The organism is Stenotrophomonas nitritireducens, assembly GCF_050984405.1.
In the GTDB taxonomy this organism is placed as follows: Bacteria; Pseudomonadota; Gammaproteobacteria; order Xanthomonadales; family Xanthomonadaceae; genus Stenotrophomonas; species Stenotrophomonas nitritireducens_B.
The window spans coordinates 1276869-1390134 of sequence record NZ_CP158790.1 but is presented as its reverse complement, the minus strand read 5'-3'; the positions used below and the strand labels follow the sequence as shown (position 1 = coordinate 1390134).

The following is a 113266-nucleotide window of genomic DNA, read 5'->3' as shown; positions in this document are numbered from 1 at the left end:
CGAGCCCGACCTTCGACGTGCTCGCCTATCGCCGGTACCGCTGCGCCGACCACGCCGGACTCGGCCCGATCCTTGCCGACTTCCGCGCCCACGCGCCCGGCGCGCGCGAGTGCGTCATCGCCACCGCCGGCTACGCGCTGGCCGACGGCACCGTCATCTCCGCCAACCTGCCCTGGCCGCTGTCGGCCAACCGCATCCGCGACGACCTCGGCTTCCAGGCCGTGCACCTGGTCAACGACTTCGAGGCCGTCGCCCACGCCGCCGCCCACATTGACGGCAGCCAGGTCCTGCAACTCGCCGGCCCGGCCGAAGCGCCGCGCGGCCCCACCCTCATCGTCGGACCCGGCACCGGCCTGGGCGCCGCGGTCTGGATTCCCGTCGGCGACCGCTCCGTCGTGCTCGCCACCGAAGCCGGGCAGGCCTCGCTCGCCGCCAGCACCGAACTGGAAATGGCCGTGCTGCAGCAGATGCTGCGCAACCGCAGCCACGTCTCCATCGAACACGGTGCGCTGTCGGGGCCCGGCCTGCTCAATCTCTACACCGCGCTGTGCGCCGTGCGCGGCGCCGCGCCCGTCCACGCCACCCCCGATGCCGTCAGCGCCGCCGCCTGCGACGGCAGCGATCCGCTCGCGGTCGAGACACTGCAGCTGTTCTGCGGAATCCTCGGCTCCACCATCGGCGACATGGCCCTGCTCTACGGCGTGCAGGGCGGCATCTACCTGGCCGGCGGCATCCTGCCCAAGCTCGGCCAGTTCCTCATCGGCAGCTCCTTCGTCGAACGCTTCCTCAACAAGGGGCCCATGACCAAGGCGCTGCAGCGCATCCCCGTGAAGCTGGTCGAGCACGGGCAACTGGGCGTCATCGGCGCGGCCAGTTGGTATCTGCAGCACCGCAGCACCTGACTACGCTCCCACCCACGCAGCAGCGAACACCGCCCGCATGGGCACGCCCATGCACCGGCCATCACCAGCAACCCCGGTTCAACCCACAATCCCGCCAATGATGAGGAGAGACATCATGAGGTACCGCAAGTCCGTACTGTCCGCCGCCATCGTCACCTGCCTGAGCTTCTCCGCGCACGCGCAGGACGCCAGCAAGGAAACGACCGACCTCGACCGCGTCGTGGTCACCGGCATCCGCGCCAGCCTGCAGCAGTCGCTGGAAACCAAGCGCAACGCCGATGCCATCGTCGACGTCATCACTGCCGAGGACGTGGGCAAGTTCCCCGCCACCAACGTGGCCGAGGCGATGACCATCATCCCGGGCGTGACCATCGACCGCGCCTACGGGCAGGGCGAGAAGGTCTCGATCCTGGGGACCGACCCGGCGTTGAACCGCACCCTGCTCAATGGCCAGTCCATCGCGTCGGGCGACTGGAACATGTCCGACTTCCCGACCCGCACCTTCAACTATTCGCTGCTCGCGCCTGAACTGGTCGGCAAGGTGGAAGTGTTCAAGTCGCCGGAAGCGCGCATCGACGAGGGCTCGATCGGTGGCACGGTGATCGTCTCGACCCGCAAGCCGCTGGACATGCCGGAAAAGATGAGCCTGTCCGGCCGCGTGAGCTATGGCCGCAACGACCGCGTGGAAAAGACCGACCCCAATGCTTCGGCCGCCTTCGCGTGGAAGAACGACGCGGGCAACTTCGGCGTCATCGTCTCGGCGCAGGCGTCCAACGAGAGCATCCGCCGCGATGGCATCGAGTCCTACGGCATCGTGCGGGCCAAGGACTACATCGCCGGCGTGGGTGGCGCGCCCGGCTCGGTGACCAACCTCCCGCCGGACTGGTCCAAGCCGCCGGTCGGCGGCGTACAGCCGACCCTGCCGGCCACCTGTACCGGCACCTGTGCGGAAACCCTGTACGCCAACCCGAACGCGGTGGGCCCCAACTCCACCAGCGCGCACTTCTTCGAACAGGAACGCGAGCGCAAGACCTACTCGCTGGCGCTGCAGTTCAAGCCGGTCGAGCAGATGAACATCGAGTTGAATGCGCTGAAGATCGACGCCAATTTCGACCACATGGCGCAGTCGATGTTCACCCATCAGGGCAATACCTGGAACAGCCTGAAGACGCTGAGCGACATCACCGTCAAGGATGGCCTGATCACCAGTGCCAGCCACAAGAACGGCCTGGTGGTGTTCGACCTGCAGAACCGCCGCGCCAACGTCGAGTCGTCGACCTATGACGTCAAGCTCGACTGGAACGACGAGCGCTGGTTCGCTTCCACCCACATCGGCCGCACCAAGGCCGACGGCGGTCCGCAGCAGGTGTTCGGTGAATTCCTGGCCCGCACCGACTACACCTGGTCCATCGCCGATGCGCCGGGCAAGCCCGGCAGCGTGAAGTTCACTGGCAACAATCCCTTCCTCAACCCGGACCAGTTCCAGATGGATGGCGGCTGGGCCGGCGCCTCGGGCAGCCCGGACAAGCCGGACTGGAATACGGGTTGGGGCGGCAACCTGGTCGACAAGCCGACCGTCGACAAGGAGACCTATGGTCAGGTCGACTTCGGCATCAAGCTCGACTCGCCGGTCTACCTGGTCCGCTTCGGCTACAAGCAGCGCAAGCACGAGACCAGCCAGGTCCAGCAGGGTATCGGCCTGGCGGCAGTGGGCGGCTACGGTGACGCCAAGGCTTCGGACTTCGATCCGCGCGAGCTGCCCGGCAACTACCTGGGCGGCTTCAACGGCTATGGCGACCTGGGCAAGCGCTTCACCATCGACGGCTGGAAGCTGGCCGAGTACATCAGCAGCGGGAGGTGGCTGGCGCCGTGGCAGACCATGCCCGTGGTCTCGCCGTTCAGCGCCGAGGAGTTCGCGCGCAACAACTGGTCGATCAAGGAGGACATCGGCGCCGCCTACGTGCAGGCCGACTTCAGCTTCGACAAGCTGCGCGGCAACATCGGCGTGCGCTATGTGCGCACCGACCTGGAATCGGGCAGCTACGAGTGCAACACCGGCCTGGCCGGATGCACCCAGAGCACCTGGAGCGCCGAAAAGCTTGCGGCCTCCTACGACCCGGTGGTGAAGAAGAACAAGTACAACAACGTGCTTCCGAACCTGAACCTGGTCTATGACGCCACCGACTCGCTGGTGCTGCGCGCTTCCGCCGCCAAGACCATCGCCCGGCCGAACTACACCGACATCTCGTCCTACCTGTGGCTCTCCGACACCGCGCTGACCGGCGGCGGCGGCAACCCGAACCTCAAGCCGTACCAGTCCACCAACCTGGACTTCTCGGCCGAGTGGTACTTCTCCGAGAACGCCATCATCGCCGGCTCGATCTTCTATCGCGACGTGGCCGACTACATCCTCACCGAGTCCACGCCCGAGACGCACTGGAACCAAAACCAGAACAAGAACGACACCTACCTGGTGGATCGTCCGCGCAATGCCGGCGATGCCAAGATCAAGGGCTATTCGCTGGCCTGGCAGCAGAACTTCGGCCTTGGTTTCGGCATCGTGGCCAACTACACCTACTCCGATGGCGAAGCCACCGGCGGCCGCCCGCTGCCGTTCAACTCGAAGAACCAGTTCAACATCAGCCCGTTCTTCGAGAACGACACCTGGACCGCGCGCGTCACCTATGGCTGGCGCGACAAGTACTTCACCAACGTCAGCGCCGGCCGCCAGCTGTGGACGATGGACTACGCCTCGCTGGACGCGTCGATCGCCTTCAGGATCAACGAAAACCTGTCCGTCGGCCTTGAAGGCATGAACCTGCTGGACGAGCAATACCACTCCTATTCGGGCGTGGAACAGCTCACCCGCGGTGCCTACCTGAGCGGCCGCCGCTACATGGCCTCGCTGCGCTTCGCCTTCTAAAGGGCGGAGCACCAGCAGGGAATACCGATTGCGTTCTTTCTCCTCCAACGGGCCTGGAGCTTTTCCAGGCCCGATTTTTTTTACAGTGGTGACCGGCGGCCTGCTTTGCATGCCCCGCCGGCCGAACGTGGCGCGCGCCGCCACGCTTCCATCCAGTTCCAGGGAGTCACGATGATCCGAAACAGAATCGCCGCCATGTCGCTGGCAGCCGCCCTGCTCACCGCGCTCTCCATGGCCGCCGGCTGCACGCCCGCGTCCTCTACCGCGCCTCCCCTGGCCATGCCGGCCGCCGAGGTAAAGGGCGTGCCGTTGATTCCGTTGCCGGCCGTGGTCCGGCCGGCCGATGGCCGCTTCGTCGTCGATGCGACCACCATGATCCGTGCTCAGGGAGATGCGGCCAGCCGCGTGGCCGCACGATTCACCGAACTGCTGGGCAGTACCACGCCGCTGCGGCTGGCTGACGGCCAGGGTCAGGGCATCGAGTTCCGCATCGTTCCCGCGCCGTCCGGCACATCGCCGGAGGCTTACACGCTGCACATCGCTACCGATGGCATCACCATCGAAGCCGGCGAGGAGCACGGGCTCTTCAATGGCGCGATGACGCTGTGGCAGCTGCTCGCCGGACCACAGGCCAACGCGGTGGCGCTGCCGGCGATGCATATCGAGGACGCTCCGCGTTTCGCATGGCGCGGGCTGATGATTGATTCCGCACGCCATTTCTGGAGCGTGGAGCAGATCAAGGCGCTGCTTGACGCAATGGCCACGCACAAGCTCAACACGTTCCACTGGCACCTGACCGACGACCAGGGCTGGCGCATCGAGATCAAGCGTTACCCGAAACTCACCGAAGTCGGCGGGTGCCGGGTGCCGCAGGGCGATGCCGGCCGCAGGGCCGACGGCACGCCCAACCTGTATTGCGGCCACTACACGCAGGAGCAGATCCGCGACGTGGTGGCCTATGCCGCCGCCCGCCACATCACCATCGTCCCGGAGATCGACGTGCCTGGCCATGCGCAGGCGGCGGTGGCGGCCTATCCGGAGCACGGCGTGGTCGATGGCCCGACCGAGCCTTCGCACAACTGGGGCGTCAACCCCTATCTGTTCAATCCGCGCGAGGAGACGCTGCAGTTCCTGGAAAACATCCTGGCCGAAGTGATAGAGCTGTTCCCCGGCCCCTACGTGCATGTCGGCGGCGATGAGGCGGTGAAGTACCAGTGGCAGGCCTCACCCGCGGTGCAGGCGCACATCCGCGAGCTCGGCCTCAAGGACGAGGAAGCCCTGCAGTCGCACATGCTCAAGAGGCTGGAGACGTTCCTGGAAGAACACGACCGCAAGCTGATCGGCTGGGACGAGATCATCGAGGGCGGACTGCCGCCGCAGGCCACGGTAATGTCATGGCGCGGCATCGAGGGCGGCATCGAGGCCGCCACCCACGGCCACGACGTGGTGATGACGCCGGGCAATACGCTGTATCTGGACTTCCTGCAGACCAACCTGCCGGACGAACCGCCGGGCCGGCCCAAGTTCACCTCGATGCAGAAGATCTATGCGTTCGACCCGGTTCCGGAACAGCTGCAGGCCAAACAGCGCCGGCACGTGATCGGTGTGCAGGCCAACATGTGGACCGAGCACACACGTACCTGGGAGCGCCTGCAGCACAATCTATTCCCGCGCATGGCGGCGTTGGCCGAGATTGCGTGGACACCGCTGCAGCGCAAGGACTATGACGATTTCCTGGTGCGTCTGCCGGTGCAGCTGCAGCGCTACAGGGCGCTCGGCATCGCCTATGGCCAGACCGCCTTGTCGGTGGCGATGCAGCGCCAGGACGACCGCGCCGGCAACCAGGTCCGCGTCGAACTGTCCAATCCGCTGGGCTATGGCGACATCCGCTACACCACCGACGGCACCGCCCCGTCGGCGCAGTCGCCCGCCTACCGCGCGCCGCTGACCCTGCCGGTGCCCACGGATCTGAAGGCCGCCGCCTTCTTCGATGGCAGGCCGGTGGCCGATAAGGCCAGCCAATGGAGCCTGGACGCCGCATCGCTGCTGACCCGCACCGACAAGACCCTGGCGCAATGCCCGCAGGGCGGCCGCCTGCTGCTGCGGCTGGAGGACGACAACCCGATCGATGGCGCGCGCGCGAACTTCGACGTGACCATCTTCAACCCGTGCTGGCTGTGGGAAGGCGCGCAGTTGCAGGACGTGGCCTCGATCCGGGTGCGCGCCGGCCGCATTCCCTACAACTTCGGCCTGCTGCGCGAGGAGGAAGCCAAGCGTGGCTTCCGCAGGGCGGTGGCCGCGCATGGCGAATTCGAGGTCCGCGACGGCTGCGAAGGACCAGTGCTGGCTTCCGTGCCCTTGCCGGAAGCGCCGGATGCGGATGGCTTCATCTCGCTGGACGCGCCGCTGCGCCCACGCAGCCGCAATACCGCTGACCTGTGCATGACCTTCAGCGGCGACACACGGCCAAGAATGTGGGTATTGCAGCAGGTGACGTTGCGGACCGGTGCCCGGTAAGCCCTTCTCCTGCGAAGTGGGAAAGCGGGTTTGCGCGCAACTGGCGCGCATGCCCTGAAGCGCCCACGCCGCTGGAATGGGCCGGGGCGCGGGGCGGGGATGGAGTATGGGGCAGGCGGAGCACGATGGTTCACTTCATGGACGCATCCGCCCCTCATCCGCCCTTCGGGCACCTTCTCCCGCAGGGAGAAGGACAGCCTCAGGGATACAGCAGGTAACGCGCGCGCACCGCCTCGAAGCGGCGCAGCTCCGGCTGCCAACGCGCCTGCATCGCCTCGAGCGTGTCGCCGCGCTCGATCGCCTGGCGCAGCCAGGCATTGCCGGCCAGCTTGTCGAAGAAGCCCGCCGTCGCGCCCGGCGCGTCGGACTGGAAGCGGAACGCGTCCGGATACAGGTCGTGCAGCGCCTTGACCACCGCCAGCCCGGTGCGGAACGGCTGGAACGCCTCGCGGTCGATCACGTGCACCTGCACGCCGCCGCAGACCTTGCCCTCGTGCTTGGAGAAGCTGGGCGTGAACGCGGTCGGCCGGAAACGCACGCCGGGCAGGTCGAGCGCGTTGAGCGTGTCGGCCAGCTGCCGCGCATCGACGAACGGCGCGCCGATGGTTTCGAACGGCCGCGTGGTGCCGCGGCCCTCGGAGACGTTGGTGCCTTCCAGCAATGCCGTGCCCAGGTAGACCAGCGCGGTATCGCGCGTGGGCATGTTGGGCGACGGCGGCACCCACGGCATCGCCCCGCCCGGCTCGGCATCGCCGCGCTGCCAGCCGTGCATCGGCACCACCGCCAGGTCGGCGCCGATGCCGAACTCGCCGTTGAACAGGCGCGCCAGCTCGCCGATGGTCATGCCGTGGCGCACCGGGATCGGGAACATGCCGATGAACGAGGCCTGCTCAGGCTCCAGCACCGGCCCTTCCACCTTGAGCCCGCCGACCGGATTCGGGCGGTCCAGCACCCACACCGGGATGCCGTCGCGCCGGGCCGCACGCAGCACGTTGGCAAGCGTGTACGGGTAGGTGTAGAAACGCGCGCCGACGTCCTGGATGTCGAACAGCAGCAGGTCGATGCCCTGCAGCATCGCCGGCGTCGGCTCGCGGTGCTCGCCGTAGAGGCTGTGCACCGGCAGCCCGGTGGCCGCGTCGCGCGACGAATCCACATGCCCACCGGCCTGCACGTCGCCACGCACGCCGTGTTCGGGGCCGAACAGCGCCACCAGCTGGATGTCCCCGCGCGCGGCCAGCAGGTCGATATCGCTGCGCAGCGCACGGTCCACGCCGGTCATGTTGGTGACCAGGCCGATGCGCTTGCCCTTCAGGTCGCCGGCGCGCTCGCGCAGCAGCACTTCGATGCCGGGTTCGGGGCCGCTGCCGTGCGCCTCGGTGGCCTGCGCCGAAGCCGTCCCCGCCAACAGCAGCCCGCACAGCAGAAGGTTTCTCATGTATCCATGCATGCGCGTATCCGGGAGATGGGAAGCGATGGGCAACGATAGCCGATCATCGGATAATCCGGGTTGGCCTTCGTCCTGCCGGATACCCGTGATGCGTCGATTGCTGTGGCTGTCCTTCTTCCTGCTGGCACCCTGCAACCAGGCACGAGCCGACGACGTGCTCGTTCCCTCGCTGATACCGCTGCCGGCCTCGATGCAGATCGATGCCGGCGCAGCCGCTTTCCGCGTGGACGGCGCCACCGTGATCCATGCCGATGGCGACGCCGCGATGCGCGTGGCCGGGCAGCTCAATGCCTTCCTCGCCAGGGCCGGCCACGCGCCGCTGCGCATCGCCGATGGCCAGGGCCGTGGCGTCCGCCTCGATCTCGAGGCGGGCCGCGGCATTCCTGCCGAAGGGTATGCGCTCACCGTCGCCGACGACGGCATCACGATCCGCGCCAGCGACGAAGCCGGCCTGTTCCATGGCGCGATGACGCTGTGGCAGTTGCTCACACAGGGCGAAGGCCCGCGCATGGCGCTGCCGGCGATGCGCATCGAGGATGCGCCGCGTTTTCCGTGGCGCGGCTACATGCTGGATTCGGCCCGGCATTTCCAGACGCCGGCGCAGGTGAAGCAGCTGCTCGATACGATGGCGCTGCACAAGCTCAACGTGTTCCATTGGCACCTGACCGACGACCAGGGTTGGCGCATCGAGATCAAGCGCCATCCGCGGTTGACCCAGGTCGGCGGCTGCCGCATACCCGCCGGCGATGCCGGCACCGATCCGGCCAGCGGCAAGCCGGCGCGGTACTGCGGCTGGTATTCGCAGGACGACATCCGCGACATCGTCGCCCACGCCGCCGCGCTGCACATCACCGTGGTGCCGGAGATCGACATGCCCGGCCACGCCACCGCCGCCATCGCCGCGTATCCGGCGCTGGGCACCGAAGGCCGGGAAATCCCGGTCTCGGCGCACCGCGGCATCCACGCCAACCTGTTCAACGTGGACGACGCCACGTTCGACTTCCTCGACGGCGTGTTCGCCGAAGTGGCGCAGCTGTTCCCCGGCCCCTACATCCACGTCGGCGGCGACGAGGCCATCAAGACGCAGTGGCAGGCGTCGCCGCGCGTGCAGGCCAGGATGCGCGAACTCGGGTTGGCCGACGAAGCCGCGCTGCAGAGCTGGTTCATCCATCGCCTGGAAACCAGCGTGCATGCGCACGGCAAGCGCCTGATCGGCTGGGACGAGATCCTCGACGGCGGCCTGGCGCCCGACGCCACGGTGATGTCCTGGCGCGGCATCGAAGGCGGCCTGGCCGCGGCGCGCCAGGGCCACGACGTGGTCATGTCGCCCAACGCCAACCTGTACCTGGACTACCTGCAGACCGATTCCCCGGACGAACCCGGCGGCCGGCCCCGCCCGAAGCTGATCCCGATGGAGAAGTTCTACCGCTTCGAACCGGTACCCGAGGCGCTGGACGCGGACCGGCGCCACCACATCCTCGGCCTGCAGGCGAACATGTGGACCACCGACGACGTGCGCTTCGCCGCGGTCGAACACAACACCTTCCCGCGCCTGCTGGCGGTGGCCGAGACCGGCTGGACGCCGAAAGCGCGCAAGGATTACGCCAGCTTCCTGCAACGCCTGCCGGCCTGGACCCGGCGCTACGAAGCGCTGCGCGTCGGCTACGCACGCACGCCGTTCCGCGTGCTGATGGACGATGCGCCCGCCGGCCACGACAAGGCGACGCTGCGCCTGTCCAATCCGCTCGGCTACCCGGTGCGCTACACACTCGACGGCAGCGCCCCCACGCAAGGCTCACCGCTGTACGCCGGCCCCATCGAGGCGCGATTGCCGGTGCAGCTGCGCACCGCCGCCTTCGCCGACGGCACCGCGCTGCAGCCGGCGGAACGTTTCGACGTCACCGCCGCCAGCCTGCGCACCCGCGGCAACGCCCAGCTGCAGCCCTGCATCGCCGAAGGCCCGGTGCTGCGCATGCAGGACGACACGGTGCAGGACGATGGCCAGCGCGCCCTGTTCAACGTCGCCTTCATGCAACCGTGCTGGCGCTGGGACCAGGCGCCCATGGCCGGCGCGGAAAGCATTGAAGTACGCGCCGGCCGCCTGCCCTACATCATCGACCAGAGCGAGGAAGAGAACGCCCGCCGCCGCTTCCTGCCGGCGCGCAGCGCGCACGGCGAACTCGACATCCGCGCCGGCTCCTGCGACGGCGACCTCATCGCCACCGCGCCCCTCCCGGCCCACCCCGACGCCGACGGCTTCATCACCCTGCGCGCGCCGCTGCTGCGCCGCTCCGAGAAGACCGAAGCGCTGTGCATCCGCTTCAGCGGCGACTTCCGCCCCGACATGTGGGTGGTGGACAGAGTGACGCTGCGCTAGCTCCGCCTTCGGCGGAGGGGTGTCCATACAAGACCTGACGCCTGAATCAAGCCACGCCGCAAAATGACATCAGCTCGGATGAATTGCTAGATCTCACCCGAGTGGCTTGAATCCGTCTTGTGCCCGACTCGAAGCATCAGCACCCCAAAAAACGCAAGCAGCGAGCCAACGAGAAGGTTGAATGTACCGACGAATACGCGGAGACCGGGGGAGTCCGCCGGGCCGACGATACGGGCTGGAATCCCATACTTGCCGGGGGAGACAAGCTGACCGGTTGTCAGAAAGTACCAACCGACAAAGGCGAAGAAGCCAGTAGCTACCAGAAGGCAGAACGCGCCAAGAAGCCGATAGGCAACCAGCGAGACCCTGCTGGAGAATTTTCCCGCGATATAGATGACGAAAGGCAGGAACAAGGCGGAGGAAAACGCTAAGAGGGCGACACCATCATCCATGCGATCCACGCCTAATTAAGCCGTGCCGCGAAGCGGCATCGGCTTGAATGAGTTGCTGGGCGGCGTCACGGATCAGGTGACACCGCCGGCTCAACCGCTTTTGCAGACTTGGCCAAAGCCGCCAACTCTACAACCGTGAACTGCTTGAGTTGCTGGAACGCCGGATGGAATGGCGCTTCCCGTCCCCAGCCTTCACCGGCAACAACGACCTCTTCCCCGTTCGGCGTTACGAAGAAGTAGCCAAACTCGCCGTCCATGGCCGCAAGCGGAACAACAACGATGGATTTGCCATCAGCGCAGGCATAGATGTTCCAGGTGGCTTTGCCGAATTCGCGCTGTACAGGCCCCGACTCGCAGGCAAGCGGAGTCTCTGGCCCGGTCGCTACAGCGGATGGAGGGGCCAGCAAAAGGGCAAGAACAAGAACTTTCATTGGCGAGAGCCCCTTGGCAAGTCGCTGACGCCCGGGTTAAACCGCGCCGCGGGGCAGCACCGGCTTGAATGAATTGTCAGACTCCGGCACGGCGCTGTATGTCCGCGCGGGACTGGAGAGTTGCACCGCAAAACGGGCAGTACAGGACCACCATGTCGAACCAGCCAACCCCTTGGTCCGTGTTCGCATACCCGACTGCCAGGTACAGGACACCGTTCTCCTCAACCCGAAACAACTTTTCAGGTGGCGATATCATCGCATCTCTCATATCGCTGCAGCAGTTCCCAAAGCTCGTCATAGAATCCTCCAGCGCGTATCGCCTGAATTAAGCCGCGCCACGAAGCGGCATCGGCATGAATGAACCTTCAGGCGGCAGACTAGGTCGCTGCCGTGCGACCCGGCAAGTAGGGCGGAACCTTTTGTTGGAGCAGCCGGACGAGCTCCGGAGCCATGTACTCGAACTGGTCGGGGATGCCCAGCACGGCCATGCGCTTGCCGCGGAGTTGAGTCCGGAACCTGGCCGCGACCTTGGACCTGTGCGCAGCCTCCATGACCAGCACGGTATCTGCCCAGGCGATCAACTCGGCCGAAACAGGACAGTCCGCGTCATTGGCTGTCCCGGCGGAAGCGGTCTCCACGCCAGGCCAATCCGCGAACACCTGCTCCGCCGTCGGGCTGCGCAGGCGGTTCTTGCCACAGACAAAGAGAACGTTGTGCATCAAATCTCCTCCTGCGACTTGGCGCCTGAATCGAGCCGCCTCGCAAAGCAAGGCCTGCTCGAATGAATTGTCAGGCGGCTGCCTATCCATCGCGCCCGCGCATGTTTGATACCTCCACAATCTCAGTCACGTACAGAACGTGCCTGCACATTCCCAGACCACCATAGCTACCGGCAGGACCGAGCCTTCCCCGAACCACGACATCGGATATGCCCCATTGGCCATTGGTGTCCTTTGCGGGGAGCATGGCTTTGCTCATGGTGCCAGCGTCGATGCACCATGCTTCGTCCTTCCCGTTAGGGGTGAGATAGGAGCTCTCAAAGTTATAGAAGTACTCACCCCTATAGATGGGATCTTTTACCGGTGCATAAGCGCAAGCTGACAATAGGGTCGAGAGAACCACTACCCGAGCTGCTGCATTCTTCATTGCTGCGCCCAAACTACTAGCCCAATGACCGGCAACACGAGTACCTCGCAAGAGATCCCGGCCACATACGCCGCATGGCCTGTCCGCGATCTCGGCACGTAATGCCGGGGCGTAAACATTGTCGTATTTCCCGTGCCGGCTTCTTTGCATGGCACGGTATCACTCGGAGCAAACCCTCTCAAAGCGTGTGACGGATTCCAGGAAGCCCGGGGCGTTGCCGGTAGAGCCGTCAATGCCCCCTGCAGGCACCCCATGAAGGTGACGCCAGTCGCGAAGGCATTTCCTTCGGCCCTCACCTGCGGGGCAGGTTCTGTGGGAAGCGGGATCTGGCTGCAGGCCTTTCGCGGCTGAAGCCGCTCCTACGGCTTACGGGCTTCGCGGCGCGGCTGCAGCCGCAGCAACAGATCGCGCAGCGGGGTGAATGCCGTCGCCAGTCCCACCGCCACGCCGACGGTATTGGCCAGCGCGTCGAACGGGTCGGCGCTTCGGGTGTCGGTCAATGCGCCCTGCGCGAATTCGATGCATACGCCCACCGCCACCAGCGCCAGGCCGATGGCCAGCAGCGCGCGGCCGCGGCGGAACAGCTGCACGGCGCTGGCCGACAACAGGAAATAGGCGATGAGATGCTCGGCCTTGTCGCCATTCTCCGGCAGCGACGGCAATGGCGGCGGGGGGATCAGGCACACCACGATCACGCCGAGCACCGCCAGCGCCCACAGGCCGATCCAGAACGGCAGGTGGCGCAGCGGCTTGAACAGCGTATGCCTCACAGGCGCCAGGTCAGGTCGCCCATCGCGAATGCCGCCGATAGGTCCACGTCGCGGCTGAAGCCCATCACCTGGAAGCGTTCGCCCATCTCGGTGGGCAGGGTCAGGCGCTTGAACTGTTCGCGCAGGCGCATGCGCCCGACTTCGTCGGCGCGTTCGTCGGCTTCCTCGAGCAGGCCGGTGATGCCGTTGCCGAACAGGAAGCCGGCCTGGTGGCAGTAGCCGGCCAGGTCGAAGCCGGCGCCGGTGCCGGCTTCGGCCAGCGCGGTGAAATCCACCGAGGCGGTGATGTCCTGCAGGCCCGGCCACAGGTAGACGTCGTTGTGCACGCGGTGGCGGTAGAACGCGCGCAGGGTGCCGTCGCGGCGGTCGTCCTGGTAGAACTCGGCGCGGCTGTAACCGTAATCGACGAACAGCATGGCGCCGCGGCGCAGGCCGCCGGCCACCGCCTGGATCCAGTACGGCAGCTGCGGCAGCAGTTCGGAGCGGTAGCCGTCGGCGAAGGGACGCTCCAGGTAGCGCTCCACGTGCCGCACCGCCGCCGACAGCAGCATGTCCGCCGGCTGCGCGCCGCGCACGAAGCGGCCTTCGCCGTCGAGTTCGACGGTCTCCTCGTAGACCTCGCCCGCGTCGATGAGGAAGCGCGGCGTGGGCAGGGCGTCGATCACCTCGTTGGCGAACAGCACGCCGTCCCATTCATCCTCGAACGGGCGGTCCAGCCATTCCACGCGCGCGAACACCGCCGGGTCGAGCGCGTCCTGCAGGCGCTGGCGCTGGCGCTGGCGCAGGTCGGCGCTGGGTTCGAGGATGGCGTAGCGCGCCGGCAGCGCGTCCAGTCCGGCCAGGCGCCCGAGCGCGGCCTCGGCGAACGCGCCGCTGCCGCCGCCCAGTTCCAGCACGCGCGCCTGCGTACCAAGCTCGCGCAATGCCGGCGCCAGCGCGTTGGCGGTGGCCGCGGCGAACAGCGTGCCCATTTCCGGGGCGGTGACGAAATCGCCGGCGGCGCCGAACTTGCTGGCGCCGGCGCTGTAATAGCCCCAACCCGGCGCGTAAAGCACCAGCTCCATGAACCGCGAGAACGGCACCGCGCCGCCCTGTGCGAGGATCTCCGCGCGCAGGTGCGCGGCCAGCTGATCGCTGTGGGCCAGCGCGTCGGATTCGGGCAGGGGCAGGTCGGAATGCATGGGACGGCGGTTTGCGGGGACAATGCACAGGATAGCCGAGCGAGGAAAACGCAGATGACGGATCCGCAACGGGTGGCCCTGGTGACTGGCAGCGCGCGCCGCATCGGCGCGGTCATCGCCCGCCACCTGCACGGCCATGGCTACCGGCTGGCCCTGCATGCGCACCAGTCGGGCGAGGAACTGCAGGCGCTGGCCTTCGACCTGGAGAGCGAGCGCCCGGGCAGCGTGCTGGCGGTGCAGGCCGACCTGCGCGACGCGCAGGCGCTGCCGGAGCTGGTGGAGGAAGTGGTGGGGCATTTCGGCCGGCTCGACGCGCTGGTCAACAACGCCTCCAACTTCTTCCCCACCCCGTTCGGGCAGGTGCAGGTGGAACAGTGGGACGAGCTGTTCGCGGTCAACGCACGCGCGCCGTTCTTCCTGGCCCAGGCCGCGGCGCCGCACCTGCGCCGGCAGCGCGGCGCCATCGTCAACCTGACCGACCTGCACGCCAGCCAGCCGCTGCGCGACCACCCGGCCTATTCGGCGGCCAAGGCCGCGCTGGAGATGACCACGCGCACGCTGGCGCTGGAACTGGCGCCGCACGTGCGGGTGAACGCGGTGGCGCCCGGCGCGATCCTGTGGCCGGAACAGGGCAAGAGCGAGGCAGCCAAGCAGGCACTGATGGAACGCACGCCGATGGCGCGCACCGGCACGCCGCACGAGATCGCCGCGGCGGTGCGCTGGCTGCTCGACGACGCCGGTTACATCACCGGGCAGACGCTGCGGTTGGATGGCGGGCGCACGCTGACGTAGGAGCCGCTGCAGGAGCGCACTTCAGTGCGCGATGGGGCTTCACCGGTGAATCCCACACTCGCAGGCTGCCGCGGAAGGATCTGCCTGCAAGCCCTTTCGCGCACTGAAGTGCGCTCCTACGGTGCGCTCCTGCGGGTGCGCATCTACAGGTCCACGATGTCGAACGCATCGCCGTGCTGCGGGTGCGCCTGCCACATCTGCCGCAGGCTGAGGCCGCGGACCGGGTCGACGAAGTCCGGCGCGATGTCGGCCAGCGGCTTGAGCACGAAGGCGTGCTTCAGTTCGGGCCGGGGAATGCGCAGGTGGCCCGGGCCTTCCACCACCAGGTCGCCGTAATACACCACGTCGATGTCCAGGGTGCGGTCGCTGAAACGCGGCCCGCTGCGGTCACGGCCGTGCGCGTCCTCGACCGCGTGCAGCCAGTCGTCCAGTTCCGCCAGCGGCAGGTCGGTGTCGAGCATCACCGCGTTGTTGAGGAAATCCGGACCGTCGAAGCCCACCGCCGGCGTGCGGTACGCGGGGGAAACGGCAATCTGCCCGAAGCGCTCGCGCAGTACCCGTACCGCCGCCTGCAGATGGTGTTGCGGGCGCAGGTTGCTGCCCAGGCTCAGTAGGACGGTCGTCATCGGGTCGGGTGGGTCGCGGCGCGCCGCGGAATCGGGACGCACATGATAGGGCTTTGAGCCAGGAACGAGTGGAGAGGAACCAGGAACGAGTAAAGGCAGCGGCAACAACCCATGCTCACGCTCCTGCTTGCGCTCTCCCTGGTTCCTGGTTCCTCTCCACTGGTTCCTGGCTTCCTACCCCGTGCCCAGCGCGTCGGCCACGGCGCGGAATACGCGCTGCATCTCCAGCGGGCGCGGCAGCACGTGCACGCTGATGCCCGACGGCGCCAGGCCGTCGGCGAACGCCTCGTTGCCGTTCTCTTCCAGCACGATCGCCGGGCCGCGGTAGCCCATGTCCTGCATCTCGGTCAGCAGCTGCCCGGCGGACAGCAGCGGAATGCCGCTGTCCACCAGCACCACGTCCGGCATGCCGGCTTCCTGCAGGTGGCGCATCGCCGCGGCGCCGTCGGCCGCCAGCCGCAGCCGGTAGCCCTGGCTGGCCAGCGCGTTGCCCAGCAGCGACAGGCGCGTGGCCTCGTCGTCGACCACCAGGATCCGCTGGCCCCGGCCCGCCGGTACCGCCGGCATCGCGCCGTCCTCGCGCTCCACCGCCGCCGCGTGCAGCGGCAGCAGCAGGTCGAAGCGGGTGCCCTCGCCCGGGCGGCTGGAAACGGAGATGGTGCCGTCCAGGCTTTCCACGATGCGCTTGCACGAAACCAGCCCCAGCCCGGTACCGCTGGCCTTGGTGGTGAAGAACGGGCTGAACAGCCGGTCGACCGTCGCCTCGTCCATGCCGATGCCTTCGTCCTGCACGCGGATGCACAGGCGCTCGCCGTCGGTAGTGGCCACCCGTTCGGCCAGCAGGCTAAGGCGCCCGCCGTCGGGCATGGCCTGGATCGCGTTGAGCGCAAGGTTGAGCAGCACCTGCTGCAGCTCGGTGTAGTTGCCCTCCACCGCCAGGCGGTCGTCGCGCACCTCAAGGTGCAGGTCGACATTGCCCGGCAGGCTGCTCTTGAGCAGCATTCCCACCGCCTGGAACAGGCGCTGCAGCACGATGCGTTCGCTGGGCAGGCGCGAACCGCGCACGAAGGACAGCATCGACTCGACCATCTCGTGGCCGCGCCTGCCGCATTCGGCGATCACGTCGGCCAGCCGCACCACCTTGGGGTCGTCGCTGCGGTCGCGGATCAGGTCCGGCACGATCAGCAGCGGCTGCAGGATGTTGCGCAGGTCGTGGCTCAGGCCGGCGGCCAGCAGCGCCAGGCTTTCCAGCCGCTGCGCGCGCATCAGCTCGTCCTCGACCCGCAGCCGTTCCATCTCGCGCCGCGCCTCGCGCACGGCGCGCGCCACCGCCGACGGCAGCCGCGCCGGCAGGTGCTTGATGATGTAGTCGTTGGCGCCCTCGTGCAGGGCCTGCACCGCGGTTTCCTCACCCATCGTCCCGGAGACGAAGATGAAGGGCACCTGCGGATGCAGCTCGCGCAGGATGCGCAGCGCCTGGTAGCCGGAGAAGCCCGGCATGCTCAGGTCGGAAAGCACGATGTCCGGCGTCCACCGCGCCAGCAGCGCGCGCATCTCCGCTTCGCTGTCGACCCGCTCGAAGCTGCCCTCCAGGCCGGCCTCGAGCATCTGGTCGCACAGCAGTTCCGCATCCTCGGGTGAGTCCTCCACCAGCAGGATGCGCAGGGGACCCAACGGCGCTCCCTTGTTGGGCATGGGGCCTTACTCCTGGTCGGGCGCCTGGTTGATGACCGCCCAGAAAGTGCCGAGCGTCTTGACCGCGTTGAAGAACTGGTCCACGTCCACCGGCTTGACCACGTAGGCGTTCACGCCCAGGTCCCAACTGCGCGCCAGGTCGCTCTCCTCGCGCGAGGACGACAGGATCACCACCGGCATGCGCTTGAGCTCCTCGTCGCCGCGGATGCGCTGCAGCACTTCCAGGCCGTCCATGCGCGGCATCTTGATGTCCAGCAGCAGCACCGCCGGCAGGCCTTCCTCGCGGTTGGCGAAGGCGCCGCGCCGCATCAGGAAGTCCATCGCCTCCACGCCGTCCTCCACGTGCACGATGGGATTGGCCAGGCGCGCATCGCGCAGCGCGTCGATCGCCATCTCGGCGTCGGCGGGGCTGTCTTCGGCGAGCAGGATGGTACGGAGCGGACTCATGCGGGTGGACCTCAGCTGTGCGCCTCGGGCGCAGGGGGGGGAAGAATGAAATGGAACGTGGCGCCCTGGTCGACCTGCGCCTCGGCCCAGATCCGGCCGCCATGGCGGGTAAGCACGCGGCGCACGCTGGCCAGGCCGATGCCCGTGCCCGGGTAATCGCTGGCCTTGTGCAGCCGCTGGAACACGCCGAACAGCTTGCCGGCGTACTGCATGTCGAAACCGGTGCCATTGTCGCGTACCGTGAACTGCTGGCTGCCGTCGGGCAGCTGGCGCGCGGACACATCGATGACCGCGGGCTCGCGGCCGGCAGTGTACTTCACCGCATTGCCGAGCAGGTTCAGCCACACCTGGCGCATCATGTTCTCGTCGGCCACCAGCACCGGCAGCGGCCCGATGTTCCACTCGACCTCGCGCGCCTTGCCGTCGACGCCGGCCTCGGCCTGCAGGTTGGAATCCAGCAGCGAGCGGGTGTCGGCCACCAGCGACTGCATGTCCACCGCCTGCATGCGCATCGCGCCGCGGCCGAGCCGGGAATAGACCAGCAGGTCGTCGATCAGCGCCGCCATGCGCCGCGCCGATTCGCCGATGACCTGCAGGTAGTGGCGCGACTTGTCGTCCGCGCCCTCGCCCAGGTGCCGGACCAGTTTGTCGGAGAAGCCGGCCACGTGCCGCAGCGGCGCGCGCAGGTCGTGCGAGACCGAATAGCTGAACGCTTCCAGCTCGCGGTTCACCTCGGCCATCTGCTCGACCTTGCCTTCCAGCTGCCGGTTGAGCTCCTCCACCCGCTGCTGCACGGCGCGCTGCAGGGTGACGTCGCTGACCGTCATCAGCACCACTTCGTCTTCCGTATCCGGCAACGGCATGCGCCGGGCGTTGATCAGCATGATCCGGACCACGCCGTCCACGCCGCGCTGCTCGTGTTCGTAGTCCCACAGCTCGCGGCCGCGCAGCAGCACGTCGGCCAGGCGCTGGCGGATGATGGCGTCGGCCCAGGCGCCTTCGCCGACGGACTGCAGCAGCTGGCCGTTGACCGCGTCATCCTCGGCGCCGTAGAGCTCGCTGAAGGCCGCGTTGTGCAGCACGATGCGCTGCTCGCTGTCGAGCAGCACGATCGGTTCGCGCACGGTCTGCAGCACCGCGCTGGCGCGGGCGCTGGCCTGCAGCAGGCGTTGTTCGGCGCGGGTGCGGCGGCCGATCTGCCGCTTCAGCAGCCACAGCACCAGGCCCAGCAGCAGCAGCTGCGCGGCCAGCGTGCTCCAGGTGACGATGGTGGAAAGGCGCTGCTGCCGCTGCGCCGCGGCCACGCGCTTGCCCAGCAGCTCATCCTCGTGGCGCTGCAGTTCCACCACGATGTCGCGGATCGGATAGCTGAAGGTCATTTCCTCGATCAGCTCGCGCTGGCGCGGCGAATCGACGCTGCCGGCGATCTGCTTGGCCAGCGCCATGCGCCGTTCCAGCATCGAGGTGATGCGGCCGATGCGCACCAGCTGCTCCGGGCTGTCGCTGACCAGGTTCGACAGTTCGGCGAGCGTGACGCCTATGCTGTCGGCGCGGCGCAGGCGCTGCCGCAGCGCGTCCGACTCCACGCCCTTGGACAGGGTCAGGGCCGCCGACTCCACGTCGCGGATGTCCGCCTGCAGCACGTAGAGCCGCGCGCCCACCGCCTGGGTATGCGACACCCAGTTGGCGGCGTTGATGCTGTCGCGCGAAAGCTGCAGCAGCAGCAGCGACGGCACCACGATGATCAGCAGCGCGGCCAGCCCCAGGCCGGCGAAACGCCAGCGATCCCATCCCTCGTCGGTGAATCGATAAGCCATCCTCATTCCTTGCCATGTGACGGGAACGGCCGCCGCGGCGTCCGGCAATGCACGCCCGGCCGCATGAACCGCGGCAACGCCGGAATACACGAATCCGCCGCACGCGCGCGGGTCGGCCCACAAGCATTGCACGATTCACCGGCGGAGTGAACGCAGGCCACGCGCGGCCGCATTAAGGCACCATCGCAGTGCCGACCAGCAGTGCCTGCGCGTCCACGCCGCGCACGTCCCTGACGCCCGCGGCGGCGGCCACCACTGCGTCGCGGGTGACCCTGTCCGCGACCTGGCCTTCCAGGGTGACCATGCCCTCGAGGGTGGCGACCCGCACCTGCGCGGCGCCGTCGCGCTGCAGCGGCACCAGCGCCGCGCGGATGCGCGTGGTGATCCAGGCATCGCTCATCCGCCCGGACACGCCCGCTTCCGGCGGCGCCGGCAGCACCGGATCCTGCGGCGGCGCCGCTTCCTGCGCCTGCAGCGGCAGTGCCGCCAGCAGGCAGGACAACGCGATGCCCCACACGCACGCCAGACCCGTCGTCTTCATCGTCCCGCGCCTCCCATCGGCCTGTTCACGCACCATCGTTGGCCGCCTTGACCGCATGCCCGCCGAAACCGCTGCGCATCTGCGCCAGCACGCGGTCGGCGAAGGAATTGGATTCGCGCGAGCGCAGGCGTTCGAGTAGCGAGAGCGTGATCACCGGCGCCGACACGTCCAGGTCGATCGCCTCGCGCACCGTCCAGCGGCCTTCGCCGGAATCCTGCACGTACGGGGCGATGCCTTCCAGCCGCGGGTTGCGCTGCAGCGCCTCGGCGCCGAGGTCGAGCAGCCAGGAACGCACCACACTGCCGTGGCGCCACACATCGGCCACCTGCGCCAGGTCCAGCTCGAACTCCCGCTTTTTTTCCATCAGCGCGAAGCCTTCGGCGTAGGCCTGCATCATTCCGTACTCGATGCCGTTGTGGACCATCTTGCAGAAATGCCCGGCGCCGACCGGCCCGACATGCGCCCAGCCGCGATCGGCGGCGGGCGCCAGCGCCTCCAGCGCCGGCCGCAACCGTGCCATCGCATCGGCCTCGCCGCCCAGCATGAGGCAGTAGCCTTCCTGCAGGCCCCAGACGCCGCCGCTGGTGCCGCAGTCGGCGAAGGCCACCTGCGCCTGCCCGCAGCGCTGCGCGCGGCGCAGCGATTCCCGGTACCAGGAGTTGCCGCCATCCACCACCAGGTCGCCTGGCGAGAGCAGCGGCAGCAGCTGTTCCAGCACCGGGTCGACCACGTCGGCCGGCACCATCAGCCACAGCACGCGCGGCGCCGGCAGTGCCTGTACCAGCGCCTCCAGTGTCACGGCCGTCGCCACGCCGGCGGCGGCCAACCGCTCGCGCGCTTCCTGCCCCGGATCGAAGCCGGTCACGGCGACGCCGCCGCGGTGCAGGCGCTGCGCCATGTTGGCGCCCATGCGCCCCAGCCCGATCATGCCCAGTTCCATGTTCCACCTCGTTGGTCGATGTATGCGGTTTGCGCCGCGCAGTCGCGCAGCTGCGCCTGCAGCCAGCGCCGGAACAGCGTGGTGTGCAGATTGTGCAGGGCCAGGTCGATGCTGTACGGCGTGCGCGGGTTGCGGTCGAGCAGGCGCGCGATGTGATAGCCCAGCGGGCGGATGCCCTTGGGGTGCACGTAGAGCATCAGCCCGCGGTAGACCGGATCGGCGAGCAGTCCGTCCATCTGCGCCAGCAGCGGCCGCTGCGCTTCGGGCAACGCCGCGCGCAGCGCCGGGTCGCGTTCGTGCAGCAGCCGCTCGAAATAGCGCCCGCCACCGTCGGGCATCCGCCGCGACAGCTCCCACAGGCGCCGGTTGAGATCGTCGTAATGGACGAAGCCGCCGTGCCGCGCCAGCGCCTCCGCAGCTTCCTCGCTCACGTCGACGATGACGAAGTTCTCGGCCTGGTTGTTGATGTCGTCCAGGTGGCCCTTGTCGAACACATGCTCGATGAAGCCGGGCACGCCCATGAACGCCTGCCGCCCCAGGCGCGCGGTGCGCACCGCTTTGCCGTCGGCGAAAAACTCGCCGGCGTTGGCGCCGAGCAGGATGCTGGGCGTGTCGTGCAGGGTGAGGAAGGTGCCGATGGACAGCTCGCCCGGCGCGAACTCGCGGTCGAAACCGGCATCGCCGTACAGCTCGCGCTGCGTGGCCAGCTGCGCGACCTGGCGGCCGACGCCGCACTCCGAACGCACGTGGCCGCTGTAGAACGCCTCGATCGCGGCGGAATTGGAACCGTCCGGCGCGTAGCCGCGGCCGAAACTGCGGAAGCGCTGCCAGCCCTGCGCGCGGGCGCCGCGGAGCCCGAAGCCGATCCAGCCCAGCTGCAGTGCGGAGAACCGATACCCGCGGTTGTCCTGCAGCCGGGTGGCGGCGCGGCGCGCGGCATCGCCCAGCCGGAACGCGTAGGCGCACAGCGTCGCCGGGTCGTCGAGCAGGCCGCGGTAGAAGTCCGCGCGCCGCGCATCGTCATAGCCGCGGGGGACGTCGGCGCGCAGGTCGCCGTGCCGGCGCGCGTCGTCCAGCGAGGCGCGCCGGCAGGGTTCGCCGCCATGGACCGCGGGCGCGTCGGCCGCGGTTTCCCGCACCTGCCAGCCGAGCCGCTGCAGCAGCGGCAGCACACAGGAGGCGTGGTCCGCGGCCGGTGCCGGCGACGGCAGGCCCAGCAGCGCCAGCGCGCACCCCGCCAGCCAGGCCGGGACACGGGAGGCGCGTATCACCGCGCGCCGTCCCCGGGCGCTGTCGCCACCGGCGCCAGGTACTGCCGCAGGCGTTCGAAGAAGTGGCGGTAGAACTGCGCATCCTGCACCGTGCGGCTGGCCACGCGCACCAGCGAATCGTCCTTGCCGCCGAACGGCAGCGACACCGAGCCCAGCGCGCCGACGCCGACGCTGGCCGAGGTCGGCGACTTCTTCAGCGCGTAACGGTCCTGCACCGCGCTGGCGAACACCTGCGCGCCGCCGTCGCCGCGCGGCGCGCAGGACACGCGCAGCACCAGCTGCTCGTGCAGCTCTTCCTCCGGCTGGAAATTCTTGTTGGCCTCGACGCTGTCGGCGCCGGCGCGGGTGATCGCGTAGCCCTGCCCCAGCAGCGCGCGGCGCGCGGCCTCGCAGGCCTGCGCGGGCGTGGCGTCGACATCGCGGGTATAGGTGTCGCCGGAATCGAACGATTCGCGCACCAGCGTGCTGTCGGCGGCGCGGTTGCCGCAACCGGCCGCGGCGGCGCAGGCCAGGACCAGCAGCATGCGGAAAGAAGGCCCGTGCATGGCACCTCCACGATCGGGAAGGCGCCAAGCATAACGCCGCCAGCGTGGAGGAACGCTGACGGCGCGTGGACAGGATGGAGCGCCGTTTTCCGGGCGCTCAGTCGGCCCAGCGGCCCGGGCCGGTGGACTGCGGCAGCACCTGCGCCGACAACGGGCGGTCCTTCTCCAGCAGGTTCACCGCGTCGGCCAGGATCGAGGCCGATTCCTTCAGCAGCGGGTCGGGGCGCTTCTCGGCGGCCTTCTCGCGCGCGGCGTCCTTGACGATGTCGCGCTCGTTGCCGGTCAGGCCGTCGTCGTTGCCGTCGTCGGCCAGCGGGTCCAGCGGCAGGCCCAGCTCCTTGCGCACGTCCTGGCGCTGCTTGCGCTGCGCGTCCTGCCTGTCGCGCTCGGCGCGGCGCTCGGCCTCGTTCAGCGAGACGTACTTCTTGGCCGCCTCGGTGCGGAACTGCTGCACGTCCTCTTCCCACCACTTGAACTCGCGGTCGCTCTGGATGCGCGCGGCATGGCGCGTCTGGAGCCTGGGCAGGATCGGCGCGAAGTTGCCGTACTGGGTGTGCGGCACGGCGGCGATGCGGGTCCACGGCAGCGCGTTGTCGTAGGTGCTCTCGCCGAATTCGCTGGCGTCGACGCTGGCCGGGAAGGCCAGGTCCGGCACCACGCCCTTGTGCTGGGTGGACGAGCCGCTGACGCGGAAGAACTGGGCGATGGTCAGCTTGACCTGGCCGAAGCGCTCCTTCTCGCTGGCCGGCCAGCGGTCCAGCGGCACCACGTTCTGCACGGTGCCCTTGCCGAAGGTGGTCTCGCCGATCACCAGGCCGCGGCCGTAGTCCTGGATGGCGCCGGCGAAGATCTCCGAGGCCGAGGCCGAACCGCGGTTGATCAGCACCGCCAGCGGGCCGTCCCAGGCCACGGCCGGGTTGCGGTCGCTGTTGACGGTGACGCGGCCACCGGATTCGCGCACCTGCACCACCGGGCCCTGCTCGATGAACAGCCCGGTCAGTTCGATGGCCTCGTCCAGCGAGCCGCCGCCGTTGTTGCGCAGGTCCAGCACTACGCCGTCGAGCTTGTCGGCCTTGAAGCCGGCCAGCAGGCGGGCGACGTCGCGGGTGGCCGAAGCGTAGTCGGCGGCGTTGCGGCGCCGGCCCTCGAAGTCCTGGTAGAAGGTCGGCAGCTTGACGATGCCGATGCGGCGCTGGGGCTCGCCGGCGGCGCCCGGGATGGTCATGGTCTCGCCCTTGGCGGCCTGCTCGGCCAGGCGCACCTTCTGCCGGGTCAGCGTCACCATGCGGTGCTTGCCGTCCAGGCCTTCGGCGGCGGGGATGAATTCCAGCCGCACCTGGGTGTCCTTGGCGCCGCGGATCTTGGCCACCACGTCGTCGATGCGCCAGCCGATCACGTCCTCGATCTGGCCCGAGCGCCCCTGGCCCACGCCGACGATGCGGTCGCCCGGCTTGAGCGTGCCGTCCACCGAGGCCGGGCCGCCGGCGATGATCTCGCGGATCACCACCACGTCGTCCTGGCGCTGCAGCTGCGCGCCGATGCCTTCCAGCGACAGCGACATGGCCTGGTTGAAGTTCTCGGCCGTGCGCGGGGTGAAATAGTCGGTATGCGGATCGACCGCGCGGGTGTAGGCGTTCATGAAGAACGAGAACACGTCCTCGCCCTTCACCTCGTTGACCGACTTGAGCAGGGTGGCGTAGCGCTTGTCCAGGGTCTTGCGGATGTCCGCGGCCTGCTTGCCGGCCAGCCTGAGCCGCAGCCAGTCGTTCTTCACCGACTTGCGCCACAGGTCGTCCAGCTCGGCGCTGGTCGCCCACGGCACGTCCTTGCGGTCGTAGTCGAAACGCTCGCGGGTGGTGAAATCCGGTTCCTGCTTCAGCAGGCGCCGCGCGTAGGCCACGCGCTCGGTCACGCGCTGGCGGTAGACCGCGAACACCTGGAACGCCGGGTCCAGCTCGCCGGTGCGGATCGCCGTGCCGGCCTGCGCGGCCAGCGGCGCGAAGCGGTCCACGTCCTCGCGGGTGAAGAACTGCTTGCCGCTGTCCAGCGACTCCAGGTAGCGCTTGAACACGTCCTGCGAGGTCGCCGCGTCCAGCGGCCGCGGCCGGTAGGCGTAGCGGCTGTCGGACAGCAGCCCGTACACGAGCTTGGAGGTGGTCGCCTGGTCGACCGTCGCGGTGGACGGCAGCGCCTGGCTGTCGGCGCGCGCCAGCAGAGCGGCCGGCGCGGTCAGCGCGAAGGCCAGCAGGAAAGCGGGAACTCGGTAGTTCATCAAGGTACTCGTGGCGCCGGGCGATGGGGGAAGACTGCGGATGACTCGGACAACGGGACAGTGCCGGAAGTTGCAGCGCTTGTCATCCGGGCCGCCCACAGCCTAGCCGCCCCACTGTAGCGGGACGTGAACCGGGCCGGCGGCGGACGAAAAGCAGGCGCCGTGCTGCCCTGGCAGAGGGCCGCAGGCTGAACCGTGGCGACGGGTGAACGGCCGGGGCCTAGGGGCTCGCCACGGCTTGGGTCGCGGAAATGACAGCGGGAGGAAGCCCTTGGATCGGGGCGCCGAAGATGCAGGCTGTGGGCCGCGCGAGGCGGCGGCCACAAGCTGGCATCAGGGCACCCAATACGGGCGCCGCCTTGCCATGCATCCATCTGCCGCCGCCCTCCTCTCCAGCGCCCTTCAAACAAGGCGGGCCTGGGGGCGGCGCGGCGTCTCAGCTGACGCCAGCGCCGGCGGCCTGCCGGTCGGCGTGGTAGGACGAGCGCACCATCGGGCCGGAGGCGACGTGGTGGAAGCCCAGCGCGTAGCCGTAGTCCTCCAGCGCCTTGTATTCCTCGGGCGTCCAGTAGCGCAGCACCGGGTGGTGGTGCGGCGTGGGCTGCAGGTACTGGCCGATGGTGACCATTTCCACGTCGTGCGCGCGCAGGTCGCGCAGGGTGGCCTGCACCTGTTCCAGGGTTTCGCCGAGGCCGAGCATGATGCCGCTCTTGGTCGGGATCGACGGATGCTGCGCCTTGAATTTCTGCAGCAGGGTCAGCGACCACTGGTAGTCCGCGCCCGGGCGCACGTTGCGGTACAGGTCCGGCACGGTCTCGATGTTGTGGTTGAACACGTCCGGCGGGCTGACCGCCAGGATCTCCAGCGCGCGCTCCATGCGGCCCTTGCCGCGGAAATCCGGGGTCAGGATCTCGATCCGGGTGCCGGGGCTGAACTCGCGGATGGCGCTGATGCAGTCCACGAAATGGCCGGCGCCGCCGTCGCGCAGGTCGTCGCGGTCCACACTGGTGACCACCACGTACTTCAGGCCCATGTCCTTGACCGTCTGCGCCAGGTGCAGCGGCTCGGCGGCGTCCGGCGGCTTCGGCCGGCCGTGGGCGACGTCGCAGAACGAGCAGCGGCGGGTGCAGACCTCACCGAGGATCATGAAGGTGGCCGTGCCGTGGCCGAAGCACTCGTGGATGTTCGGGCAGCTGGCCTCCTCGCACACCGTCACCAGCCGGTTCTCGCGCAGCTTGGCCTTGAGCTGCTGCACGGCGTTGCCGGAGGGGATGCGCACGCGGATCCACGAGGGCTTGCGCAGCACCGGCGCGTCGGCGAACTGCACCGGCGAGCGGTTGATCTTGTCGCCACCGAGCTGCTTGGCACCGGCCTGGAGCGGCGCGGACGGAGTGTCGCCCTGCACGACCTGCAGGGGAATGGAGCGGCTGGTGGATTCGTTCATGGCGTTCCGGCGGCGTCAGGGCCGCATGGTCAGGTCGGGCAATCCGGGATCGTCGTGCAGGTCCAGTCCGAACTGCCGGGCCAGATGGGACAGCAGCACCGGCTTGACCGCCTCGATGCCCGAAGGACCGCCCAAGTCTAGCACCGAGGTCACCTGCATCCCGGCATAACCGCAGGGATTGATGCGGTGGAAGGGCTCCAGGTCCAGGCCGACGTTGAAGGCCAGGCCGTGGAAACTGCAGCCGCGGCGCACGCGGATGCCGAGCGCGGCGATCTTGGCGCCGCCGACATAGACGCCCGGCGCGCCTTCCAGGCGTTCGGCGACGATGTTCCACTCGTCCAGCGTGTCGATGATGGCCTGCTCGATGCGGCACACGTAATCGCGCACGCCGATGCCGAGCCGGCGCAGGTCCAGCAGCGGGTAGACCACGATCTGGCCGGGGCCGTGGTAGGTCACCTGGCCGCCGCGATCCACGTGCAGCACCGGGATGTCGCCCGGCGCCAGCACGTGCTCTTCCTTGCCGGCCTGGCCCAGGGTGAACACCGGGTCGTGCTCGACCACCCACAGCTCGTCGGTGGTGGCGTCGTCGCGCGCGTCGGTGAAGCGCTGCATCGCGTGCCAGACCGGCTCGTAGGCCTGGCGGCCGAGGTCGCGCAGCGTCGCCGGGCGGACCCTGGCGGCGCGCCCGGCATCGGCCGGGCAGGCGCCTACAGCGTCCACTTCACTTCCGGGTGGTTGCGCAGGGCTTCGTGGGCGGCGTCGTACTGCTCGCGGCTGTCGGCCTTGAAGGCGATGCGCACGGACACGTACTTGCCGTTGGACGAATGCTTCCAGCTAATGCGCTCGTTGAGCACATCCACGCCAGCCTGCAGCAGCAGCCGCGGCAGCTCGCTCTCCAGCCCGATGTTGGCCGCGCCCATGGCGCTCAACTCGAAGGTGCCGGGAAACTGGAAGCCGTGTTCGGGGTTGTCGGACTTGATTTCCATGCCCGCCATTATCGGGGCGCGGGCCGGCAAACCCAAGGTCCGCAACGGCGAAAGGGCCGCTGCGGGCGGCCCTTTCGCGGAAAGCTGCGTTGTCTGCCCGTGATCGGTGCCGGCCGGCGGCCGGACCTGCCCCGGGCGTGCCGGCCGCGGCCGGCACGGCGCGCTTACTTGGACAGCTCCAGCAGGGTGGAAGACACCCATCCCTTGTTGCCCAGCTCGTCCTCGACCTCCCACATCACGCCTTCCTTGTTGCCGGTCGGGTACAGCATCATGCCCGGGTCCAGCGAACGCACCGGCGCGCCGGTGCCCTTGGCGTTGGCCAGCAGGCGGCCCGGACGGGTCACCGTCACCGCCTGCTGGGCGTTGGCCGCCGAGGCGTTCTCCGGCAGGCCGCCGAGCTGGGCGACGATGTCGGTATAGGCCTGCAGGTAGGCCATGGTGATGACCTGGCCGATCTCGGTGTTGGCGTAGCCGCCCACGCCGGCCGCGCCAAAGCCGCCGCCGCCGAACAGGCCGCCGCTGGCGCCGAAGCCGACGTCGCTCTTGCGGGCCGAACCTTCGGAGATCGCAACCTGCTCGGAAGAGCGCACGTCGGTCACGGTCAGCACCACGTCGGCGGTCTTGCTGCGGAAGTTCAGGCCGCCGACGATCGCGCCGGCCTTGCCGCCGATCAGCCCGCCCAGCAGGCCGCCGATGGCGTTGCCGCCGGCGTCGCTGTTCTGCGAGACCAGGTCCGGGATCATCACGTAGTCGGCGGCCTTGATCTGGCCCTTGCCGACGTTGGAACGGCCGCGCAGGTCGCCGCTGGCGGCCAGCTCACGCTCGAACTGGCCGGCGGCCATGCCGGCGCCGCGGTCCACCAGGGTGAAGCAGCGCGAGCGGTTGACGAACACCTTGATCAGCCGCGACGGGGCCGGCAGCTGCTGGCCGGTCCACCAGTTGGTGGCGTCTTCGGGCTCGATCACCGAGATGGTGCCGATCGGGCGCTGGCAGACCGGAAGCTCGGCCGTGGCCTGCTTGCGCTGTTCCTGCGCGCGGGTGCCGGTGTTCTTGAACGCTGCCTGTGCCGGCTGGCTGGACACGACCGCGGCGATGCCCACGGTCAGGGCAGCCGCCATCAACGGCGAAAAGACATTACGCATAGCTGTGTATTCCCCATTAACCTGCGCCTCGGAGGCGCGTTCCATTGGTCTGAAAACCCGGCGACAGGTCCTGGTCCTTGCGGGCAGCCAGTACTGGCAAGCGCGGAGCGTCGGCGGCGATGCTACCGCAGGGCCATGACGGTTTCCAACCTCCGTCCGTCACGGTTTGCGGCCGCCGCATCCCCGCCCCGGCGGCGGTCCGCGGCACTGCAACGATGTGATCCGCCGGTCCTCACTGCGTCCATGCGCTACCGGCCGGTAAGCTGCGCGCACCTCCCCCGAACCGGATCCGAGTGGATGGATATCCGCCCCTGGCTGCCCCTGGCCCTGGCATTGGCGCTCTTCGGCAACGATGACGCCCACGCCGCGACCACCCGCCCCGACACCTGCACCGGCAGCGCCCTGCGCGACCATCCGCCCGCCGTCAATTTCCGCGTCGACAACGACCTGTTCGGTGGCGCCCACCAGGACCAGGGCTACACGAACGGCGCGATGCTGACCTTTGTTTCGCCCAACCTGGCCGACTACACCGACGATCCCTGCCTGCCGGCGCCGGCGCGCTGGATCAACCGCCACCTGGAGCGGCTGCAGCCGGGCGGGTTCGAGCAGCAGAACATGATCTTCAGCATCGGCCAGGGCCTGTTCACGCCGACCGACAGCACCCGCACCGACCTGATCGAGGACGACCGCCCGTATGCCGGCGTGCTGCTGGCCAATTTCGGCTACAACGCGCGCAACGGCGACCGGCTGCGTACCACCCAGCTGGCGGTGGGCATGGTCGGCCCGTCGGCGCAGGGCAGGCAGGTGCAGGACGCGGTGCACAGCGTGCTGCACGACGAGAAGTTCATGGGCTGGAAGCACCAGCTGCGCGACGAGCCGGTGTTCCGGCTGCTGCACGAGCGCATGCGGCGCTGGCCGGCCAGTGCCCCCGGCGGCTGGGGCTGGGATGCGATCAGCCACTGGGGCGGCGCGGTCGGCAACCTGGCGACCTACGCCAATGCCGGCACCGAGGTGCGTTTGGGCTGGAAGCTGCCCGACGATTTCGGCAGTTCGCCGATGCGCCCGGCCGGCGAGAACACCGCGCCGACCCGCGCCGGCCGCGCGCCGGGCTGGTCGACGCACCTGTTCTTGACCACCGACGCGCGCTGGGTGCTGCGCGACATCACCCTGGACGGCAATACCTTCCGCCACAGCCACAACGTGGACAAGCGCCCGTTCGTGGGCGACATCGGCTACGGCGTGGCGGTGATGCGCGGCAAGTGGAAGTTCGCGCTGGCCCGCTACCACCGCACCCGCGAGTTCGAGGGGCAGAAGGAGCGGCCGGTGTTCGGCAGCTTCACCATCAGCCGCACGCTGTAATAAGGGAGCAAGGAGCCGTTTCGGAGGCCGGCTTGACAATACTTATTTAATTCTTATATTCACCCCTCATGAACTCCGTGCTATGGACAGCCAGAGCCGCCAGACAGCTTCGCAAGCTGGACCGCAAAGCACAGGCCGACATCCGCGACGCCGTCTCCACCAAGCTGCCCCGTTTCCCGGACTGCACCGGCATCAAGGCATTGATCCACCATCCCTGCGACTATCGGCTTCGGGTCGGCAACTACCGCGTCCTGTTCAATCACGACAGCCTTGTCGAGATCGTCAGCATCGAAGAGGTCAAGAAACGCGATGAACACACCTACTGACATCCAGACCATCAAGGGCGCCGATGGCAATCCCGCGTTCGTCGTAATGCCCTACGACCTGTTCCTGCGCAAGTACGCCCATCGCAACGACCTGATCCCGAACGAGGTGGTCAGCGCCACCGTGGACGGCGCGAGCCCGATGAAGGCATGGCGCGAACATCTGCGTCTGACCCAGGCTGAAGTCGCCGCGCGCATGGGCGTCACCCAGGCCGCCTATGCACAGATGGAGGTCGCCGGCCGCCCGCGCAAAGCCACGCTTGTACGCGTAGCCGAAGCGATGCACATCAGCGTGGAACAGCTGGATTTCTGATCGACGCCTGCCGGCGGGCCCATGGCCCCATGCAGGCAGAACACCACAGTCGCACCCCCTGCGGAAATGCAGAGCCCCCGGCGCTGGCCGGGGGCTCGAAGGGGTCTCAGGTTGCCCGATCTGGGCCGCTCAGGACTTCCACCACATCATGAAGGCGTCCCACAGGCGCTTGAAGAAACCGCCCTCCTCCACCGCCTGCACCGCCACCAGCGGCGACTCGGCGACGATCTTGCCGTCCAGCGCCACCTTCACGGTGCCGATCTGCTGGCCGGCGGCGATCGGCGCCACCAGCTGCTTGGGCACGTCCATGCTGGGCTTGAGGTCGGCATAGCGGCCGCGCGGCACGCTGACCAGCAGCGGCTGCGCCACGCCCAGCTGCACTTCGTCGGCGGCGCCCTTCCACACGTGCTGCGTGGTCACGGCCTTGCCGGTTTCGTAGAGGCGGTGGGTTTCGAAGAAGCGGAAGCCCCAGTTCAGCAGCGCCAGGCTGTCGTCGGCGCGCTGCTTCTCCGAGGCGCCACCCATCAGCACCGCGATCAGCCGCTGGTCGCCGCGCTGGGCCGAGCTCAGCAGGCAGTAGCCGGCCGCCGAGGTGTGGCCGGTCTTGATGCCGTCCACGCTCGCGTCGCGCCACAGCAGCAGGTTGCGGTTGGGCTGGGTGATGTTGCCTACGGTGAATTCCTTGATCTTGTTGTAGGCGTAGGTTTCCGGGTAATCGCGCACGAAGGCGCGGCCCAGCAGCGCCAGGTCGTAGGCGCTGGACTGGTGCCCCTCGGCGGTCAGGCCGTGGGCGTTGACGAAGTGCGAGTCCTTCATGCCGAGCTTGGCGGCATAGTTGTTCATCAGCGCGGCGAAGGCTTCCTGGCTGCCGGCGGCGTGCTCGGCCAGGGCGATGGCGGCGTCGTTGCCCGACTGGATCGCCATGCCCTTTTCCATGTCCTCCAGGCGCGCGGTCTGGTTGACCGGGAAGCCGCTGTAGCTGCCGTCGGTGCCGGCGCCGCCCTCGCGCCAGGCGCGTTCGCTCATCATCACCTGGTCGTCGGGCTTGATCTTGCCGTTCCTGGTTTCGGCGGCCAGCACGTAGGAGGTCATCACCTTGGTGATGCTGGCCGGCGGCAGCGGCATGTGGATGTTCTCGCCGGCCAGCACCTGCCCGGAGGCGTAGTCCATCAGCACCCACGCGGTGGACGTGGACGGCGCCGGGGCCGGCGGGATCGCCACCTGGGCGGGTGCGGCGGCGGCCGGCGCGGGCGCGGGTACCGGGGTAGGCGTCTGGGCGGAGGCCAGGCCGATGGCGAACGTCGTGGCCATGGCGGCGGCGGCAAAGCGGAATTTCATCGGAAAGCGGTTCCTGTCGGGACAAGGAATGGAAAACAGGCGGTCATTGTAGGGCGTGCGGCCGCCGTCGCATGCGGGCGGCGGCCCGCGCCCGTCGCGCGGCATCCTTCCGGCGGAGCGTTGCGCCGGCGGAAGGATCACGGTCAATCGCGCACGATCTGCGGCCTGCCGAACCCCAGACCGGCGATGCGGCCGGCAAGTTCCGCCGCCTTGGCCACGTCGTCGGCCGGCACGCGCAGGCGCCACAGCGTGCGTCCGCCGCTGACGACGTCGCTGAGCGTGGCGCCGGCGATGCCGGCCGCGCTCAGCTGGCCCAGGGCGCGGGAGGCGTTGTCGCGGCTGGAGAAACTGGCGACCTGCAGCAGGATCGCGCCCAGCGCGCGCGCCGCCGTGTCGGCGACCGGCGCCTGCACGGTCGATGCGACGACGGCCGTCGCCGCCGGCGGGGATGCCGCGCCGGCAGAGGCAGGCAAGGCCTGCACCGCCACCGCCTGCGCCGCGGGGCCGGCGGCGCCGACCTCGGCCGGGCGCGGCGCCGATGGCGCCGGCAGCCGTTCGACCAGCTGGTCCATGCGGCTCGGCGCAGGTGTGGCGGCGGCCGCGGCCGTCGTGGCCTGTACCGCGGCGCGGCCGCGTGCCGGCCGCGGCGTGTCGCCGGCAGCCAGCAGGTTGTCGCTGCCCGGCGCCAGCCCGCGCACCTCCACCCGGCCGGTGCCGCGCTGGGTGATGCCAAGCCGCACCGCCGCGGCGTAGCTCAGGTCGATCACGCGCCCCTCGTGGAACGGGCCGCGGTCATTGACCCGCACGATCACCGATTCGCCGTTGTCCAGGTTGGTGACGCGGGCGAAGCTGGGCAGCGGCAGCGTCTTGTGCGCGGCGGTGAACTGGTACATGTCGTAGACCTCGCGGTTGGAGGTCAGGCGGCCGTGGAACTTGGCGCCGTAATAGGACGCGGTGCCCTGCTCGACGTAGTCGTCGACCCGCTCCATCACCCGGTATTCCTTGCCCAGCACCACGTACGGCGAGCGGTTGCCGACGGCAGAACGCGGCTCCTGGCGCACCACCGGCTCGGGAATGCAGGCCACGTCCGGCACGTAGTCGGGCGTGCTGTCCTTCACGCCGGGGCGGTACAGGCCGCCGGCGACGTAGTTGCCGCGCGTGCCGGGGTCCTCCTGCGCCTTGGCGTAGGGCGAGCCTTCCGGGCAATGCGGCGGACGCCCGCCGCGGCCCTGCACCACGCTGCCGGCCGGCGCGCCATGGCCAGGCCCGTGGCCGGCCGGTTTGGACTTGGGCGGCGCGCTGCTGCAGGCGGCCAGCCCGAGCACGATCAACGCGGGGACCAGCCACCGCGCGTTCATGCCGGCGGCAGCTCGCGGCCGGCGATGGCCTGCGACAGCTGGAACACGGCCATCGCGTACATCTTGGAGAGGTTGTAGCGGGTGATCGCGTAGTAATTCTGGAAGCCCAGCCAGTACTGCTTGCCGGCGCTGCCTTCCAGCGTGATCGGCGTGGCGGTGGCGCCGGCGGCGCGCACCGGCACGACCGGGTGGTAGCCGCTCGCGGCCAGCGCGTCCAGGCCCAGGGTCGGCGTCCAGTCCACCGGGTTGAGCTCCTCGCGGCCGGCGTCGAGCGTGGCCGGCACCGCGACCGTGCCGCCGCGCAACCAGCCGCCCTTCTTCACGAAGTAGTTGGCGATGGAGGCGAATACGTCGTCATGGCTGTTGAACAGGTCGCGGCGGCCGTCGCCATCGCCGTCCACGGCGTAATCCAGATAGCTGGAGGGCATGAACTGGCCCATGCCCATCGCCCCGGCGTAGCTGCCCTTGAGCGCGGTGATGTCCAGCTTCTCCAGCGCGCCCAGTTCGAACAGCTTGGCCAGCTCGTCGCGGAAGAACAGTTCGCGGCGCACCTCGCGCTCGAGCTTTTCCGGATCGCCGCTGCGCGGGTACTTGAACGCCAGCGTGTACAGCGCATCGAGCACGCGGTGGTTGCCGGTGTTGGCGCCATAGCTGGTTTCCACGCCGATGATGGCCACGATCACCTCGGCCGGGACGCCGGTGCGGTCCTGCACGCGCTGCAGCGCGTCGCGGTGCGTGGCCAGGAATTTCCTGCCGCCGTCGATGCGCGCCTGGCTGATGAACATCGGCCGGTATTCGTTCCACGGCTTGACCCGCTCGGCCGGGCGCGACATGGCGGCGATGATCGGCTCGCGGATCTGCGCCTGCGCCAGCACCGACTCGATGTAGGCGGGTTCGATGCGGTAGCGGGCGGCGGTGTCGCGCACGAAGTTGGCGCGCGCGGTTTCGAACGGCACCGGCGCCAGGTCCACCGGCGGCAGATCCGGTTTGCGCTCCGGCGCGGCCTCGGCCGGCGCGGTGCCCTTGCCGACCGGTTTTTCCACCGGTTGCGGGGCGGGAGCGGGAGTCTGTGGCTGGGTCGCGCAGGCGACCATGCCCAGGGTGAGACAGCAGACCAGGACGCGTCGAATCATCGGTCGAGATTAACAGGTCATGGATGAATTTCCATCAATAACACCATGAATCGCAACGGGATTGAAGCGAATGCCAACGCATGCGTGGAGGCGGTGACGCGATACGTTGCGGAGCAGGAAAACTGAATACGCAGAATGCAAAGAGCCCGGCGGGTCGATGTTGGGCAACGCCAGACACCGGCACCGATCGTCCGACCCGTTGTCGAGCGCAGACGGACAGAGAACATGGACCGACCACGCGCGGTTCGCGCGCCACATTGTCGGGCGCAGCACCGGATCGGGATCGGGATCGGCGGAAAGTATGGCCTCTGCGGAAAACCGGGTACCGGCCGCACCTCCCATCCCGTGGGTGCGACCGGTACCCGACCGGATTCCCGCGCTGGCCGGGCGTCTCCCCACGCCCGGCCGGCGAAGCCGGCCTTGCCGTCCCGCGAACGGGACGGCTGCCACGGCGCAATGGCGTCCTGTGGCGGGCGCCATTGTGAGGCTTTTGTTAAACCGTGTGTTTGATCCAGATCAAAGCCCCGACCGACGTCGCAGTTTCGCGCCCGCCCGAGGCCATCGTGCCGCGACCATCCGCCCGCTGGGTGGACGCCCCGCGCGGGCGTCAGCCGTAGCCGCCGTGCACCGGGTTGTGGCTGCGCGCGGCCATCACCAGGCCGAAGCCGGCCAGCAGCGACACCGCGGCCGTGCCGCCATAGCTGATCAGCGGCATCGGCACGCCCACCACCGGCAGCAGGCCGGAAATCATGCCGCCGTTGACCAGCGCGTAGACGAAGAACGACAGGCCGGTGGCGCCGGCGACCAGGCGCGAATAGCCGTCGCGCGACTGCACCGCGATCCACAGGCAGCGGCCGACCACGAACAGGTAGAGCGCCAGCACCGTGGCCACGCCGATCCAGCCGAACTCCTCGCTCAGCACCGAGAAGGCGAAGTCGGTGGTCTGCTCGGGAATGAAGTTCAGGTGCGACTGCGAGCCCAGCCCCCAACCCTTGCCCGTCAGGCCGCCGGAACCGATGGCGATCTTGGACTGGATGATGTTCCAGCCGGCGCCGAGCGCATCGCTCTCCGGGTCCAGGAACATCATGATGCGGTCCTTCTGGTAGGGCATCAGGAACCAGAACCAGGCGACCGGCGCGGCGGCGGCGACGCCGCCCACGCCCAGGCCCACCCACCACCACGGCAGGCCCGCCAGCAGCAGCACGAAAGCGCCGCTGGCGGCGATCAGCATCGCGGTGCCGAAATCCGGCTGCAGCATCACCAGCGCGGTCGGCACGCCGATGATCACGCCGGCCACCAGGACCACCGGAATGCGCGGCGGCAACGGCATGCGGTGCAGGTACCAGGCGACCATCATCGGCATGCTCACCTTGAGCAGTTCGGCCGGCTGCAGGTAGAACAGTTTCAGGTCCAGCCACTGGCGGCCGTACTTGCCGGTCCCCAGGACGAACACCGCCAGCAGCGGCAGCATCGACAGCGCGTAGATCAGCGGCGTCCAGGCGCGGATGCGCAGGATCGGCACCCGCGCGATCGCCCACATCGCCAGCAGGCCGACGCCGAAACGCGCGCCCTGCGCCATCACCAGGCTGCTGCCGCCGGCGCTATCCAGCACCGCCAGGCCCATCGCCATCAGCGCGCCCAGCGCGAGCAGCAGCGGCCAGTCCAGGCCGCGGGTGAGGCGCTGGGCCATCTCCAGCAGCCAGCGCAGGAAATCCCTCATGGTTGCGTCCTTCCGGGAGCCGGGGGCCGGGGACCAGAGGCCGGGGCGGAAGCGGCATCGGGCGCGGGCGCCTGGGGGGCGGGCCGGCCGGCTGCCTGTTCCGGCGCGGGAGCCGCGCTTTCCGGTTGCGGCGCAGGCGGGGAGTCAGCGGACGCCGGACCCCCCCTCGTCCCCTGGCCCCCGGCCTCCGCCCCCTGCTCCTCCGGCATCACGCCGAGCAGCCAGGCGTCGAACACCTTGCGCGCGATCGGCGCGGCGGCCGAACCGCCGTAGCCGCCGCCCTCGACCGCGATGGCGATGGCGATCCGGGGGTCCTCGGCCGGCGCGAAGCCGATGAACAGCGCGCGGTGGCGCAGGTGCATCGGCAGGTTCTTCGGGTTCACCGCGGCGGTGCCCTTGCGGCTGATCACCTGCGCGGTACCGGTCTTGCCGGCCATCAGGTACGGCGCGCCAGCCGCCACGCGCCAACCGCTGCCGCCCGGCTGCATGGTGCCCATCATGCCCTCGCGCACCGCCTGCAGGTTGGACGGATTGGGGCTGATCGGCCGCGACGCGGGCTGCGGCAGGGGCGCCCAGTCATGGTCGAAGCCCACCTTCTGCTCGACCACCAGGTGCGGCGTGCGCAGCTGCCCGGAGGCCAGACCGCCGACGCCGCGCACCAGCTGCAGCGGCGTCACCTTCCACAGGCCCTGGCCGATGCTGGCGTTGACCATGTCGCCCGGGTACCAGCGTTCGTTGCGCAGCCTGGCCTTGGTCGCCGGCGAGGGCAGGATGCCGCCGATCTCGCCGGCCAGGTCGATGCCGGTAGGCTGCCCGAAACCGTAGCGGCCGCCCATGTACTGGTCGTAGCGTTCCACGCCCATGTCGATGCCGAGCTGGTAGTAGTAGGTGTTGACCGACTGCGAGATCGACTTGCGCAGGTCGGTCCAGCCATGGCCGCCGCGGTTGGCGTCGCCCCAGCCGCGGCTCACGCCCGGCAGGTAGAACATGCCGCGCGAGAGGATCTTGTCCTCCGGCCGGCGCAGGCCGCTGTCCAGGCCGGCCAGGCCGAGGAACGGCTTGACCGTGGAACCGGGGGCCACGCCGCCCAGCACCAGGCGGTTGAACTGCGGCCGCGAGGGGTTCTCGTTGAGCCGCTTGAAGTCGGCGTGGGAAATGCCGTTGACGAACAGGTTGGGGTCGTAGGACGGCAGGCTGACCATGGCCAGGATCTCGCCGGTGCGCGGGTCGATCGCCACCGCCGAGCCTTCCTGTTCGCCGAACGCGGTCACCATCGCCTGCTGCAGGTCGACGTCGATGGACAGGCGCAGGTCGGTGCCCGACTGCGCCGGCACCCGCCCGAGGGTCCGGATCGCGCGTCCCTGCACGTTGGTCTCGACCCGCTCATAGCCGACCTTGCCGCGCAGGCGGTCCTCGTAGAAGCGCTCCAGCCCGGACTTGCCGATGTGGGTGAGCGCCGCGTTGCCCTCGCCCAGCTCCAGCAGGTCCTTGTCGTCGACCCGGCCGACGTAGCCGATGACGTGCGCGAGCAGGTCGCCGTAGGGGTAGCGGCGGGTCAGGTAGGGCTCCAGCTCCACGCCGGGATAGCGCCAGCGGTCCACGGCGAAGCGCGCCATCTCCTCGTCGCTGACACGCAGCTTGAGCGTGACCGGCACGAAGCTGCGCCGCGCCTTGCGCGACTGGTTGAAACGCTCGATGTCCTCGTCGCCGAGCGCGAAGATCGTGCGCAACCCGGCCAGCGTGGCGGCCATGTCCTGGACCTTGTTCGGGGTCACGTCCAGGCGGAACGCCGGCACGTTCTCGGCCAGCAGCCGGCCCTTGCGGTCGTAGATCAGGCCGCGCCCGGGCACCACCGGTCGCGCCTTGATGCGGTTGGCCTCCGAGCGCGTGGCGTAGACGTCGTGGTCCAGCACCTGCAGCTTGAAATACCAGCCGCCCAGCACGCCCAGGCCCAGCAGCACGCCGAGGAAGCCGATCGCCGCGCGGCGCCGGAACTGCTCGACCTCGGCCTGCGGGTTCTTGTGCTGGCGCCGCCCGTACATGGCTCAGTGCCCGCGCTTGCCCAGTCGCGCAGCGTCCAGCAGCACGTAGATCGGCAGCCACAGCAGCATGCCCGGCAGCGGCGCCCACCAGTAACTCCACGGCAGCAGCGGCTCGGCGGTGAACAGGCGCACAGCGGCGCTGATGATGCGGTCGTTGAGCAGCAGGCCGCCGATCGCCAGCGCCTGCTGCGACAGCGGGAAGAAGCGGATGCGGGCGCGGAAGCGCTGCAGGATGAAGGCGAACACCACCAGCCGCAGCGCCTGCTCGCCGAGGATGCCGCCGTACAGCAGGTCGGCCAGCACGCCGATGCAGAAGGCGAAGCCCAGCCCGACCCGCTCGGGGGTTTCGATCACCCAGTAGCCCAGCACCAGCGCCAGCCAGTACGGGCGCACGGGCTGCAGCAGTTCCGGCAGCGGTACCAGGCCCAGCAGCAGGGCCACCGCGAGGCTGGCGGGCAACACCCAGCCGCGGCTGCGCAGGCGGCTCATTGGCCCACCTCCGCAGGAGTCGGACGGGACCGGGGACCGGGGACCGGGGACCGGGGGGAAGGCGGGTTGGCTGAGGGCTGCCTGTTTTCAGGCACCGGCGGAATCACGCGCGACGCATCAGCCGCCGCGCCTTGCTGTTCCCCGGTCCCGGGTCCCGGGTCCCGGGTGCCGGATGCTTCATTGCTCAGCCCCGGACGCGGCCCCGGCTCGGTGTCACCACCGGCCGGCGGTTCCAGGCCGGTGGTCACCGGCATGCGCGGGATTTCGGGAACCGAGCGCAGCAGCAGCACGTCGCGGCCGCGGTCCAGCTTGGCCGCCGGCTCCAGTTCGCCGACCAGGAAGGCGTGGGTATCGTCGGGCCGCAGCTCCAGGATTTTGCCGACCGGGAAGCCGGCCGGGAAACGCCCGCCCAGCCCGGACGTGACGATCTCGTCGCCCACTTCCACGCCCGCGCTGAGCGGGATGTCGCGCAGCTCCAGGCGGTCGCCGCGGCCATAGGCGATCAGGCGCACACCGTTGCGCGCCACCGTCACCGGCACCGCGTGGTCGGGGTCGGTCAGCAGCAGCACGGTCGAATGCAGCGGGGTCACCACGATCACCTGCCCCATCAGGCCGCCGGCATCGATCACCGCCTGGCCGATGTGCACGCCCTCGCGGCTGCCGGCGTCCAGCACCAGGCGCTGCTTCACCGGGTCCAGGTCGATGTCCAGGATCGGCGCCAGCTGCACGTCCAGGCCGCTGCGTTCGGCCACGTTGAGCAGCTCGCGCAGCTGCGCGTTGTCCAGCGCGGCGGTCTGCAGGCGGGTCAGGCGCGCGTTGGCCAGCAGCAGCTGGTTGCGCAGCTCGCGGTTCTCCGCGACCAGCTGGTTGTGGCTGGCGGCGTTGTCGCGCATCGAGGCGCCCAGGCGCCCGGGCAGACCGGCCAGCGCCCACACCGGCTGCACCGCCATGCCGGCCTGCTGGCGCAGGCGCGACAGCCAGCCGCCCTGGTCATCCAGCACGATCAGGATGATCGCCAACGCCAGGTAGGCCAGCAGCCGCAGCGTGCTGCTGGCGTCGCCCTGGCGGGAGGCTACGGGTGGACCGGCATAGGGCGGCACAGTGCGACTACCGGGAACGGGGAAATAGGAATGGGGAACCAGCGTGCACGACGCCTTCGGCGTTCACGGCGCGACGCGGACCGCGGATCGGGACAACGGCAATCACGGAACGGAAAAGGGCGGGAAAGCCGATGGTTCTTCATTCCCGTTTCCCCCTCCCCTGCTTCCCGCTTCACTCCGGCGCAAAGAACTCGTTGCCGTGCATGTCCACCAGCTCCAGCGCGCGGCCGCCGCCGCGGGCCACGCAGGTCAGCGGATCGTCGGCCACCTGCACGTGCAGGCCGGTTTCCTCGGAGATCAGGCGGTCCAGGTCGCGCAGCAGGGCGCCGCCGCCGGTCAGCACGATGCCGCGCTCGGCGACGTCGGCGCACAGTTCCGGCGGGGTCTGTTCCAGCGCCAGCTTGACCGCGGACACGATGCCCGACAGCGGCTCGTGCAGGGCCTCGAGCACTTCGTTGGAGCTGATCTTGATCATCTTCGGCACGCCCTCGGCGAGGTTGCGGCCGGAGATTTCCATCTCGATCACTTCCGCCTGCGGGTAGGCGCAGCCCAGCTCGACCTTGATGCGCTCGGCGGTGGCTTCGCCGATCAGCATGCCGTGGTTGCGGCGCACGTAGTTGGTGATGGACTCGTCGAAGCGGTCGCCGCCGATGCGGACCGAGGCCGAATAGACGATGCCGTTGAGCGAGATCACCGCCACCTCGGTGGTGCCGCCGCCGATGTCGATGACCATCGAGCCACGGGCTTCGGTGACCGGCATGCCGGCGCCGATCGCCGCGGCCATCGGCTCCTCGATCAGGAACACGTCGCGGGCACCGGCTTCCTCGGCCGATTCCTTGATCGCGCGGCGCTCGACCTGGGTCGAACCGGCCGGCACGCACACCAGCACACGCGGGCTCGGGCGCAGCACGCGCGACTTGTGCACCTTCTTGATGAAGTGCTTGAGCATCGCCTCGGTGTAGGTGAAGTCGGCGATGACGCCGTCCTTCATCGGGCGGATGGTGGTGATGTGCCCCGGGGTGCGGCCGAGCATCTGCTTGGCCTCGGCGCCGACGGCGGCCACCGAACGGGTACCGCCGATGGCGCGGTCCTGGCGCACGGCCACGACCGACGGCTCGTTCAGCACGATCCCCTGCCCGCGCACGTAGATGAGGGTGTTGGCCGTGCCCAGGTCGATGGACAGGTCATTGGAGAACATGCCGCGGAGCTTCTTGAACATCTGGGGAGTGATCCTGAGGGCGCGCGCCCACGCCGGATGGCGAAAAAATGGGCAGAAAACGGGGGTTGGCTAGCCTATCAACCCACCCCGGCACGGGCAAGGAAAATCCATGCCCGCAGCGGGTTTGAGAGCGCCCGCGCGGGCTCCCCGGCGACACGTGGTTCTGGTCGCGCGCCGCCGCAGCCGGTACCCTTATGCACTTTGGCGCGCGTCCGCGCCGCCCCGCCTGCGCCCGCATGGCGGCGGTTCCCCTTACCCGTATAGGCCTGTCCGCGATGTCCGCTCTGATCTGTGGTTCCCTTGCCTTCGACACCATCATGGTGTTCCCGGACCAGTTCAAGAACCACATCCTGCCGGACAAGGTGCACATCCTGAACGTGTCCTTCCTGGTGCCGCGCATGCGCCGCGAGTTCGGCGGCTGCGCCGGCAACATCGCCTACAACCTGCACCTGCTGGGCGGCGCGCCGATCCCCATGGGCACGGTGGGCTCGGACTTCGGCCCGTACCGCGAGCACTTCGACGCGCTGGGCATCGACCTGAGCCGCGTGCGCGTGATCGAGGAGCTGTTCACCCCGCAGGCGTTCATCACCACCGACCACGACAACAACCAGATCACCGCCTTCCACCCGGGCGCGATGATGCGGTCCTACGAGAACCACGTGAAGGACGTGCCGGGCGTGACCCTGGGCCTGGTCGGCCCGGACGGCCGCGAGGGCATGATCCAGAACGCCATCGAGTTCAAGGAGATGGGCGTGCCGTTCATCTTCGACCCGGGCCAGGCGATGCCGCTGTTCAACGGCCCGGAACTGCGCACCTTCATCGAGCAGGCCGACTACGTGGTGGTCAACGACTACGAGTCCAACCTGCTGCAGGAGCGCACCGGCTGGAACGAGAAGGAGATCGTCGGCCGGGTCAAGGCCTACATCACCACCCGCGGTCCCAAGGGCGCGGTCATCCATACGCCGGACAAGAGCTACGACATCCCGCCGGCGCACGAGCGCCGCGTGGTCGACCCGACCGGCTGCGGCGACGCGTTCCGCGCCGGCCTGATCTTCGGCATCCAGAAGGGCTACGACTGGCTGACCATCGGCCGCATGGGCAACCTGATGGGCGCGCTGAAGGTGGAGCACCCGGGCACGCAGAACCAGCGCTTCGACTTCGACGAGTTCAACGAGCAGTTCAAGCAGCAGTTCGGCTACGCGCTCTGACCGCGCGGGCCGGGACACCTGCCAGAACGGCGCCGGAAGGCGCCGTTTTTCGTTGCAGGTGCCGGGCTTGCCCGGCACGCAGCCGTTACCCGCAAACTCCCCATGCGGGGCAAACCCCGCACCCACGGGTCATGCCTGCGGGCCCGCGTTCTGATCGCGAGGCCGGGACACACCTGCGGAAACGGCGCCGGAAGGCGCCGTTTTTCGCGTAGGTGCCGGGCTTGCCCGGCACGGGGCCGTTACCGGCAAAGTCCCCATGCGGGGCAAGCCCCGCAAGCCAAGGGTCATCCCTGCGAGCCGTAGCGCGCCGCCTCGCGCTCCAGCCAGGCCGGCAGTTCCCGCCTGCGGATGCCTTCGCCCTTCGCGCGCCGCAGGCAGTGGAGCATGTAGCGCTGCTTGTCCGTGTCGTCGCCGGCCAGGGACAGCGCCAGGTCGCGATCCATCCAGCGCCGGAACACCAGATACAGCACCACGTGCAGGGCGATGGCCAACAGGCTGACCACGAGCACGATCGCCAGGTCCATCAGCGCGCCTCCGTGCTTGCCGGTGCCGCCATCGGCGCGCGCACCCGCGCCAGCTCCTGCTCCAGGGAGAGCTCCTGCGGCCCGCGCCGCAGGGCGCCGGCGCGGAGCACGCGGCCGGCGGCCAGGTAGAACAGGTAGGGCTCTCCCGGCTGCAGCGCGACGTTGCGCAGATGCGCCGACGGCAGGCAGCCAAGGGCATCGAGCCGGTGCGCCGGGGTCACCTGCAGTTCCGCGCTCCCTGCCCCCTTGATCCGCTGGCGCACGCGTACCCGCGCGCCGTCCGGCGCCGCCGCCAGGACATCGGCGATCACGATGGTGTCGGCTTCGGCGGCCAGCGCGGCCGCCAATGCCTGCTGCCGCTGCAGGTCTTCGGCCACGACCCGCCGCTGCATGTCGGCGGGCAGGCTGCCGCACGCGAACGCGGGCGGGACAGGCAGGGACAGCAGGAGCGCCAGCGCGCCCAGCCGGCGGGCATGTGCCCCATGCACACTGCGGCGGCGCGGCCGCGCGGAGCCGGCGTGCACCGCCACCGGAATCAATCCCAGCCCGCGGGCATCTGGCTGCCGTCCAGGCCGCCGGTCTCGAACACCGCGGTACGGGTGCCGCCGGCCTTCACCGGGAACTCGATGCGGATGACCCTGGCCTTGCGCGCCAGCCGCCACAGGCCGCGGTTGTCGGTGACGAACATGGCGATGGCCTCGTCGGTATCCGGGCGGTGCGCGGCCATGCGCCGCGGCGCCTGGTCGTCCACCGTCACCGTGACCTGGCAGCTGGCGTAGCAGGCCCTGGCGAAATCGCCGGTCTGCAGCACCAGATAGGCGTGGCGCTTCCATTCGGGATGGTCGCGGAACACCAGCTGCACCACCTTGGCGCCGCTGCCGTCGACGTCGACCCGCTCCTTGCCCTGGATCATCGCCGAGCGCTGCACGCCCTTGCTGCCGACCGACACCTGGTTGTAGCTCCACAGGCCCTGCATGCGGCGCAGTTCGCGCGCCGCCTCGGCCTTTTCCTTCACTTCCGCGAAGCCCGGCTCGATGCGCCGGGCGGCCTCCGAATCGGCGAACTGGTCGAGCAGCGCGGCGCCGTGGACGCGCGCTTTCTCCCATTCGGTGGCGGTCACCGCCGCGTCGTAGAGCCTGGCGATGCCCTCGGCATCGGCCTCGCGTCTGGCGCGCTCCTGCGCGGCGGCGGCCTCCTGCTGCTGGCGCTCGGCCTCCGGGTTGCTGCAGGCGGCCAGGGCGACGACGCACAGGGCGCCAAGGATCAGGGGTTTCATCGGGCGACTCCGCAGGGACGATGCGCGGCATGCCGCGCGACGGCCCCACTTTAAACATCCCCTGCCGCAAACCCCAGCCCCTCTGGCACGGGCCGCGGGATGCTCGCAGCGACAGCGGCGCGGATCGAGGAAAACCATCCGCAGCGGTTCCCGGCATCGCCTGTCGCCGGCCCTCAAGGCCACCGCCGCAACGGGGCAACGGAAAACGGCGGGTTTCCCCGCCGTTTTCCGTTCTGCCGCCATGCGGGCCGCTTACTGCTTCGGCGCGGCTTCGGCCTTGGCGATCATGTCGGCCACCGAGGCGGTGGTGATCGGGTGATAACCCGGCTTTGCCTTGGCGAACACGTCCTTGGCGAAGGCCAGGCCTTCCGGCGTCTTCAGCAGCTCGGCGTAGATCGGCAGGATCAGCTTGCGGCGGCCGACCTTCTGGATGAACTCGCCCGCGGCCGGCTGCGCCTGCGCGTAACCGCTGCGGATGGCCAGCGGGTACCAGCGCATGGCGATCTCGCCGTTCGGCGTACCGGTGAAGTGGTAGGCCTTGTCCAGCTGCTCGAGTTTTGCCACCGGCACGGTCTCGCCCAGGCCGTCGATGAAGCGCACCCATTCCTGGGTGGTCCACTGGCCGGTCACCTGGTGGGTCGGCAGCTGCTCGCTGCCCAGCCAGGCGATGCGCGCGGTATCGACCACCGCGAAGCCGCGCGAACGGGCCTTCGGCGCGAACGACGGGATGCCCGGCTCGTCCAGCCATGCGTGCAGCTCGGCGTCGGTCACCGCGGTCGGGTTCTTCGGCAGCAGGTTCTTCTTCAGGTACTCGACGAACTGGTCGGTGTTGGCGCTCTGGAAGGCGTGGTCGTCGAACCAGCCGCGCAGGAACGGATCGAACACCTCGCGGCCGAAGCGCTGCTCCAGGAACTGCAGGAACCACGCGCCCTTGACGTAGGCGACGTTGCTCAGCGCCTCGTCCGGATCGCGCTCGGTCAGCGGCGGCAGCGCCAGCGCCTGGTCGGCCGGGCTCATGTCCTTCACTTCGTTGAGCAGGTCGGTCTGGTCGATCTCGCGCTCCATCTCGGCCGCTTCCTGGCCGTACAGCGCCTCGGTGATGCGCGCCTGCACGTAGGTGGTGAAGCCTTCGTTGAGCCAGATGTCCTTCCAGCTGGCGTTGGTCACCAGGTTGCCCGACCAGCTGTGCGCCAGCTCATGGGCGACCAGCGAGACCAGCGACTTGTCGCCGACGATCACGGTCGGGGTGGCGAAGGTCAGGCGCGGGTTCTCCATGCCGCCGAACGGGAACGACGGCGGCAGCACCAGCATGTCGTAGCGGCCCCAGCGGTATTCGCCGTAGAGCTTCTCGGCCGCGCCGATCATCTTCTCGGTGTCCTCGAACTCCCTGGCGGCCTTGTTGACCATGGCCGGCTCGGCCCACACGCCCGAACGCGGCGAGATCGGCTCGAACACCACGTCGCCGGCGGCGATGGCCAGCAGGTACGACGGGATCGGCTGCGGCATCTTGAAGGTGTAGTCGCCGTCGCGCGCGGCCTTCGGGTCGTTGTCGGCGCTCATCAGCACCATCACGTCCGGGCGGCTGGTGACGTGCGCGCTGTAGGTGAAGCGCACGCTCGGGGTGTCCTGCAGCGGCACCCACGAACGGGCGTGGATGGCCTGTGACTGGCTGAACATGAAGGGCAGCTTCTTGCCCTCGGTCATCGATGGCTCCAGCCACTGCAGGCCCGAGGCGGTCGGCGCGGTGTGGTAGGTGATGCGCACGCTGGCCGGCTGCTGCGGCGCCTGGATGGTCAGCTTGCTGCCGAACACCTTGTCGGCCGGCGCCAGCTCGAACTGCAGCGGCGTGGCGGCGCCGTCGGCGGCCAGCGCCTCGACCTTGGCGATGCTCAGCTCGCGGGTGTCCAGCACCAGCTGCTTGGCCTCCTTGTTTTTCCACTCCAGCGCGTAGGTGGCGGTGCCGCCGATCTGCTTCTGGTCGAAGTCGACCTTCACGTCCAGCGCCAGGTCCTTGATGACGACCTTGTCCGGCTCGGCGTAGGAGCTTTCGTCGTGGCTGCGGCTGACGGTATTCACGGCGGCGGCGGGCTTCTCGGCGACGGGATCGGCAACGGGAGTGGCGGGGTCCTTGGCACAGCCGGCGGCAAGCGCGACGGCCAGGGGCAGCATCAGGAAGGGTGAACGCATGGGATTCCTAGGGAGCTGAGGAGTGAGTGAAGAGGAGTGAGAAGTGAGAGAAGGCAGAAGCAGGAGCGCGGGCAAATCCGCTGTCTCCTGCTCCTCGCTCCTCTTCACTCACTCCTAGATCTTGTAGCCGGAATGGATGGCGACGATGCCGCCGCTGAGGTTCTTGTAATGGCAACGGGCGAAACCGGCCTCGCCCATCATCGCCTCGAGCTCTTCCTGCGGCGGATGCTTGCGGATGCTCTCGGCCAGGTACTGGTAGCTGTCGCCGTCGCCGCGCGCGAACAGCCTGCCCAGCGCCGGCAGCACCTTGAACGAATGGAAGTCGTAGATCGGCTTGAACCAGTCGGCGGTGACCTCGGAGAACTCCAGCACCCGCGCCTGGCCGCCGACCTTGAGCACGCGGTACATCTCGCGCAGCGCGGCGTCCTTGTCGGTGACGTTGCGCAGGCCGAAGGAAATGGTCACCAGGTCGAAGCTCTGGTCCGGGAACGGCAGCGCCTCGGCGTTGAGCTGCACCCATTCGAAGCCGGACACGTGGCCGCGGTTGGTCAGGCGGTCGCGGCCCACCGACAGCATGCCGGCGTTGATGTCGCCCAGCACCACGCTGCCGTCGGCGCCCAGCCGCTCCTTGAGCAGCACGGCGATGTCGCCGGTGCCGCCGGCCAGGTCGAGCACGCGGTCGCCCGGCTTCACCTGCGCGGTGGCCACGAAGTAGCGCTTCCACAACCGATGGATGCCCAGGCTCATCAGGTCGTTCATCAGGTCGTAGTTGTCGGCCACCGACGTGAACACCTGGCCGACAAGCTTCTGCTTGTCCCTAGCCGGCACGTCGCGGAAGCCGAAATGGGTGGTGCCGCTCTTGTAAGGGGATTCGCTCATGCGCCCGATTATCGCACTCCCGCGCCGGCGGCGCCCCGGAACGGGCCGCTATCATGGCCGGCCACCCGACGGATGCCCGCCCCATGATCGCCACGCCCGACTACCGCGCCCTGCTCGACACCGCCATCGCCGAGGCCCGCCAGGGCCTGGCCGAGGGCGGCATCCCGATCGGCGCGGCGCTGTACCACAACGACGGCCGCCTGCTCGGCTGCGGCCACAACCGCCGCGTGCAGGAAGGCGACCCGTCGATCCACGGCGAAACCGACGCCTTCCGCAAGGCCGGCCGCCAGCGCGGCTACCGCGACACCATCATGGTCACCACCCTGGCGCCGTGCTGGTACTGCTCCGGGCTGGTGCGCCAGTTCAACATCGGCACCGTGGTGGTCGGCGAATCGGTGACCTTCGGCGGCGGCATCGACTGGCTGCGCGACAACGGGGTCAGGGTCATCGACCTGAACGACGCCGGCTGCATCGAGATGATGCGCCGCTACATCGCCGAGAACCCGGACGTCTGGAACGAGGACATCGGCGAATGAAGCAGGGCGGCGGGGCGACCCGCCGGCCACCGGCGCCCGCGGCGCCATAGGCACGGGCTCTCGGCGGCGCGCCCCGGCATCGCGGGATGTGACCTGGCGCACACCCGGCCGGCGCCGGTCGCGGGCCTGCCACCTGCCTGTCATCGATACAGGCTATGCTCGGTCGTGCAGGGGGGCACTGCCATCGAGGTGACGCGATGCATCTTTCGCCCGTACATGGACGCCATCGGCAATCGCTGCGCCAGGCCGGCGAACGGCTGCGCGCCCACTATGCCCGCCATCACCGCTCCGCCGCGTTCTGGGATGCCTACCAGCAGATCCAGAACGAACTGGCCGACGAATTCCCCGACCACCGCGCCGAACTGTGCAACCGCATGGCCGCCTTCGCCCAGCGCCTGGGCGCGGTGGAAGAAGCGCAGCTGCTGGACGAGCCGCCCCACCGCAACTGAGCGGATGGAGTGAAAGAAGACGCCGGGGCATGCCCCGGCGTCGTCGTTTCAGCCAAGGTGCCGGCGCGTTGCCGGCCCCCGGGTCGAAGGGATCACGCCTGCGGCGGTTGCCCGTCGCCGGCCAGGCGCCGGCGGTTGAACAGGCGCTGCACCACCACGAAGAACAGCGGGATGAAGAACAGGCCCAGCAGGGTGCCGGCGATCATGCCGCCCAGCACGCCGGTACCGATGGCGCGCTGCGCGCCCGAACCGGCGCCCGAGGCGATGGCCAGCGGCAGCACGCCCAGGCCGAACGCCAGCGAGGTCATCACGATCGGACGCAGGCGGTCGCGCACGGCGTGCATCGTCGCCTCGATCACGCCCGCGCCCTTCTCCAGGTTCTCCTTGGCGAACTCGACGATCAGGATCGCGTTCTTCGAGGTCAGGCCCACCGTGGTCAGCATCGCCACCTGGAAGTAGACGTCGCGCTCCATGCCGCGGAAGGTGTTGGCCAGCACCGCGCCGAGGATGCCCAGCGGCGCCACCATCAGCACCGCGGTCGGCACGCTCCAGCTCTCGTACAGCGCGGCCAGGCACAGGAACACGATCAGCAGCGACAGCGTGTACAGCAGCGGCGTCTGCGAACCGGCCTCGCGTTCCTGGTAGGACACCGCGGTCCACTCGATGCTGAAGCCCGGCGGCAGCTGGCTGGCCAGCTTCTCCACTTCCTGCATCGCATCGCCCGAGGCCACGCCCGGCGCCGCCTCGCCCTGGATCTCCAGCGCGGACACGCCGTTGTAGCGCTCCAGGCGCGGCGAACCGTAATCCCAGCGCTGGCTGGCGAAGGCCGAGAACGGCACCATCTGCCCGGCGTTGTTCTTCACCGTCCACAGGTTGAAGTCTTCCGGGTTCATGCGGAAGCCGTCGTCGGCCTGCATGTAAACGCGCTTGACCCGGCCGCGGTCGATGAAGTCGTCGACGTAGCTCGAACCCCACGCAGTGGCCAGGGTGCTGTTGATCGCGTCCAGCGACAGCCCGTGCGCGCCGGCCTTGGCCACGTCGATGTCCAGGCGCAGCTGCGGGGTGTCGTCCAGGCCGTTGGGGCGGACGTTGGCCAGCTTGCCGCTCTTGCCCGCCATGCCCAGCAGCTGGTTGCGCGCGTTGACCAGCGCCTCGTGGCCCTGCCCGGTGTTGTCCTTCAGGAAGAAGGTATAGCCCGAGGCGGTGCCCAGCTCCGGCATCGCCGGCGGCGGGAAGGCGAAGATGAAGGCGTCCTTGATCTGCCCCAGCGCGGCCATCGCGCGGCCGGTGATCGGCCCCACGCCCTGGTCCGCGGTGCGCTCGCCCCAGTCCTTGAGCTTGACGAAGGCCATGCCCGAGTTCTGGCCCATGCCGGAGAAGCTGAAGCCCTGCACCGAGAACACCGATTCCACGGCGTCCTTCTCGTTCTGCAGGAAGTGGTCCTCCAGCTTGTAGATCGACTCCAGCGTGCGCTCCTGGGTGGCGCCCACCGGCGCCTGCACCAGCGCCATCAGGATGCCCTGGTCCTCGTTGGGCAGGAACGAGCTGGGCAGGCGCATGAACAGCAGGCCCATCGCCACCGCCAGCGCCAGGAACACCGCCATGAACCGCCACGGCCGCGCCAGGATGCCGCGCACGCCGCGCTGGTAGGTGGCGCTGGTGCGGTCGAAGCCGTTGTTGAAGCCGTTGAAGAACCGCCCGGCCAGGCCGCGGTGGGCGACGTGGTGCTCGCCCTTCTTCAGCGGCTTGAGCATGGTGGCGCACAGCGCCGGGGTCAGCACGATCGCCACCAGCACCGACAGCGCCATCGCCGAGACGATGGTCGCCGAGAACTGGCGGTAGATCACGCCGGTGGAGCCGCTCATGAACGCCATCGGCACGAACACCGCCGACAGCACCAGGCCGATGCCGACCAGCGCGCCGGTGATCTGGCCCATCGACTTGCGCGTGGCTTCCAGCGGCGACAGCCCTTCCTCGGACATGATGCGCTCGACGTTCTCCACCACCACGATGGCGTCGTCCACCAGCAGGCCGATCGCCAGCACCATCGCGAACATGGTCAGCATGTTGATCGAGAAGCCCAGCGCGGCGAGGATGCCGAACGTGCCCAGCAGCACCACCGGCACCGCGATCGTCGGGATCAGCGTGGCGCGGAAGTTCTGCAGGAACAGGTACATCACCAGGAACACCAGCACGATCGCCTCGAGCAGGGTCTCGACCACGCCCTTGATCGACACCTTCACGAACGGCGTGGTGTCGTACGGGATCACCGCCTTCAGGCCGTGCGGGAAGTTGGCCGCCAGCTCATCCAGCGTCTTGCGCACGCCTTCGGAGGTGTCCAGCGCGTTGGCGCCGGTGGCCAGGGTGACGGCCAGGCCCGAGGCCGGCTTGCCGTTGAAGCGGGTGACGAAGTCGTAGGTTTCCGCGCCCAGTTCCACCCGCGCCACGTCGCCCAGCCGCAGCGTCGAGCCGTCGGCTTCGGTGCGCAGCACGATGTCGCGGAACTGCTGCGGCGTCTGCAGGCGGTCCTGGGCGTTGATGGTGGCGTTGAGCTGCTGGCCCTTCACCGCCGGCGCGCCGCCCAGCTGGCCCACGGCCACCTGCGCGTTCTGCGCGCGCACCGCCGCGGTCACCTCGTCCACCGAGACGCGGTAGGTCTGCAGCTTGTTCGGGTCCAGCCAGATGCGCATGGCGTACTTGCCGCCGAACACCTCGATCGAACCCACGCCCGGCACGCGGCTGAGCGGATCGAGCACGTTGGAGCCGACGTAGTCGGAGATGTCGTGCTCGTCCATGCTGCCGTCCTCGGACACGAAGCCGACGACGTTGAGGAAGCCCGAGCTGGACTTGGCGACGTTGATGCCCTGGCGCTGCACTTCCTGCGGCAGCAGCGGCATGGCCAGCTGCAGCTTGTTCTGCACCTGCACCTGGGCGATGTCCGGGTTGGTGCCGCTTTCGAAGGTCAGGGTGATGCTGGCCTGGCCGTTGGAGGAGCTGTTGGACGAGAAGTAGATCAGCCCGTCCAGGCCCTTCATGTTCTGCTCGATGATCTGCGTCACCGAGTCCTCGACCACCTTGGCCGAAGCGCCCGGATAGTTGGCCGAGATCGATACCGCCGGCGGCGCGACGTCCGGGTACATCGAGATCGGCAGCTTGAGCATCGCCAGCGCGCCGGCGAGCATGATGATGATGGCGATGACCCACGCGAAGATGGGCCGGTCAATGAAGAAGCGAGCCATGGATGTCTCCGCTTACTGCCTGGCCGCCGGCGCGGCCGGCGTGGCGGGTTTGGCGGCTTCGGCGCCCTTCTCGGTGGCCTGCACCGGCATGCCGGGGCCGATCTTCTGCAGGCCCTCGACGATGACCTTGTCGCCGGCCTTCAGGCCGTCCTCCACCAGCCACTTGTCGCCGATGGCGCGGCTGACGGTGACCTGGCGCAGCGCCACCTTGCCCTCGCCGTCCACGACCATCGCGCTGGCGTTGCCGCGCGGGTCGCGGGCGATGCCCTGCATCGGCACCAGCAGCGCGTCCTGGCGCACGCCGCTGCCCAGTACCGCGCGCACGAACATGCCCGGCATCAGCACCTGGTCGGGGTTGTCCACGCGCACGCGCAGGCCGTAGCTGCCGGTGCCCGGGTCGACGCTGACCTCGGAGAACTCCAGCGTGCCCTTGTGGGCATAGGTGCTGCCGTCTTCCAGCACGATGTCCACCGGCAGTTCGGAGGCGCCCTTCAGGCGGCCGGCGGCCAGTTCGCGGCGCAGCTGCAGCAGCTCGGCCGAGGATTGGCTGACGTCGATGTAGATCGGGTCGAGCTGGTTGATCGTGGCCAGCGCCTCGGCCTGGCCGGCGCTGACCAACGCGCCCTGGGTGACGGTGGACTTGCCGATCTGGCCGCTGATCGGCGCGGTGATGCGGGCGTAGCCCAGGGTCACGTTGGCCGCGTCCAGCGCGGCGCGGGCGGCGCCGACGTCGGCCTCGGCCTGCTTCCACGCGGCCTGCGCGTTCTCGTCGTCCTGCACGCTGATGACCCTGCTCTTGACCAGCTCGCTGCTGCGGCGCGCGGCCAGGCGCGCGGCGCTGGCGCTGGCTTCGGCGCGGGCCAGCTGCGCGCGGGCGCTGTTGGCCTGGGCGCGGTAGGCGGCATCGTCGAGCTGATACAGCGGCTGGCCCTGCTTGACCAGGCTGCCCTCGGTGAACAGGCGCCTGGCGACGATGCCGCTGACCTGCGGCCGCACCTCGGCCACCTGGTAGCCGGTGGCGCGGCCGGCCAGTTCGCGGGTCAGGGTGACCGGCTCGGCCTTCAGGGTAACGACGGTGACCTGCCCGGGGCCGCCGGCCTGTTGCGGCGGCTGCCCCCCGCATGCGGCCAGGGCGCCGGCGACCAGCAGTGACAGGAGGACAGGGCGGAGGATCGATCGGCTCATGGCGGGCAGACTCGGCAGGAAGGGGAAGCCATGCGACCCGGCCGGCTCCGCTCCGGGGAGCGGGCGGCCAGCGGCAGCGCGCAGGGAAACCCGCGCACATTACCGCGATCGGATGACGGAAAAGAGCGCGGAAGAATACATACATGCATGACTGTTTGTAAATTGCTAGAATTCAGACATGTTTCACATGAGCTGTGCACAACGGCAGGGCGATGGCGCGTAAGAGCAAGGAAGACGCGCAGGCGACGCGCGAGGGCATCCTCGACGCGGCGGTCGCCTGTTTCCACGAACACGGCGTGGTCGGCACCACGCTGGCGATGATCGCCGCGCGCGCCGGCTATACCCGTGGCGCGGTGTACTGGCACTTCAAGAACAAGACCGAAGTGCTGGAAGCGATGATCGAGCGCGACCGCCTGCCCTTCGTGCAGCGCCTGCAGCGCACCTACGCGCCGCAGCGGCAGACGCCGATCCAGGACCTGCGGGCGGTCATCCGCGTGTCGCTGGCGGAACTGGCCGGCGACCCGCGCCAGCGCAGCCTGATGGAGATCCTGCTGCGCTGCGAGCAGTCCAGCGAGAGCCAGAGCATCCAGGCCATGCAGCGCCAGAACTCGCAGGAGGAACTGGACATGGTCACCCGCGCGCTGGAACGGGCGCGCGAGCTGGGCCAGCTGCGCCCCGGCGTCGACGCCGCCACCGCCAGCCGCATGCTGCACATCAGCCTGACCGGCGCGCTGTACAACGCCATGGCGCAGCCGGAGGAATACGACCTGGAGCGCGACGGGTTGATGGTGATGGACGTGGTGCTGCAGGCCTACGTGCGCGAGGACGTCTTCCAGCCGGGCGTGTTCCCGGAAGAGGCCGACAGCGCCGGCTGGGACGCCTGACCGGACCGAACGGCCAAGACGTCGCGCCATCGCCCCGGGCCGATGCGGCGCCTCCGGCCCCTCCTTTCCGCCGCTCGATGCGCCGGCGGCGCGGAGGCCGCGACCGCCCCGGCCGCCACTGGCCCCACCCCTCCCGTGCAACTGGCGCTATGCGCCTCCGGTGCGCCGCCGCACGCTGCGGCCACCAGGAGGAAGACATGACGACGAATTCGGATCTGCTGCAGCGCCGTGCGGCCAGCGTGCCGCGCGGCATCGGCTCGGCCATGGGCATCTTCGCCGCGCGCGCGGAGAACGCGGAGCTGTGGGACGTGGAAGGCCGGCGCTACATCGACTTCGCCGCCGGCATCGCCGTCACCAACACCGGCCACCGCCACCCGCGGATCATGGCCGCGGTACAGGCGCAGCTGGAGCGCTTCACCCACACCGCGTTCCAGGTGTCGGCCTACGAGTCCTACATCGCGCTGGCCGAGCGCCTGAATGCCATCGCCCCCATCGCCGGTCCGGCCAAGACCCTGCTGCTGTCCACCGGCGCCGAGGCGGTGGAGAACGCCATCAAGATCGCCCGCGCGGCCACCGGCCGCCGCGCCGTGGTGGCGTTCGCCGGCGGCTTCCACGGCCGCAGCTTCATGGCGATGGCGCTGACCGGCAAGACCGCGCCGTACAAACGCGGCTTCGGCCCGCTGCCGGGCGAGGTGCATCACCTGCCGTTCCCGGTCGAACACCACGGCATCGGCGTGGCCGACAGCCTGCAGGCGCTGGAGCAGCTGTTCCGCGCCGACGTCGCCGCCGACGAGGTGGCCGCCATCATCATCGAGCCGGTGCAGGGCGAAGGCGGCTTCCATGCCGCGCCGACCGAACTGCTGCAGGCGCTGCGCGCAATCGCCGACCGCCACGGCATCCTGCTGATCGCCGACGAGGTGCAGACCGGCTTCGCCCGTACCGGGCGCATGTTCGGCATCGAGCATTCCGGGGTGAAGCCGGACCTGATCACGGTCGCCAAGTCGCTGGCCGGCGGCTTCCCGCTGTCCGGGGTGATCGGCCGCGCCGAGGTGATGGATGCGGTCGATCCGGGCGGGCTGGGCGGTACCTACGCCGGCTCGCCGGTGGCCTGCGCCGCCGCGCTGGCGGTGCTGGACGTGATCGCCGAGGAGCGGTTGGCCGAGCGCGCACGCGCCATCGGCGCGCGCACCCTCGAACGCCTGCATGGCTTCGCCGCGCGCACCGACCTGCGCCCGATCGGCAACGTGCGCGGCCGCGGCGCGATGATCGCCTTCGACCTGCTCGCCGCGCGCGCCAGCGGCGAACCCGATCCGGCCGCCGCCCAGGCGGTGCTGCGCCGCGCGCACGCGCTGGGGCTCGCGCTGCTGGGCTGCGGCAGCCGCGGCGAGGCGATCCGCCTGCTGTTCCCGTTGACCATTCCCGAAACCGTGCTGGACGAAGGACTGGACCTGCTGGAACAGGCGCTGCAGACGCCCGCGTGAGCCGTGTCCCGGCCGCCGCGGCGGCCGGGCTCGCGTCCATGGCGGCGGCGCGGCTACCCTCGGTGAAACCCGCCCGCCCTGCCCGACGACGGGCAGCGGCCTCCGGAGCACGCCGCCGATGAAATCCGAAACGCGCAGCCTCGACCTGCTCAACCTGGCCCTGGACCCGGCCGCGCCGCTGAGCCTGCAGCTGCAGTTGCGGCAGAAGCTGGTCGATGCCATCCACTGCGGCGTGCTGCGCCCGGACCAGCGGCTGCCGTCCTCGCGCCACCTGGCCACACGCATCGGCGTATCGCGCAACACCGTCAGCCTCACCTACGACGCGCTGCTGGCCGAGGGCCACCTGGTCAGCCGCCCGCGCAGCGGCATCTTCATCGCCCCGGACGTCGCCGCCGGCCGCATCGGCACCCGCCAGCGCGGCGGCGAGCCGGCCTCGGCGCTGGCCACGCGCCTGCCGTCCGTCGCCGAGGAAACGGGCTTCCGCTGCCCGCAGCACTGGCACCGCTACCCGTTTCCCTTCATCGACGGCCGCGTCGATGCCGAACTCACGCCGGTGGTCGAATGGCGCGAGGCATTGCGGCTGGCCGGTTCGCGCCACGAACTGCAGCAGTGGAACCAGGACGCCGGCGACGGCGACGACCCCGCGCTCACCGAGGAAATCCGCGGCAAGGTGCTGCCGATGCGCGGCATCCAGGCCGGCGCCGACGAACTGCTGATGGCGCTGTCCTGCCGCCACGCGCTGCAGCTGGCCGGCGAACTGCTGGTGCGGCGCGGCACCCCGGTGGTGCTGGAACAGCCGGCCGACCCCGAGTTCGAGCGGCGCATGCGCGAACGCCATGCCGACATCTCCACGCTGGACCCGACGCTGCGCCAGCCGCTGCCGCCCGGCGCAGTGGTGGTCGGCAGCGGCCGCCGCGCGTTCGCCGCCGGTTCGCCGCGGCCACGGCAGCTGCTCGACGCGCTGGCCGCCGCCGACGCGGTGCTGATCGAGCACGACGTGCCGCCCGACGTACCCGGCGCCGAGCGCGTGGCGCCGGCGCTGCGCGCCTTCGACCAGGACGGGCGGGTGATCCACGTCGCCAGCCTGTCGCCGGTGGTGGCCTGTGGCGAACCGCCGGCGGTGCTGGTGGCGGCCAGCGCCTTCATCGAGCGCGCGCGCCAGCTGCGGCGCAACCGTGGCACCACCCTGCCCTGGCTGGTACAGCGCAGCTGGGCGTACTTCATCGGCATGGGCCATTACTCGGCCGCGCTGGTGCGCGCCGGGCGGCGCCTGGCCGAGCGCCGCACCGCCCTGCGCGACGCGCTGAACCACTACCTGCACGAATTCGTCGCCATCGACACCACGCCCGGCGCCAGCGCCTACGACGTCAGCGTGCCGGCCGGCACCGACGCGCGCGAACTGGCACGGCACGCGGCCGGCATCGGCGTACTGGTGGAACCGCTGCAGCTGGGCGATGGCCGCCAGGTCCTGCGCATGGGCGTGACCGGCATCGCCGCGGCGCAGATCCGCGAAGGCGTACGCACCCTGTCGCGGCTGGTGCGCGGCGACCTGGCCCCGGCCACCCGGCGCATCGAGGACGACCTGCCGCCGCTGCGCAGCAAAGCGCTGCGCCGCGCCATGAACGGCGCGCACTGGCTCTACAACACCGTCTACGGCGAGCCGTGCACGCTGGAGATCCGCGCCGACGGCACCCTGGCCGGCACCGCCGGCTACGCCGGCGAGGACTGCGACAGCGGCCACTGGTGGATCGAGGACGACCGCTGGTACCGGCAGTGGCGGCAATGGGCCTACGGCGAAGCCGCCGGCTACGCGCTGGTGCTCGATGGCGACCAGCTGCGCCTGTACGGCGAGGATGGCCTGCTCGCCGATACCGCGGTGCTGACCCGCCCGGGCCGCGCGCGTCCCCGCGACTGACCCCATCGATTTCCCCGGACTGGCTCTAAGCGCGCCCGCCTGCAGCCCCTACCGTCGAAGTGTCGGCCATACCACGGGGAACCACCTTGCAGGCATCAGCACATACCGGCAGCCAGCGCGGCACGTTCGGCATCGCCGGGTTGCAACTGGCCATGGCGTCGGGCGACAACCTGCCGCGCATCGCCGCCGAGGTCGGCGCGGTCGCGCGGCGCTTCCCCTGGGTACGCATGGTGCTGCTCGGCGAGTTGTGCGGCTACGGCGCCAACCCGTGCTTCGCGCAACCGCTGCCCGGCGGCGCCGAGCAGTTCTTCTGCGATCTGGCGCGCGAGCACGGGCTGTGGCTGGTGCCCGGTTCGCTGTACGAACAGCACGGCGAGGCGGTGTTCAACACCACGCCGGTGATCGACCCGCAGGGTCGCGTGATCGCGCGCCACCGCAAGCTGTACCCGTTCGAACCCTACGAACGCGGCATCGCTCCGGGCGAGGAGTTCGTGGTGTTCGACGTGCCCGGGGCCGGCCGCTTCGGCGTGTCGATCTGCTACGACATGTGGTTCCCGGAAACCACGCGCTCGCTGGTGATGCTGGGCGCCGAAGTGATTCTGCACCCGACCATGACCAACACCGTCGACCGCGAGGTGGAGATCGCCATCGCCCGCGCCAGCGCCGCCACCAACCAGTGCTACTTCGTGGACATCAACGTCGCCGGCGAGCTGGGCGTGGGCCGCTCGGTGGTCTGCGGCCCAGGCGGCGAGGTCGTCCACCAGGCCGGCAGCAGCCGCGAGGTCATCGCCTTCGAAGTGGACTTCGCCCACCTGCAGCGCTGCCGCGAGCACGGCTGGCAGGGGCTGGGGCAGCCGCTGAAGAGCTTCCGCGACCATCCGCTGGCATTTCCTGCCTATGGCGCCGCGCGCGCGCCGTCGGCTGCACTCGATGCGCTCGGGCCGCTGCGGCTGCCCGGCCGCGACTGACCGCGTTGCACTTCCGCCACGTTCCACGATTCTTTCTTTTGCCGGGGAGGCCGAGAAAATGAACCACGAACATGCACGCAGCACCCATCGCCCACCGCGCGTCCGGCCGCTGGCCGCCGCGATCTTCGCCGGCCTGCTCGCGCACGCGCCGGCCTTCGCCCAGCAGGCCGGCGCCAAGGCAGAAGAGCAGACCACCGACCTGGACCGCATCGTCGTCACCGCGCAGGGCCGCGAGCAGGACATCGTGGCGGTGCCCTACAACATCAGCGCCGTGTCCGGCGAGGCCATCGAGCAGCAGAACATCCTGGACACCGCCGAGCTGATGCGCGGCGTGGCCGGCGTGGCGGTGGTGGACCGCGGCGCGCGCAACTCCAGCGTGGTCAGCGGCATCCGCATCCGCGGCCTCAACGTGGACAGCTCCGCGCTGGGCGACTATGCGGTGTCGGCGATGTCCACCGTGGCGACCTACGTGGACAAGACCCCGCTGTTCGCCAACTTCCTGCTCTCGGACATCGACCGTGTGGAAGTGCTGCGCGGCCCGCAGGGCACGCTGTACGGCTCCGGCGCGCTGGGTGGCGCGGTGCGCTTCCTGCTGCGCCAGCCCGACCTGGGCGGCTTCGATGCGCGCCTGGGCTACAGCGCCTCCAGCGTCGATGGGTCCAGCGGTATCGGCCACTCGGGCTCGGCGATGCTCAACGTGCCGCTGTCGGACACGGTGGCGATGCGCCTGAACGTCACCCGCAATGATTTCCCCGGCGCCACCGACTACCGCAACGTCTACAAGCTCGACAGCAACGGCCTGCCGACTGCACCCGACGGCGTGCTTGCCGATACCGCCGAATACGAGAACCGCCGCGACGCCGATTTCGTGCGCCAGAACTACGGCCGCGCTTCGCTGCTGTTCAAGCCCAGCGACCGCTTCGACCTCACCTTGAGCTACATGGCGCAGGCCGACCGCTTCGGCGGCCGCCGCGCCACCAGCCTGGGCAAGGACGGCTGGGGGGTGCCCTACCGCGACCTGGAAGTCGGCTCCGTGCAACGGGAACCGGCCGCGCGCCACGTCAACCTGACCAGCCTGGAAGCCAACATCGACCTCGGCTTCGCCACCCTGACTTCCAGCACCTCGCACTACAACCACGAAGGCGACATCACCAGCGAGAACACCGGCTTCTATGCGCAGAACGGCTGGCTCGGCTTCTACTACAACTACCCGCGGCCGATGGCTTCGGCGGTGCGCGGCTACGGCGAGAAGGCCTTCACCCAGGAACTGCGGCTGACCTCGCAGACCGGCGGCGCCTTCGACTACGTGCTCGGCGCCTACTACCAGGACCAGAAGCGCTTCGCCACGCAGGTCAGCTACCTGCGCGGCTTCAAGCGCTGGTGGGACGCGGCCTTCCCCGGCGCGAAGGCGGCGGTGACCGGCGACGTGGACTTCGATTACCACCAGGACGAGCGCTTCAAGGAAACCGCGCTGTACGGCGAACTGACCTGGCACGCCAGCGAACGCCTGCAGTTCACCGGCGGCTTCCGCCATTTCCGCCACGACGCCGACACCTCGGTGGCGCAGACCACCAGCAACTGGGCATCGATCGTGGACAGCTCGCAGTCGCACGGCAGCGAGCGCGATACCCGCACCCTGTTCAAGGGCAATGCATCGTGGTCCTTCGACGCCGACAACCAGCTCTACGCCACCGTCTCCGAAGGCTACCGGCGCGGCGGCACCAACGGCACGCCGACCACCGGCAACTTCGCCGAGAACCGCGCCTGGACCACCTACCGCTCCGACACCGTGCGCAACCACGAGCTGGGCGTGAAGGGGCGCGTCGGCCGCCACACCTACAACGCCAACCTGTTCTACGTCGACTGGAAGGACCCGCAGGTCAACAGCTCGACCACCAACTGGGGTTTCTTCGCGGTGCAGAACGCCCCCAAGGCCAGCACCCGCGGCGTCGAGCTGGAACTGGCCGGCGGCATCGGCACCGGCTTCGGCTACAGCCTCGGCTACACCTGGACCAAGGCGCAGCTGGAAGCCGACGCGGTGGCGGTGGATGGCAGCTACCTCTACGGGCACAAGGGCGATGTCCTGCCCGGCGTGCCGAAGCACCGTTACAACGCCGCCGGCAGCTACGGCATTCCCATCGGCGGCGGCCTGCTGACCCTGCGCGCGGATGCCTACTACCAGTCCGAATCACAGAACGCGCTCAGCCTCAATCCCAAGTACCGGCGCACGCTGGACGGCTTCCCGATCTTCAACGCCTCGGCGACCTGGAGCCAAGGCAACTGGGACACCACGCTGTGGCTGAAGAACCTGACCAACGAGCAGGGCATCAGCGGCATCTACACCGAGCAGTACATGGGCACCGCGCCGGCCGAGGGCTACTACGGCAACGGCTCCAAGGCGCTGGTGGCGTTGCCGCGCACCGTCGGCGTCAGTTTCAGCTACCGTTTCTGACATGCCCAGCGCGCGCCCGACCGCTCCAGCAACCGTCCTCGATGCCCTGCGGCGGATCGACCAGCACCACCGTTCGGGCCAGCGCGAGGCGTGCATCGCCGCGATGCAGGTCCTGTCCGGCGTTGCCGCCGGGCAGCCGGCGCTGCTGCAGGAGCTGGGGCTGCGTTACACCCTGCTCGGCCTGCACCACGAGGCCGCGCACTGCTACGCGCAGGCGCGCGCGCTGCAGCCGGACGATCCGCCCAGCCTCTACAACCACGCCACCGCGTTGACCGCGCTGGGGCGGCTGGACGAGGCCGAGGCGACGCTGGACCGGGTGATCGAACTGGCGCCGCAGGATGCCGACGCCTGGTACAACCGCGCCACGCTGCGCCGGCAGACACCGCAGCGCAACCACGTCGCGCAGCTCGAAGCGCAGCGGGCGCAGCTGCCGGCCGAGGACGAAGCCCACATCGCGCTGGACTACGCGCTGTCCAAGGAGCAGGAAGACCTGGGCGACCACGCCGCCGCCTTCGCCGCGCTCAAACGTGGCGCCGATGCACGCCGGCAACGCATGCAGTACCGGGTCGAGGACGATCTGGAAACGATGCGGCTGATCGCCGACACCTTCGGCGGCAGCTTCTTCGCGCGCGCCCACGCCGGCCACGGCGATGCCCGCCCGCTGTTCGTCGTCGGCCTGCCGCGCAGCGGCACCACGCTGGTGGACCGCATCCTCGGCGCGCATCCGGCGGTGGCCAGCCGCGGCGAAAGCGCCGACCTGGCGCAGGCGGTGGTACGCGCCGCCAGCCCGGCCGCCAACAAGGCCGAACTGGTGCGGCGCTCGGCGCGCGCCGATTTCGCCGCGCTCGGCCGCGACTACGCCGCCACCCTGCCGGCCGGCGCGCCGGCGCGGGTGGTCGACAAGACGCCCGGCAACTTCCTGTACCTGGCGCTGGTCGCCGCGGCCCTGCCGCAAGCGCGCATCGTGCACCTGCGGCGCAATCCCATGGACGCCTGCTATGCCATGTACAAGACGCTGTTCCGCATGGCCTACCCGTTCTCCTACGACCTGGACGACCTGGCGCGCTACTGGCTGGGCTACGACGCGCTGATGGCGCACTGGCGCGCGCTGCTGCCACCGGACCGCTTCCTCGAGATCGACTACGAGGCGCTGGTCGACGACCAGGAAGCGGTGAGCCGGCGCCTGCTCGCGCACGCCGGGCTGGCCTGGGACGACGCCTGCCTGCATTTCGAGCGCAATCCGCAGCCGACCCTGACCGCCAGCGCGGCGCAGGTGCGGCAGCCGATCTACCGCTCCTCGGTCGGCCTGTGGCGGCGCTACGAACGCGAACTGGCGCCGCTGCGCCGGCACTTCGAGAACGCCGGGGTGCGCATCGACGACGCGCCGGCCGCCACGCACGCCGGAGCCACGTCATGACCACCGCGCCGCACGCCGCCGTCCGCGCGGCGGCCACCGACAGGCTGTGGCTGTACGCCCTGCTGGCGCTGGTCGCCACCGCCGGCTTCTTCTACGTCAACATCATGGCCGCCATCGTCGATGGCCTGGTCACCGCGCTGGGTTTCAGCAACCCGCAGGCCGGCATGGTCGGCGCGGCCAACATCTATGGCGCCAGCGCCGGCAGCTTCGCCGCGGTGCTGCTGGTGCGGCGCGTCGCCTGGCGGCCGGCGCTGTTCGCGCTGCTGTCGCTGCTGCTCCTGCTCGACCTCGGCTCCACCCCGGTGCGCGACCCCGCCGTGCTCACCGCGCTGCGCGCGCTGCACGGTTTCGTCGGCGGCATGGCGGTGGGCGTGGCCTATTCGGTCATCGCCCGCACCCGCTCGCCCGACCGCGCCTTCGGCATGCTGCTGCTGGTGCAGTTCGGCCTCGGCGGACTGGGCGTGATGTTCCTGCCGACGCTGGTGCCCGAGTACGGCGCGCGCATCCTGTTCCTGTCGCTGGCCGCGCTGACCGCCTGCGCGCTGGTGGCGCTGGCGGCGATCCCGCGACTGGACCCGGCGCCATCGGCGCAGGCCAGCGCGGGCATCCGGCTGCCGGCATCGGCGCGCGCCACCGCCCTGTTCGCGCTGCTGGCGCTGTTCCTGTTCCAGGGCGGCAACATGGCGCTGTCGGCCTTCATCATCCGCCTCGGCGAACACGCGCAGCTGCACCGCGACTTCATCGGCCAGGCGCTGGGCTGGGCAACGTGGATCGGCGCGGCCGGCGCCGGGCTGGTGATCGTCATGGGCACCCGTTTCGGCCGCCTGCGGCCGCTGCTGGTGGCGCTGCTGCTCACCCTGGCCGGCACCGCCGGGTTCTTCTGGAGCGCGGCCGCGCCGGTGTACTTCATCGCCAACGTCGGCACCGCCATCACCTGGTCGTTCGTGGTGCCCTACCTGTTCGGCATGCTTTCGCGGCTGGACGGCTCGGGCCGGCTGGCCACACTCGGCGGCTTCGTCTCCAAGCTCGGGCTGGCCTCCGGCCCGATGCTGGCCGGCGGGCTGCTGGCCCATGACGACTTCAACCTGCTGATCGCGGTGGCGATCGTCGCGCTGGTCCTGTCCGGCGTGGCGACGCTGGCCGCCGCACGGCGCATCGACACCCTGGAAACCGACACATGAACACCCCTGCTCTCCCGCTGGCCGATTCCGACCTGCTGCGCACGCACTGCCTCATCGACGGGCAATGGCAGGCCGCCGACAGCGGCGCCACCTGCGAGGTCGCCAACCCGGCCACCGGCGCCGTGCTCGGCACCGTACCGGACATGGGCGCGGCCGAAACCCGCCGCGCCATCGCCGCCGCGCACGCCGCCTTCCCCGCCTGGTCGAAGAAGACCGCGAAGGAGCGCGCGCAGGTGCTGCGCCGGCTGTACCAGCTGATGATGGAGCACCAGGACGATCTCGCCCTGCTGATGACCGCCGAACAGGGCAAGCCGCTGGCCGAGGCCAAGGGCGAAGTGGCGTACTCGGCCAGCTTCATCGAGTGGTTCGGCGAGGAAGCCAAACGCATGTACGGCGAGACCATTCCCGGCCACGCCGCCGACAAGCGCATCATGGTGCTGCGCCAGCCGGTGGGCGTGGTCGCGGCGATCACGCCGTGGAACTTTCCCTCGGCCATGCTCGGCCGCAAGCTGGGCCCGGCGCTGGCCGCCGGCTGTACCGTGGTGTGCAAGCCGGCGCTGCAGACGCCCTTCTCGGCGCTGGCGCTGGCGGTGCTGGCCGAACGCGCCGGCCTGCCGGCGGGCGTGCTCAACATCGTCACCGGCAGCGACGCGGCCGCCATCGGCGGCGAGATGACGTCCAACCCGCAGGTGCGCAAGCTCAGCTTCACCGGCTCCACGGGCGTCGGCAAGCGGTTGATGGCGCAATGCGCCGACGGCATGAAGCGCGTCTCGCTGGAACTGGGCGGCAACGCGCCGTTCATCGTGTTCGACGACGCCGACCTCGACGCCGCGGTGGAAGGCGCCATCGCCAGCAAGTTCCGCAACACCGGGCAGACCTGCGTCTGCGCCAACCGCCTGTTCGTGCACGAGGCCGTGTACGACGCCTTCGCCGCCAGGCTGTGCGCGGCGGTGGAGAAGCTGCGCGTCGGCGACGGTCTTGCCGGTCCTACCGACCAGGGTCCGTTGATCGATGCCAAGGCACTGGAGAAAGTGCAGGAACACGTCGCCGACGCGCAGGCCAAGGGCGCGCGCGTGGCGCTGGGCGGCAAACCGCATGCGCTGGGCGGCACCTTCTTCGAGCCGACCGTGCTGCTGGACGTGACCGCCGGCATGCGCATCGCCCAGGAGGAAACCTTCGGCCCGGTCGCGCCGCTGTTCCGCTTCGGCAGCGAGCAGCAGGCCATCGCGCTCGCCAACGACACCGAGGCCGGGCTGGCCGGCTACTTCTACACCCGCGACCTCGCCCGCGCCTTCCGCGTCGCCGAGGCGCTGGAATGCGGCATCGTCGGCGTCAACACCGGGCTGATCTCCACCGAAGTCGCGCCATTCGGCGGCATCAAGCAGTCCGGCGTCGGCCGCGAAGGCTCGCGGCACGGCCTGCACGACTACACCGAGCTGAAATACGTCTGCCTCGGCGGCATCTGACGCCCCTCTTCCACCCTCTGGCCACCTTTCCGGAGAAGGCCTTTTGGCCCCTCTCCCGAGGGGAGAGGGGTTGGGGTGAGGGCAGGAACGAAGCCACAGACACCACGGCAGCACGAAACGGGAACAACGCAAGCGTGAAGCCCCCCTCTTCCAACCGGCTCCTGCCCATTGCATTCGCCGCCCTGGCGCTGCTCGCCGTCGCCAGCGCCGACGCACGCGACCTGCTCGATCGCGACGCCCTGCTGTCGGGCAGGTACCGCCAGCCCGTCGACCTGTCCGCCTACACGCCAACACCCGATGCGCAGCCGGCCACGCAGCGCTTCGAAGGCCGACTGCGGCTGCGTGGGCAGCCCGGCACCCGTACCCTGCTCGCGCTGGACGACTTCCTCGGCGCCGGCGATGTCGCGCAGGCGCGCACGCTGCCGCAGGATTTCGACCTGGCCTTCGTGCAGGACGGCGACACGCTGATCCCGGCCAGGCGCGGCCCCCAGCCGGGCAATCATCCGTGGTGGGAGTTCGCGGTCGAACCAGGCCGTGTCTGGGACGAGCCCGGCGACGGCGGCTACAGCCGCGCCGCGATCCCGTTCGCGCTGGTGCAGCGCAATGCCAACTGCACCCACAACGGCATGCTGACGTTCCTGTTCCGCGGCGACGGCGCGGTGTCGCACGCGGCGATGCAGGTGAGCAGCGAAACCTGCCATTACCTGCAGCTGGACATATGGGGAATGCTGAAGGCCGAATACCGGCCCGGCCCTGTCGCCGCGCGCGACGCGCTGGTCGCCGGCCACCGCCGCGACGTCGCCGCGCGCCTGCCGGTGCGGCCGCTGTCGGCGCTGGCGCAGGACCATCCCGGCATCGACCCCGCCCGGTTCGCCATCGGCGCCGCCCGCGCGCGCAGCGCCTACGGCGTGGTCGCGAACGGCATCCACTACCGCGGCGATTGCCACACGCGCCACGGCGCGTATCCGGACTGCGACGCGCTGCTGCTGCCTTCGTACTCGGTCGCCAAATCGGCGGTGGCCGGGCTGGCGCTGATGCGGCTGGAGCGGCTCCATCCCGGCATCGCCACGCAACCGGTCGCCGCGCACGCGCGCGCCAGCGGCTGCCAGGGCGAGCGCTGGCGCGGCGTGACCTTCCTGCACCTGCTGGACATGGCCAGCGGCCACTACGATTCGCCGGCCTACATGGCCGACGAGGACGACGCGCGCGTGCGCGATTTCTTCGACCCCGACAGCCATGCGCAGCGGCTGGCCTTCGCCTGCGAAGCCTATCCGCGCCACGACGCGCCCGGCACGCGCTGGGTCTACCACACCTCCGACACCTACCTGCTCGGCACGGTGTTGCAGGACGCGCTGCGCCGCATCCCCGGCCGCGAACGCGACGACGTGTTCGACGACGTGCTGTGGGCCGACGTGCTCGGTCCGCTCGGCCTCAGCCCGGTCGCGCGCGCCACCCGCCGCAGCCACGACGAGGCGCGGCAACCGTTCTTCGGCTGGGGACTGACCCTGCTGGGCGATGACTTCGCCAGGCTGGCGCGTTTCCTCGGCGAGCAGCGGGGCCGCATCGACGGCCGCGACGTGCTCGACCCGGCGCTGTTCGACGCGGCGATGCAGCGCGATCCCGCGCGGCGCGGCCTGCAGGTCGCCACGCTCGACCGCTTCCGCTACCAGCACGGCTTCTGGGCGCGCGACCTGCAGGCCGAACTCGGCTGCGCGCGGCCGGCCTGGATACCGTTCATGTCCGGCTTCGGCGGCATCACCGTGGCGATGTTTCCCAACGGCGTGGCCTGGTACAACGTCGCCGACGACGCCCAGCTGGCCTCCATAGATTTCGCGGCCCCGGCCCGCGAAGCGGTGAAGCTGGGCGCGATCTGCTCCGCGGAACCCGTGGAGATGACGGAGCCAAAAACACCGTAGGAGCGGCTTCAGCCGCGATGGGGCATTACCGGGAAAGCCCGTTCGCGGCTGAAGCCGCTCCTACGGACAGCTGCGCCGCTGGTTACAGGGGGTAGCGGCCCGGTCCGGTACCTGTTACGCGTTCGTCCAGGCGCGCTTGTCGACGCAGGCGGTGTGGAGATTCCGTGGAAATGACGGCCCCGGAACGCCGCAGGAGCGACTTCAGCCGCGACGGGGCTTTACCGGGAAAGCTCCATCGCGACTGAAGTCGCTCCTACAGGGAAGCTGCGCGGGTTACAGGATGTAGCGGCTCAGGTCCGGGTCCTGCACCAGTTCGCCCAGGTGGCTGTCGACGTAGGCGGTGTCGATGGCGAGGGTCTCGCCGTCGCGGTCCGGGGCCTCGTAGCTGAGCGTGTCCAGCAGCCGTTCCAGCACCGTGTGCAGGCGGCGGGCGCCGATGTTCTCCTGGCGCTCGTTGACCTGGAAGGCGATCTCGGCCAGGCGCTCGATGGCGTCGGCGGTGAAACTCACCTTGACGCCCTCGGTGGCCAGCAGCGCTTCGTACTGCTTGGTCAGCGCGGCCTTCGGTTCGGTGAGGATGCGCACGAAGTCGTTCTTGCTGAGCGCGCCCAGTTCCACGCGGATCGGGAAACGGCCCTGCAGTTCCGGAATCAGGTCGCTGGGCTTGGCCAGGTGGAAGGCGCCGGAGGCGATGAACAGGATGTGGTCGGTCTTGACCGTGCCGTACTTGGTGGACACGTTGGAGCCTTCCACCAGCGGCAGCAGGTCGCGCTGCACGCCTTCGCGCGAAACATCGCCTCCGGATGAGTTCGAATCACCGCGCTTGGCGACCTTGTCGATCTCGTCGATGAACACGATGCCGTGCTGCTCGCAGGCCTCGATGGCGGCGCTGCGGATGTCGTCCTCGTTGACCAGCTTGCCGGCCTCCTCCTCCACCAGCAGCGGGCGCGCGGCCTTGATCGTCAGCGTGCGCTTGTTCGACTTGCCGCCGCCGAGGTTGGCGAACATCGAACGCAGCTGCTGGCCCATTTCCTCCATGCCCGGCGGGGTCATGATGTCCATGCTGACGTTGGCCGCCACCTCCAACTCGATCTCGCGCTCGTCCAGCTCGCCGTTGCGCAGCATGCGCCGGAACTTGATGCGGGTTTCGTTGTCCTGCGCCGACGGCTCGTTGCGCGCGGCCTCCGGGTCGAAACCGATGCCGGCGCTGCGGCGCGGCAGCAGCGCGTCGAGGATGCGGTCCTCGGCCTTCTCCTCGGCCTGGGTGCGCACGCGCACCTTGGCCTGCTCGCGGTACAGCTTGACCGCGGTATCGGCCAGGTCGCGCACGATCTGCTCCACGTCCTTGCCGACGTAGCCGACCTCGGTGAAACGCGTGGCCTCGACCTTCACGAACGGCGCGTTGGCCAGGGTGGCCAGGCGGCGCGCGATCTCGGTCTTGCCGACGCCGGTGGGGCCGATCATCAGGATGTTCTTGGGCATCACCTCGTTGCGCAGCTCGGCAGGCAGCTGCATGCGGCGCCAGCGGTTGCGCAGGGCGATGGCGACCGCGCGCTTGGCGTCGTGCTGGCCGACGATGTGCCGGTCCAGTTCCTGCACGATCTCGCGCGGGGTCATGGTGGCGGAGGAAACTTCGATCTTGTGGGTCATGGGGAGAAACCGGGAAGTGGGAAGGGGGAACAGGGAAGGAAGGTGCATGCGCGCGGAAGGGAATACGGCCAGGGGATCTTTCATTCCCCGCTCCCCATTCCCGCTGTCGCCTTACAACTCCTCCACCACCACGTTGCGGTTGGTATAGATGCAGATGCCGCCGGCGATGTTGATCGCCTCGGTCGCCACCGCGCGCGCGTCCATTTCGGTATGCGCCAGCAGCGCGCGCGCCGCGCTCAGGGCGTAGGAACCGCCGGAGCCGATGGCGATGATGCCGTCCTCCGGCTCGATCACGTCGCCGGTGCCGCTGATGATCAGCGAGGTCTCCCTGTCGGCCACGGCCAGCAGCGCCTCGAGCTTGCCCAAGCGGCGCTCGGTGCGCCAATCCTTGGCCAGCTCCACCGCCGCGCGGGTCAGCTGGCCGTGCTTCTCGAGCTTGGCTTCGAACAGTTCGAACAGGGTGAAGGCATCGGCCGCGGCGCCGGCGAAACCGGCCAGCACCTGGCCGTCGCGGCCGAGCCGGCGCACCTTGCGCGCGTTGCCCTTCATCACCGTGTGGCCCAGCGTGACCTGGCCATCGCCGGCGATCGCCACGTGCTCGCCGCGGCGCACGCAGCAGATGGTGGTGGCATGGAAAACATTCGGGTTCTGGCTGGGATCCATTGGGGCCTCCGGGGTGTCCCGGCAACAATGGGGGCAGCGGCGGGCGGTTCAAGCATCGCCGGTGAAGCCGCCGCGGCTTGATTCAGGTCAACCGGCGCAAGGGCCGGCGGGACGATCATGGCGGCGTGGCCCGGCCACGCGAGGAACGCCGTGATTCCCTACCCGCTGCTGCTCATCGCCCACCTGTCCGCCGCGCTGATGTTCGTCGGCGCGGTGTTCTTCGAAGTGCTGATCCTCGGCAGTGCCCTGGGCCGTGTGTCGGCGGAAACGCGGCGCCGCGTCGAATCGGCCATCGCCCGCCGCGCGCGCCGGCTGATGCCGTGGGTGCTGGCGGTGCTGTACGCCAGCGGCCTGGGCATGGTCTGGCATTACCGCGCGGCGCTGGCGCAGCCGCTGGCCAGCAGCTTCGCGCTGATGCTCACGCTCAAGATCGCGCTGGCGCTGAGCGTGCTGGGCCATTTCGCCGTTGCCATGCGCACGCGCGGCCACGGCGAGCGCGTCGCCCGCCGCTTCCAGCGCATCCACGTCAGCGTGTTCTGCCACATGCTCGGCATCGTGCTGCTGGCCAAGGGAATGTTCTATCTCGGCGCCTGAGCGGCGCGGTCGGCCCGGCACAGGTAGCAGCCATGACGGGCGCTGTGCAGATGCACGTAGGCCGTGCGCGGATCGTCCAGCTGCAGGCGCAGCCAGTCGGCGGCCTGCCCGCCTTCCATCACCTCGGCGGCCACGATGCAGTCGCCGTGGTCGTAGGCGCGCAGGGAAACCAGGCGCTGCGCGACATAGGGCGGCAGCTCGTTGACCGCCAGCCGCGCCGGCACCGCGTCGCGGCGGATGAAGACCGGCCCGCAGGCGCGGTACGGCGACGCCGCCGGCTGGTGCCAGTAGGGCAACAGCAGCAGTTCCTCGCCAATGACGGCATTGCGCAGGCTGATGCGGCACGGGAAACCACGCGCGCTGTCGGCGATGCGGCGTACCGCGTCATGCGCGGCCAGTCCGGCGTCATCGAGATCGAACAGGGGGCGCAGCGGCGCGGGATCGATGCCGGACAGCAGGAAGTCGGCCATGGCGAGGCAACGGAAGCGGAACAGGCATGCAGCATGCCGCCGGCATGGCGCGCCTGCCGGCCATATCCGGACACCGCATTCGGTCCCGTGCCGCGGAAACGCCGGCGCTCAGTCCGGCTCGGCCGGGCTGCGCCGTTTCGCGCGCGGGTGCGCGGCGTCGTAGACCTTGGCCAGGTGCTGGAAATCCAGGTGCGTGTAGATCTGGGTGGTGGCGATGTCGGCGTGGCCGAGCAGTTCCTGCACGCCGCGTAGGTCGCCGGAGGACTCCAGGATGTGGCTGGCGAAGCTGTGCCGCAGCATGTGCGGATGCACGTGCTTGAACAGCCCCTGCCGCTGCGCCAGCTGCCGGATGCGGATCTGCACCGCGCGCTGGCTGATCGCGCCGCCGCCACGCCCCGGGAACACCGGCCTGTCGGCGCTGCCGCCGCTGTCCTTGCGCCATGCCTGCAACGCCGACAGGGCATGCGAACCGACCGGCACGGTGCGCTCGCGGTTGCCCTTGCCGTGCACCAGCACCATCGCGCTGGCGAAGTCGAGGTCGCGCCAGCGCAGCGCGCACAGTTCGCTCAGGCGCAGGCCGGAGGAATAGAACAGTTCCAGCAGCGCGCGGTCGCGCAGGCCCAGCGGCGCGTCGGTCGGCAGTTCGACCAGCCGCACCGCCTCGTCGGCGTCGAGCACCTGCGGCAGCTTGCGCGGCGCCTTGGGCGCGCGCAGCCCGGTGGCGGGGCTGCTGCCGATCGCGCCATTCTTCAACAGCCAGGCGTAGAAGCTGCGGATCGCCGACAGGCGCCGCTGCAGGCTGCGCGGCGACAATCCGCGCCGATGCCCGGCGGCGATGAACTCGCGCAGCTGCTCGGTGGCCAGCACCCGCGGTTCGCCGGCACCGTTCGTGTCGCACCACTGCGCCAGCGCGGCGAGGTCGCGGCGGTAGGCGTCGAGCGTATGCGCCGACATGCGCCGCTCGACCTGCAGGTAGGAAAGGAATGCTTCGACGGCATCCATCGCCGCAACCGCCTCAGCCGGCGCGGAAGCGCTGCAGCGCCACCACCAGCGACTCGCCCATCATGCGCAGGAACAGCGTGCCCATGCCGGGGTAGAAGCGGTTCGGATCGTGGCTGCCGACCGCGATCAGGCCGACGCCCGGCAGCGGCAGCAGCGCGGTGGACAGCACTTCGCCGACCCGCTCGCCGTACAGCACGTCGTTCTTCTCCGGCTGCAGGCGGCCGCAGATCGGCTCGCCGTCCTGCAGGCAGTCGTGGAACGGCGCCAGCCGCGCGTCGCCGGCAGCGATGGACTGCAGCCACGGCGCCTGCTCCAGTTCCGGCACCGGGTGCAGGCTGACGATGCGCACCAGGTCGCCGGCGAAATCCTCCTCCAGCGAGGCGGCCATCGCGCGCAGCGTGTCGGCGGCGCTGGTCTGGCGCATCAGCGCCAGGGTGAGCTGATGGGTGCGCACGGCCAGGCGCTCGTTGACCTGGGCGTTGGCGCCCAGGTCGGCCAGCCGCCGCGACAGCTCGCGGTTCTTGTCGCGCAGCACTTCCAGCTGGTAGCTGGCCAGCGACGCGGTCGGGCCGTCGTCGCGCGGCACCACCAGGGTCAACGCCAAGTCGGGGAACTGCTTGAGGAAGCCGGGATGCCGCCGCAGCCAGGCCGCGACTTCATGGGCGCCGATTTTCTCCAGGGTGTCGTTCATCCCATCCACTCTCCATCGAATACGAAAGCCGCCGGGCCGGACATCACGATCTGCGCGTCGTCGGCCGGCCACTGGATGCGCAGGTCGCCGCCGGGCAGCGACATCACCGCATCGCGCGCCAGCCGGCCGCGCTGCATCAGCACCACCGCCGCGGCGCAGGCGCCGCTGCCGCAGGCCAGGGTTTCGCCGACGCCGCGCTCGAACACGCGCAGGCGCGCATGGCCGCGGTCCAGCACCTGGGCGAAGCCGACGTTCACCGACTCGGGGAACGAGGCGTGCTGCTGCAGCAGCGGGCCCATGCGTTCCACCGGCGCGGCGTCGATCAGGCCGACTTCCAGCACCGCGTGCGGGTTGCCCATCGATACCGCGCCGAAGCGCACGTTCTCGCCCTGCAGCGGCACCACGTATTCCTCGCGCGCGCGCGGGAAGCCGATCAGCGGGATGCGCGCCGGCTCGAACTCCGGCAGGCCCATCGCCACCGCGTAATGGCCGTCGCCCAGCCGCTGCACCGCGTGCGTGCGCAGCGGGCTGTCGATCATGAACGCATCGCCCTGCGCGGCGCCGTCGCGCACCAGCCACGCGGCCACGCAGCGCGCGCCGTTGCCGCACTGCTGGGAGGTGGAACCGTCGGAATTCCAGATGCGGTAGGACGCCACCGAACCGGCGTCGCGCGGCGGCTCGATGGTCAGGATCTGGTCGCAGCCGACGCCGCGGTGGCGGTCGGCGATGCGCGCGGCGAGGCCGGCATCCGGCGGCGGGCTGCCGTCGCGCAGGTCCAGCACCACGAAATCGTTGCCGGCGCCATGCATCTTGGTGAAACGCAGGCGCGGCAGGGCCGGCCTATTCATGGTCGTGGCCGTCGTCCTTCGGATCCTGTGCCTGGCTGTCGGCCGGAACGGCATCGGCGGGCGCGTCGGCCGGCTTCACTTCCTGCTCTTCCACCGGCACCGGCTTCTGCGGCATCACCAGCGGCCCCTTGTTGCCGCAGGCGGTGAGGACCAGCAGCGCGCATGCGGCTGCAACGAGCATCGGAAGGCGGGACGTCTTGTTCATGGCCCGAGTATATCCACTCGTGCGTCAACGCTGCCGCGCCAGCGCGCCGCCCGCCGCGTCCATCCGGTCATTCCGCCGGCGGCAGCGGGCGCGTCCACAGCCAGGTGCAGACGCAGGCCATGCTGCCGATCGAGAACCACTTCACCCAGGCCAGCGGCACGCACCACAGCATGATCAACGCGCAGACCAGCATGGTCGCGGTGGCCATCCACTTGCCCCTGCGGCTGACCGCGCCATGCGCCTGCCAGTCGGCGATGGCCTTGCCGAAGCGCGGGTGGGTCAGCAGCCAGCGGTGCAGGCGTTCGGAGCCGCGCGAGGCGGCCCAGGCCGCGATCAGCACGAACACCGTGGTCGGCAGCCCCGGCACGAAGATGCCGACGATGCCCACGCCGAGACTGGCGTAGGCCAGCAGCCACCAGGCCCAGCGCAGGCGCGCCGGGCGTCGCTCGGGAGGCGTGGGCGATTCCGGCACGGGCGCGGGCGCCGTCAGTGCGCCACGTCCAGCTGCGACAGCACGAACGCGTAGGACTCGGCCAGTTCGTGGTAGCGCTGGAAGCGGCCGGACTTGCCGCCGTGCCCGGCCTCCATGTTGGTGCGGAACACGATGGGATGCGTGCCGGTGTTGACGTCGCGCAGGCGCGCCACCCACTTGGCCGGCTCCCAGTACTGCACCTGCGAATCCCACAGGCCGGTGCCGACGAACAGCGCCGGATAGGCCTGCGCGCGCACGTTGTCGTACGGCGAATAGCCGAGCATGTAGTCGTAGTAGCGCTTCTGCCCGGGGTTGCCCCACTCGTCGTACTCGTTGGTGGTCAGCGGGATGCTGGCGTCGAGCATGGTGGTGACCACGTCCACGAACGGCACCTGCGCCACCATCACCCGGTAGTCGCCCGGCGCCTGGTTGGCGACCGCGCCCATCAGCAGGCCACCGGCGCTGCCGCCGGAGGCGGCCACGCGGTCCTTCGCCGCCCAGCCCTGCGCCACCAGCGCGCGGGTGACGTCGATGAAATCGTTGAAGGTGTTCTGCTTGTTGAGCAGCTTGCCGTCCTCGTACCAGTGGCGGCCCATCTCCTCGCCGCCGCGGATGTGGGCGATGGCGTAGACCATGCCGCGGTCGAGCAGGCTGATCACGCTCTGGTTGAAATACGGGTCCATCGACATGCCGTAGCTGCCGTAGGCGTACTGGTACAGCGCGGCGCTGCCGTCCTTCCTGAAGCCCTTTCTGTAGACCAGCGACACCGGCACCTTCGCACCGTCGCGTGCCGTCACCCACACGCGCTCGGTCTGGTACAGCGACGGGTCGTAGCCGATCACCGGCTGCTGCTTGAGCTGGCGGCGCTCGCCGGTTTTCACGTTGAGCTCGTAGGTGGTGGCCGGCGTGGTCAGCGAGGTGTAGCTGTAGCGCAGCCAGTCCGTATCCGGCTCGGCGTTGACCGACAGGCCCATCGAATAGGCCGGTTCGTCGGCCTTGACGAACTCGCTGCGGCCGTCGCCGAACAGCAGGCGCACGCGCTCCAGCGCCTCGGCGCGTTCGGCGATGGCGGTGAACCCGTCGAACAGCTCGAAGCCTTCCACCAGCACCTGCGGATCGTGCTTCACCCAGTCCTGCCACTGCGCGCGCGAGGTGGCGCCGTCCGGCGCGGTGACCAGCTTGAAGTTCTTCGCGCCGTCGGCATTGGTGCGGATCACCCAGCGGCCGTCGAAATGGTCGGCGTCGTATTCCACGTCGCGTTCGCGCGGCGCCAGCACGGTGAACGCCGCCGGGTCGGCGGCCGGCGCATAGCGCAGCTCCGAGGACACGGTGCTGTCCACGCCGATGGTGATGTAGCGGTCGTCGCGGGTGCGCCCCACGCCCATGTAAAAGCTGTCGTCGTCTTCCTCGTAGACCAGCGCATCGCGGCTGGCCGGCGTGCCCAGCACGTGCTTCTTCACCCGCACGGTGAGCAGGGTTTCAGGATCGTTCTCGACGTAGAACAGGGTGCGGTTGTCGTCGGCCCACACCACGTTCGCCGACACGCCCTGGATCACGTCGGGCAGCAGCTGGCCGGTGGCCAGGTCCTTGAAGCGGATGGTGTACTGGCGGCGGCCGACGTCGTCCTCGGCCCAGGCCAGCAGGCGGTTGTCCTGGCTCACTTCCATGTCGTCGACGGCGAAGTAGCCCTTGCCCTCGGCCATGGCGTTCAGGTCCAGCAGCACTTCCTCCGGCGCCTGCATGTCGCCCTTGCGGCGCGCGTGGACCGGATAGTCCTTGCCGGTTTCGTAGCGGGTGTAATACCAGTAGCCGCGTTCGCGGTACGGCACGCTGGCGTCGTCCTGCTTGATGCGGCCGACGATCTCGCCGTAGAGCGTATCCTCCAGCGGCTTGAGCGGCGCCATCAGCGCGTCGGTGTAGGCGTTCTCGGCGGTGAGGTAGGCCAGCATCGCCGGGTCCTGGCGCTCGTCGTCGCGCAGCCAGTAGTACTCGTCCTCGCGGACCGCGCCGAACGGCGCCTTGACCTGGTGGGGACGCTTCTGGGCGTCGGGCGGAACGGGCGTGGAGGCGACGGCGGTATTCATCATCAGGCTTGCGACCAACAGGCAAAGGGCGGGTTTCATGCGCGGGCTCCGTGTGGACGGCCACGCGGCCGCCCGGCGATGGCCGACAGTGTGCCATGGGAGTCGCGGCCGGCACCGGCCCGCGGCGGCGCGGCCTATGATGTCGGCGATGAACGCCGCCCCCACACCGTCCGGCTACAGCCGGCGCAGCCACGAGATCGCCCCGTTCCACGTCATGTCGCTGCTGGCGCGCGCCAACGCGCTGGAGCAGGCCGGCTTCGACGTGATCCACCTGGAGATCGGCGAGCCCGACTTCACCACCGCCGACCCCATCGTGCGCGCCGGCCAGGCCGCGCTGGCCGCCGGCCATACCCGCTACACCGCCGCGCGCGGACTGCCGGCCCTGCGCGAGGCCATCGCCGGTTTCTACGGCAGCCGCCATGGGCTGGACATCGATCCCGAGCGCATCCTGGTCACGCCCGGCGGCTCGGGCGCGCTGCTGCTGGCCTCCAGCCTGCTGGTCGATCCGGGCCGGCACTGGCTGCTGGCCGACCCCGGCTATCCCTGCAACCGCCATTTCCTGCGGCTGGTGGAAGGCGCCGCGCAACTGGTGCCGGTCGGCCCGGACAGCGGTTACCAGCTGACCCCCGAACTGATCGGCCGGCACTGGAACGCCGGCAGCGTCGGCGCGCTGGTCGCTTCGCCCGCCAACCCCACCGGCACCACGCTCGATGCCGCGCAGCTGGCCGCGCTGTCGGCCGCGTTGAAGGCGCGCGGCGGCCACCTGGTGGTGGACGAGATCTACCACGGCCTGACCTACGGCTTCGACGCGCCCAGCGTGCTGGAAGTGGACGACGGCGCCTTCGTGCTCAACAGCTTCTCCAAGTACTTCGGCATGACCGGCTGGCGCCTGGGCTGGCTGGTGGCGCCGCCGGCGGCGGTGCCCGAGCTGGAGAAACTGGCGCAGAACCTGTACATCAGCGCGCCGTCGATGGCGCAGCATGCCGCGCTGGCCTGCTTCGAGCCGGAGACGATCGCCATCTTCGAGCAGCGCCGCGAACAGTTCCGCGAGCGCCGGGACTACCTGCTGCCAGCGCTGCGCGAACTCGGCTTCCGCATCGACGTCGAACCGCAGGGCGCGTTCTACCTGTACTGCGACGTGAGCGCGTTCACCGACGACGCGCAGGCCTTATGCGCGCACTTCCTGGAAACCGAGCACGTGGCGTTCACGCCCGGCCTGGACTTCGGCCACCACCGCGCCCGCCAGCACGTGCGCATCGCCTATACGCAGGACGTGGCGCGGCTGCAGGAGGCGGTGGCGCGCATCGCGCGCGGGCTGGAGCGCTGGCAGGGAAAGCAGGCGACCTGACGACATCCTTCCCCCGCCTGCGGGCGACAACGCGGCAGGATTGCCGAGTTGCACGGCGAAGCCGCCCGAAGGGTGAGGCACAGGGATGTGCCGAATGCAGGTGCCCGCAGGGCGGATGGGGGGCTTTGGGCTTCGAAAGCGTTCATATGCATTCACCATCAGGACTTCGCTCCTGCCCTCACCCCAACCCCTCTCCCGCTTGCGGGAGAGGGGCTTCAAACAACAAACGCCACCTTTCGGTGGCGTTTGTTCTGTATCAACTCCAGCGCTGCATCAACTCCAGCCGGGCATCACTTACTGCTCAGCTGCTCCCACAGGAAGCTGTACGCCAGCGCCGACATGTGCGCGGCCTGCGCGTTGTTGGCTGCGCCGCCGTGGCCTCCTTCGATGTTCTCGTAGTAGGTCACGTTCTTGCCGGCGTCGATCATCTTGGCCGCCATCTTGCGGGCGTGGCCTGGATGCACGCGGTCGTCGCGGGTGGAGGTGGTGAACAGCACCGGCGGGTAGTCCTTGGCCGGGTCGAACAGGTGGTACGGCGAGAAGGTCTGGATGAACTCCCAGTCGGCCGTGTCCGGATTGCCGTACTCGGCCATCCACGAGGCGCCGGCCAGCAGGTGGCTGTAGCGCTTCATGTCCAGCAGCGGCACCTGCACCACCACCGCGCCGAACAGCTCCGGGTACTGGGTGAGCATGTTGCCGGTGAGCAGGCCGCCGTTGCTGCCGCCCTGCACGCCCAGGTGCCGGGCCGAGGTGATCCTGCGGCTGACCAGGTCCTGCGCCACCGCCGCCATGTCCTCGTAGGCCTTGTGGCGGTTCTGCTTCAGCGCCGCCTGGTGCCAGCGCGGGCCGTACTCGCCGCCGCCGCGGATGTTGGCCACGACGTACACGCCGCCCTTTTCCAGCCACGCGCGGCCCATGCCGCCGGAGTAGGACGGGGTCAGCGAGATCTCGAAGCCGCCGTAGCCGTACAGCAGGGTCGGGTTGGAGCCGTCGCGCTTCATGTCCTTGCCGTGCACCACGAAGTACGGCACGCGGGTGCCGTCCTTGCTGGTGGCGAAGTGCTGCTCGATCACCTTGCCGCTGGCGTCGAAGAACGCCGGCATGGTCTTGAGCACTTCCGGCTGCTGGCCGATCTGCGCCAGCGACAGCGTGGTCGGGGTGAGGTAGTCGGTGACGGTCATCCACACCGCGTCGCTTTCGTCCGGATCCACCGCGCCGACACCGATGGTGCCGAACGCCGGCGCGCCGACGAAATCGCTGCGGGTCCAGCCGTCCTTGCCGGGGGTCAGCACCTGCAGGCGGTTCTTGACGTCGTCCAGCACGTTCAGCACGACGTGGTTCCTGGTCCAGGCCGCACCGGCCAGCGAGGTGGTGTCGGTCGGCGCGAACAGCACGTCGAACTCACGCTTGCCGGCCATGAAATCGTCGAACTTCGTCGCCAGCAGCGAGCCGGCGGCGTAGGTCCTGCCGCCCACGGTCCACGGCTCGCGCAGCTCCAGGGTCAGCCACTCGCGGCGCACGCCCTTCTCGGCCGAATTCGGCGCGTCGACCTTGGTCAGCCTGCCATCCGCGCCGACCAGGTAAAGCTCGTTGTTGTAGAAGGCGATGGTGCGGCTGACGAAGTCACGCTCGAAGCCAAGCGTGTCGTCATGCATCGCCGCGATGTACATGTCCTCCGGCGTGCCTTCGTACACCGGGGTGGCCGCCGACATCGGCGTGCCGCGCTTCCAGCGCTTGACCACGCGCGGATAGCCGGAGGTGGTCATCGTGCCGTCACCGAAATCGGTGTAGACGAACACGTTGTCCTGGTCGATCCAGCCCAGGCCGCCCTTGGCTTCCGGGCGGAAGAAGCCGTCCTTGATCCATTCCTTCTTCGCGACATCGAACTCGCGGGTGACGTCGGCGTCAGCACCGCCGCGCGACAGCGCGACCAGGCAGCGCGTGTACTGCGGGCGCAGGCAGTTGGCGCCGTGCCACACCCAGTTCTCGCCCTCGGCCTTGTTCAGCGCATCCAGGTCCAGCACGGTTTCCCACAGCGGCTCGGCCTTGCGGTACTCCACCAGGGTGGTGCGGCGCCAGACGCCGCGCTCGTGCTGCTTGTCCTTCCAGAAGTTGTAGTAGTAGTCGCCGATCTTCTCGACGCCGGGGATCTTGGCGTCCGAATCCAGCACCGCGCGGATGCCGGCCTCCATCTCCTTGAACTGCGCGCTCTGCGCCAGGCGCGCCTCGGCCTTGGCGTTCTGCTCCTTCACCCAGGCCAGCGGCTTGTCGCCGGTGACGTCTTCCAGCCAGGCGTATCTGTCCTGGTCGGCGTCAGCGGCCATGGCGGCCCCGGACAGGCTTGCGGAAATCAGGCCCGCGGCGAGGCAGGCGGAAGTGAATCGGGACATGAGGGCTCCACGCGGTCATAGGCCGCGAACGCTAGCACAGCCCCGACGCGGCCTTCCCCTGTCGAAGGTCAGGCCGCGCGCACCGTGGTCCCGCGACGGGCGCGGCGCAGGCGCCGGGCCTGGGGCCGCTGCCGGTTGCCCGAGGCCTGCCGCCGCGCGCGCCATGCCGCGGGCAGGCGGAAGCGGTACAGCGCCCACCACGCGCTCAGCGGCATGCCCAGCAACCACAGCGGCAGCCAGCCGATCCAGACACTGCTGCCGCGCATGGCCGGCCATACCAGCACCAGGGCCAGCCCGGCGAGCGCGGCCTGCCTGACGCAACGCAGCACGCGCGGATCGGGATGTTCGACGGTATTGCGGCGGGACGACTGGGCCATGACACGCTCCGGTAACGGGTTCGGGCGCATGCTGCCGGCCGCCCATCTCAGAGGTTGCGACCGGGCATTGACGCATCCATCGCCGCCCATCGAACATGCTGGCGTCACCCTCCATGGCGCTCCACCCCGCAATGCGACCCATCCCAGCGTTCCTGTCCGCCCTGTTGCTGAGCCTCACCCTGCCGCTGGCGCCGGCCCTGGCGCAGGACGCCGCGCCGGCCACCGTCGATGCCGAGGGCATCGCCGAAGGCCCGATCGACCTGCAACGCTTCATGGGCCGCTGGTACGTGATCGGGCGGGTGCCGAATTTCGTCGAGCGCGGCCATGTCGCCAGCGTCAACACCTACAGCCTGCGCGGCGGCGACCGCGTATCCATCCGCTACCAGTACCGCGACGGCTTCGACGCGCCGGAAGAGGAAATCGACCTGCGCGCGCGCGTGGACGCGGACAGCGGCAATCGCCGCTGGCGCACCTGGTTCTACAAGGTGGTGCCGACCCATTCGCGCATCCTGGAAGTGGCGCCGGACTATTCCTGGGCGCTGATCGGCTACCCGGGCCGCGAGATGGCGTGGATCTTCGCCCGCGAGCCGGACATGGACGCCGCGCTGTACCGGCAGCTGGCGCTGCGCCTGCGCGACCGCTACGAGGTCAACACCGACAAGCTCAAGCGCGTGCCGCAGCACCCGGAGCAGGTCGGCAGGCTGGGTTTCGAGGTTCCCAACCAGAAGTGAGCCGCGCCCGCGCGGCGGAATAGGGCGCGCTTGACCTGCATCAACCACCGCCCGCGGGCGGCGCCCTAGCATGGCGGTCCTCCGGCTGGGACAGCACCATGCGCAACGACCGCACCGCGACGCCCGATCCATGCCAGGACCGGCGGCCATGAGCGCTTGGCTCGACCACCTGGTGCTGGCCTGCGCGCGCCACGCGATCGACCGGGTCGACGACGGCGTGGTGGAACTGTTCGCCGGCCGCCAGCGGCTGGCCGCCATCGCCGGCCGCGCCAAGGCGCATGCCGGCCTGTGCCGGCACGATCCCGAACGCGAACGCGCCGTGCTCGAACGCGCTCGGCGGCGCGCGCACCGCCGCGGCCTGGAGAGCGACAGCGTGGTGCCGGTGATGCAGACGCTGATCGCGCAGGCCCACCGCCGCCAGCTCGCACCGGCCGCTTCCCTGCCCTTTCCCGAAGGCATCGCCATGTCCATTCCCGACCCGTCCCATGCCGCCACCCGCCTGCTGCGCTGGCTGCCGCCGCCGCGCTACTGGCGCCCATTGCTGTCGCGCATCCCGGCGTCGCTGCACGCCCGGGTGGTGCCGCGCGTGCTCGGGCGCGCCGTCTCCGCGCCGGGAGTGCTGCGCAGCCTGGAAGCCGTCGAAGGCCGGCGGATCGGCATCGAGGTGCGCGACCTCGGCCTGCGCTGGGTGATCGAGCTGGCCGACGGCCGCCTGCGCGCGGCCGACGGCGACGCGGAAGCCACGATCCGCGGCAGCGCCACCGATCTGCTGCTGCTCGCCAGCCGGCAGGAGGATGCCGACACCCTGTTCTTCCAGCGCCGTCTGGAACTGACCGGCGATACCGAACTGGGCCTGCTGCTGCGCAACCTGCTCGACCGCATGCCCTGGGAGGAAGTGCCGCTGGCGCTGCGCATCGCGCTGCAGCGGAGCAGCCGCCTGCTGCAGGCCGCGCGCGGGGCCCACGCCCGGCGGCACTGAACGCGCGTCCCGCGCCCGGTATTCCGGTGCGGGACGCCAAGGCTCAGCCCGCCATCCGCATCCCCGGCTCGCCATGCCAGTAGCCGTTGCGCTGGCCGATGCGGGCGGGCGCCACCGGGCTGCGGCGTGCGGCGTCGAAATGCCGCACCACCGCCTCCATGCCGTCGGCCTGCGGGTACAGGCGCAGGATGTCCACGCCCAGTGCGCGCAGTTCCGGCAGCTCCGGGCCGAGGTCGGTGATCTCCTCGCCCTGCACCGAAATGCCGTTGATGCGCAGGAACGGACGCCCGTCGCGGGTGGCCAGCGGCATGCCGTCCGGGTGTTCGATGCAGCGGAAGCCGCACTGGTCCTTGGGCACGTCGAGCGCGCGGGCGGTGAAGCAGCGCGCCGAGTAGGACAGCGGCAGCCGTCCCCACGCGGTCACTTCCAGCTCCGGCATCGCGCCGCCGGCGGCGACATGGGCATCGGCCAGTTCGCCGATCAATACGCGGCCCTGCTCTACGCCCGGCACCCAGCGGCGCAGGCCGTCCTCGGCCAGCATCGCCAGCGCGCGGTGGTTGTAGACGTTGAGCGAGGGACCGGCCACGAACGGGCGGCCCTTCTCGCGACACAGCTGCACCGCCGACAGGTCGTTGGCCTCGATCCAGAAGCCGCCGTGCGACACCTGCCGGTCGAGCACGCCCAGTTCGGATTCGGCCTCGATCAGCGCCAGCGTGGACAGCACGATCTGCTTGCCGGAGGCGGCCAGTTCCCCGGCCAGCGCCAGCCAGTCGGCGGTGCGCAGTTCGCGGCGCTTGCTGCACACGGTCTCGCCCAGATAGACGATGTCCAGCGGCCAGTGGATCGCGTCGCGGTAGAAGGCGAGCGTGCGTTCGCGCGGCCAGAAGTACTGCAGCGGGCCCAGGCTGAGTTTCATCGTCGTTCCTTCAGTGCCAGGCGCGGTGGTACGGGCCGAGCGTGGTCTGGTGACCCTCGGCGTGGCGCGCCAGTTCGGCCTGCCATTCGGGCCGCAGCCGCCAATGCGCGCCGTCGGCGGCGAGCCGGTCGATGGCCTTGCGCCAGGTGCGGGTGACCGAACCGACGTAGGCCACGCCGCGCTGGCGGCCTTCGATCTTCAATGCGGTCACGCCGATCTGCCGCAGCCGCGGCAGCAGTTCCATCGTGTTGAGGCTGGTGGGTTCTTCCAGCGCGTGGAAGATCTCGTCGTCGACGTCGAAGCGGCCCTTGCACACGGTCGGGTAGCCGGCCGGTTCGTCCGGCCTGAATTCGTCGATCAGCACGTCGTTCAGGCGCACGCCGCGGCTGCCGTCGGAGCGTTCCTCCCAGCGCACGAACTTCGCCGGCGAACACACGCCGTGGCGGTTGGGCGAGGCGCCGGTGACGTAGCTGGAAAGCTGGCAGCGGCCTTCCACCATGATGCACAGGCTGCCGAAGGCGAATACCTCCAGCGCCACCGGCGACTTCTCGCACAACCGCTCGACCTGCTGGATCGACAGCACCCGCGGCAGCACCGCGCGGCTGATGCCGAAGCGTTCGTGCGCGTAGCGCAGCGCCGGCGCGGTGGTGGCCGAGCCCTGCACCGACAGGTGGCGCGGCAGCTGCGGATGCGTGCGCGCGGCGTAGTCGAGCACCGCCATCTCGGCGGCGATGATGGCGTCGGCGCCCAGCGCCGCAGCCTTGTCCACGGCGGCGTGCCAGTCCTTCAGGCGCGCGCTGTCCGGGTAGGTGTTCAACGCCAGGTAGACGCTGGCGCCCTGCGCGTGCGCATAACGGATGCCGGCGCGCAGTTCGTCGTCGGAGAAGTTGAGGCCCGGGAACGCGCGCGCGTTGGTCTGGTCGCGGAAACCGGCGTAGACCGCATTGGCCCCCGCATCCACTGCCGCCTGCAGGGCCGGCAGGTTGCCGGCGGGACATACCAGTTGCATGCGGAGACTCCGGCCCGTGGGGAGCCGGCATGATCCTGCGGGTGGCCGCGTGCGTCCTTGACGTGGGTCAAGCTGCGCCCGCGCGCGGCGTTGACGTGGATCATGGGCGTGCTGCCGGACGCGTGGGATGCTGCGTCGCAGGCGGGCATTCGCGCACCGCCCCGGAGAAGACGATGCGACGCACGATCCTGCTTTCCACCTCCACGCTCATCCTTGCAGGCGCGTTCTCCATGCAGCCGGCGGCCGCGCAGTCGGCGCACGAAGCGCATGCAGCGCACGCGCATGCGCCCGCCGCCGCTGCGCCGGCACCGGACCAGCGCTGGCCCACCGACGCGCCGCTGCGCGAAGGCATGCGCAGCATCCGCGTGGCGGTGCAGGCGCTGGAACACTACGAGCACGGCCACATGGGCATCGCCCAGGCCAGCAGCACGGTGGCGCTGATCGACACCTCGGTCAACGACATCTTCGCCAACTGCAGGCTGGAACCCGATGCCGACGTGGCGCTGCACGGCCTGCTGGCGCGGTTCCTGGCCGGTGCCGAAGCGGTGCGTACATCGCAACAGGTGCCGGTGCAGGAGATCGCAGGCATGCGTTCGGCGCTGGCGCGCTACCCGCAGCTGTTCGACGATCCGGCCTGGAATGCCGCGGCGGACTGATCAGTCCGCCATCGCCGTGCGCCACAGCGCGTCCACGCGCCGCTCCACTTCCGGGTCGAGCCGGATCGGCCGGCTCCAGGTACGGCTGGTTTCGGCGGGCCACTTGTGGGTGGCGTCCAGCCCGAGCTTGGACCCCAGGTTCGGCGTCGGGCTGGAGAAATCCAGGTAATCGATCGGCGTGTTCTCCACCAGCAGGCTGTCGCGCGCCGGGTCCACCCGCGTGGAGAGCGCCCAGATCACCTGCGACCAGTCGCGCACGTCGATGTCCTCGTCGGTGACGATCACGAACTTGGTGTAGGTGAACTGGCGCAGGTAGGACCACACGCCCATCATGATCCGCCGCGCATGGCCGGGGTACTGCTTGCGGATGCTCACCACCGCGACGCGGTAGGAGCACGCTTCCGGCGGCAGGTAGAAATCCACGATCTCGGGGAACACCTTGCGCAGGATCGGCACGAACACGTCGTTCAGCGCCATCGACAGCACCGAGGGTTCGTCGTGCGGCGCGCGCCCCATGTAGCTGCCGTGGTAGATCGCGCCGGCGCGCAGGCGCATGCGTTCGATGGTCAGCACCGGGAAGGTGCCCTGCGCGTTGTAGTAGCCGGTGTGGTCGCCGAACGGACCTTCCAGCGCGGTGTCGCCCGGCTGGATGAAGCCTTCCAGCAGGATCTCCGCGCCGGCCGGCGCGTCCAGGCCGGTCAGGCGGCTGCGCCAGACGCGGGTGCGCGAGGCGCGCAGCAGGCCGGCGAATTCGTATTCGGACAGCGTATCGGGCAGCGGCGCCACCGCCGCCAGCAGGGTCGCCGGATCGGCGCCGATCGCCACCAGCACCGGGAACGGCCTGTCCGGATGCGCGGCCTGCCAGTCGGCGAAATCCAGCGCGCCGCCGCGGTGCGGCAGCCAGCGCATGATCACCCGGTTGCGGCCGATCACCTGCTGCCGGTAGATCGCCACATTCTGGCGCGGCTGGCGCGTGCCGCGGGTGACCACCAGGCCGAAGGTGATCAGCCTGCCCGCGTCCTCGGGCCAGCAGCGCTGCACCGGCAGCACGCCCAGGTCGACGTCCTCGCCGCTGCGCACGTCCTCGTCGAACGCAGCCTCGTCCACCCGGCGCGGCGCCACGTGCGCCAGCTGCGCCAGTTCCGGCCACTGCGCCAGCGCCTGCCGCAGGTTGCCGGGCCAGCGCGGTTCCTTGACCGCGGCCAGCAGTTCGCCGAGTTCGCGCAGCGACGCCAGCGGCCGCCCGGCCAGGGCCAGCTCGATCCGGCGGCGGTGGCCGAACAGGTTGCCCAGCAGCGCATGCGCCGAGCCGGCGGCCGGCATCAGCAGCGCCGGCCCCTGCGCCTGCAGCGCGCGCAGGCACAGCGCCGTGCTTTCCAGTTCCGGGTCCACCGGCACGGTGAGTTCGCGCAGCTGGCCGCGCGCGCGCAGGTGCTGCAGGAAACCGCGCAGATCGTGGAAGGCCATGCGGCGGCTCCGTGCCATCGGGGCCACCGATTCTGGCGAGGGCGGCGCCGCCGCCCCATGACCTGGGTCAAGCGCGCCGGCTTTGCCGCGCGGACCGCGTCAGTCGTAGTTGCTCAGCGCCAGCGACAGCAGCGCCTTGGCCTGCTCGCGCAGCGACTGCGGCTCGACGATCTCCGCGTCCGAACCGTAGTGCAGCACGTCCATCAGCAGTTCGCGCGAGACGCTGTAGGGCACCTTCAGCTCGTAGCGGCCGTCGGCCAGGAAACGGCCCTGCTGCTTCGAATGCCAGTGTTCGTCGGCCACCCAGCGCGCCGCCTTGGCGCTGAATACGATGGTCGCCCAGCCCTTGGGCGCGCCGGAGAAAATGCCGTAGCCGGCGCCCAGCTGTTCGTCCAGCTCGCTGTCGGGAATGTCCCGCGCGGCCTGGTCGATCACCCGCGCCTTGTGGATGCGGTCCACGGCGAAGCTGCGCAGCGCCTCGCGGCCGTGGTCCCAGGCGTCCAGGTACCAGTTGTCGCGGTAATGGGTGATGCGCTGCGGCGAAACCGTGCGCCGCGTCACTTCGTCGGTCGAGCGCGCGCGGTAATCGAAGGACAGCTGCCGGCGCTCGAGCACGCCCGAGGCCACGGTGCGGAAACTGGCCTCGTCGAGCTTGCGGCCGCGGTGCGGGATCACCCGCACCCGCTCCACCGGCCATGACGAGGCGCCAGCCTGGGCCGCCAGCAGGCTTTCGATGCGCTGCTGCAGCGGCGCCAGCACCGAGGACAGCACGCCGCCGCCGGTGCGCGCCAGCAGGTGCTGGGAGGCCAGCAGCGCGTGCAGTTCCTCCGAGCTGAGCCACAGCCCCGGCAGCTCGAAGCGGTCGCTTTCCCCGCTCTGGTAGCGGAAGCCGGCCTCGCCGTCGCCCTCCACCGGCGCCATCAGGGCGTCGCGCAGGAAGGCCAGGTCGCGGTAGACCGTGGCACGTGAACAGCCCAGTTCTTCCTGCAGCCGCGCCACCGTGATCGGGTAGCGGGCGGACTTGAGCAGGCGATGCAGTGCGTTGATGCGTTCGTAGCGGTCCATGGCCCGATTATGTCCGACTCGGCGGTGAATGGCGCGCGGCGGGCGCGCCGCCAGGCTTAACCGGGGACGAAGCGGCCCGGCGAACGCGGCTGGCAGGGCGGAGGCATCCGGTATCATGAAAACGGTTCCCGTTCCCGCCTCTCCCTGGAGACCTCCCGATGTCCCTGCGTGTTTCCCTGCTCCTGCCGTTGCTGTTGTGCGCCCCCATAGCGTGGGCGGACGACGCCTCCGACCCTGCCGCGATGACCTCGCCGTGGAGCGGCAGCGGCGGCGAACTCGGCTTCGCCTCGGCGCGCGGCAACAGCACCACCGAAAGCCTCAACGGCCGCCTGAAACTGCGCTACACCGACGACGACTGGGTGCACAGCATGGACCTGTTCGGCCTGCGCTCCAGCGCCGAGTACCAGCAGACCGCCGACGACGGCAGCACCTACCGCAAGCGCCAGACCACCGCCAACCGCTACACCGCCGGCGCCGGCAGCGCGCTGCAGCTGGGCGAGCACCGCCAGCTGACCGCCACGGTGCGCTACGAAAGCGACGATTTCGCCACCTACGACCGCCAGGGCAGCTTCGGTCTGGGCTACGGCACCCGCATGATCGACGGCGAGCGCCTGGTCCTGGACACCCAGATCGGCCCCGGCGTGCGCCGTTCGCACAACTCCGAGACCGACGAGAACCGCACCGGCCTGATCGGCCGCGGCCTGTTCGACCTGAAGTTCGGCCTCACCGACAACACCGACCTGGTGAACACCCTGCTGGTCGAGTCCGGTTCGTACAACACCTTCGCCCAGAACGATTTCGGCGTCTCGGTGGCGATGAACAGCCATTTCGCGCTGAAGGCCGGCTGGCAGGCCCGCTACAACAGCGATGTGGCCGAGGACAAACGCAAGACCGACACCCTGGCCACGATGAACGTGGTCTACAGCTTCAAGTGAGCAGCCGGGAACGGGGAATGACGGCGCAACGCGGCACTTGCCGCCGCGCCGGGGGATGATCCTCCGCGGCGCGCCTTGAGCGCCCGCCGCACTTCCATTCCCCGTTCCCTTCTCCCCCTTCCCCGCCTTACCGCAGCAGCTCGCCGGCGCCGCCGTCCAGCAGCTGGCGCGCGACGTCGCGGCCCAGCGCCTCCGGGTCGCGGCCCGGCCCCTGCGCCTGGGCGCGCACCACGCGCCCGTCGGCGACGCCGCCGACCAGCCCCTGCAGCCACAGGTCGTCGCCGCGCCATTGCGCCAGCCCGGCCACCGGTACGTGGCAGCTGCCGTCCAGCGCCCGGTTCATCGCCCGCTCGGCTTCGACGCAGGCGCGTGTCGTCGCGTCGTCCAGAACCGCCAGCAGCGCGATCACGCCGGCCGCATCGGCGCGGCATTCCACCGCCACCGCCGCCTGCGCCGGCGCCGGCAACCACTGCGGCGCGCGCAGGCGGTCGCGGATGCGCCCGCCCAGTTCAAGGCGCTCCAGCCCGGCGCAGGCCAGGATGATGGCGTCGTAATCGCCGGCGTCGAGCTTGGCCAGGCGGGTATTGACGTTGCCGCGCAGGTCGCGCGACTGCAGGTCCGGGCGCAGCGCGCGCAGCTGGGCCTGGCGGCGCAGCGACGAGGTGCCGACGACGGCGCCGTGCGGCAGCGCGTCCAGCGTGGCGTAGCGGTTGGAGACGAAGGCGTCGGCCGGGTCGGCGCGCTCCAGGATCGCCGGCAGCGCGAACGGCGCGTCCAGGTCCATCGGCACGTCCTTGAGCGAATGCACCGCGCAGTCGGCGTCGCCGCGCAGCATCGCCAGCTCCAGTTCCTTGAGGAACAGGCCCTTGCCGCCGATGGCGGCCAGCGAGCGGTCCAGCACCTCGTCGCCGCGCGTGCTCATCGGCACCAGCTCGACCGACAGGCCCGGGTGCGCCTGGCGCAGGCGGGCGGCGACGTGTTCGCTCTGCCACAGGGCGAGCGGGCTCTTGCGGGTGGCGATGCGCAGCATGTTCATGGCGCCATTATCGGCGCAGTGCTCACGTACCGGCCAGTTCCGCCTTCAACGCGGCCACGCAGCGGCGGCTGACCTCCAGCGGCTGCGCCACGCCGCGCAGCACCGCCTGCACCTGCCCGGCCGCGGTCCGCCGCAGTTCCTGCAGGCGCTGCCGGGAAACCAGGCAGTTGCGGTGGATGCGCACGAAGCGCCCGCCGAACTCCTCCTCCAGCGAGCGCAGCGACTCCTCGATCAGGTCCTCGCCGTGCACGTGGTGGACCACTACGTACTTCTCCTCGGCCTGCAGGTAGAACACGTCCTCCAGCGGGATCAGCCGCAGGTTGCCGCGCAGGCGCGCGCACAGCACCCGGCGCCCGGCCGCGGCGGGCGCGACCGCGCCGACCCGTCCGGCCAGGAAGGTGCGGGCCCGCTCCAGCGCGGCCGCCAGCCGCTCGCCGCGCACCGGCTTCATCAGGTAATCGATGGCCGCCGCCTCGAACGCCGACAGCGCATGCGAATCGTAGGCGGTGCAGAACACCACCGCCGGGCGCGGTTCGAACCGCGCCAGGTGCCGCGCCACGTCCAGGCCGTCGATGCCGGGCATGGCGATGTCCAGCAGCACCACGTCGGGCCGTTCCCGCTCGCAGGCCTCCAGCGTCGTCCGTCCGTCGGCCGATTCGGCCACCACGCTGACGTCGCCATGGGCGGACAGCAGCACGCGCAGGCGCTCGCGCGCCAGCGGTTCGTCATCGGCAATGAGCACCTTCATCGCCATTCCCTGCCCTGCATCCCTCCCCGGATGACGCATGGTAGCCAACCCCGGCGCGGACCGGCAGCCGCCGCCGGCGCGCCGCGGCTCAGCCCTGCGCGAAGCGCGCCTGCAGCCAGTCGCCCAGCGCCTGGATCTCCTCGGCGCAGACCTGGTGCGCCATCGGGTAGCGGTGCCATTCCACGCCGAACCCCAGCCCCTTCAGCACCTGCAGGCTGTGCTCGGCGACCTGCACCGGGATCACCGGATCGGCGCTGCCGTGGGCCATGAACACCGGCTGCGCGGTGGCGCCTTCCACCAGCTGCGCGGCGGCGGCGTCCACTTCCGGCAGGTAGGTGGACAGCGCGACCAGCCCGGCCAGCGGCGCCTGGCGGCGCAGGCCGGCGGACAGGGTGATGGCGCCGCCCTGCGAGAACCCGGCCAGCAGGATGCGTTCGCATGGAATGCCGCGCGCCTGCTCGCGCGCGATCAACGCCTCCACCTGCGCCACCGATTCGGCGACACCCGTGGCATCGGCGCGGCTGCGGAAATCCAGGCTGACGATGTCGTACCAGGCGCGCATCGGCATGCCGTTGTTGATGCTGACCGGGCGCTTGGGCGCATGCGGGAAGACGAAGCGGATCGCCGGCCAGTGCGGCCGCACCAGCTCCGGCACGATCGGCGCGAAGTCATGGCCGTCGGCGCCCAGGCCGTGCAGCCAGATCACCGACCATTCCGGCGATGCGCCGGTTTCCTGTTCCACCGTTTCCAGCATTGCATGCGACTCCAAGGGACTGGGGCGCATTATGCCTGCGGGCAGCGGACCAGGCGGATGCCGGTCTGTTGCTGTTGCTGTTGCTGTTGCTGTTGCTGTTGCTGTTGCCCGTGATTTTGCTGCTGCCTTTTGGCTTTTGACTTCCGGGTCCCCTTCCGCAGCGACGGAGCCGGCGGGAAAAACCCGAAGGGCGACGCACATGGATGTGCGTCGTTTTTCTACGCGACATGGATGTCGCGTAGAAAAATCCCGTCGGCGGAGTGGACCCGGCCCGCGCAGCGGGCTGGGCGCGGAGGCAGGGGCGTGTTGACCAGCCATTCGGCTGTTGAAAAGCGCCTCTCTTGGTTACTTCTCTTTGCACGAGCAAAGAGAAGTAACTCGCTCCTGCGAAGCAGGGGCGAAAGCTCTGCGTTCAAGCTTTCGTTTATCTCTTTGCCTCTGGATTGCCTGATCCATCGCCTTTTTGACTATCGCTTTGGCCCAGATGCCCGGATCTTCCGCTTTTTACGATCAGGGGAAGCCACGGCAAGCAGAAGCAGGATCAAAGGCTTTCGCTCCCCTTCGGGCGCGAGCCACCTTTCTTTGCTCGTGCAAAGAAACGTGGCCCAAAGAAACACGCCCCTGCCTACGCGCCCACGGCACTACGTGCCGCGGGTCCACTCCGCCGCCGGGATTTTTCGACGAGACATCCCTGTCTCGTCGAAAAACGACGTGCATCCATGCACGTCGCCCCTGCGGGGTCTTGTCCGTCGGCTCCGTCGCTGCGGAAGGGGACCGGAAATCAAAAGCGCAGAAGCAGAAGCACGAGCAACCGCAAAGGCGAAGGCGAAGGCGAAGGCGAAGGCATCTTCACCCCTCGAACCGTTTCACAACCGATCCGTTCTACAGCCGAAACCAGAAGCCGGTCGTCAGCAGAACGAGGGACCGCCGTGCTACTCCACGGAAAGCGGCTCCTGCATCGCCGCCGCGCGCAGCTCGGCCGCCCGCACCAGCACCAGCGGTGGCGCGCTCTCCTCGGGAATGGACAGCAGGCGATGCCGCCGCAGCCAGTCGCCGATCTTGCGCGAAGAGGTCAGACCCACCACCGGCACCGCCAGCACCATGCCGATCACCACCGGCGCCATCCATGCCGCCAGTGACGGCGACACCGCATAGGCCAGCGCGCCCATCGCCAGGCCGAACACGCTCAGGCCGCCATAAGCACGCAGCAGCGCGGCCCATGAAACGCGGCCATCGTCACGCTGCTGCGCGTCCCAGCCCGAGTCCTTGCCGGCCAGCACCTCGGCCACGCCGCGCGACTGCACGTACATCACCACCGGCGCCATCAGCGCGGCCAGCACCGTTTCCAGCAGCATCGAGACGAACGCGCGCAGCGCGCCGCCGCAGCCCTTCCGTTCGCTGCGCACGCTGAGCATGGCGACGTAGCCCATCGCCTTGGGCGCCAGCAGCACGCCCATGGTCACCGCGAACACCCACAGCACGCCCTGCTCGTCCAGGCCGCGCCAGTAATGCACCGGCGACAGCCGCAGGTGCAGTTCCTCGGCCAGGTCGATGCCGCCGCGGATCAGCGGGATGGCCATGCCGATCAGCATCAGCATCGCCCACATCGGCGCGGTGAAGTAATGGCCGATGCCGACCAGCATGTGCACGCGGCTGATCCAGTGCAGGCCGGCGGCGGTGACGACCTTGGAGTGCTGCAGGTTGCCCTGGCACCAGCGGCGGTCGCGGATCAGCAGGTCGGTCAGCGTCGGCGGGCCTTCCTCGTAGCTGCCCTGCAGGTAGGGCACCATGTGCGCGGCCCAGCCGCCGCGGCGCATCAGCGCGGCCTCGACGAAATCGTGGCTGAGCACGTGCCCGCCGAACGGCTTGCGCCCGGGCAGTTCCGGCAGGCCGGCCTGCTCGGCGAAGGCGCGGGTGCGGATCACCGCGTTGTGGCCCCAGTAGTTGCTCTCGGCGCCGTGCCACCAGGCCACGCCATAGGCCATCACCGGACCGTAGACGCGGCCGCCGAACTGCTGCATGCGCGCGAACGCGGTGCGCCCGCCGACCACCGCCGGCAGCGACTGGATCAGGCCCACGCCGGGATGTTTCTCCATCGCCGAGGCCAGGCGCACGATCACCTCGCCGGTCATCAGGCTGTCCGCGTCCAGGATCAGCATCTGCGGATAGGCGCCGCCGAAACGGCGCACCCAGTCGGCGATGTTGCCGGCCTTGCGCCCGGCGTTGTCGGCGCGGCGCCGGTAGAACAGCCGGCCGTGGCCGCCGGTGGCCTCGACCAGCCGCGCGAACACCTGCTCCTCGGCGCGGCCGATGGCCTCGCGCGTGGTGTCGCTGAGCACGAAGAAGTCGAAGCGGTCGAGCTGGCCGGTGGCCGCCACCGATTCGTAGATGGCCTGCAGCCCGGCCATCATGCGCCGCGGGTCCTCGTTGTAGGTGGGCATCAGCAGCGCGGTGCGGCTGTGCAGCTCGGGCAGCGGCGCGTCCGGATGGATGCCCAGCTTGCGCCGCCCGCGCAGCAGCGCCTGCAGGCCGGCCAGGCTGCTGACGAAGGAGAACGCGATCCACGCGAACAGCAGCACGAACAGCCCCAGCAGGCAGGCTTCGAGCACGTTGATGCCGCCATTGGCCAGCACCCGCGCCATCATCCAGGTGGCCACCACGGTCATCGCCGCGGTGGTGCCGAACACGTACAGCCGGCGCAATACGATGTTCGGCGGCGAGGTGTCCTGCCGCCGCCCCTGCAGGCGGCCCTGCCGCAACGACTGCTCGGGCATGGACAGCGGGCTCTCCGCCGGCAGCACGGCGATGCCGGCGTCGCGCGCGACGCTGTGCGGGTCGGTCATGGAATCCATCGCATGCGCCGCTGCGCCTGGCGGAAAGGAAACGCCGCTGCCGGCAGGCAGGCGACAGCGGCGGGAACAGGGCTTCCGTGGTGCACGGGGCTCTCCGAGAGGCAGACAGGCGCCAAAGCTAGAAGATCGAACCTAAACAGGCTGCGAACATGCCATGTGGAAGCGGCGCCTGCGGCGCGCCGGACAGGCGCCCCGGCCATGTCCGGCCCGTCCGCGCGGATCACCGGAGCCGCCAGCCGCGGCCGCCACGCAGGGCCGCCGCGACGCGGCACCGGCTCAGCGCACCGGCGACAGCAGGCCGCGACGGCGGAACCACCCCTCCAGCGGCACGGTGACCAACGGCGGCACCGCCGCCAGCAGGGCCAGCAGCAGCGCCCACAGCGGCCAGCGCTGGCGCACGCCGGCGTAGACGCTGGCCACCACGTAGAACAGGAACGCCAGCCCATGCAGGCGCCCGAACAGCCACACGCCCAGTTCGGTGGTCTGCGTGCCGTATTTGAGCAGCATGCCGACCAGCAGCCCGGCCCAGGTCGCGCCCTCGATCAGGGCGGCGACAGCGAACAGCTTTCCAGCGGCGGACATCGGCTTTGCGGGCATCGACACGTCGTCATCGAACGGGAGGACGCGGATTGTAGGCGATACGGCGCCGCCGTCGGCGGGCGCTCCGGAAAGGCCGCAGCGGCGGTCCGGCGGCGCATTGGCCTAGAATCCCGGGCGGCGGCGGACACCGGCACGCACCGCGTCCCCTGACCACCGCGCCCCATTCCCGTCGCCGGCGATGCTTCGATCGATGCCCTTCCCCTCCCTGCACCAGGCGCTCCACCAGCTGCTGCGACAGGCGTTCCGCGCCCTGCCGATCTCCGACGCCCGCCGCGACAGGTGGCGCAACCGCCTGCTGGAACGCTTCGGCGGGCTGCTCCCGCAGCCGCCGCGCGGGCACGCGCCGGAAACGGAAGCCGTCCTGCGCATCGCGCGGCCCCTGCACCGGGCCGACGAGCCCGCGATCGGCCACGTGCCTTACCGCCAGGCCGCCCTGCCTTCGCCCCTGCCGGCCACGCTGGTCGCGTTCTACCTGCCGCAGTTCCACACGTTCGCCGAGAACGATGCCTGGTGGGGCAAGGGCTTTACCGAGTGGCGCAACGTCACCCGGGCTCTGCCGCAGTTCGAGGGCCATGCGCAGCCGCGGCTGCCGGCGGACTTGGGTTTCTACGACCTGCGCAACCCGCAGGTGATGCGCGACCAGGCCCGGCTGGCCGCCGAGTACGGCATCGGCGCGTTCTGCTTCTACTACTACTGGTTCAGCGGCCGCACCCTGATGGAGGACCCGTTGCGGCAGTGGCTGGCGGATGACGGCATCGACCTGCCGTTCTGCCTGTGCTGGGCCAACGAGAACTGGACCCGGCGCTGGGACGGACGCGACGGCGAGATCCTGATCGGCCAGCAGCACAGCGCCGCGGACGACCTGGCCTTCATCGCCCACGTCGCGCCCTACCTGCGCGACCGCCGCGCACTGAAGGTCGGCGGCCGGCCGATGCTGCTGGTCTACCGCCCGCACCTGCTGCCCGACCCGCGCGCCACCGCGCAGCGCTGGCGCCAGTGGTGCCGCGACAACGGCGTCGGCGAGATCCACCTGGCCTACGTGCAGGGGTTCGAACGCCCCGACCCGCGCGATATCGGCTTCGACGCGGCGGTCGAGTTCCCGCCCAACATGAGCAACCCGCGCTCGCTGGCGGCGGAGCAGTGGCTGCTCAACCCGGACTTCGCCGGCGATGTGCGCGACTGGCGCGAACTCGCGCGAGAGGCGGCGGCACGGCCCCTGCCCGCCTACCCGCTGTATCCCGGCGTGAACCCCGGCTGGGACAACGAGCCGCGCCGTCCGGGCAGGGGCCGCGTCTTCCTGCATGCCTCGCCGCGCGGCTACCGCGACTGGCTGCGCGCGACGGTGCATGAGCGGCTGGCGGCGGTTCCTGCCGACCGCCGGCTGGTGTTCGTCAACGCCTGGAACGAATGGGCCGAGGGCGCGGTGCTGGAACCCGATGCGCGGCTGGGCCACGCCTGGCTGGACGCCACCCGGCAGGCGCTGGCGCCGCTTCCGGCGCGGCCGGCCGCCGCGCGCCCGTGCGTGGTCATCCATGCCTGGTATCCGGACGTGTTCGACGAGCTGCTGCTGGCGCTACGGTCCAGCGGCCTGCCGTGGCGGATCGTGGTCACCACGCCGCCGGAACGGAAGGACGAGATCGAACGCATCGCGCGCGCGCGCGGCCTGGAGGTGGAGGTGCATGCCTTCGCCAACCACGGCCGCGACATCCTGCCGTTCCTGCACGTCGCCGGGCGCCTGCTCGACGAGGGCGAGGACGTGGTGCTCAAGCTGCATACCAAGCGCTCCACGCACCGCCAGGACGGCGAGCGGTGGCGCAACGAGCTGATCGGGCGCCTGCTGGCCCCGGACAGGGCGGCGGCCATCGCCCAGGCATTCGCCGCGCAGCCCGACCTGGGGCTGGTCGCGCCGGAAGGCCATGTCCAGCCGCTGCATTTCTACTGGGGCGCCAACGAACGCAACGTGCGTGTGCTGCTCAGCCGCCTCGGCGTCGCGCAGCCGGATGTCGAGCGCGACACGTTCATCGCCGGCAGCATGTTCTGGGCACGCCTGCCGGCGCTGCGTCCACTCCTCGACGGTCACCTGCAGCCATCGCTGTTCGAAGCCGAGGCCGGCCAGGTGGACGGCACGCTGGCGCATGCGATCGAGCGGGTCTTCACTTTGGCCGCGCGCGACGCCGGCTTCAGGCAGAGCACGGTCGCCGGACTGCTTGGCCTGCCCGTCGACGCGGCCGCGCCCTACGCCTACGCGCAGCGCCACTGACCAGGCGGGGCCGCCGGGCGGCCCCGCGCCTGCCTCAGGCGTGCGCGAACGGCACGCCGGTCCGCGCCTTCAGCTCTTCCATGTCCACGCCCGGCGCGGCTTCCACCAGCGCGAGGCCGGCATCGGTGACGTCGAACACCGCCAGGTCGGTGATGATGCGGTCGACCACGCCCACGCCGGTCAGCGGCAGCGTGCACTCGGGCAGGATCTTGTGCTCGCCGTTCTTGGCGGTGTGCTCCATCAGCACCACCACGCGCTGCACGCCGGCCACCAGGTCCATGGCCCCGCCCATGCCCTTGACCATCTTGCCCGGCACCATCCAGTTGGCCAGGTCGCCCTTGTCGGTGACCTGCATGGCGCCCAGGATCGCCAGGTTGATGTGGCCGCCGCGGATCATCGCGAACGAATCGTGGCTGCCGAAATAGCTGGCGCCGGCGCGCGCGGTCACGGTCTGCTTGCCGGCGTTGATCAGGTCGGCGTCGACCTCGGCGTCGGTCGGGAACGGGCCGATGCCGAGCAGGCCGTTCTCCGACTGCAGCCACACGTCCACGCCTTCGGGGATGTGGTTGGCCACCATCGTCGGCAGGCCGATGCCCAGGTTCACGTAGGCACCATCGGTCAGTTCGCGCGCGGCGCGCTGCGCCATCTCGTCACGGGTCCAGGCCATTTCAGTTTCCCTCCGCGCGGATGGTGCGTTGTTCGATGCGTTTTTCCGGCGTCGCGTTGAGGACGATGCGGTCCACGTAGATGCCCGGCAGGTGCACCTGGTCCGGGTCGATCGCGCCCACCGGCACGATCTCCTCCACTTCCACGATGCAGACCTTGCCGGCCATGGCGCAGGCCGGGTTGAAGTTGCGCGCGGTCTTGCGGAACACCAGGTTGCCGGCCTCGTCGGCCTTCCACGCCTTGACCAGCGAAACGTCGGCCTTCAGCGCGGTTTCCATCACGTAGTGCTTGCCGTCGAATTCGCGGGTTTCCTTGCCTTCGGCCACCACCGTGCCGTAGCCGGTGGCGGTGAAGAACGCGGGGATGCCCGCGCCGCCGGCACGCAGGCGCTCGGCCAGGGTGCCCTGCGGGTTGAACTCCAGCTCCAGCTCGCCGGCCAGGAACTGCCGCTCGAACTCCTTGTTCTCGCCCACGTAGGAGGAAATCATCTTGCGGATCTGGCGCGTGGCCAGCAGCTGGCCGAGGCCGAAGCCATCCACGCCGGCGTTGTTGGAGATCACGGTCAGGCCGGTCGCGCCGGAATCGCGCAGGGCCGCGATCAGCGCCTCGGGAATGCCGCACAGGCCGAAGCCGCCGACCGCCAGGGTCTGCCCGTCGGCGACCACGCCGTCCAGGGCCTGGGCCGCACTGGCAACCACCTTGCCGCGCCGCCCGCTCAGGGTTGAAGGATCGCTCATCGCATCACGCCCACAGTCAAAGGATGGCCGCATTCTAGCCCCACTCCATCGCCGCCCCTCTTGGACCTTCGTCCAGCCGCGCACGGCCCGCTCACCGCCAAGCGACTAAACTGGGCGCCTTTCCATGCATCGACAGGTTGCCCGCATGCCCTTACCCGCGTTCAAGGCCTACGACATCCGCGGCCGCGTCCCCGAGGAACTCAACGAAGACCTCGCGCGCAGGATCGGCAAGGCCCTGGCGGCCCGGCTGGACGCGGGCCCGGTGGTGCTGGGCCATGACGTGCGCCTGACCAGCCCCGGCCTGCAGGAAGCGCTGGCCGCCGGCCTGCGCGGCGAAGGCCGCGAGGTGATCGACATCGGCCTGTGCGGCACCGAGGAGGTCTATTTCCAGACCGACCACCTCGGCGCGGCCGGCGGGGTGATGGTCACCGCCAGCCACAACCCGATGGACTACAACGGCATGAAGCTGGTCAAGGAGCAGGCCCGGCCGATCAGCTCGGATACCGGCCTGTTCGCCATTTCCGACGCGGTCGCCGCCGATGGCGCGCCGGCGCAGGCCGCGCGCGCCGGACAGGTCGAACGGCACGACAAGAGCGCCTACATCGCCCACCTGCTGTCCTACGTGGACGTGGCCGCGCTCAAACCGCTGAAGGTGGTGGTCAACGCCGGCAACGGCGGCGCCGGCGCCATCGTCGACCTGCTCGCCCCGCACCTGCCGCTGGAATTCGTGCGCATCTGCCACGAACCCGACGGCAGTTTCCCCAACGGCATCCCCAACCCGCTGCTGCCGGAGAACCGCGCCGCCACCGCCGACGCGGTGCGCGCGCACGGCGCCGATTTCGGCATCGCCTGGGACGGCGACTTCGACCGCTGCTTCTTCTTCGACCACGACGGCCGTTTCATCGAGGGCTATTACCTGGTGGGCCTGCTCGCCAAGGCGATCCTGGCGCGCAATCCAGGCGGCAAGATCGTGCACGACCCGCGCCTGGTCTGGAACACGGTGGAGATGGTGGAAGCGGCCGGCGGCGTGCCGGTGCTGTGCAAGAGCGGGCATGCCTTCATCAAGGAGAAGATGCGCGCGGAGAACGCGGTCTACGGCGGCGAGATGAGCGCGCACCATTATTTCCGCGAGTTCGCCTACGCCGATTCGGGCATGATCCCGTGGCTGCTGATCGCGCAGCTGGTGTCTGCCAGCGGCCAGTCCCTGGCCGAACTGGTCGAGGACCGCATGGCCGCCTACCCGTGCAGCGGCGAGATCAACTTCAAGGTGGCCGACGCCAGGGCCGCGGTCGAGCGGGTGATGCAGCATTTCGCCGCGCAGTCCCCTGCGCTGGACCACACCGACGGCATCAGCGCCGACTTCGGCGACTGGCGCTTCAACCTGCGCAGCTCCAATACCGAGCCGCTGCTGCGGCTCAATGTCGAGACGCGCGGCGATGCGGCGCTGCTGCGGGCGCGCACCGACGAAATCTCCACACTGCTTTCGGCCTGAGGCTGTCATGAGCGACATCACGCCCGTCATCCTGTCCGGCGGCTCCGGCACCCGCCTGTGGCCGCTCTCGCGCGAGGCCTATCCCAAGCAATTCCTGCCGCTGGCCGGCGAGCAGACCATGCTGCAGGCCACCTGGCACCGTGTCGCGGCCATCGCCGCACGCGGGCCGCTGGTGATCGCCAACGAGACGCACCGCTTCGTCGCCGCCGAGCAGCTGCAGCAGGCCGGCGCCGAGCCGCAGGCGATCATCCTCGAACCGGTCGGCCGCAACACCGCGCCGGCCATCGCCGTGGCGGCGCTGGAAGCCACCCGCGGCGGTGAGGACCCGCTGCTGCTGGTGCTGCCGTCGGACCACGTGATCGCCGACGAGGCCGCCTTCCACGCCGCCGTGCGCCAGGCCGCGGCGGCCGCGGCAACGGGCAAGCTGGTGACGTTCGGCATCGTCCCGACCGGCCCGGAAACCGGCTACGGCTACATCAAGGCCACACCCGGCAATGGCGCGCGCGCCGTCGAACGCTTCGTCGAGAAGCCCGACCTGGAGACCGCCACCGGTTACGTGGCCAGTGGCCAGTACCTGTGGAACAGCGGCATGTTCCTGTTCCGCGCCTCGCGCTATCTGGAGGAGCTGGCACGTTTCAATCCGGCCATGCTCGAACGCAGCCGCGGCGCCTGGGAAGGCGCGCGCCGCGATGCCGACTTCACCCGTCTCGATGCCGAAGCGTTCGCCGCGGTGCCGTCGGATTCGATCGACTACGCGGTGATGGAGAAGACCGCCGACGCGGTGGTGGTGGCGCTGGACGCCGGCTGGAACGACGTCGGCTCGTGGACCGCGCTGCGCGACGTCTCCACCCAGGACGGCGACGGCAATGCCCACCGCGGCGACGTGATCGCCATCGACTGCCGCAACACCTACGCCTACAGCGAACGGCTGGTGGCGCTGGTGGGCCTGGACGACGTGATCGTGGTGCAGACCGAGGACGCGGTGCTGGTCGGCAAGGCCGACCGCATGCAGGAGGTCAAGGACGTGGTGGCGCGGCTGAAGGCCGACGGCCGCAGCGAAGCCACCTGGCACCGCAAGGTCTACCGCCCGTGGGGCGCCTACGACTCGATCGATAACGGCGAGCGTTTCCAGGTCAAGCGCATCACGGTCAAGCCCGGCGGCACGCTGAGCCTGCAGATGCACCACCATCGCGCCGAGCACTGGGTGGTGGTCAGCGGCACCGCCGAGGTCACCCGCGGCGATGAAGTGCTGCTGCTCGGCGAGAACCAGAGCACCTACATCCCGCTGGGCGTGACCCATCGCCTGCGCAACCCCGGCAAGCTGCCGCTGGAGCTGATCGAAGTGCAGTCCGGCAGCTACCTGGGCGAGGACGACATCGTGCGTTTCGAGGATACCTACGGGCGCAGCTGAGGCGCCCTCCCGCACACAAAAAATCCCGGCCACTGGCCGGGATTTTCGCCTGTACTCGACGCGGGCTACATCAGGGTGCGGCGATCTCGGCCATCACCCGCTTCAACCCGTCCTGCCACGCCGGCAGCACGATGCCGAAATCCTGCTGCAGCCGGCGGTTGTCCAGCACCGACCACGCCGGGCGCCGGGCCGGCGTCGGGTACTCCGAGCTGGGAATGGCGTCCACCGCCGGCGCCTTCGCCAGCACACCGGCGGCCACCGCTTCGGCAAAGATCGCCTCGGCAAAACCATGCCAGCTGGTCTGTCCCGACGCGGTCAGATGCCAGGTACCGGACAGGCCGCCCGGGTGCCGCAGCGCCTGCGCGGTGACGTCGGCGATCAACGCCGCCGGCGTCGGCGTGCCGACCTGGTCGGCGACCACGCGCAGCTGCTCGCGCTCGGCGCCCACGCGCAGCATGGTGCGCAGGAAGTTGCCGCCGTGCGCGGCATACACCCACGCGGTGCGGAAGATCAGGTGGCGCCCGCCCGCGGCGCGCACCGCGTCCTCGCCATCGCGCTTGCTGGCGCCGTACACGCCCAGCGGCGCGGTCGGCGCGTCCTCGCGGTAGGGCGCGTTGCCCTGCCCGTCGAAGACATAGTCGGTGGAGTAATGCACCAGCGGCACGCCATGGGCGGCGCACCAGCGCGCGATCACGCCCGGCGCCTGCGCGTTGGCGCGGAACGCGGCTTCCGGCTCCTGTTCGGCGCGATCCACCGCGGTATAGGCCGCGGCGTTGACCACCATCGCGGGCCGCACGCGGTCCAGCAGCGCCGGCAGGCGGTCGGGCTGGTCGAAATCGGCCGTTTCGCAGGCGCTGCCGTCAGCCAGCGTGCCGCTGCGCGTGGCAGCCACCACCGTGCCCAGCGGCGCCAGCGCGCGGAGCAGTTCCCGGCCGACCTGGCCGTTGCCGCCGAACACCAGTACCGTCATGGGACGTACACCGGCAGCCGCTCCTGGGCGATGTCCTTCAGGAACGGCGCGTTCTCGTCCTTGGCCGAAAGCGTCGGCCCGCTGATCGGCCAGTCGACGGCGATGTCCGCATCGTTCCAGCGCACGCCGGCATCGGCCTCCTTCACGTAGACATCGGTGCACAGGTAGCTGAACACCGCGCGCTCGGACAGCACCGCGAAACCATGCGCGAAACCTTCCGGGATCCAGAACTGGCGGTGGTTCTCCGCGCTGAGCAGTACTGCTTCCCAGCGCCCGAAGGTCGGCGAGCCGCGGCGGATGTCCACGGCCACGTCGTAGACCTCGCCCTCGAGCACGCTCACCAGCTTGCCCTGCGGCCGCGGCCACTGGTAATGCAGGCCGCGCAGCACGCCCTTGACCGAGGTGGAGACGTTGCTCTGCACGAATTTCGTCGGCAGCCCGTGTTCGGCGAAACGCTCGGCGTTCCAGGTCTCGAAGAACATGCCGCGCGCGTCGCCGAACACCGCCGGCTCGATCACCACGCAGCCCGGCAGCGACGTCTGGATCACCTTCATGGCACCACTCCGCGCTGCAGCAGTTTCTGCAGGTACTGCCCGTAGCCGTTCTTGAGCAGCGGCGCGGCCAGCGCTTCCAGTTCGCCGGCGCCGATCCAGCCCTGCCCGTAGGCGATCTCCTCCGGGCAGCAGACCTGCAGGCCCTGGCGGGTCTGGATGGTCTCGATGAAGTTGGATGCCTCCAGCAGCGACTGGTGGGTGCCGGTATCGAGCCAGGCATAGCCGCGGCCCAGCTGCTCCAGGTACAGCGTGCCCGCGTCCAGGTAGCACTTGTTCAGGTCGGTGATCTCCAGCTCCCCGCGCGGCGACGGCCTGAGCGCGGCGGCGTAGTCGCTGGCATTGCCGTCGTAGAAGTACAGCCCGGTGACCGCGTAATTGGAACGCGGGTTCTCCGGCTTCTCGACCAGTCCCACGACCTTGCCTTCCTGGTTGAATTCGGCCACGCCGTAGCGCTCCGGGTCGTTGACCCAGTAACCGAACACGGTCGCGCCCGCGTCGCGGGCATCGGCGCGCTTGAGCGTGTCGCGCAGGCCGTGGCCGTGGAAGATGTTGTCGCCCAGCACCAGGCAGCTCGGCTTGCCGCCGACGAAGTCGCGGCCGATCAGGTAGGCCTGGGCCAGGCCGTCGGGACTGGGCTGGACCGCGTACTGGATGTCCATGCCCCACTGCGAACCGTCGCCCAGCAATGCCTGGAACAGGGCCTGCTCATGCGGGGTATTGATGATCAGCACCTCGCGGATGCCGGCCATCATCAGCACGCTCAGCGGGTAGTAGATCATCGGCTTGTCGTACACCGGCAGCAGCTGCTTGCTGACGCCCTTGGTGATCGGATACAGGCGCGTGCCGGAACCGCCGGCGAGGATGATGCCTTTGCGTTGGGTCATGTCGGGTCCTTGGCTTCAGGCGGAGGTGCCGATGCGCTGCAGGCGGTAGCTGCCGTCGAGCACGCCGTCGACCCACGCCTGGTTGTCCAGGTACCAGTCCACGGTGAAGGCGATGCCCTGCTCGAAGGTGTAGGCCGGTTCCCAGCCCAGTTCGTCCTTCAGCTTGGACGCGTCGATCGCGTAGCGGCGGTCATGGCCCGGGCGGTCGGCGACATGGGTGATCTGGCTGCTGCGCGGCTGGCCGTCCGCGCGCGGACGGCGCTGGTCCAGCAGCGCGCAGATGGCCTGCACCACCTCGATGTTCTGCTTTTCCGAATTGCCGCCGACGTTGTAGGTCTCGCCGACGCGGCCCTTGGCCAGCACGGTGCGGATCGCCTCGCAGTGGTCGGTGACGAACAGCCAGTCACGGACCTGCTTGCCATCGCCGTACACCGGCAGCGGCTCGCCGGCCAGCGCCTTGGCGATCACCAGCGGGATGAGCTTTTCCGGGAAGTGGTACGGGCCGTAGTTGTTGGAGCAGTTGGTGGTCAGCACCGGCAGCCCGTAGGTGTGGTGGAACGCGCGCACCAGGTGGTCCGAGGCGGCCTTGGACGCCGAGTACGGCGAGTTCGGCGCGTACGGGGTGGTCTCGGTGAACTTGCCGGTCTCGCCCAGCGTGCCGTAGACCTCGTCGGTGGAGACATGCAGGAAGCGGAAGGCTTCGCCCTTGCCGGCCGGCAGCGCCTTCCAGTAATCGCGCACCGCCTCGAGCAGGCCGAGGGTGCCGACCACGTTGGTCTGGATGAAGGCGCCCGGGCCGTCGATCGAACGGTCGACGTGGCTTTCGGCGGCGAAGTTCAGCACCGCGTCGGGCTGGTGTTCGGCCAGCAGGCGCTCGACCAGGGCGCGGTCGCCGATGTCGCCCTGCACGAAGACGTGCCCCGGGTTGCCCTCCAGGCTCGCCAGCGTGCGCAGGTTGCCTGCGTAGGTCAGGGCATCGAGGTTGACGACCTTGATGCCGCGGGCAACCGCCTCCAGCACGAAGTTGCCGCCGATGAAGCCGGCACCGCCGGTCACTAGCCAGGTGGGCACTATCTGTTCTCCTGTACCGTCCATTCGCCCGGATCCCAACGATCCAGGGCTTGCTCCAGGCGGCAAAGGATACAGGCTGCCCCGCTCCCTGCCTTGCCGCCACTGAAACGCGGGGAGCCGGCAGACCGGCGCCATGCGGGGGTCCGGGCAGGTATCCATACGCATTCGCACGGGGCTCCCCCACCCGCTAGAATCGGGGTTTTCCTCCGTCCGGCATTTGCCGCCGGCCCCCTGCAACCGAAGGATCCCGCAGCACATGAAAATCCTCGTCGCGTACAAGCGCGTGGTGGACTACAACGTCCGCATTCAGGTCAAGCCGGATGGTTCCGGCGTGGTCACCGACGGCGTCAAGCTCTCGCCGAATCCGTTCGACGAAATCGCGCTGGAAGAAGCCCTGCGCCTGCGCGACAAGGGCATCGCCACCGAAGTCGTGGTCGCCACCATCGCCCCGGCCGACGCCCAGGCGCACCTGCGCAACGGCCTGGCCATGGGCGCCAACCGCGCCATCCACGTGGTCACCGACCAGGCCATCCAGCCGCTGACCGCCGCCCGCACCCTGCTCAAGCTGGTGGAGAAGGAACAGCCGGACCTGGTCATCCTCGGCAAGCAGGCCATCGACGACGACGCCAACCAGACCGGCCAGATGCTGGCCACGCTGTGGGCGCGCCCGCAGGCCACCTTCGCCTCCAAGGTCGAGATCGCCGATGGCAAGGCCACGGTCACCCGCGAAGTCGACGCCGGCCTGGAAACGCTGGAAGTCGACCTGCCGGCGGTGATCACCACCGACCTGCGCCTGAACGAGCCGCGCTTCATCAAGCTGCCGGACATCATGAAGGCCAAGGCCAAACCGCTGGAGACCCTGCAGCTGGCCGACCTGGGCGTCGAAGCCGCCGATACGTTCAAGACCACCCATTACGCCGCCCCGGCCAAGCGCAGCAAGGGCGTGATGGTGAAGGACGCCGCCGAACTGGTGGCCGCACTCAAGCAGAAGGGGTTGCTGTAATGGCCAAGATTCTCGTCATCGCCGAACACCTGGACGGCAAGCTCAACAGCGCCGTCGCCAAGACCGTGTCGGCCGCGGCCGCCATCGGCGGCGACATCGACGTGCTGGTACTGGCCGCCGACCCGGCCGCCGTCGCCGCGCAGGCCGCGCAGATCGCCGGCGTCGGCAAGGTGCTGACCATCGCCAACCCGGCCAACGAACACGCCGTGGCGCAGGTGCAGGCCCCGCAGATCGCCAAGGCCGCCGCCGGCTACAGCCACGTGTTCGGTCCGTCCACCACCACCGGCAAGGACCTGATGCCGGCCGTGGCCGCCTTGCTGGGCGTCAACCAGGTTTCGGACCTGATGGCCGTCGACGGCCCGCATACCTTCAAGCGCCCGATCTACGCCGGCAACGCCATCATCACCGTCGAGGTGCCGGCCGACCAGGTGGTCGTGGCCACCGTGCGCGCCGCCTCATGGCCGGAAGCGGCCAAGGGCAACAACGCCGCGGTCGAAGCGATCAGCGTCGACGCCGCCCTGCCCGCCCACACCCGCTTCGTCGGCCTGGCCGCCGGCAAGAGCGACCGCCCGGACCTGCAGAGCGCCAAGCGCGTGGTCTCCGGCGGCCGCGGTGTCGGCTCGGAAGAGAACTTCAAGGTGATCTACCAGCTGGCCGACAAGCTCGGCGCCGCGGTCGGCGCCTCGCGCGCCGCCGTCGATGCCGGCTACGTGCCCAGCGACATGCAGGTCGGCCAGACCGGCAAGATCATCGCCCCGGAACTGTACGTCGCCGTCGGCATCTCCGGCGCCATCCAGCACCTGACCGGCATCAAGGACGCCGGCACCATCGTGGCCATCAACAAGGACGGCGACGCGCCGATCTTCGAGGTGGCCGACATCGGCCTGGTCGGCGATCTGTTCGCCCTCCTGCCGGAGCTGGAAGCGGCGCTCTGACGCCTCGCGGGGCGGCAACCGGCGCCGGTTGCCGCCACCGTCATGCCGCCCGGTTGCGCGGGCGCCTATACTTTCACGTCGCTGGGTCCGTTTCCGCACGGACGAGGGCATCCGCGCCCCCCAGGTCCGACCTCCCTGATCGATGGCGCCGAGGCCTTCCATTCCATGACCGCTGCCGCATTCCCCACCACGCCGCCGACCGAACTGTCGGTGGTCGTCCCCGTCTACGGCTGCGTGGGCTGCCTGGAGGAACTGGCCGACCAGGTCCAGGCGGCGGTGGAGGGCATGGGCGTCCCCTTCGAGATGATCCTGATCGACGACGCAAGCCCGGATGGCGCCTGGCGGCGCATCCAGGAACTGGCAGCCACCCGGCCATGGCTCACCGGCCTGCGGCTGTCGCGCAATTTCGGCCAGCATTCGGCCATTTCCGCCGGCATCGAACACGCGCGCGGGCGATGGACCGTGGTGATGGACTGCGACCTGCAGGACGTGCCCGCGGAAATTCCGCGGCTGTACCGCAAGGCAGTGGACGAGAGCTACGAGGTCGTTTTCGCCCAGCGCGTCGAACGCCAGGACACGCCGCTCAAGCGGCTGTCGTCGTGGGGCTTCTTCGCCACGCTGGGCTGGCTCACCGGCGTGCCGCAGGATCCGTCCACGGCCAACTTCGGCATCTTCCACCGCAAGGTCATCGACGCGGTCTGCGCGATGCCCGAGCGCGACCGTTCGTTCCCGTTGATGGTGAAGTGGGCGGGCTTCCGCACCGCCAAGCTGCCGGTCCGCCACCAGCAGCGCGCGGAGGGCGAATCGTCCTACACCCTGCGCCGGCTGCTGCGGCTGGCGATGAACATCGCGCTGGGCTACTCCGAGAAGCCGCTGCGCATGGTCGCCGGCACCGGTATTTTCTGCGCGCTGGTCGCCTTCGTGATGGTCGCCGTCAGCCTGCTGCGCTGGTGGGACGGCGACATCCAGGTGGCCGGATACACCTCCATCATCGCCGCCATCTGGCTGATCGGCGGCCTGATGATGTTCTCCATGGGCGTGGTCGGGCTGTACGTGGGCCAGGTGTTCCGCAACGTGCAGCGGCGCCCCTACTACATCGTCGCCGGCACCACCGCGGAGGCCGCGCATGACTGAGCTGTCGCTCCAGCATGAGGGTGCGCACCTCCAGGCGCGGCTGACCCCCTGGGACGAACGCGCGCTGGGTTTCGCCACCGCCGAGATCACCGACCTCGACGCGGAAAGCGCCGGGAGCGCTTCGCACCTGCTGGCCCAGGCCGAAGCGTGGGCCAGCGACCTGGGCGTGCGTTACCTGTTCGGCCGCGTCGACGGGAATGCGCACGTGCTGCGCGGCGCGCTGCTGGCAGGGGGGTTCCAGTTCGTGGAAACCTCGCTGACCGTCTCGCGCAGCGGCATGGGCAACCTGCCGCCGGTGCCGCGCGGCATGCTGCCGACCCTGCGCCCGGCTGTCGCCGACGATATTCCGCTGCTGCGCGGCATCGCGCACGACGATTTCGGCCATGGCCGCTTCCTCGAGGACCCGGCCATCGATCCGGCGCGCGCGCGCCAGCGCACCGCCAACTGGATCGAGGACCTGGTCAACGGCGGCCTTGCCTACACCGCCGAGTCGCGCGGCCGCGTAGTCGGTTTCCACGCAGAACGCGTGCACGCCGGCGAGCAGCGTGCCGAGCTCCTGCTCACGGGCGCGGCCGCGCCCTATGCGATGCTGGCGATGCCGCTGTGGGTGACGGCGCTCGAATCGCTGGCCGCACGCGACATCCAGCGCTGCACCACGCTGGTGTCGGCCGCCAATACCGGCATCCTCAACCTGTATGCGCGGCTTGGCTTCCAGTTCAACACTTCCCTCACTGGTTTCCGGAAATTCCTATGAACAACCCCTCCAACGAAGACCAGGTCGCCGCCGTGTTCGCCCGCGTGCTGGGCATCGACGCCGCCCAGGTCACCGACGAGCTGCGCTACAACACCATCCCGCAGTGGGATTCGATCGCCCACATGTCGGTGGTCGCCGCGCTGGAAGAAGCCTTCGGCGTGATGATCGACATGGACGACGTGATCGACATGAGCTCGGTCGGCAAGGCGCGCGACATCCTGCGCAAGCACGGCGCCGCGCTCTGACGATGGGTACCGCGGACGTCCCCGTCATCCTGGTCACCGGCGCCTCGCGCGGCATAGGCAGGGCCATCTGCGAACTGCTCGCCACGCAGGGCGCGCAGCTGGTGATGGTGGCGCGCGATGGCGAAGCGCTGCAGGCGCTGGCCGCGGACCTCGCCGCGCGCGGCGCGCCGGAGCCGATGGTCGCCGCGATCGACCTGGCCGACGCGGACGCGGTGGCGGGGTTGTTCAAGCAGGTGTTCAGCCGCTTCGCCCGCCTCGACGGCCTGGTGAACAACGCCGGCGTCCTGCACGAAGGCCTGCTCGGCATGATCCGCGCCGAGGACATCGACCGCGTGCTGGCGGTGAACGTGAAAGCGCCGCTGATGACCATGCAGTACGCGGCACGGCTGATGGCGCGCGCGCAGCGCGGCAGCATCGTCAACCTGGTATCGATCATGGGCGTCAACGGCGCGGCGGGCCTGAGCCTGTACGCGGCCAGCAAGGCCGCCCTGGTCGGGGCGACGCGCTCGGCCTCGAAGGAACTGGCCGCCAAGGGGATCCGCGTCAACGCGGTCTCGCCCGGCTTCATCGACACCGACATGACCCGCGCCATGCCCGAGGCCGCCCATGCCAGGCGCGTGGCGTCGATCGGCATGGGCCGCGCCGGCACGCCGCGCGAGGTCGCCGAACTGGTCGCGTTCCTGCTCGGCGACCAGTCGACCTACGTCACCGGCCAAGTCATCGGCATCGACGGACAGATGGTGGTCTGAATGCGGTTCTGGCAGTTGCCCCATGGAGAGCGCACGGCCCTGGTCGAAGGATCGCGCACGCTCAGTTACCTCGAACTGGCCACACTGGCCGATGAACTCGCGACCCGGCTTCCGCCCGGCCGCGGCATGGGCATCCTGGCGATGCCCAGCACGATCGAAGCCGTGGCGCTGTACCTGGGCGCGCTGCGCAGCGCGCGCCAGGTGCCGCTGCTGGTGCAGGCCGATACCGATCCGGAACTGCTGGCGGCCCTGGTCGCCCGTTACGCCCCGGAGTGGATCGCGACGCCCGGCCCGGCACCACGGGGATACACGACGACGTACGCCGGCGACCGCCTGGGCATCCACGTCCGCGACGCCGGCCCCGGCGGGGCCGCGCCGCACCCGGACCTGGCGGTGCTGTTGAGCACGTCCGGCAGTACCGGCTCGTCGAAGCTGGTGCGCCTGTCGGCGCAGGGACTGGCCAGCAACGCCGCCTCGATCGTCGCCTACCTCGGCCTGACCGCCGACGACCGCGCCATCACCACCTTGCCGCTGGCCTATTCCTTCGGCATGTCGATCCTCAACAGCCACCTCGGCTGCGGCGGTTGCGTGGTGCTCAGCGAAGACAGCCTGATGACGCGCGAGTTCTGGGACGCGGCGCGCGGCAACGCGGTCACCTCGCTGTCCGGCGTCCCGGCCACCTACGAGATCCTGCGTCGCATGGGCCTGGCGCGGCTGCAGCTGCCCAGCCTGCGCATGCTGACCCAGGCCGGCGGGCGCCTGCGCGACGAGCTGGTGGGGCATTTCGCCGAATCGGCCCGCGACCATGGCCTGCAGTTCTTCGTGATGTACGGCCAGACCGAAGCTTCGCCGCGGATCAGCTACGTACCGCCGGAACGCCTGCTGGACAAGGTCGGCAGCATCGGCATCCCGGTCCCCGGCGGCCGCATGCACGTCGACGCCGGCAGCGGCGAACTGGTGTACGAAGGCCCCAACGTGATGATGGGATACGCCACCTCGCGCGCGGAACTGGCGGGCGCCGACGAACAGCACGGCGTGCTGCGCACCGGCGACCTCGCCCGCGTCGACGCCGACGGCTTCCACTACATCACCGGCCGCGCCAAGCGCTTCCTGAAGATCTCCGGCAACCGCGTCAACCTGGACGAGGTCGAAGCCATGCTGTCGGCCGCGCTGGGCCGGCAGATCGCCTGCTCCGGCAGCGACGACGACCTGGTGGTGTTCAGCCACGGCGGCGAGGCGGCCGCGCAATACGAGGTCCGCCGCCTGGTGCAGGCGCGCTACAAGCTGTTCGGCGGGCTGGTGCGCTGCATCCACCTGGAGGCCTTGCCGTTGCTGTCCAACGGCAAGACCGATTACCCGTCGCTCCGGCAGCTGGCCGGGGAAGGAACCGGAAAGTGAACATGGCACCCACGGCGCCGCAGGCCTCGGCCGCGCTGGACGTCGATGTCTTCGGCCTGGATCGCCAGGCCAAGCGCGAATGGCTGCTGCACGGGCTGCAGTCGCTCACCCGCCACCACCACGCGCATTGCGCGCCCTACGCGGCGATGCTCGACGCGCTCTGGCAGGGCGGCGCGGCCGACAGCCTCGAGGCGCTGCCGTGGTTGCCCGTGCGGCTGTTCAAGCAGCTGGACCTGAAGAGCGTCCCCGACGACCAAGTGCTGCGCACGCTGGTGTCCAGCGGCACGACCGGCGCGGCGGTATCGCGCATTTTCCTCGACGCCGAGACCGCACGCGCGCAGACGCGCGCCCTGACGCGGATCTTCTCCCACTTCGCCGGCAACCGCCGCATGCGCATGCTGGTGGTCGACGACGACAGCTTCCTGCGCGACCGCAGCCGCTTCAACGCGCGCGCGGCCGGCATCCTGGGCTTCTCCAACTTCGGCCGCGATCATCTTTACCTGCTCGACGAACAGCTGCAGCCCGACTGGGACGCGCTGGCGCAGTGGTTGTCCAGGGCGCCCGAGGAACCGGTACTGCTGTTCGGATTCACCTTCATCGTCTGGCAGTCGTTCGTCCAGGCCGCGCGGCGCGACGGGGTGGAGCTGCGCTTCCCGGCCGGCAGCATGCTGGTGCATGGCGGCGGCTGGAAGAAGATGGACGAACAGAAGGTCGACAACGCCGCCTACAAGGCCGCGCTGTCCGCCGCGTTCGGCATCGAACGGGTGCACAACTACTACGGCATGGTCGAACAGGTCGGATCGATCTTCTTCGAATGCGAACACGGGCACCTGCACGCGCCGGCCTACGCCGACGTCATTATCCGCGACCTGCAGGATCTTGCCCCGGTCGAGAACGGCACCATCGGCGCGATCCAGGTACTGAGCCTGCTGCCCGGCAGCTATCCCGGGCACAGCCTGCTCACCGAGGACCTGGGCGTGATCCATGGCGAGGACGACTGCTCCTGCGGGCGCCCGGGCAAGCATTTCGGCGTGCTCGGCCGCATCAGGAACGTTGAAGTACGTGGCTGCAGCGACACAAGGACGGTACCGACCGCATGACCCGCATCCTGTTCTCCGTCGACGGCGACGCGCCGCTCGATGCGCAGCTGTCCCGCCTCGCCGGCCTGGCGCCATTGCCGCCGTTCAGCGCGCAGGCGCGCGCCTTCGTGGCCGACTTCGCGCGCCGGGTGTTCGCCCTGCCGGTGCTGCGCGAGCATCCCGAACTCGCCACCCTGGCCCACTGGTTCCGGCCGGCGGCGCTGGAACATCTTTCCCGCCGCCTGCAGACGCCGGCCAACGAGCACCTGCTCGCGCGCGGCCTGGTATTCCACCTCGCGCCGGCCAACGTCGATGTGCTGTTCGCCTACGCCTGGCTGATGTCGGTGCTCGCGGGCAACCGCAACGTCGCGCGCCTTTCGCAGAAGCCGAGCGCGCAACGCGAGGCGCTGGTTTCGATCCTGCACGCGATGCAGGCCGAAGGCCTGCACGGCGAAGTCCTGCAGCGCAGCGTGCTGCTGACCTATCCGCACGACGATGCGGTGACCACGCTGCTGTCGCGCCATTGCCACGCGCGCATCATCTGGGGCGGCGACGCGACCGTGGCCAAGATCCGCTCGCTGCCGCTGGCGCCGCTGGCGCTGGAACTGGCCTTCCCCGACCGGTTCGGCGTGGCGGCCATCGACGCCGCGGCGGTCGCCGCGGCCGAGGACGTTGAACTGCAGCAGCTCGCGCACCGCTTCATCAACGACGTGCTCTGGTTCGGCCAGCAGGCCTGTTCCTCGCCGCGCACGCTGTACTGGGTCGGCACGGCGGACACGGTGGACGCCGCGCGCGCGCGCTTCTGGCCGGTCGTGCGCGCGCAGTCGGGGCTGGTCGCGGACGAACCCGCCGCGCTGATGGCCCGGGTCACCGATGCGCACCTGATGGCGGCGCTGGCGCCGGGCGTACACGCCAACGGCGCGCTGGGCAGCTACCCGCTGACCCTGGACGCCGACCGTGCCGACGGACGCCTGCGCGAACTGCAGAGCGGGCACGGGCTGGTGGTGGATGTCCGGCTCGGGTCGCTGGCCGAGCTCGCCCCGCAGCTGGACGACCGCGACCAGACCCTGGTCCAGCATGGCTTCTCCCGCCAGGCGCTGGTCGCGCTGCTGGACCGGCTCGGCAACCGCGCGCTGGACCGCATCGTGCCGTTCGGCCGCGCGCTGGATTTCCATCCGGTCTGGGACGGCACCGACCTGCTGGACGTGCTGACCCGCAAGATCACCCTGCCTGGAAACTGACCCGATGAGCTATGTATTCATCGCCCTCACCATCCTGCTGACCGTCTACGGCCAGCTGATCCTGAAATGGCAGGTGGGCGTGCACGGGCACCTGCTGGCGGCGCCGCTGCAGCCGTTGAACCTGGTGCAGCTGCTGCTCAAGCCGTGGGTGATCTCCGCCTTCGCCGCGGCATTCGGCGCATCGCTGTGCTGGATGGCGGCGATCAGCAAGATGCCGATCAGCCGCGCCTATCCGTACATGGCGATCAACTTCTTCCTGGTCGCGCTGCTGGCCGTGGCGATCTTCCACGAGCAGCTGGACGGCTACAAGATCGCCGGCACGCTGATCATCATGCTGGGCGTGGTCGTGCTTTCGCGATCGGTCGCCTGACACCACCTCAACGCACTCCGCGAGGCCTCCCTTGATTCCCTTCAACAAGCCTTTCATGACCGGCCGCGAGCTGTGGCACATCGCCCAGGCGCACGCCAACGGCCACCTGTCCGGCGATGGCCAGTTCACCAAGCGCAGCCACGCGTGGCTCGAGCAGCGGACCGGCGCGCAGCGCGCGCTGCTTACCCACAGCTGCACCGCCGCGCTGGAAATGGCCGCCCTGCTGCTCGACCTGCAGCCCGGCGATGAAGTGATCATGCCGTCCTACACCTTCGTCTCCACCGCCAACGCCTTCGTGCTGCGCGGTGCGGTGCCGGTGTTCGTGGACGTGCGCGAGGACACGCTGAACCTGGACGAGCGCCTGGTCGAGGCCGCGATCACCCCGCGTACCCGCGCCATCTGCGTGGTCCACTATGCGGGCGTGGCCTGCGAGATGGACACGCTGGTGGAGATCGCCGCCCGCCACGGGCTGGCCATCGTCGAGGACGCGGCGCAGGCCATCATGTCCACCTACAAGGGGCGCCCGCTGGGCACCATCGGCGAACTGGGCGCGCTGAGTTTCCACGAGACCAAGAACATCATCTCCGGCGAAGGCGGCGCGCTGCTCTGCCGCGACGCGCGCTTCGGCGAGCGCGCCGAGATCCTGCGCGAGAAGGGCACCAACCGCAGCCGCTTCTTCCGCGGCCAGGTCGACAAGTACACCTGGGTGGACGTGGGATCGTCGTTCCTGCCCGGCGAGATCACCGCCGCGTTCCTGTGCGCGCAGATCGAGGAAGCCGACCAGATCACCGCGCGCCGCCTGGCAATCTGGGAGCGCTACCACCAGTGGGCCGCGCCGCACGAGAAGGCCGGCCGGCTGCGCCGTCCGGTCGTCCCGGCCGACTGCGAGCACAACGCGCACATGTATTACATGCTGCTGCCCGACCTCGAAGCGCGCACCCGCTTCATCGCCGGGATGAAGGCCCGCGGCGTGCAGACGGTGTTCCACTACATCCCGCTGCACTCGGCGCCGGCAGGCCTGCAAACCGCGCGCACGCACGGCGAGTTGCGCAACACCGACGCACTCAGCGAGCGCCTGGTGCGCATGCCGTTGTGGATCGGCGTGGAGGAACACCTCGATGCGATCTTCGCCGCCGCCGACGACGTGCTCGCATGAACGAGGCGACGGTTCCGGTCCCGGGTTCGGCCCGGGCCTACCTGCAATCCCTGCCCGCCCGGCTGGCCGCATCGACCCCGCGCCAGCGCCTGCAGGGCGTACTGCTGCTGGCCGCCGGCCTGTTGCTGCTGTTGCTGCTGGCCGTCCCCTACGACCGGCAGGCGCTGGTCGTCACCGTGGAAAGCGCCGAGCCCGGCCAGTTGCAGGTCTACTTCGACACGGGCGGCGGCCTGTCCGAATCGCTCTCGACCACGCTGACCTACCCCGCCGGCCAGACCGAACTTCGCTACCGGCTGCCGCGCGGCAACGTCCGCGGCCTGCGGCTGGATCCAGCCCCCGGCGCCGCGCCGATCGTGTTCGCCCGCATAGCGGCCGCCGGTACCAACCCGCATGA

At 69.7% G+C, this 113266-nt stretch carries 101 protein-coding genes (2 of these 101 only partly in view); 41 read left to right on the top strand and 60 right to left on the bottom strand.

What is annotated here, in order from left to right; genetic code table 11:
- The 3 genes from ABTV91_RS05855 to ABTV91_RS05845 all read left to right on the top strand — a co-directional run.
- Positions 1-902, top strand: the 3' portion of a protein-coding gene (locus tag ABTV91_RS05855; RefSeq protein WP_433853666.1) for a glucokinase family protein. Its footprint begins 121 nt before the window's first position; 902 of the gene's 1023 nt are visible here — the last part of the coding sequence; its start codon lies beyond the left edge, outside the window; its stop codon occupies positions 900-902.
- 115 nt (positions 903-1017) lie between these two features.
- Entirely contained in the window at positions 1018-3825 is a 2808-nt protein-coding gene (locus tag ABTV91_RS05850) for a TonB-dependent receptor (protein ID WP_433853665.1), read from the top strand.
- 171 nt (positions 3826-3996) lie between these two features.
- Positions 3997-6342 carry a beta-N-acetylhexosaminidase gene (locus ABTV91_RS05845; RefSeq protein ID WP_433853664.1) on the top strand — a complete coding sequence of 782 codons (2346 nt, stop codon included), beginning with the start codon at positions 3997-3999 and terminating at the stop codon, positions 6340-6342.
- 199 nt (positions 6343-6541) lie between these two features.
- Here the strand turns inward: ABTV91_RS05845 and ABTV91_RS05840 are convergent, their stop codons facing one another.
- The gene (locus tag ABTV91_RS05840; protein WP_433853663.1) at positions 6542-7777 is read right to left on the bottom strand and encodes an exo-beta-N-acetylmuramidase NamZ family protein; all 1236 of its coding nucleotides are present in this window, start codon (positions 7775-7777) and stop codon (positions 6542-6544) included.
- Positions 7778-7877: 100 nt separating this feature from the next.
- Between ABTV91_RS05840 and ABTV91_RS05835 the strand changes: the two genes are divergently transcribed.
- Positions 7878-10166 carry a beta-N-acetylhexosaminidase gene (locus ABTV91_RS05835; RefSeq protein ID WP_433853662.1) on the top strand — a complete coding sequence of 763 codons (2289 nt, stop codon included), beginning with the start codon at positions 7878-7880 and terminating at the stop codon, positions 10164-10166.
- 86 nt (positions 10167-10252) lie between these two features.
- Here the strand turns inward: ABTV91_RS05835 and ABTV91_RS05830 are convergent, their stop codons facing one another.
- The 5 genes from ABTV91_RS05830 to ABTV91_RS05810 form a co-directional block, all read right to left on the bottom strand.
- Positions 10253-10618, bottom strand: a complete 366-nt coding sequence (locus ABTV91_RS05830; RefSeq protein ID WP_433853661.1) for a hypothetical protein — start codon at positions 10616-10618, stop codon at positions 10253-10255.
- A 65-nt stretch (positions 10619-10683) separates the two neighbouring features.
- Positions 10684-11049: a hypothetical protein gene (locus ABTV91_RS05825; protein ID WP_433853660.1), complete on the bottom strand. Its 366-nt coding sequence runs from the start codon at positions 11047-11049 to the stop codon at positions 10684-10686.
- Between the two features lie 377 nt (positions 11050-11426).
- Positions 11427-11771: a low molecular weight protein tyrosine phosphatase family protein gene (locus ABTV91_RS05820; protein ID WP_433853659.1), complete on the bottom strand. Its 345-nt coding sequence runs from the start codon at positions 11769-11771 to the stop codon at positions 11427-11429.
- Positions 11772-12554: 783 nt separating this feature from the next.
- Positions 12555-12974, bottom strand: coding sequence for a VanZ family protein (locus tag ABTV91_RS05815; RefSeq protein ID WP_433854129.1), 420 nt, complete (start codon positions 12972-12974; stop codon positions 12555-12557).
- Positions 12962-14146, bottom strand: a complete 1185-nt coding sequence (locus ABTV91_RS05810) for a class I SAM-dependent methyltransferase (RefSeq protein ID WP_433853658.1) — start codon at positions 14144-14146, stop codon at positions 12962-12964. Before ABTV91_RS05810 ends, ABTV91_RS05815 begins: the two co-directional genes overlap by 13 nt.
- A 54-nt stretch (positions 14147-14200) precedes the next feature.
- Between ABTV91_RS05810 and ABTV91_RS05805 the strand changes: the two genes are divergently transcribed.
- The gene (locus tag ABTV91_RS05805) at positions 14201-14938 is read left to right on the top strand and encodes a pteridine reductase (protein ID WP_433853657.1); all 738 of its coding nucleotides are present in this window, start codon (positions 14201-14203) and stop codon (positions 14936-14938) included.
- A gap of 143 nt (positions 14939-15081) precedes the next feature.
- Here ABTV91_RS05805 and folK read toward each other — a convergent pair whose 3' ends face one another.
- The 13 genes from folK to ABTV91_RS05740 all read right to left on the bottom strand — a co-directional run bounded on the left by folK (position 15082) and on the right by ABTV91_RS05740 (position 28640).
- Positions 15082-15564 (bottom strand): 2-amino-4-hydroxy-6-hydroxymethyldihydropteridine diphosphokinase, encoded by a 483-nt coding sequence (gene folK / locus ABTV91_RS05800; protein WP_433853656.1) that lies wholly within the window; start codon positions 15562-15564, stop codon positions 15082-15084.
- 174 nt (positions 15565-15738) lie between these two features.
- On the bottom strand, positions 15739-17259 hold the full coding sequence (locus ABTV91_RS05795) for a response regulator (RefSeq protein ID WP_433853655.1): 1521 nt from the start codon (positions 17257-17259) through the stop codon (positions 15739-15741).
- Between the two features lie 6 nt (positions 17260-17265).
- Positions 17266-17706, bottom strand: coding sequence for a response regulator (locus ABTV91_RS05790; protein WP_433853654.1), 441 nt, complete (start codon positions 17704-17706; stop codon positions 17266-17268).
- Positions 17707-17717: 11 nt separating this feature from the next.
- Positions 17718-19523, bottom strand: a complete 1806-nt coding sequence (locus tag ABTV91_RS05785) for a sensor histidine kinase (protein WP_433853653.1) — start codon at positions 19521-19523, stop codon at positions 17718-17720.
- A 172-nt stretch (positions 19524-19695) separates the two neighbouring features.
- Positions 19696-20064: a BON domain-containing protein gene (locus ABTV91_RS05780; protein WP_433853652.1), complete on the bottom strand. Its 369-nt coding sequence runs from the start codon at positions 20062-20064 to the stop codon at positions 19696-19698.
- Positions 20065-20089: 25 nt separating this feature from the next.
- A complete protein-coding gene (gene gnd / locus ABTV91_RS05775) occupies positions 20090-21004 on the bottom strand; it encodes a phosphogluconate dehydrogenase (NAD(+)-dependent, decarboxylating) (RefSeq protein ID WP_433853651.1) in 915 nt (304 codons plus the stop codon).
- Positions 20989-22272 (bottom strand): hypothetical protein, encoded by a 1284-nt coding sequence (locus tag ABTV91_RS05770; protein ID WP_433854128.1) that lies wholly within the window; start codon positions 22270-22272, stop codon positions 20989-20991. The genes gnd and ABTV91_RS05770 overlap by 16 nt, the downstream gene beginning before the upstream one ends.
- The gene (locus ABTV91_RS05765) at positions 22272-22820 is read right to left on the bottom strand and encodes a DUF2242 domain-containing protein (protein ID WP_433853650.1); all 549 of its coding nucleotides are present in this window, start codon (positions 22818-22820) and stop codon (positions 22272-22274) included. Before ABTV91_RS05765 ends, ABTV91_RS05770 begins: the two co-directional genes overlap by 1 nt.
- Positions 22821-22917: 97 nt before the next feature.
- Positions 22918-25092 (bottom strand): carboxy terminal-processing peptidase, encoded by a 2175-nt coding sequence (locus tag ABTV91_RS05760; RefSeq protein WP_433853649.1) that lies wholly within the window; start codon positions 25090-25092, stop codon positions 22918-22920.
- A gap of 436 nt (positions 25093-25528) precedes the next feature.
- Positions 25529-26536 (bottom strand): lipoyl synthase, encoded by a 1008-nt coding sequence (gene lipA, locus ABTV91_RS05755; RefSeq protein ID WP_433853648.1) that lies wholly within the window; start codon positions 26534-26536, stop codon positions 25529-25531.
- Between the two features lie 15 nt (positions 26537-26551).
- Complete coding sequence (lipB, locus tag ABTV91_RS05750) at positions 26552-27256, bottom strand: lipoyl(octanoyl) transferase LipB (RefSeq protein ID WP_433853647.1); 705 nt, start codon at positions 27254-27256, stop codon at positions 26552-26554.
- Positions 27244-27522, bottom strand: a complete 279-nt coding sequence (locus tag ABTV91_RS05745) for a YbeD family protein (protein ID WP_433853646.1) — start codon at positions 27520-27522, stop codon at positions 27244-27246. Before ABTV91_RS05745 ends, lipB begins: the two co-directional genes overlap by 13 nt.
- Positions 27523-27686: 164 nt before the next feature.
- Positions 27687-28640, bottom strand: coding sequence for a CsgG/HfaB family protein (locus ABTV91_RS05740; RefSeq protein ID WP_433854127.1), 954 nt, complete (start codon positions 28638-28640; stop codon positions 27687-27689).
- A gap of 321 nt (positions 28641-28961) precedes the next feature.
- Here ABTV91_RS05740 and ABTV91_RS05735 point away from each other — a divergent pair, with 321 nt between their 5' ends.
- The 3 genes from ABTV91_RS05735 to ABTV91_RS05725 all read left to right on the top strand — a co-directional run bounded on the left by ABTV91_RS05735 (position 28962) and on the right by ABTV91_RS05725 (position 30659).
- The gene (locus ABTV91_RS05735; protein ID WP_433853645.1) at positions 28962-30023 is read left to right on the top strand and encodes a lipid A deacylase LpxR family protein; all 1062 of its coding nucleotides are present in this window, start codon (positions 28962-28964) and stop codon (positions 30021-30023) included.
- A 68-nt stretch (positions 30024-30091) separates the two neighbouring features.
- Positions 30092-30349, top strand: coding sequence for a type II toxin-antitoxin system RelE family toxin (locus ABTV91_RS05730; protein ID WP_433853644.1), 258 nt, complete (start codon positions 30092-30094; stop codon positions 30347-30349).
- A complete protein-coding gene (locus tag ABTV91_RS05725) occupies positions 30333-30659 on the top strand; it encodes a helix-turn-helix domain-containing protein (protein ID WP_433853643.1) in 327 nt (108 codons plus the stop codon). The genes ABTV91_RS05730 and ABTV91_RS05725 overlap by 17 nt, the downstream gene beginning before the upstream one ends.
- 129 nt (positions 30660-30788) lie before the next feature.
- Here ABTV91_RS05725 and ABTV91_RS05720 read toward each other — a convergent pair whose 3' ends face one another.
- The 8 genes from ABTV91_RS05720 to ABTV91_RS05685 form a co-directional block, all read right to left on the bottom strand.
- Positions 30789-31997 (bottom strand): D-alanyl-D-alanine carboxypeptidase family protein, encoded by a 1209-nt coding sequence (locus tag ABTV91_RS05720; RefSeq protein WP_433853642.1) that lies wholly within the window; start codon positions 31995-31997, stop codon positions 30789-30791.
- 143 nt (positions 31998-32140) lie between these two features.
- Positions 32141-33355 (bottom strand): septal ring lytic transglycosylase RlpA family protein, encoded by a 1215-nt coding sequence (locus ABTV91_RS05715; protein ID WP_433853641.1) that lies wholly within the window; start codon positions 33353-33355, stop codon positions 32141-32143.
- Positions 33352-34488 carry a lytic murein transglycosylase B gene (gene mltB / locus ABTV91_RS05710; RefSeq protein ID WP_433853640.1) on the bottom strand — a complete coding sequence of 379 codons (1137 nt, stop codon included), beginning with the start codon at positions 34486-34488 and terminating at the stop codon, positions 33352-33354. The genes ABTV91_RS05715 and mltB overlap by 4 nt, the downstream gene beginning before the upstream one ends.
- A gap of 607 nt (positions 34489-35095) precedes the next feature.
- A complete protein-coding gene (gene rodA / locus ABTV91_RS05705; protein ID WP_433853639.1) occupies positions 35096-36208 on the bottom strand; it encodes a rod shape-determining protein RodA in 1113 nt (370 codons plus the stop codon).
- Positions 36205-38250, bottom strand: coding sequence for a penicillin-binding protein 2 (gene mrdA / locus ABTV91_RS05700; RefSeq protein ID WP_433853638.1), 2046 nt, complete (start codon positions 38248-38250; stop codon positions 36205-36207). The genes rodA and mrdA overlap by 4 nt, the downstream gene beginning before the upstream one ends.
- Positions 38251-38253: 3 nt before the next feature.
- Positions 38254-38739, bottom strand: coding sequence for a rod shape-determining protein MreD (gene mreD / locus ABTV91_RS05695; protein ID WP_433853637.1), 486 nt, complete (start codon positions 38737-38739; stop codon positions 38254-38256).
- A complete protein-coding gene (gene mreC / locus ABTV91_RS05690) occupies positions 38736-39839 on the bottom strand; it encodes a rod shape-determining protein MreC (RefSeq protein ID WP_433853636.1) in 1104 nt (367 codons plus the stop codon). The genes mreD and mreC overlap by 4 nt, the downstream gene beginning before the upstream one ends.
- A 172-nt stretch (positions 39840-40011) precedes the next feature.
- Entirely contained in the window at positions 40012-41058 is a 1047-nt protein-coding gene (locus ABTV91_RS05685) for a rod shape-determining protein (RefSeq protein ID WP_005419402.1), read from the bottom strand.
- A 275-nt stretch (positions 41059-41333) separates the two neighbouring features.
- Here ABTV91_RS05685 and ABTV91_RS05680 point away from each other — a divergent pair, with 275 nt between their 5' ends.
- Positions 41334-42266 carry a carbohydrate kinase family protein gene (locus ABTV91_RS05680; RefSeq protein WP_433853635.1) on the top strand — a complete coding sequence of 311 codons (933 nt, stop codon included), beginning with the start codon at positions 41334-41336 and terminating at the stop codon, positions 42264-42266.
- 284 nt (positions 42267-42550) lie between these two features.
- On the opposite strand, the gene ABTV91_RS05675 is transcribed toward ABTV91_RS05680, so the two are convergent.
- From ABTV91_RS05675 to ubiE, 5 genes are all read right to left on the bottom strand, one after another.
- Complete coding sequence (locus ABTV91_RS05675) at positions 42551-42790, bottom strand: hypothetical protein (RefSeq protein ID WP_433853634.1); 240 nt, start codon at positions 42788-42790, stop codon at positions 42551-42553.
- Positions 42790-43167, bottom strand: coding sequence for a hypothetical protein (locus tag ABTV91_RS05670; RefSeq protein WP_433853633.1), 378 nt, complete (start codon positions 43165-43167; stop codon positions 42790-42792). The genes ABTV91_RS05675 and ABTV91_RS05670 overlap by 1 nt, the downstream gene beginning before the upstream one ends.
- A gap of 158 nt (positions 43168-43325) precedes the next feature.
- Positions 43326-44066, bottom strand: coding sequence for a hypothetical protein (locus ABTV91_RS05665; RefSeq protein WP_433853632.1), 741 nt, complete (start codon positions 44064-44066; stop codon positions 43326-43328).
- 252 nt (positions 44067-44318) lie between these two features.
- Positions 44319-46253 (bottom strand): M1 family metallopeptidase, encoded by a 1935-nt coding sequence (locus tag ABTV91_RS05660; protein WP_433853631.1) that lies wholly within the window; start codon positions 46251-46253, stop codon positions 44319-44321.
- 114 nt (positions 46254-46367) lie between these two features.
- The gene (ubiE, locus tag ABTV91_RS05655) at positions 46368-47132 is read right to left on the bottom strand and encodes a bifunctional demethylmenaquinone methyltransferase/2-methoxy-6-polyprenyl-1,4-benzoquinol methylase UbiE (protein ID WP_433853630.1); all 765 of its coding nucleotides are present in this window, start codon (positions 47130-47132) and stop codon (positions 46368-46370) included.
- 83 nt (positions 47133-47215) lie between these two features.
- Here ubiE and ABTV91_RS05650 point away from each other — a divergent pair, with 83 nt between their 5' ends.
- Complete coding sequence (locus tag ABTV91_RS05650) at positions 47216-47668, top strand: nucleoside deaminase (protein WP_433853629.1); 453 nt, start codon at positions 47216-47218, stop codon at positions 47666-47668.
- Between the two features lie 197 nt (positions 47669-47865).
- The gene (locus ABTV91_RS05645; protein WP_433853628.1) at positions 47866-48117 is read left to right on the top strand and encodes a hypothetical protein; all 252 of its coding nucleotides are present in this window, start codon (positions 47866-47868) and stop codon (positions 48115-48117) included.
- A 92-nt stretch (positions 48118-48209) separates the two neighbouring features.
- Here the strand turns inward: ABTV91_RS05645 and smeE are convergent, their stop codons facing one another.
- Together smeE and ABTV91_RS05635 are read right to left on the bottom strand one after the other, a co-directional pair.
- Positions 48210-51356 carry a multidrug efflux RND transporter permease subunit SmeE gene (gene smeE / locus ABTV91_RS05640; protein WP_433853627.1) on the bottom strand — a complete coding sequence of 1049 codons (3147 nt, stop codon included), beginning with the start codon at positions 51354-51356 and terminating at the stop codon, positions 48210-48212.
- 12 nt (positions 51357-51368) lie between these two features.
- The gene (locus ABTV91_RS05635) at positions 51369-52541 is read right to left on the bottom strand and encodes an efflux RND transporter periplasmic adaptor subunit (RefSeq protein ID WP_433853626.1); all 1173 of its coding nucleotides are present in this window, start codon (positions 52539-52541) and stop codon (positions 51369-51371) included.
- A gap of 212 nt (positions 52542-52753) precedes the next feature.
- Here ABTV91_RS05635 and ABTV91_RS05630 point away from each other — a divergent pair, with 212 nt between their 5' ends.
- The 9 genes from ABTV91_RS05630 to ABTV91_RS05590 all read left to right on the top strand — a co-directional run bounded on the left by ABTV91_RS05630 (position 52754) and on the right by ABTV91_RS05590 (position 66221).
- A complete protein-coding gene (locus ABTV91_RS05630) occupies positions 52754-53425 on the top strand; it encodes a TetR family transcriptional regulator (RefSeq protein WP_433853625.1) in 672 nt (223 codons plus the stop codon).
- A gap of 197 nt (positions 53426-53622) precedes the next feature.
- Positions 53623-54906 carry a 4-aminobutyrate--2-oxoglutarate transaminase gene (gene gabT / locus ABTV91_RS05625; RefSeq protein ID WP_433853624.1) on the top strand — a complete coding sequence of 428 codons (1284 nt, stop codon included), beginning with the start codon at positions 53623-53625 and terminating at the stop codon, positions 54904-54906.
- A gap of 118 nt (positions 54907-55024) precedes the next feature.
- Positions 55025-56821, top strand: a complete 1797-nt coding sequence (locus ABTV91_RS05620) for a PLP-dependent aminotransferase family protein (protein WP_433853623.1) — start codon at positions 55025-55027, stop codon at positions 56819-56821.
- 86 nt (positions 56822-56907) lie between these two features.
- Entirely contained in the window at positions 56908-57789 is an 882-nt protein-coding gene (locus ABTV91_RS05615) for a carbon-nitrogen hydrolase family protein (RefSeq protein WP_433853622.1), read from the top strand.
- Between the two features lie 58 nt (positions 57790-57847).
- Complete coding sequence (locus ABTV91_RS05610) at positions 57848-60241, top strand: TonB-dependent receptor (protein WP_433853621.1); 2394 nt, start codon at positions 57848-57850, stop codon at positions 60239-60241.
- 1 nt (position 60242) lies between these two features.
- Positions 60243-61658, top strand: a complete 1416-nt coding sequence (locus ABTV91_RS05605; protein WP_433853620.1) for a sulfotransferase — start codon at positions 60243-60245, stop codon at positions 61656-61658.
- Positions 61655-62839, top strand: coding sequence for an MFS transporter (locus ABTV91_RS05600; RefSeq protein WP_433853619.1), 1185 nt, complete (start codon positions 61655-61657; stop codon positions 62837-62839). Before ABTV91_RS05605 ends, ABTV91_RS05600 begins: the two co-directional genes overlap by 4 nt.
- Positions 62836-64305, top strand: a complete 1470-nt coding sequence (locus ABTV91_RS05595; protein WP_433853618.1) for an NAD-dependent succinate-semialdehyde dehydrogenase — start codon at positions 62836-62838, stop codon at positions 64303-64305. The genes ABTV91_RS05600 and ABTV91_RS05595 overlap by 4 nt, the downstream gene beginning before the upstream one ends.
- 134 nt (positions 64306-64439) lie before the next feature.
- On the top strand, positions 64440-66221 hold the full coding sequence (locus tag ABTV91_RS05590; protein ID WP_433853617.1) for a serine hydrolase: 1782 nt from the start codon (positions 64440-64442) through the stop codon (positions 66219-66221).
- 273 nt (positions 66222-66494) lie between these two features.
- Here ABTV91_RS05590 and hslU read toward each other — a convergent pair whose 3' ends face one another.
- Together hslU and hslV are read right to left on the bottom strand one after the other, a co-directional pair.
- The gene (gene hslU, locus ABTV91_RS05585; RefSeq protein ID WP_433853616.1) at positions 66495-67871 is read right to left on the bottom strand and encodes an ATP-dependent protease ATPase subunit HslU; all 1377 of its coding nucleotides are present in this window, start codon (positions 67869-67871) and stop codon (positions 66495-66497) included.
- Between the two features lie 111 nt (positions 67872-67982).
- Positions 67983-68534, bottom strand: a complete 552-nt coding sequence (hslV, locus tag ABTV91_RS05580; RefSeq protein ID WP_433853615.1) for an ATP-dependent protease subunit HslV — start codon at positions 68532-68534, stop codon at positions 67983-67985.
- A 150-nt stretch (positions 68535-68684) separates the two neighbouring features.
- Between hslV and ABTV91_RS05575 the strand changes: the two genes are divergently transcribed.
- Positions 68685-69128: a CopD family copper resistance protein gene (locus ABTV91_RS05575; protein ID WP_433853614.1), complete on the top strand. Its 444-nt coding sequence runs from the start codon at positions 68685-68687 to the stop codon at positions 69126-69128.
- On the opposite strand, the gene ABTV91_RS05570 is transcribed toward ABTV91_RS05575, so the two are convergent.
- The 7 genes from ABTV91_RS05570 to ABTV91_RS05540 form a co-directional block, all read right to left on the bottom strand.
- The gene (locus tag ABTV91_RS05570) at positions 69113-69598 is read right to left on the bottom strand and encodes a DUF1203 domain-containing protein (protein ID WP_433853613.1); all 486 of its coding nucleotides are present in this window, start codon (positions 69596-69598) and stop codon (positions 69113-69115) included. The two genes, ABTV91_RS05575 and ABTV91_RS05570, sit on opposite strands and share 16 nt — an antisense overlap.
- Before the next feature lie 108 nt (positions 69599-69706).
- Complete coding sequence (gene xerC, locus ABTV91_RS05565) at positions 69707-70600, bottom strand: tyrosine recombinase XerC (RefSeq protein ID WP_433853612.1); 894 nt, start codon at positions 70598-70600, stop codon at positions 69707-69709.
- 13 nt (positions 70601-70613) lie between these two features.
- The gene (locus tag ABTV91_RS05560) at positions 70614-71291 is read right to left on the bottom strand and encodes a DUF484 family protein (protein ID WP_433853611.1); all 678 of its coding nucleotides are present in this window, start codon (positions 71289-71291) and stop codon (positions 70614-70616) included.
- Positions 71288-72139: a diaminopimelate epimerase gene (gene dapF, locus ABTV91_RS05555; RefSeq protein WP_433853610.1), complete on the bottom strand. Its 852-nt coding sequence runs from the start codon at positions 72137-72139 to the stop codon at positions 71288-71290. The genes ABTV91_RS05560 and dapF overlap by 4 nt, the downstream gene beginning before the upstream one ends.
- Complete coding sequence (gene lptM, locus ABTV91_RS05550; protein ID WP_433853609.1) at positions 72132-72344, bottom strand: LPS translocon maturation chaperone LptM; 213 nt, start codon at positions 72342-72344, stop codon at positions 72132-72134. Before lptM ends, dapF begins: the two co-directional genes overlap by 8 nt.
- A gap of 67 nt (positions 72345-72411) precedes the next feature.
- On the bottom strand, positions 72412-72834 hold the full coding sequence (locus ABTV91_RS05545) for a YbaN family protein (RefSeq protein WP_433854126.1): 423 nt from the start codon (positions 72832-72834) through the stop codon (positions 72412-72414).
- Positions 72831-74939 carry a S9 family peptidase gene (locus ABTV91_RS05540; RefSeq protein ID WP_433853608.1) on the bottom strand — a complete coding sequence of 703 codons (2109 nt, stop codon included), beginning with the start codon at positions 74937-74939 and terminating at the stop codon, positions 72831-72833. The genes ABTV91_RS05545 and ABTV91_RS05540 overlap by 4 nt, the downstream gene beginning before the upstream one ends.
- A 109-nt stretch (positions 74940-75048) precedes the next feature.
- Here ABTV91_RS05540 and ABTV91_RS05535 point away from each other — a divergent pair, with 109 nt between their 5' ends.
- Positions 75049-76248 (top strand): pyridoxal phosphate-dependent aminotransferase, encoded by a 1200-nt coding sequence (locus tag ABTV91_RS05535; protein ID WP_433853607.1) that lies wholly within the window; start codon positions 75049-75051, stop codon positions 76246-76248.
- A 290-nt stretch (positions 76249-76538) separates the two neighbouring features.
- Here ABTV91_RS05535 and ABTV91_RS05530 read toward each other — a convergent pair whose 3' ends face one another.
- Positions 76539-78638, bottom strand: coding sequence for a prolyl oligopeptidase family serine peptidase (locus tag ABTV91_RS05530; protein WP_433853606.1), 2100 nt, complete (start codon positions 78636-78638; stop codon positions 76539-76541).
- A 68-nt stretch (positions 78639-78706) separates the two neighbouring features.
- The gene (locus ABTV91_RS05525; RefSeq protein ID WP_433853605.1) at positions 78707-79015 is read right to left on the bottom strand and encodes a hypothetical protein; all 309 of its coding nucleotides are present in this window, start codon (positions 79013-79015) and stop codon (positions 78707-78709) included.
- Positions 79016-79146: 131 nt separating this feature from the next.
- Here ABTV91_RS05525 and ABTV91_RS05520 point away from each other — a divergent pair, with 131 nt between their 5' ends.
- Positions 79147-79746 carry a lipocalin family protein gene (locus tag ABTV91_RS05520; protein WP_433853604.1) on the top strand — a complete coding sequence of 200 codons (600 nt, stop codon included), beginning with the start codon at positions 79147-79149 and terminating at the stop codon, positions 79744-79746.
- Between the two features lie 148 nt (positions 79747-79894).
- Positions 79895-80725: a ubiquinone anaerobic biosynthesis accessory factor UbiT gene (gene ubiT, locus ABTV91_RS05515; RefSeq protein WP_433853603.1), complete on the top strand. Its 831-nt coding sequence runs from the start codon at positions 79895-79897 to the stop codon at positions 80723-80725.
- 43 nt (positions 80726-80768) lie between these two features.
- Here ubiT and ABTV91_RS05510 read toward each other — a convergent pair whose 3' ends face one another.
- Positions 80769-81641 carry a U32 family peptidase gene (locus tag ABTV91_RS05510; RefSeq protein ID WP_433853602.1) on the bottom strand — a complete coding sequence of 291 codons (873 nt, stop codon included), beginning with the start codon at positions 81639-81641 and terminating at the stop codon, positions 80769-80771.
- 10 nt (positions 81642-81651) lie between these two features.
- Positions 81652-82650: a ubiquinone anaerobic biosynthesis protein UbiU gene (gene ubiU / locus ABTV91_RS05505; protein WP_433853601.1), complete on the bottom strand. Its 999-nt coding sequence runs from the start codon at positions 82648-82650 to the stop codon at positions 81652-81654.
- Positions 82651-82823: 173 nt separating this feature from the next.
- Between ubiU and ABTV91_RS05500 the strand changes: the two genes are divergently transcribed.
- Positions 82824-83306 (top strand): DnrO protein, encoded by a 483-nt coding sequence (locus tag ABTV91_RS05500; RefSeq protein WP_433853600.1) that lies wholly within the window; start codon positions 82824-82826, stop codon positions 83304-83306.
- Here ABTV91_RS05500 and ABTV91_RS05495 read toward each other — a convergent pair whose 3' ends face one another.
- Positions 83307-84773 (bottom strand): UbiD family decarboxylase, encoded by a 1467-nt coding sequence (locus tag ABTV91_RS05495; RefSeq protein WP_433853599.1) that lies wholly within the window; start codon positions 84771-84773, stop codon positions 83307-83309. It abuts the gene before it with no gap.
- A 99-nt stretch (positions 84774-84872) separates the two neighbouring features.
- Positions 84873-85838: a helix-turn-helix transcriptional regulator gene (locus ABTV91_RS05490; protein WP_433853598.1), complete on the bottom strand. Its 966-nt coding sequence runs from the start codon at positions 85836-85838 to the stop codon at positions 84873-84875.
- A 158-nt stretch (positions 85839-85996) separates the two neighbouring features.
- On the opposite strand from ABTV91_RS05490, the gene ABTV91_RS05485 reads away from it, so the two are divergent.
- On the top strand, positions 85997-86773 hold the full coding sequence (locus ABTV91_RS05485) for a DUF481 domain-containing protein (RefSeq protein ID WP_433853597.1): 777 nt from the start codon (positions 85997-85999) through the stop codon (positions 86771-86773).
- A 127-nt stretch (positions 86774-86900) separates the two neighbouring features.
- Here the strand turns inward: ABTV91_RS05485 and hemC are convergent, their stop codons facing one another.
- From hemC to ABTV91_RS05460, 5 genes are all read right to left on the bottom strand, one after another.
- Positions 86901-87809, bottom strand: a complete 909-nt coding sequence (gene hemC, locus ABTV91_RS05480; RefSeq protein WP_433853596.1) for a hydroxymethylbilane synthase — start codon at positions 87807-87809, stop codon at positions 86901-86903.
- Positions 87810-87831: 22 nt separating this feature from the next.
- Complete coding sequence (locus tag ABTV91_RS05475; protein WP_433853595.1) at positions 87832-88557, bottom strand: LytR/AlgR family response regulator transcription factor; 726 nt, start codon at positions 88555-88557, stop codon at positions 87832-87834.
- 88 nt (positions 88558-88645) lie between these two features.
- Complete coding sequence (locus ABTV91_RS05470) at positions 88646-89311, bottom strand: alpha/beta hydrolase (protein ID WP_433853594.1); 666 nt, start codon at positions 89309-89311, stop codon at positions 88646-88648.
- A 932-nt stretch (positions 89312-90243) separates the two neighbouring features.
- Positions 90244-92154: a glucans biosynthesis glucosyltransferase MdoH gene (mdoH, locus tag ABTV91_RS05465; RefSeq protein WP_433853593.1), complete on the bottom strand. Its 1911-nt coding sequence runs from the start codon at positions 92152-92154 to the stop codon at positions 90244-90246.
- A gap of 285 nt (positions 92155-92439) precedes the next feature.
- Positions 92440-92745 (bottom strand): DUF3817 domain-containing protein, encoded by a 306-nt coding sequence (locus ABTV91_RS05460; protein WP_433853592.1) that lies wholly within the window; start codon positions 92743-92745, stop codon positions 92440-92442.
- A gap of 208 nt (positions 92746-92953) precedes the next feature.
- Between ABTV91_RS05460 and ABTV91_RS05455 the strand changes: the two genes are divergently transcribed.
- Positions 92954-95023, top strand: coding sequence for a glycoside hydrolase family 99-like domain-containing protein (locus ABTV91_RS05455; protein ID WP_433853591.1), 2070 nt, complete (start codon positions 92954-92956; stop codon positions 95021-95023).
- 34 nt (positions 95024-95057) lie between these two features.
- Here ABTV91_RS05455 and ABTV91_RS05450 read toward each other — a convergent pair whose 3' ends face one another.
- Both ABTV91_RS05450 and ABTV91_RS05445 read right to left on the bottom strand, forming a co-directional pair.
- Positions 95058-95690 carry a CoA transferase subunit B gene (locus ABTV91_RS05450; protein ID WP_433853590.1) on the bottom strand — a complete coding sequence of 211 codons (633 nt, stop codon included), beginning with the start codon at positions 95688-95690 and terminating at the stop codon, positions 95058-95060.
- A 1-nt stretch (position 95691) separates the two neighbouring features.
- Entirely contained in the window at positions 95692-96426 is a 735-nt protein-coding gene (locus ABTV91_RS05445; protein WP_433853589.1) for a CoA transferase subunit A, read from the bottom strand.
- A gap of 145 nt (positions 96427-96571) precedes the next feature.
- On the opposite strand from ABTV91_RS05445, the gene ABTV91_RS05440 reads away from it, so the two are divergent.
- Both ABTV91_RS05440 and ABTV91_RS05435 read left to right on the top strand, forming a co-directional pair.
- A complete protein-coding gene (locus tag ABTV91_RS05440) occupies positions 96572-97918 on the top strand; it encodes a phosphomannomutase (RefSeq protein ID WP_433853588.1) in 1347 nt (448 codons plus the stop codon).
- A 7-nt stretch (positions 97919-97925) separates the two neighbouring features.
- Complete coding sequence (locus tag ABTV91_RS05435; RefSeq protein WP_433853587.1) at positions 97926-99329, top strand: mannose-1-phosphate guanylyltransferase/mannose-6-phosphate isomerase; 1404 nt, start codon at positions 97926-97928, stop codon at positions 99327-99329.
- A gap of 70 nt (positions 99330-99399) precedes the next feature.
- On the opposite strand, the gene rfbD is transcribed toward ABTV91_RS05435, so the two are convergent.
- The 4 genes from rfbD to rfbB are packed head-to-tail and all read right to left on the bottom strand — an operon-like array spanning position 99400 to position 102808.
- Complete coding sequence (rfbD, locus tag ABTV91_RS05430) at positions 99400-100299, bottom strand: dTDP-4-dehydrorhamnose reductase (protein ID WP_433853586.1); 900 nt, start codon at positions 100297-100299, stop codon at positions 99400-99402.
- A complete protein-coding gene (gene rfbC / locus ABTV91_RS05425) occupies positions 100296-100853 on the bottom strand; it encodes a dTDP-4-dehydrorhamnose 3,5-epimerase (protein ID WP_433853585.1) in 558 nt (185 codons plus the stop codon). Before rfbC ends, rfbD begins: the two co-directional genes overlap by 4 nt.
- Positions 100850-101737 (bottom strand): glucose-1-phosphate thymidylyltransferase RfbA, encoded by an 888-nt coding sequence (gene rfbA, locus ABTV91_RS05420; protein WP_433853584.1) that lies wholly within the window; start codon positions 101735-101737, stop codon positions 100850-100852. Before rfbA ends, rfbC begins: the two co-directional genes overlap by 4 nt.
- A 15-nt stretch (positions 101738-101752) precedes the next feature.
- Positions 101753-102808, bottom strand: coding sequence for a dTDP-glucose 4,6-dehydratase (rfbB, locus tag ABTV91_RS05415; protein ID WP_433853583.1), 1056 nt, complete (start codon positions 102806-102808; stop codon positions 101753-101755).
- Between the two features lie 256 nt (positions 102809-103064).
- On the opposite strand from rfbB, the gene ABTV91_RS05410 reads away from it, so the two are divergent.
- From ABTV91_RS05410 to ABTV91_RS05355, 12 genes are all read left to right on the top strand, one after another.
- Positions 103065-103811 (top strand): electron transfer flavoprotein subunit beta/FixA family protein, encoded by a 747-nt coding sequence (locus ABTV91_RS05410; RefSeq protein WP_057627298.1) that lies wholly within the window; start codon positions 103065-103067, stop codon positions 103809-103811.
- On the top strand, positions 103811-104746 hold the full coding sequence (locus ABTV91_RS05405; protein ID WP_433853582.1) for an electron transfer flavoprotein subunit alpha/FixB family protein: 936 nt from the start codon (positions 103811-103813) through the stop codon (positions 104744-104746). The genes ABTV91_RS05410 and ABTV91_RS05405 overlap by 1 nt, the downstream gene beginning before the upstream one ends.
- Positions 104747-104911: 165 nt before the next feature.
- Positions 104912-105880 carry a glycosyltransferase family 2 protein gene (locus ABTV91_RS05400; RefSeq protein WP_433853581.1) on the top strand — a complete coding sequence of 323 codons (969 nt, stop codon included), beginning with the start codon at positions 104912-104914 and terminating at the stop codon, positions 105878-105880.
- Complete coding sequence (locus ABTV91_RS05395) at positions 105873-106634, top strand: GNAT family N-acetyltransferase (RefSeq protein ID WP_433853580.1); 762 nt, start codon at positions 105873-105875, stop codon at positions 106632-106634. The genes ABTV91_RS05400 and ABTV91_RS05395 overlap by 8 nt, the downstream gene beginning before the upstream one ends.
- On the top strand, positions 106631-106879 hold the full coding sequence (locus ABTV91_RS05390) for an acyl carrier protein (RefSeq protein WP_433853579.1): 249 nt from the start codon (positions 106631-106633) through the stop codon (positions 106877-106879). The genes ABTV91_RS05395 and ABTV91_RS05390 overlap by 4 nt, the downstream gene beginning before the upstream one ends.
- Positions 106880-106881: 2 nt before the next feature.
- A complete protein-coding gene (locus ABTV91_RS05385) occupies positions 106882-107628 on the top strand; it encodes an SDR family NAD(P)-dependent oxidoreductase (protein ID WP_433853578.1) in 747 nt (248 codons plus the stop codon).
- Positions 107629-109026 (top strand): AMP-binding protein, encoded by a 1398-nt coding sequence (locus tag ABTV91_RS05380; protein ID WP_433853577.1) that lies wholly within the window; start codon positions 107629-107631, stop codon positions 109024-109026.
- 2 nt (positions 109027-109028) lie between these two features.
- A complete protein-coding gene (locus ABTV91_RS05375) occupies positions 109029-110126 on the top strand; it encodes an acyl-protein synthetase (RefSeq protein WP_433853576.1) in 1098 nt (365 codons plus the stop codon).
- A complete protein-coding gene (locus ABTV91_RS05370) occupies positions 110123-111346 on the top strand; it encodes an acyl-CoA reductase (RefSeq protein ID WP_433853575.1) in 1224 nt (407 codons plus the stop codon). The genes ABTV91_RS05375 and ABTV91_RS05370 overlap by 4 nt, the downstream gene beginning before the upstream one ends.
- 4 nt (positions 111347-111350) lie before the next feature.
- Positions 111351-111716, top strand: a complete 366-nt coding sequence (locus ABTV91_RS05365; RefSeq protein WP_433853574.1) for an EamA family transporter — start codon at positions 111351-111353, stop codon at positions 111714-111716.
- Between the two features lie 31 nt (positions 111717-111747).
- A complete protein-coding gene (gene rffA / locus ABTV91_RS05360; RefSeq protein ID WP_433853573.1) occupies positions 111748-112872 on the top strand; it encodes a dTDP-4-amino-4,6-dideoxygalactose transaminase in 1125 nt (374 codons plus the stop codon).
- Positions 112869-113266 carry the beginning of a hypothetical protein gene (locus ABTV91_RS05355; RefSeq protein WP_433853572.1) on the top strand. 1726 nt of this gene lie beyond the right edge of the window, so the window shows 398 of its 2124 coding nt (coding positions 1-398); it begins with the start codon at positions 112869-112871; its stop codon lies off the right edge, out of view. The genes rffA and ABTV91_RS05355 overlap by 4 nt, the downstream gene beginning before the upstream one ends.

What these genes read in the sequence shown, in the direction of transcription:
- ABTV91_RS05850 (WP_433853665.1), top strand. Translation starts at nt 1,018, where the DNA reads ATGAGGTACCGCAAGTCCGTACTGTCCGCCGCCATCGTCACCTGCCTG.
- ABTV91_RS05845 (WP_433853664.1), top strand. Translation starts at nt 3,997, where the DNA reads ATGATCCGAAACAGAATCGCCGCCATGTCGCTGGCAGCCGCCCTGCTC.
- ABTV91_RS05840 (WP_433853663.1), bottom strand. Translation starts at nt 7,777, where the DNA reads ATGAGAAACCTTCTGCTGTGCGGGCTGCTGTTGGCGGGGACGGCTTCG.
- ABTV91_RS05835 (WP_433853662.1), top strand. Translation starts at nt 7,878, where the DNA reads ATGCGTCGATTGCTGTGGCTGTCCTTCTTCCTGCTGGCACCCTGCAAC.
- ABTV91_RS05830 (WP_433853661.1), bottom strand. Translation starts at nt 10,618, where the DNA reads ATGGATGATGGTGTCGCCCTCTTAGCGTTTTCCTCCGCCTTGTTCCTG.
- ABTV91_RS05825 (WP_433853660.1), bottom strand. Translation starts at nt 11,049, where the DNA reads ATGAAAGTTCTTGTTCTTGCCCTTTTGCTGGCCCCTCCATCCGCTGTA.
- ABTV91_RS05810 (WP_433853658.1), bottom strand. Translation starts at nt 14,146, where the DNA reads ATGCATTCCGACCTGCCCCTGCCCGAATCCGACGCGCTGGCCCACAGC.
- ABTV91_RS05805 (WP_433853657.1), top strand. Translation starts at nt 14,201, where the DNA reads ATGACGGATCCGCAACGGGTGGCCCTGGTGACTGGCAGCGCGCGCCGC.
- folK (WP_433853656.1), bottom strand. Translation starts at nt 15,564, where the DNA reads ATGACGACCGTCCTACTGAGCCTGGGCAGCAACCTGCGCCCGCAACAC.
- ABTV91_RS05795 (WP_433853655.1), bottom strand. Translation starts at nt 17,259, where the DNA reads ATGCCCAACAAGGGAGCGCCGTTGGGTCCCCTGCGCATCCTGCTGGTG.
- ABTV91_RS05790 (WP_433853654.1), bottom strand. Translation starts at nt 17,706, where the DNA reads ATGAGTCCGCTCCGTACCATCCTGCTCGCCGAAGACAGCCCCGCCGAC.
- ABTV91_RS05785 (WP_433853653.1), bottom strand. Translation starts at nt 19,523, where the DNA reads ATGGCTTATCGATTCACCGACGAGGGATGGGATCGCTGGCGTTTCGCC.
- ABTV91_RS05780 (WP_433853652.1), bottom strand. Translation starts at nt 20,064, where the DNA reads ATGAAGACGACGGGTCTGGCGTGCGTGTGGGGCATCGCGTTGTCCTGC.
- gnd (WP_433853651.1), bottom strand. Translation starts at nt 21,004, where the DNA reads ATGGAACTGGGCATGATCGGGCTGGGGCGCATGGGCGCCAACATGGCG.
- ABTV91_RS05765 (WP_433853650.1), bottom strand. Translation starts at nt 22,820, where the DNA reads ATGCACGGGCCTTCTTTCCGCATGCTGCTGGTCCTGGCCTGCGCCGCC.
- ABTV91_RS05760 (WP_433853649.1), bottom strand. Translation starts at nt 25,092, where the DNA reads ATGAACTACCGAGTTCCCGCTTTCCTGCTGGCCTTCGCGCTGACCGCG.
- lipA (WP_433853648.1), bottom strand. Translation starts at nt 26,536, where the DNA reads ATGAACGAATCCACCAGCCGCTCCATTCCCCTGCAGGTCGTGCAGGGC.
- ABTV91_RS05745 (WP_433853646.1), bottom strand. Translation starts at nt 27,522, where the DNA reads ATGGAAATCAAGTCCGACAACCCCGAACACGGCTTCCAGTTTCCCGGC.
- ABTV91_RS05740 (WP_433854127.1), bottom strand. Translation starts at nt 28,640, where the DNA reads ATGGCGGCTGCCCTGACCGTGGGCATCGCCGCGGTCGTGTCCAGCCAG.
- ABTV91_RS05735 (WP_433853645.1), top strand. Translation starts at nt 28,962, where the DNA reads ATGGATATCCGCCCCTGGCTGCCCCTGGCCCTGGCATTGGCGCTCTTC.
- ABTV91_RS05730 (WP_433853644.1), top strand. Translation starts at nt 30,092, where the DNA reads ATGAACTCCGTGCTATGGACAGCCAGAGCCGCCAGACAGCTTCGCAAG.
- ABTV91_RS05725 (WP_433853643.1), top strand. Translation starts at nt 30,333, where the DNA reads ATGAACACACCTACTGACATCCAGACCATCAAGGGCGCCGATGGCAAT.
- ABTV91_RS05720 (WP_433853642.1), bottom strand. Translation starts at nt 31,997, where the DNA reads ATGAAATTCCGCTTTGCCGCCGCCGCCATGGCCACGACGTTCGCCATC.
- ABTV91_RS05715 (WP_433853641.1), bottom strand. Translation starts at nt 33,355, where the DNA reads ATGAACGCGCGGTGGCTGGTCCCCGCGTTGATCGTGCTCGGGCTGGCC.
- mltB (WP_433853640.1), bottom strand. Translation starts at nt 34,488, where the DNA reads ATGATTCGACGCGTCCTGGTCTGCTGTCTCACCCTGGGCATGGTCGCC.
- rodA (WP_433853639.1), bottom strand. Translation starts at nt 36,208, where the DNA reads ATGAGGGATTTCCTGCGCTGGCTGCTGGAGATGGCCCAGCGCCTCACC.
- mrdA (WP_433853638.1), bottom strand. Translation starts at nt 38,250, where the DNA reads ATGTACGGGCGGCGCCAGCACAAGAACCCGCAGGCCGAGGTCGAGCAG.
- mreD (WP_433853637.1), bottom strand. Translation starts at nt 38,739, where the DNA reads ATGAGCCGCCTGCGCAGCCGCGGCTGGGTGTTGCCCGCCAGCCTCGCG.
- ABTV91_RS05685 (WP_005419402.1), bottom strand. Translation starts at nt 41,058, where the DNA reads ATGTTCAAGAAGCTCCGCGGCATGTTCTCCAATGACCTGTCCATCGAC.
- ABTV91_RS05680 (WP_433853635.1), top strand. Translation starts at nt 41,334, where the DNA reads ATGTCCGCTCTGATCTGTGGTTCCCTTGCCTTCGACACCATCATGGTG.
- ABTV91_RS05675 (WP_433853634.1), bottom strand. Translation starts at nt 42,790, where the DNA reads ATGGACCTGGCGATCGTGCTCGTGGTCAGCCTGTTGGCCATCGCCCTG.
- ABTV91_RS05665 (WP_433853632.1), bottom strand. Translation starts at nt 44,066, where the DNA reads ATGAAACCCCTGATCCTTGGCGCCCTGTGCGTCGTCGCCCTGGCCGCC.
- ABTV91_RS05660 (WP_433853631.1), bottom strand. Translation starts at nt 46,253, where the DNA reads ATGCGTTCACCCTTCCTGATGCTGCCCCTGGCCGTCGCGCTTGCCGCC.
- ubiE (WP_433853630.1), bottom strand. Translation starts at nt 47,132, where the DNA reads ATGAGCGAATCCCCTTACAAGAGCGGCACCACCCATTTCGGCTTCCGC.
- ABTV91_RS05650 (WP_433853629.1), top strand. Translation starts at nt 47,216, where the DNA reads ATGATCGCCACGCCCGACTACCGCGCCCTGCTCGACACCGCCATCGCC.
- ABTV91_RS05645 (WP_433853628.1), top strand. Translation starts at nt 47,866, where the DNA reads ATGCATCTTTCGCCCGTACATGGACGCCATCGGCAATCGCTGCGCCAG.
- smeE (WP_433853627.1), bottom strand. Translation starts at nt 51,356, where the DNA reads ATGGCTCGCTTCTTCATTGACCGGCCCATCTTCGCGTGGGTCATCGCC.
- ABTV91_RS05635 (WP_433853626.1), bottom strand. Translation starts at nt 52,541, where the DNA reads ATGAGCCGATCGATCCTCCGCCCTGTCCTCCTGTCACTGCTGGTCGCC.
- ABTV91_RS05630 (WP_433853625.1), top strand. Translation starts at nt 52,754, where the DNA reads ATGGCGCGTAAGAGCAAGGAAGACGCGCAGGCGACGCGCGAGGGCATC.
- gabT (WP_433853624.1), top strand. Translation starts at nt 53,623, where the DNA reads ATGACGACGAATTCGGATCTGCTGCAGCGCCGTGCGGCCAGCGTGCCG.
- ABTV91_RS05620 (WP_433853623.1), top strand. Translation starts at nt 55,025, where the DNA reads ATGAAATCCGAAACGCGCAGCCTCGACCTGCTCAACCTGGCCCTGGAC.
- ABTV91_RS05610 (WP_433853621.1), top strand. Translation starts at nt 57,848, where the DNA reads ATGAACCACGAACATGCACGCAGCACCCATCGCCCACCGCGCGTCCGG.
- ABTV91_RS05605 (WP_433853620.1), top strand. Translation starts at nt 60,243, where the DNA reads ATGCCCAGCGCGCGCCCGACCGCTCCAGCAACCGTCCTCGATGCCCTG.
- ABTV91_RS05600 (WP_433853619.1), top strand. Translation starts at nt 61,655, where the DNA reads ATGACCACCGCGCCGCACGCCGCCGTCCGCGCGGCGGCCACCGACAGG.
- ABTV91_RS05595 (WP_433853618.1), top strand. Translation starts at nt 62,836, where the DNA reads ATGAACACCCCTGCTCTCCCGCTGGCCGATTCCGACCTGCTGCGCACG.
- hslU (WP_433853616.1), bottom strand. Translation starts at nt 67,871, where the DNA reads ATGACCCACAAGATCGAAGTTTCCTCCGCCACCATGACCCCGCGCGAG.
- hslV (WP_433853615.1), bottom strand. Translation starts at nt 68,534, where the DNA reads ATGGATCCCAGCCAGAACCCGAATGTTTTCCATGCCACCACCATCTGC.
- ABTV91_RS05570 (WP_433853613.1), bottom strand. Translation starts at nt 69,598, where the DNA reads ATGGCCGACTTCCTGCTGTCCGGCATCGATCCCGCGCCGCTGCGCCCC.
- xerC (WP_433853612.1), bottom strand. Translation starts at nt 70,600, where the DNA reads ATGGATGCCGTCGAAGCATTCCTTTCCTACCTGCAGGTCGAGCGGCGC.
- ABTV91_RS05560 (WP_433853611.1), bottom strand. Translation starts at nt 71,291, where the DNA reads ATGAACGACACCCTGGAGAAAATCGGCGCCCATGAAGTCGCGGCCTGG.
- dapF (WP_433853610.1), bottom strand. Translation starts at nt 72,139, where the DNA reads ATGAATAGGCCGGCCCTGCCGCGCCTGCGTTTCACCAAGATGCATGGC.
- lptM (WP_433853609.1), bottom strand. Translation starts at nt 72,344, where the DNA reads ATGAACAAGACGTCCCGCCTTCCGATGCTCGTTGCAGCCGCATGCGCG.
- ABTV91_RS05540 (WP_433853608.1), bottom strand. Translation starts at nt 74,939, where the DNA reads ATGAAACCCGCCCTTTGCCTGTTGGTCGCAAGCCTGATGATGAATACC.
- ABTV91_RS05535 (WP_433853607.1), top strand. Translation starts at nt 75,049, where the DNA reads ATGAACGCCGCCCCCACACCGTCCGGCTACAGCCGGCGCAGCCACGAG.
- ABTV91_RS05530 (WP_433853606.1), bottom strand. Translation starts at nt 78,638, where the DNA reads ATGTCCCGATTCACTTCCGCCTGCCTCGCCGCGGGCCTGATTTCCGCA.
- ABTV91_RS05525 (WP_433853605.1), bottom strand. Translation starts at nt 79,015, where the DNA reads ATGGCCCAGTCGTCCCGCCGCAATACCGTCGAACATCCCGATCCGCGC.
- ABTV91_RS05520 (WP_433853604.1), top strand. Translation starts at nt 79,147, where the DNA reads ATGCGACCCATCCCAGCGTTCCTGTCCGCCCTGTTGCTGAGCCTCACC.
- ubiT (WP_433853603.1), top strand. Translation starts at nt 79,895, where the DNA reads ATGAGCGCTTGGCTCGACCACCTGGTGCTGGCCTGCGCGCGCCACGCG.
- ABTV91_RS05510 (WP_433853602.1), bottom strand. Translation starts at nt 81,641, where the DNA reads ATGAAACTCAGCCTGGGCCCGCTGCAGTACTTCTGGCCGCGCGAACGC.
- ubiU (WP_433853601.1), bottom strand. Translation starts at nt 82,650, where the DNA reads ATGCAACTGGTATGTCCCGCCGGCAACCTGCCGGCCCTGCAGGCGGCA.
- ABTV91_RS05500 (WP_433853600.1), top strand. Translation starts at nt 82,824, where the DNA reads ATGCGACGCACGATCCTGCTTTCCACCTCCACGCTCATCCTTGCAGGC.
- ABTV91_RS05495 (WP_433853599.1), bottom strand. Translation starts at nt 84,773, where the DNA reads ATGGCCTTCCACGATCTGCGCGGTTTCCTGCAGCACCTGCGCGCGCGC.
- ABTV91_RS05490 (WP_433853598.1), bottom strand. Translation starts at nt 85,838, where the DNA reads ATGGACCGCTACGAACGCATCAACGCACTGCATCGCCTGCTCAAGTCC.
- ABTV91_RS05485 (WP_433853597.1), top strand. Translation starts at nt 85,997, where the DNA reads ATGTCCCTGCGTGTTTCCCTGCTCCTGCCGTTGCTGTTGTGCGCCCCC.
- hemC (WP_433853596.1), bottom strand. Translation starts at nt 87,809, where the DNA reads ATGAACATGCTGCGCATCGCCACCCGCAAGAGCCCGCTCGCCCTGTGG.
- ABTV91_RS05475 (WP_433853595.1), bottom strand. Translation starts at nt 88,557, where the DNA reads ATGAAGGTGCTCATTGCCGATGACGAACCGCTGGCGCGCGAGCGCCTG.
- ABTV91_RS05470 (WP_433853594.1), bottom strand. Translation starts at nt 89,311, where the DNA reads ATGCTGGAAACGGTGGAACAGGAAACCGGCGCATCGCCGGAATGGTCG.
- mdoH (WP_433853593.1), bottom strand. Translation starts at nt 92,154, where the DNA reads ATGACCGACCCGCACAGCGTCGCGCGCGACGCCGGCATCGCCGTGCTG.
- ABTV91_RS05460 (WP_433853592.1), bottom strand. Translation starts at nt 92,745, where the DNA reads ATGTCCGCCGCTGGAAAGCTGTTCGCTGTCGCCGCCCTGATCGAGGGC.
- ABTV91_RS05455 (WP_433853591.1), top strand. Translation starts at nt 92,954, where the DNA reads ATGCCCTTCCCCTCCCTGCACCAGGCGCTCCACCAGCTGCTGCGACAG.
- ABTV91_RS05450 (WP_433853590.1), bottom strand. Translation starts at nt 95,690, where the DNA reads ATGGCCTGGACCCGTGACGAGATGGCGCAGCGCGCCGCGCGCGAACTG.
- ABTV91_RS05445 (WP_433853589.1), bottom strand. Translation starts at nt 96,426, where the DNA reads ATGAGCGATCCTTCAACCCTGAGCGGGCGGCGCGGCAAGGTGGTTGCC.
- ABTV91_RS05440 (WP_433853588.1), top strand. Translation starts at nt 96,572, where the DNA reads ATGCCCTTACCCGCGTTCAAGGCCTACGACATCCGCGGCCGCGTCCCC.
- ABTV91_RS05435 (WP_433853587.1), top strand. Translation starts at nt 97,926, where the DNA reads ATGAGCGACATCACGCCCGTCATCCTGTCCGGCGGCTCCGGCACCCGC.
- rfbD (WP_433853586.1), bottom strand. Translation starts at nt 100,299, where the DNA reads ATGACGGTACTGGTGTTCGGCGGCAACGGCCAGGTCGGCCGGGAACTG.
- rfbC (WP_433853585.1), bottom strand. Translation starts at nt 100,853, where the DNA reads ATGAAGGTGATCCAGACGTCGCTGCCGGGCTGCGTGGTGATCGAGCCG.
- rfbA (WP_433853584.1), bottom strand. Translation starts at nt 101,737, where the DNA reads ATGACCCAACGCAAAGGCATCATCCTCGCCGGCGGTTCCGGCACGCGC.
- ABTV91_RS05410 (WP_057627298.1), top strand. Translation starts at nt 103,065, where the DNA reads ATGAAAATCCTCGTCGCGTACAAGCGCGTGGTGGACTACAACGTCCGC.
- ABTV91_RS05405 (WP_433853582.1), top strand. Translation starts at nt 103,811, where the DNA reads ATGGCCAAGATTCTCGTCATCGCCGAACACCTGGACGGCAAGCTCAAC.
- ABTV91_RS05400 (WP_433853581.1), top strand. Translation starts at nt 104,912, where the DNA reads ATGACCGCTGCCGCATTCCCCACCACGCCGCCGACCGAACTGTCGGTG.
- ABTV91_RS05395 (WP_433853580.1), top strand. Translation starts at nt 105,873, where the DNA reads ATGACTGAGCTGTCGCTCCAGCATGAGGGTGCGCACCTCCAGGCGCGG.
- ABTV91_RS05390 (WP_433853579.1), top strand. Translation starts at nt 106,631, where the DNA reads ATGAACAACCCCTCCAACGAAGACCAGGTCGCCGCCGTGTTCGCCCGC.
- ABTV91_RS05385 (WP_433853578.1), top strand. Translation starts at nt 106,882, where the DNA reads ATGGGTACCGCGGACGTCCCCGTCATCCTGGTCACCGGCGCCTCGCGC.
- ABTV91_RS05380 (WP_433853577.1), top strand. Translation starts at nt 107,629, where the DNA reads ATGCGGTTCTGGCAGTTGCCCCATGGAGAGCGCACGGCCCTGGTCGAA.
- ABTV91_RS05375 (WP_433853576.1), top strand. Translation starts at nt 109,029, where the DNA reads ATGGCACCCACGGCGCCGCAGGCCTCGGCCGCGCTGGACGTCGATGTC.
- ABTV91_RS05370 (WP_433853575.1), top strand. Translation starts at nt 110,123, where the DNA reads ATGACCCGCATCCTGTTCTCCGTCGACGGCGACGCGCCGCTCGATGCG.
- ABTV91_RS05365 (WP_433853574.1), top strand. Translation starts at nt 111,351, where the DNA reads ATGAGCTATGTATTCATCGCCCTCACCATCCTGCTGACCGTCTACGGC.